Source organism: Bacillus sp. LB7 (genome assembly GCF_030449715.1).
Classification (GTDB): Bacteria; Bacillota; Bacilli; order Bacillales; family Bacillaceae; genus Bacillus; species Bacillus paralicheniformis.
The window spans coordinates 1-93,794 of record NZ_JASGCA010000015.1; the positions used below are offsets into that span (position 1 = coordinate 1).

A 93,794-nucleotide genomic window follows, 5' to 3' on the forward strand; every position below is an offset into this window, starting at 1 on the left:
CCGGGGGAGTTTTCTTAATACAACGCTGAAAGCTTTTTGGAACCCTAGGCCTAGCCTAGGGTTTTCTTTTTCACAAATGAAAAGGCATGACCCGGTACAATACCGGAATCATGCCAGTCAAACTGCTTCATGAGATTTTATTTGTCTAACTTTTTAGGGTCGCTTCATTTCCGGCGGTTTTTTTAATGATGTTGCTCAATGACCGCGCAGACGATGCGGTCTTTTCCATTAAGATCCTTCTTCACCCGTACGTCAGCATCAGGAAAGAACCGGTGAAACATGTCTTTGACGGCATTCCCCTGAGTCCAGCCGATTTCAAACACCACCAGTGCCTGATCTGCGATGACAAATGGAATTTCCTTCATGAAACGCTTATAAAACTGCAATCCGTCAGCACCGTCCGTCAAAGCCCCGGCGGGTTCATGAAGACGGACAACATCTGACAGCGTCTTCATGTCTTCCTCAGATATATAAGGTGGATTCGAAACGATGACATCAGCTTTCTTCTCTCGCGTGATAAGCGGTTCAAGCAAATCGCCGCCGATGAAATCCACTTTCGCCCCAAGCCGGTCAGCGTTGTGTCTTGCCGTACTTAAAGCTTGTTCCGAAATATCCGTCGCCGTGACGGAAAAACGCGGGCTCTCAAGCGCAAGAGTCACCGCAATCGCCCCGCTTCCTGTACCGATATCGACGGCTTTAAGACGATCTGGTCCGGGAAAAACTCTTTCCGCTTCGGAAAGAACAGCTTCAACGACTTCCTCTGTTTCAGGACGCGGAATCAGAACGTGTTCATTTACGGAAAATTCCCGTCCGTAAAAGGACTCTTTTCCGGTGATATATTGAACAGGCACTCCTTGATGATGAAGCTCGACAGATTTTTTAAACCTCGAAAAATCAGACTCTGATATGACATCATGGAAGCTTGCCAACAGTTTGCTGCGGTCGATGTTCAGCTGATCTGTCAGCAAAATTTCCGCGGCATTCCGGTCTCTTCCCGCTTCCGTCAAATAAGAAGAAGCCCACCTGAGGGCTTCGAAAATTGTTTTCATGTTTAGCTCTCCGCCTGCTGAAGCTTGCTTGCCTGGTCTTCGACGATCAGCGCGTCGATGACTTCGTCAAGCTTGCCTTCAAGGATCTGGTCGAGCTTTTGAATCGTCAAGCCGATCCGGTGATCGGTGACGCGGTTTTGCGGAAAGTTATACGTGCGGATGCGCTCAGAACGGTCCCCTGTTCCGACGGCGGATTTCCGGTTTTGATCATATTCAGCCTGAGCTTCCTGCTGAAATTTATCGTAAATTCGCGCGCGCAGAACTTTCATCGCTTTTTCTTTGTTTTTGATCTGAGATTTCTCATCCTGGCAAGACACGACAACACCTGTCGGAAGGTGGGTCAGACGGACGGCTGACATCGTCGTATTGACGCTTTGCCCTCCCGGACCGCTCGACGCGAAGGTGTCGACGCGAATGTCTTTTTCATGAATATCGACTTCTACCTCTTCAGCCTCAGGCAGGCAGGCTACCGTTGCCGTGGATGTATGGATGCGCCCGCCGGATTCGGTCTCTGGAACGCGCTGTACACGGTGTGCGCCGTTCTCATACTTCAGCCTTGAGTATGCGCCGTTCCCATTGATCATAAAAATGATTTCTTTATATCCGCCTGTACCTGTCGTATTCGCTTCCATCACTTCTGTTTTCCAGCCTTGGAGCTCTGCATAGCGGCTGTACATGCGGTAAAGGTTGCCGGCAAATAAAGCAGCCTCTTCTCCGCCCGCTGCGCCGCGGATTTCGATGATAACGTTTTTGTCATCGTTCGGATCTTTCGGGATCAGCAATACCTTCAGCTGGTCTGTGAGCGACTCGATTTCTTCCTGCAGTTCGGAAATTTCCTCTTTAACCATCTCACGCATGTCGGAGTCCAGCTTTTCTTCAAGCATCGCTTTGGCATCGCTGAGCTGTTCCGACGCGCTCCGATAACGTCTGTATACTTCAACTGTTTCCTGTAAATCAGATTGTTCTTTCGAATATTCTCTAAGCTTCTTCGGATCGTTGACAACTTCCGGATCGCTTAATAATTCATTTAATTTTTCGTACCGGTCCTCTATCGATTTTAAACGGTCTAACACGCTATTCACCTCTGTTTGCTGTGCGTAACATTCTAATTATAGTACAGGGACTCCTCCCCGTCAAAACAACTTCGCCGTTATCGGCAGCTGCCGCGTCTTTTTGCTATACTTTTAAGAAAAAAGGAGCTTAACTCAATGCTGGAATCGATTCATCACATCGCAATCATATGCTCGGATTATGAAGCATCCAAAACATTCTATGTCGACAAGCTCGGACTTGAGATTCTGAGCGAAACGTACAGAAAGGATCGGGATTCATATAAACTGGATCTCTCATTAAACGGCTGCTATGCCATCGAGCTGTTTTCTTTTCCAGATCCGCCCGAGCGCCTTACCAGACCGGAAGCTGCCGGACTCCGCCATTTGGCTTTCACAGTGGCCGATCTAGATCAGACCGTCAAGGAGCTCAAGCAAAAAGGCATCACTGCTGAACCGATCCGCACCGATCCCGGAACAGGCAAGCGCTATACGTTCTTCTCCGACCCGGACGGCCTGCCTTTAGAGCTTTACGAGGCATAGCGACGCCTTCGCCATCTGTGGAAAAACCGCTTTCTTTGCCGAATCCCTTCTTCTTTTGTCTAACAGGAAGGAAGCTTTTCATTCAGGTCGAATACCCTTTTTAATGAACAGTTACAGGTTAAAAGGAGGTATCATATGAATACTGCTGATGCGGCAAATGAACTCGGGGTATCAACCAAAACGGTGCAGCGCTGGGTCAAGCAGCTGCAACTGCCCGCTTCCCGAAATGAGCTTGGCCACTACTTTTTCACGAAAGACGATATCGCCATCTTAAAAGAAGTAAAAGAGCAGTTAAAAAACGGTACGCCTATGCAGGATGTCACGGTCAAACGCCCGAAAAAAACCTTCTTCATCAAGAAAAACGAAATGATTCAAACGGAAGAGCCTGCACTGCAACTGAATGAGCGGCTCGAAGAAAGGCTGCAGCGTTTTTTAGAACATGAACAGCTTGAACGCGAGCTGCTCCAAAAGAAAATCGCTGAGCTGGAAAGAAAGCTTGAACAAAAAGCGGACGATGTCGTCTCCTATCAGCTTCTGCAGCAAAGGCGCGAACTGGAAGAAGAACGGCAGCAGATCAAACATCTCGAACAGAAAATCAGCGAATTGGAAAACATGAACCGCCAGGAAAAAGATACAGCCGGCAGGAGAGAAGAAAAAAAACCGAAAAGCAAATTGAAATCGATTTTCTCTTTTTAAAGCGCAAAAAAGCTTGCAAGGCCATAAAACGGCTTCTTGCAAGCTTTTTCCTTATGCTGTAATGGCAATTAATATCGGCAGTGAAATAATCGACAGCACCGCACTGATCACAAACGCGGATGCCGTTTCTGCTTCCTGGCTTTCAAAGTTTGTAGCAATCATAGCCGCCACGGCAGAACCAGGGAATGCCACAAGCAGAACCGCTTTTGTCATGTCAGCGGAAGAAAGGCCGACGACCATCGCGATCACAAACATTAAAGCAGGCTGAGCAGCGACTTTTAATAAAGCGATGCTCAAAGCAGGCATGCTGAATTTGATTTTACGGATTCCGACAGTCACCCCGACTGCGAAAAGGGCGATACCTGAAGTCGTATTTCCGATCATATCAAGCATTTTCTGCGGCAATTCAGGAATTTGCAGACCGAATAATACAAGAATGATACTTGCAAGCGGTGCAAAAGCGAGCGGTTCAGACAAACCGTGTAAAATTGATTTTCCTGTTACCTTCCAAATGCTGTCTGTCGTTTCCGTTTGTTTTTTAGAAGAACGGCCGACAGTTCCGACGATGATCGCAAGAGGATCAAGCATCGCATTCACGACAATTCCCGTAATCGCGATCGGAATCGCAACTTCCTGCATACCGAACAGGCTGCCCAATACCGGAATTCCCATAAAAGCAAATGTCGGCTGAGCTGAGTTTAATGAGAACATTGAAGCATCTGTTAAATCGTATTTAAACAAAAATCGTAAAAGAAGCAAAATAATAACGTAAAATCCAACGATACCGATAACCAATGAAATCATCAGCGGAATCTGGCTGTAAAACTTATCTTTTGGCGTTGACAAAATGCTTGATACAAAGTGGGCCGGAAGCGCGTATTTCGTAACGAGCGTGCTTACCCCTTTTGCAGATTTAGCATCATAGCTTCCAAAGTGACCCGCGAACCATCCCAGCGCAATAACAAAAAATATTGGCGCAAGGAGGATTAAAATATTTAAAAAGTCCAAGACTGTTTCCTCCTCTATGTTGTCCCTTTCAGGGGACGAATTAACGGCGGCTGATAAATGCGGGAAGCCCTGTTACCAGCCGCCGATCCCGTTTTTTCATCTTTGATTGGTGCAGCCCGGTGACAAAACATCCGGACCCGGGCTGCCGTTTCTTTTTATCGTTTCCTCAGTAATGAATATTAGTCGCGCTTTGCAACAATTGTTTGGTATTCCGGACGCCACATGGCTTCGCGAACGGCCTTTTCGACATCTTCAGGCTGAACTTGGGCCACGCCGTCTTTAATGGCAGCTTTCACAACATCAATTGCCACTTGAACAGATACGTCTTGCAGGTCGTCAATTTTCGGCAGAAGGCCTGCACCCGGTTTTTCATGGTCAACCATGTTCGCGACCGCGTTTGCAGATGCGGCAAACATGCCGTTTGTGATGACTTTCGCTTTCGAAACGATTGTTCCCAGGCCTAATCCAGGGAAGACGAAAGCATTATTGGATTGTCCGATTTCGTGTTTCACGCCATTGTACTCAACAGCTTCAAACGGGCTTCCCGTCGCCACAAGCACTTTTCCGTCCGTCCATTTGAACAAGTCTTCAGGAACAGCTTCAGCCAGATGTGTCGGATTGGACATCGGCAGAATCACCGGACGCTCAGTATGAGCCGCCATCTCTTTGATAATTTCTTCAGTGAAGGCACCGGCGACACCTGATGTACCAATCAGAATGGTAGGCTTCACTTGACGGATGACTTCCTCAAAGGAAATCTCTCCCTTTTCATTGCGTTTCCATTCTTTCACTTCTTCCGTATCACGCAAATACGGTTCTTGGAAATCCAAAATTTGATCCATGCCTGTCGTTAATAATCCTCTGTAGTCGACTGTCCAGAATGCGCGGCTGGCTTCTTCTTCTGAAAGCCCTTCAAGCACCATGGTGTCGCGAATTTGGTCAGCAATTCCGATACCCGCAGAACCAGGTCCGAAGATGACGACGCGGTGGTCTTTCAAAGACGTGCCAGTCTTTTGGACAGCTGCTAAAATGGCTGCCAGCGTGATAGCCCCTGTTCCTTGGATATCATCATTAAATGTTGAAATTTTATGGTTATATTTACTCATAATGTTGCGGGCATTTTTATTTCCGAAATCTTCCCAGTGAAGAAGCGCATCAGGGAAAAACTTCAATGCTGTTTCAACATAAGCATCGATAAATTGTTCGTAACGCTCGCCTTCTACACGCGGATGACGGTTTCCGATGTAAAGCGGATCGTTTAGCAGTTTTTCGTTATTCGTTCCGACATCCAGTACGACCGGGATGACGCGGCTCGGATCGATTCCCGCTGCCGCCGTATATACTGCAAGCTTACCAATTGCAATGTTGATACCTCCGACGCCCCAGTCGCCGATACCCAAGATGCTTTCGGAATCGGTCGCAACGATCAAATCGATGTCATCAGCAGATGCCTGCAGGTTTTTAAATGCCGTCTCGATTCCGTCTATATCATCGATTGACAAGTAAACACCGTGCGGTCTGCGGTATTCGTGGCTGTATTCCTGAATCGCTTCCCCGACAGTTGGCGTATAGACAACCGGAAGCATTTCACGCAGATGGTTTTGCAATAATTTATAGAAAAGCACTTCGTTTCTGTTTTGCAGATCGTTCAAATATACATTTTGACGAAGTCTGTCAGGTTGACGGGAAAATTGTTCATAAGCCCGGTCCGCCTGCTGATCAAGGCTGAGAACAGTCGGCGGCAGAAGCCCTTCAAGACCAAGGTTTTTTCTTTCTTCAAGCGAAAATGCAACACCTTTATTAAGCGTCGGAATGGAAAGAACGTCTTTTCCCCGCAAAGAAGTCTCCAAATATCCTTCCTTCGTTCTTCTCATGTTGTTCACACTAATTACCTTCTTTCTTAAAATGTTAATGAAGTGAAATAAATACGGTAAACAATATAGAACATTTGCCTTTTTACACATGTAGATTGTCAAATATGTAACGCGCGTTTTTGACAAAAAACTGAACATTTCCTAAAACCTATTTACTTTTTACTGACTACAGTAAGTCATTTTATGCCTGACTTTGTCAAAATTCAAGCGATGAAAATTAGTTAATTTTTTCGTATTCTTAATTAAGTTTTTTAATTACATTAATTACCATAAAAAGGATTCAATAAAAAAAACACTTGTTTTTACCAAGTGTTTTTGCGTGAAAATCTATATGTTTTTCCGATTTCATTTTGGCTTTCCAGGCACTTCATGATGGTGGCGGCAGCGTGCTTCATATGCTTCGGAAGCCCCCACCAAAATGACCGGATCGTCATAAGAAGCAGGTTTTCCATTGATCAGCCTCTGCGTACGGCTGGCCGGAGATCCGCAGACAGAGCACACCGCTTGCAGCTTCGTCACCGTTTCCGCTAAAGCCATAAGATCAGGCACGACACCGAAAGGCTCGCCCCGGAAGTCCAAATCAAGACCTGCTGCAATCACACGGTAGCCCTGATCAGCCAGAGAAGTTAACGTGCCGACAATCGTTTCGTCAAAAAACTGGACTTCATCGACGCCGATGACATCCGTTTCTTTGCTTATGTATTGAAAAATGTCTTCCGGAGATGCGATGGCATGGCAAACAATGGATGTCCCATTATGCGAAACAACCGATTCGCTGCTGTAGCGATTATCAATGGCCGGTTTAAACACTTTGACTTCCTGTCTCGCAAACGTTGCCCTTTTGATCCGGCGGATCAGCTCCTCTGACTTGCCCGAAAACATGCTTCCGCATATGAGCTCAAGCCATCCGCTTTGCTTCATGATGTACATCCGACTAACTCCTCTCCAGCAATAATTGCAAGTAAAAAAACAGGCAAGAAAAATCCTGCCTGTTTATCATATCTATTATTACTTAAGACCGTATTTTTTGTTAAAGCGATCAACACGACCATCAGCAGAAGCGAATTTTTGGCGGCCAGTGTAGAACGGATGGCATTCAGAACAAATCTCAACGCGTACCTCTTCTTTTACTGAACCTGTTTCAAATTCGTTTCCACAAGCGCATTTGACTGTTGCTTTTTTGAACTCAGGATGAATTCCTGCTTTCATGTCTGTCATCTCCTTCCGCCCTGAATCCAATTCGGAAACAGAGTTATTATTCCGGGACAAAACCTCCGGAACGCATATGATAGAATTATAACAGCGATTCGGACGTTTTGCAAACTAAAGTTTTAAATCAGCGCCTTGCCGCTGACATATTCGCTTGCTTCCATTCCTGGATCAGAATATCGAAAAACTCCTGATTCGTTTTCGTCTTTTTCATTTTTCTCATGAATTTTTCGACGAAATCAGGCGTGTCAGACATCGTTTTCCGGATGGACCACAGACGGTCAAGGTGCTCTTTCGGAACGAGAAGCTCTTCTTTACGCGTACCCGAACGGCGAATATCAATGGCAGGAAAGATTCTTCTTTCCGCAAGAGAACGGTCAAGATGAAGCTCCATGTTCCCTGTCCCTTTAAATTCTTCATAGATGACGTCATCCATCCGCGAGCCCGTGTCGACAAGAGCGGTCGCCAAGATCGTTAAACTGCCGCCCTCTTCGATGTTGCGGGCTGCTCCAAAGAAACGCTTTGGACGGTGGAAAGCGCCGGGATCGATTCCCCCTGACAACGTTCGGCCGCTCGGCGGAATGACTAGGTTATAAGCGCGGGCAAGCCTTGTAATGCTGTCCATTAAAATGATAACGTCCTTTTTATGCTCAACAAGCCTCATCGCACGTTCCAATACAAGCTCGGCCACCTTGATGTGGTTTTCAGGAACTTCGTCAAACGTTGAGCTGACAACATCTCCTGCAACCGAACGTTCGATGTCGGTCACTTCCTCAGGTCTTTCATCGATAAGAAGCACGATCAGCTCCGCTTCCGGATGATTGGTTGTGATGCTGTTCGCGATCTCTTTCAAGAGCATGGTTTTACCTGCTTTAGGCGGAGCGACGATCAGACCGCGCTGCCCGAAGCCGACCGGCGCCATCATGTCCATGATCCGTGTTGACAGGTGATTCGGTTTCGTTTCAAGCACCATCTGGCGGTCTGGATAAAGCGGCGTTAACGCTGGAAAGTGGACGCGTTCTTTTGCCGATTCAGGATCGTCTCCGTTAACCGCTTCAACATGCAGAAGGCCGTAATACCGTTCGTTTTCTTTTGGAGGACGGACCTTTCCGGACACTTTGTCACCGTTTCTCAAATCAAAACGACGGATTTGCGAAGCGGAAATATAGATATCCTCTGAACTAGGGGAATAATTGATCGGTCTGAGAAAGCCGAACCCTTCGGACTGGATGATTTCCAATACGCCTTCCATGAACAGCAGATCTTCCTGTTCGGCGTTTGCTTTCAGAATGGCAAAAATCAGTTCCTTTTTTGTCAGTTTGCTGTAATAAGAGACTTTATAATGCCTTGCAAGCTCATACAGCTCTTTTAATTTCATATTTTCCAAAGATGAAATGGATACATCTTTCACTAAGAACACCACTCTTTTCTAATCGAATAATTTACTTTGTTTCATCAATTTCACGTAAGACGCTTATTTATACTGCCGATTCGTTTACCGGCAACGCTTCTACCCATATATATCGACGTATTGAAAAGGATTATAAGTATGAGTCGAGAAAGAAGCGAGGACTTAACAAGAGAAGATAATCGCATATCTGATAGATGCGGCAGGATTTTGGCTCTCTAAGAACCAACATGTGCAGAAAATTTCGCAGCACTCTTTAGTTTTACCTCATTTGTCGTACATATTCAACTTCATTTACGATTTGACATGAAATTGATAGAGATGACCCTGTTTTGAAAATGCTTTGACATGAAGAAGAAAAGCCGTTAGCTATTGTATCAGAGTATGAACCTTGATTCAATTCGTGAAGTGAAATACAAGGGAAAAGCGGGTCGTCTATATCCCCGCTTTTCTCTTCCTTATGGCCGGATGACCAGGTTAGGTTTTTTCTTGAGACTGTGTCTTCCGTCCACAAACCGCACCGTACCGGATTTCGCTCTCATGACTATACTGTGGGTCGTTCCAACAGATCCTTTGAATTGCACGCCTTTCAAAAGCTCTCCGTCTGTGACACCGGTTGCGGCGAAAATCGCGTCGTCTCCTTTGACGAGGTCTTCCATGCGGAGCACTTTGCCCGTATCAAGCCCCATCTTTTCACAGCGTCTCAGTTCTTCTTCGTTTTGAGGAAGAAGCTTTCCGTGAATTTCTCCTCCGAGAGCTTTGAGTGCGACAGCAGACAGGACGCCTTCCGGAGCGCCTCCTGAGCCGAATAAAATATCGACGCCTGTATGATCAAAAGCGGTGTTAATGGCACCGGCCACGTCCCCGTCATTGATCAGCTTGATTCGGGCGCCCGCTTCGCGAAGCTCATGGATGATTTTCTCGTGCCGCGGACGGTTCAAAATCGTGGCTACGACATCTTCTACATCTTTATTTTTTGCTTTTGCCACAGCTTTCAAGTTATCAATCACAGGCGCTTCAATATCGATGCAGCCGACAGCTTCAGGACCTACAGCGATTTTATCCATATACATGTCAGGCGCATTCAGCAGGTTTCCGTGATCAGCCACAGCAATGACTGCGAGCGCGTTCCATCCGCCGCTTGCGACGATGTTCGTCCCTTCGAGAGGATCTACTGCTACGTCTACGCGAGGGCCGTAGCCGTTGCCGAGCTTTTCTCCAATATAAAGCATCGGCGCTTCGTCCATTTCCCCTTCCCCGATTACGACCGTTCCCTTCATAGGAATGGTGTCAAACACATCCCTCATGGCGCTTGTCGCGGCGTCGTCGGCCTCGTCCTTTTTACCTCTACCCATCCAGCGCGCTGACTTAAGCGCAGCCGCTTCTGTCACACGCACCAGCTCCATCGATAAGCTTCTTTCCATCCCTATCTAATCTCCTCTCCCCCATATGAAATCGTTTTATGTTTGATCTATCACAGCATTTGTCCATCAGGAATTTTGCAGCTGTTCAATTTCCTGGTCTGTCAATTTTTCGCGCCAGACAGTGGCCCCGAGCTTTGCCAGCTTTTCTTCAAGCTGGCTGTAGCCTCTGTCAAGGTGCTCCAAACCGGTGATTTCAGTGACTCCTTCCGCCATTAGACCCGCTACAACGAGACACGCTCCCGCCCGCAGATCGCTCGCTTTCACCTTGGCGCCCTGCAGCGGAACGGGACCGGTAATAATCGCCGATCTGCCTTCGACCTTCATCGACGCGCCCATGCGCCTCAGCTCGTCAATATGTTTGAAGCGGGCGGAATAAATGGTGTCAGTGACGACGCTCGTCCCGTTTGCCTTCGTTAAGAGCGATGTCATCGGCTGCTGCAGATCGGTCGGAAAACCGGGGTATACGAGCGTTTTCAAATCGACCGGTTTCAGCTCTTTCTGCCCGCCGACCATTAAAATCTGCTCGCTGCTTTCTTCGATTCGAACCCCCATTTCGCGGAGCTTGGCGATTAACGATTCCAAATGCGTCGGAATCACATTATCAATCAGCACTTCTTGTCCCATGGAAGCGGCTGCGATCATGAAAGTGCCGGCTTCGATCCGGTCCGGAATAATCGAGTGTCTGCACCCGTGAAGCGACTCAACGCCTTCGATGCGGATGACATCCGTACCGGCACCTTTTATTTTTGCTCCCATGCTCGTTAAAAGGGTGGCAACATCGATAATCTCAGGTTCTTTCGCAGCGTTTTCAATTACGGTTCTGCCTTTGGCAAGCACGGCGGCAAGCATGATGTTGATCGTTGCTCCAACACTGACGACATCAAGATAAATGCGCGCGCCTTTTAATTCCTCTGCACGCAGATAGATCGCACCCTGTTCGTTCGTCACTTCGGCTCCGAGCGCCTCAAAACCTTTGATATGCTGATCAATCGGTCTCGGACCGAGGTGGCAGCCGCCTGGAAGGCCGATGACCGCTTTCTTAAAGCGTCCGAGCATCGCGCCCATTAAGTAATAAGAAGCCCGAAGCTGTTTCACTTTTCCATTCGGCAAAGGCATGCTGATCATCGGCGCAGGATCAACGACCATTTCTCCCTTTTCAAAGTGAACGTTTCCGCCGATCTCTCTCAGCAGATCGCGCAGCGTCAAAATGTCTGAAATATGGGGAAGGCCTTCAAGCGTAACCGTCGAATCAGCCAAAATCGTCGCGGGTATGAGAGCGACAGCGCTGTTTTTCGCTCCGCTTATATGTACTGTGCCATTGAGAGGATCGCCGCCGGCTATATTTAACTTTTCCATGATCGTCTCCTTCCTTAAAGAAGATAGCTAATGGAGCGCTTCATAATGAGATTTCCAAAATAAATGGTTCATTTCAAAATCTATCCAATTAGAAGAGAAAGAATACAACACATTTTAAATTTATCGGGAAGAAAAGTAGCGAAGCAGACTGCGGCAAGGTTCTCTTCTGAAAACATTCATTTCTCTTTGTAAGACAAAATGGTGACAAACGGAGGGAGCCCCTCCACTTGCCACCCACATGAAGCAATTATTTATTCCAGTCAGCTAAAAACTGTTCAATCCCTTTATCAGTAAGCGGGTGCTTTGTAAGCTGATGAATGACTTTGAGAGGCATCGTGCCGATATGCGCTCCCCTTAGCGCGGCTTCAGTCACATGCTGCGCATGGCGGATGGACGCGGCGATGATTTGCGTGTCCAAACCGTGCACATCGAAAATTTGTTTAATTTCACTGATCAAATCGAGGCCGTTGTGGCCGATATCGTCAAGGCGTCCCAGGAACGGGGAAACATACGTAGCTCCTGCTCTTGCGGCAAGAAGCGCCTGGTTTGCGCTGAAGATCAGCGTGACGTTCGTTTTAATCCCGAGATCGGTTAATGCTTTAACAGCTTTCAGGCCGTCAGACGTCATCGGAATTTTCACCGTAATATTCGGCGCGATTTTCGCAAGCTCTTTTCCTTCTTCAATCATCTCTTCAGCCTTCAGAGAAATAACCTCAGCGCTGACTGACCCAGAAACCACTTCGGTAATTTCACGCAGACGGTCATGAAACGAAATGTTTTCTTTTGCTACTAAACTAGGATTTGTCGTAACTCCCGCAAGCACGCCGAGAGCGTGCGCCTCTTTAATTTCGTCTAAATTTGCAGTATCAATAAAAAACAGCATATTGATAAAACCTCCTGTCATGAAAATGTCTGAACTGTGGAACTTGTTTGCGCTTTCCGGATGATATGGATAAAACCGCCTGTCGCTATCAGGCGGCTTTTTTGACTGAACGGGAAGCAAAAGAGCCTCATGCCGTCAAAGGCATGTGTTAACAGCACTTCCCTAAAACATCAGAAAAACATCCTGTTTCCCCGGCTTTGCGGGAAAACAGATGCTTTTCCAATCGTCATTATGCTTTGTTTGAAGAACCAAATTCACGCATTTTGCCGATCACTGTTTCTTTGATAGCTTCGCGTGCAGGTCCGAGGTATTTGCGCGGATCATACTCTTCAGGCTTCGCAGCAAGCGTTTCGCGAACAGCTTTCGCAGAAGCGATTTGATTTTCAGTGTTGACGTTGATTTTTGCCGTACCTAAAGAAATAGATTTCTTAATGTCGGCAGTCGGAATGCCTGTACCGCCATGAAGTACGAGCGGAAGACCAGTCGCGTTTCCGATTTCTTCCATTTCTTCGAATCCAAGGTTTGGTTCGCCTTTGTAAGGGCCGTGAACAGAACCTAATGCAGGTGCAAGGCAGTCGATTCCTGTGCGCTCAACAAGTTCTTGGCACTCTTTAGGATCCGCGTAGATGACGCCTTCTGCAATGACGTCGTCTTCCTGTCCGCCTACAGTTCCAAGCTCAGCTTCAACTGATACGCCGTGGAAATGAGCGAGCTCAACAACTTTTGAAGTCGTCGCAACGTTCTCCTCGAAAGGATGGTGGGAAGCGTCGATCATAACGGAAGTGAATCCCGCATGAATCGCTTTTGCACAAGATTCAAAGCTTGAGCCGTGGTCTAAATGAATCGCAACAGGTACTGTTACGTTGTATTCTTCCATCAGCGCTTTAACCATTGCCACAACGGTTTTAAATCCGCCCATATAGCGTCCTGCACCTTCTGATACACCGAGGATAACAGGAGATTTCTCTTCTTCAGCGGCTTGTAAAATCGCTTGAGTGAACTCAAGGTTATTTAAGTTAAATTGTCCGACAGCATATCCGTTTTCTTTTGCTTTATTCAACATTTCCGTCATTGATACTAAAGGCATGTCGAAAGTCCTCCTTATGTAGCCTGATTTGCTTTTGCGAAAAAAGCCTCCACACCTACCTAGCATGACCAGAAAAAACCGCCATATGTAAAATGTTTTGGTTTTTTAAATACGTTAGATAGCTTTTCTCTACTTATATAGAATAACAATTAATCAACAAAACGGCAACATTGTGACTGTGACAACATCAAAAACTTTTCCGCTATCCGTTGGATTTTATGGGCAGATAGGTTTTAACGGCATCGCGAATTTCGTCGATGTCAAAAGGCTTCGCAAAGTGCGTCAGGGCTCCAAGCTCTTTCGATTCCTGGATCATGTCGAGCTCTCCGTAGGCCGTCATAATGATGACGCGGATCCCCTCGTCAATGACCTTCATCCTTTTCAAAATTTCAATTCCGTCCATGCCGGGGATTTTCATATCGAGCAAAACGAGGTCGGGGCGCTGGTTTTTCACAATGTCAAGCGCTTGAATCCCGTTCGCAGCCTGGAAGGTTTTGTATCCTTCTTTATTGAAAACTTCATTCAGCAGAACCCGAATCCCGTACTGGTCGTCTACGATTAAAATCTTCTCATTCATGATTTACACCTCTATATTTATAATTTTCGCCAAAATTAAGCAGTAGTTTATCTATTCTGTTTTGTTTTTCTCTTTTCCTTTAATTAAAATATTTAAGTTTGCGACATATTTAGAGGATTTTTCCCATTATTCTCTTTTGTTATATAATGAAAGTCAGTAAAAAAGGAGGAGTCAGCTTGCTTAAAATTTTCACCACTCAATTGACGGGAATCTTCAACCGGATTCAAGAGGGCGAGGCCCAATCGATAGAGGACGGCGCCCGCTTGTTGGCCCAGGCGGTCATCAGTGATCATTCGGTTTATGTATACGGAAAAAATGAATTGGAAGGCATTTCGAAAGAAGCGATGTACAGTTCTGAACCGTTCCCCTCAGTCAAAGCGCTGCCGAAGGACGAAGAACACTGGCCCGATTTTGAAATGACGGACAAAGTGCTGATGTTCTGCGCCGGTTCAGCGGATGACGAAGAGCTGAAAATGGCGGAAAAACTGTATGAAAAAGGAATCGGACTTGTTGTCGTCTCCCCTTCGGGAAAAGACGGCGCCCCGATCGCATCATTCGCCGATGTCCATATCGATTCAAAACTGAAAATGCCGCTTCTTCCTGATGAAGACGGAACAAGGTTCGGATTTCCGTCCCTGATGGTCAGCCTCTACATTTATCATGCCCTATCCTTTACATTAAAGGAAATTCTTCAGGAATACCAATAAAACAGGGTTGCCTAAAGGAAATTAATGACGGTGAGGCCGGCCTTAATGAATATAGTACCAGTTCAGGCCGCCATGATCACCAGAAAAATCCAAAAAAAGGCCTGCCGGCGTGATTTGCCGGCAGGCCTTTTTCTTTTTTACAGCTTTTCCGAAGTCTTCAGCGAAGCATGTACGAAGTCTCTGAACAGAGCCTGAGGTCTTGTCGGTCTTGACGTGAATTCAGGGTGGAACTGAGACGCGACAAACCATGGATGGTCTTTAAGCTCGATAATTTCCACGAGGCGGCCGTCAGGGCTTGTCCCGGAAAATACGAATCCGGCTTCTTCCATCTGCTGTCTGAACTCATTGTTGAATTCGTAGCGGTGGCGATGGCGTTCATAGACCACTTCATTTTCATACGCCTGATACGCTTTCGACCCTTCTTGAAGCTTGCACGGATAAAGTCCGAGGCGCAGTGTTCCGCCGAGGTCTTCAATATCCTTTTGTTCAGGGAGAAGGTCGATAATCGGATACGGTGTGGAAGGATCGATTTCGGCTGAGTGCGCCCCTTCAAGACCGAGCACGTTTCTCGCGTATTCAATCGATGCCACCTGCATTCCAAGGCAAATGCCGAAGAACGGAATCTTTTGTTCGCGGGCATATTTGACTGTCGTGATTTTCCCTTCAACACCGCGGTCTCCAAATCCGCCCGGCACAAGAATACCATCCGCATTCTGAACAAGATCGGCAACGTTGTCTTCCGTCACTTCTTCCGCATTGATCCATTTAACCTGAATGTCTGCGTCAAACGCATAACCTGCATGGCGAAGCGATTCCACAACTGAAATGTAAGCATCAGGGAGCTCGACGTATTTACCGACCAAAGCGATGGTCACCGTTTTGGACAGACTTTTCACCTTTTTAACAAGTTCTTTCCATTCTTCCATATCGGCTTCTCTGCAATCCAGCTTCAAGTGGCTGCAGACCAGGCTGTCCAGCCCTTGTTTTTGCAGGTCGAGAGGAATGGAGTAGAGCGTATCCGCATCGCCGGCCTCGATGACGGCTTTAGGATCGATGTCGCAGAACAGCGCGATTTTATCTTTCATGTCCTGAGAAATCGGCATTTCCGTTCTCACGACGATGACATTTGGCTGGATGCCGAGGCTGCGCAGTTCTTTTACGCTGTGCTGAGTCGGCTTTGTTTTCATTTCTCCCGCCGCTTTAAGATATGGAACGAGCGTACAGTGAATGTACATCACATTGTCGCGGCCGACATCGCTCTTGATCTGGCGGATCGCTTCAAGAAACGGCAGCGATTCGATATCACCGACGGTTCCGCCGATTTCGGTGATCACGACATCAGCGCCCGTTTCTTTTCCGGCGCGGAATACGCGGTCTTTAATTTCATTTGTGATATGAGGTATAACCTGTACGGTACCGCCTAAATAATCGCCTCTGCGCTCTTTTTTCAGTACCGTGGAATAGATTTTTCCTGTTGTCACGTTGCTGTATTTATTTAAATTGATGTCGATGAAGCGCTCATAGTGGCCGAGGTCAAGATCCGTTTCCGCACCGTCGTCGGTTACGAACACTTCACCGTGCTGATATGGGCTCATCGTCCCCGGGTCTACGTTGATATACGGGTCAAATTTTTGAATGGTGACATTCAAACCTCTGTTCTTCAGCAGGCGTCCGAGCGAAGACGCCGTAATTCCTTTTCCAAGCGAGGATACAACTCCTCCGGTTACAAAGATATATTTTGTCATTTCTGTACCCCTCTCTTCGATTAACGCTTATTCCTTAAAATGCTCTTTTTATGAAAAATCATTTAGATCTTTTCTAAATGATTTAAATGATAAGGAGGCGGAAAAACAAGAAAGCTCCCTTTCAATTTCTTGAAAGGGAGCTGATAGTCCGTATCACTCGAATCTCTTCGTTTTGAAGAGCCCAAAATACATACTACATAGTTCGCCTGCGAAAGTCAAGATCGATTTAAACATGAATTCCGTTCAGACGGCAAAATTACTCTTCGTCTTCCTCTTCTTCAAAATCTTCATCATCATCATCCAGGATCTCGTCTTCAAGGTCATCCAGCTCATCATCGTCAGCTTCATCGATTTCTTCGAATTCATCGGCGTCAATGTCCAAATCTTCTTCGACATCGTCAAGAAGAATATCATCCTCGTCGATTTCTTCGAATTCGTCAAGATCAAGATCTTCTTCAACCACTTTTTTCGCTTTTTTCTTTTTCGCTTTTACAGTCGGCTGTGTTTCTTCATCAAGCTGATCATACGGATACCAGCTGCGCAGGCCCCACGTTTGGTCTGACAGCGCCAAAAAGCGTCCGTCGATATTTAAATCTGTGTAGAACTGGGCGATGCGGTCTTCCAGCTCTTCTTTCCCCATTCCAAGCAAGGAAGCCACTTGATCTGTTAGCTCCTGGAATGTAATCGGTTTTTTGTGTTCCGAGAAAATTTCGTATGCGATTTCAACTAAAGCCATTTCCTTTAGCTGTTCCTCTGAGTATTGTTTCAAACTCATCGCCAGACACTCCCTTTCTATCTTCATGTATGTATCTACTATCTCTGTCATAGAAAATAAGCATGTAATCCCTGTCTTTACGACAAACCATACCTCTCATTATAAACAAAAGAAATCACTTTATGCCACCTTTATTCCCGTTAATTCAATAATTTTTACCTGTTGCATTGGAAATCGGCGGCAAGCGGGATTGAAACATAGAACAGCCGGGAGCGTCCGGCCCCTTGAAAACGAAAAAAACTGCGTCGGCGGCCTGTCCGCCGGCAGCAGCCCAAACCGTGCCAGACGGCTGTTTTCCACCCTTATTTCATCAGCATTCTCGAAATGACGAGCTTTTGAATTTCCTGCGTTCCTTCATAGATTTGTGTGATTTTTGCATCGCGCATAAAGCGCTCGACCGGATAATCCTTTGTGTAGCCGTATCCGCCGAATATTTGCACGGCCTCCGTCGTCACTTTCATAGCCGTATCCCCTGCGTATAGCTTTGACATGGCGGAAGCTTTTCCATAAGGCAGCCCCTCTGATTCCAGCCATGCCGCCTGGTAGGTTAAAAGCCTTGAAGCTTCAATCTCCGTCGCCATATCAGCCAGTTTAAAAGCGATGCCCTGCTGCTCGGCGATCGGCCTGCCGAATTGCTTCCGCTCTTTCGCATACGCCTTCGCCGCCTCAAATGCACCCTGGGCAATCCCGACGGCTTGAGCGGCAATTCCGTTTCTGCCTCCATCAAGCGTCTGCATTGCGATTTTAAAGCCTTCACCTTCCCCGCCAAGGCGGTTTTTTAAAGGCACGCGGCAGTCCTGAAAGATAATTTCGGTTGTCGGCGATGAACGGATGCCCAGTTTCCTTTCTTTTTTCCCGACAGAAAAACCGGGAAAATCCTTTTCAACGATAAAAGCGGTTGTGCCTTTGTGCTTCTGTTCCGGCGCAAGGTTGGCAAACACGATGTAGATGTCTGCAATTCCGCCGTTTGTGATAAAGATCTTCGTTCCGTTTAAAATATACTCATCACCATTTCTGACCGCGGTCGTTTTCATGCCGCCGGCATCAGAGCCTGAACCGGGCTCCGTCAATCCGTAGGCGCCTATCTTTTCACCGCGGGCCATCGGCTTTAAGTATTCCTGCTTCTGTTCTTCCGTTCCGAATGCATAAATCGGCCAGCCCGCAAGCGAAGTATGGGCTGACAAGGTGACGCCCGTTGAGGCGCAGACTTTGGAAAGCTCTTCAACCGCGATGACATAGGCGAGATAGTCGCTGCCGATCCCCCCGTATTCTTCAGGCCACGGTATTCCCGTCAGCCCCAATTCCGCCATTTTGGAATATAGTTCTATGTCAAACCGCTCTTCCTCATCCCGCTCCTTTGCAGTCGGCTCCACCTCTTGACGGGCAAAGTCGCGCACCATCTTCTGTATCATTTGGTGCTCTTCACTCAGCTTAAAGATCATTCTTTTCCCCCCTTATAAATGCTTACCGATGACGATCCGCTGGATCTCGCTCGTGCCCTCATAAATTTCACACACTTTCGCATCCCTGAAATATCGTTCAGCGCTGAAATCCTTTGTATATCCGAAGTCTCCGAGCAGCTGCACGGCCTCTCCGGCGACATACATCGCCGTTTCCGAAGCGAACAGTTTTGCCATTGAAGCAGCCTTTCCCGTCTGAACGCCTTGCTGTTTCAATGAAGCGGCCTGATAGACGAGAAGCCTGGCCGCCTCTGTCCTCGCCGCCATGTCGGCCAGCTTAAAGGCAAGCCCTTGCCCGTTCTTATACAGCTCTCCGTCCGGATACCGTTTTTTCAGGAATTGGACGGCTTCAGAAAGCGCTCCTTCGGCGATGCCCAGAGCCTGCGCCGCAATTCCGATCCGCCCGGTATCCAGATTGGAAAGGGCCATTTTGAATCCTTTTCCTTCCTTCCCCAGCAGCTGCCGGGCGGGAATGACAGCGTTATCAAAATTTAAAGTGTCCGTCAGCGAACCGTGAAGCCCCATTTTCTCTTCATTTTTCCCGATAAAAAAGCCCGGCGTGCCCTTCTCCACGATAAAAGCCGAAATGCCTCCCGTTCCCGCTTTCGGATCGGTTGAAGCAAAAACAAGATAAATGTCCGCGGCACCGCCGTTTGTGATAAAAACTTTCGTTCCGTTCAGCACATAGGTATCGCCGCGCTTTTCGGCCCTGGTTTTTAGACTGCCCGCATCGGAACCGGCACTCGGTTCGGTTAAACAAAAAGCTCCCAAGTACTGCCCTGCTGCCAGCTTTTTAACATAGTGCTCTTTTTGCCGCTCATTTCCGTATAAAAGAATGGGAATGGTGACAATTGACGTGTGTACAGATAGAACCGCGCCAAGAACGGCGCTTTTCTTTGACAGCTCATGGATGGTCATCATATAGGTGATAAAGTCATGACCGGCTCCGCTGTACTTAGCCGGTATCGGAATCCCCATCCAGCCGCGCTCCGCCATTTTCTTCAAAAGAGAGGTTGGAAAACGCCCTTTCTCCATTTCAGGTACAAAAGGAGCGACCTCCTGTTTAACAAATTGCCTGACAATCTTCTGCATGCGGGTCTGCTCTTCTGTAAACTGAAAATTCAAGGTCACCCCTCCTTATGTCGGCTGCTTTTCGTACGTGTAAAACCCTCTGCCCGTTTTCTTTCCGAGACGTCCTGCGCTGACATATTGTTTAAGGAGCGGACATGGCCGGTATTTATCATCGCCAAAGCCTTCATGCAGCGTCTCCATAATATACAGACACGTATCCAGACCGATCAGATCAGCGAGAGCCAGCGGGCCCATCGGATGGTTCATGCCTAGCTTCATGATTCCGTCTATGCTTTCTTTCTCGGCGACGCCTTCATAAAGCGCAAAAACTGCCTCATTAATCATCGGCATTAAAATGCGGTTGGAGATAAATCCCGGAAAATCCCGCACCTCGATCGGAACCTTGTTCATCCGCTCCGCCGCAGCCACGACAGTTTTATATGTTTCACCGCTCGTCTCAAGCCCCCTGATGACCTCGACAAGCTGCATGACCGGAACCGGGTTCATAAAATGCATGCCGATGACATTCTGAGGTTTTTTCGTGACGGAAGCGAGTTCCGTAATCGACAATGACGATGTATTTGATGCCAATATGGCTGAGTCTTCGGTCACTTCATCAAGCCGTTTGAAAATTTCTTTTTTTACATCCATTTGCTCAACAGCCGCTTCAATGATGAGAAAAGCTTCTCGCGCTTCGTCGAGCGAAGCCGAAGGGGAAAGACGCTGGTAGATTTGCTGCACGTCACCATGCGGAAGCTTGCCTTTTTCCGCCTGTCTGACTAGCTGGCCGGAAATGCGCTTCATTCCTTTTTCAATTTGGTCAGGTGATACGTCATGCATGTAAACATTGTATCCGGCCTGGGCAGAGACCTGGGCGATCCCGGCTCCCATCTGGCCGGCTCCGATGACCATGATCGTGTCTTTTTTCATTTAAAATCCCCCTTTTTATACCTCGATCATCACGGCGTCTCCCTGACCGCCGCCGCTGCAAATGGCAGCAATACCTGTACCGCCGCCGCGCCGTTTTAATTCGTACATAAGCGTCAAAATGATTCTTGCCCCGCTCGCGCCGATCGGATGGCCAAGCGCAATGGCGCCGCCGTTGACATTGACCTTCTCCATGTCAAGGCCCGCGATCTTTCCGCTTGCCAAAGCTACCGCGGCGAAAGCTTCATTGATTTCAAACAGTTTGATATCAGAAAGCTCAGCTCCGGTTTTGTTAAGCAGTTCTCTGATGACAAGCCCTGAGGTTTTCGGGAAGTCTTTGGCTTCAACTGCAATGGATGTGTGCGCTTTAATGACGGCGGACGCCTTCACATTGAGTTCCTTTGCCCTGTCTTCATTCATCACGATAAGCGAACATGCCCCGTCATTTACACCCGGCGCGTTTCCCGCAGTAATTGTCCCGTCATAGTCAAAAACCGGAGCAAGCTGTGACAGCCTTTCCAATGACGTGTCGCGCCGCGGAGCTTCATCTTGATCGACCGTTAATTCGCCGCCCCGCTTTTGCGGTATACGAACCGGGACGATCTCTTCTCCGAGCGCACCTGAAGCCGCAGCCTGTACGGCCCGCATGTGGCTCCTGAGCGCCCATCGATCCTGCTCTTCCCTGGCAATCTCCAACTCTTTCGCAGCGGCATTTCCGTAGGAGCCCATATGAACGCCCGTAAATGAGCATGTCAGCCCGTCTGTGATCATCAAATCTTTAACCGCTCCGTCTCCCATTCTCAGCCCCCATCTCGCTTTTTGAAGCAAATAAGGGGCATTTGACATCGATTCCATACCTCCTGCGGCAATGACCTCCGCATCACCGGCCCGGATGATCTGATCCGCCATTGTGACGCTTCTTAAACCTGAAGCGCACACTTTATTAATCGTTTCCGTTTTGACGTCCCATGGCAGTCCCGCAAAACGCGCGGCCTGCCTCGACGGCAGCTGCCCCTGTCCGCCTTGAAGAACGGAACCCATGATGACTTCATCGACATCCTCAGGATGTACACCGGAACGTTTTAATGCTTCTTTTACGGCGATTCCGCCGAGCTCCGCTGCCGTCTTTGAGTGAAGCGCGCCCCCGAGTTTTCCAAAAGGTGTGCGCGCGCCGCCTGCAATAACCGATCTCGCCACCTGACATCCTCTCCCCTTATCATGATTTGTGATACCGATGATAAAAGAAGGCGGAGATCCGGCTCACACCTTCTTTATTCAAAACATGAAATCCGTCTATGAAGCATGTTCTTTTTGTTCTGAGCCGAATACGGCGCGTTCAAGCAGTTCCGCCACATCGTAGGTGCCGATCTGATCCTCCATTTCCTTGGCTTTTGTTCCGTCGCCGAGCATCGTCAAACAATACGGACAGCCCGAACTGATGACAGAAGGTGATGTGCTGAGCGCCTGCTCCGTTCTGGCAACGTTGATCCTTGTGCCCGTCTCTTCCTCCATCCACATGAGACCGCCCCCCGCTCCGCAGCACATTCCGTTTTCACGGCTGCGTTCCATTTCTGCTAAACGGATGCCCGGAATGGAGCGCAGAATAGCGCGCGGCGGATCGTAAACCTCATTGTAGCGGCCCAAATAGCATGAATCATGAAAGGTGACGGTTTCGTGAACCGGAAACTCAGGTTTCAGCCTTCCTTCTTCAATAAGGGCAGCGAGCATTTCTGTATGATGATACACCTCCGCTTTCAGACCAAAGTCAGGATATTCATTTTTAAAAATATTGTATGCATGCGGATCGATGGTTACAATTTTTCGAACATCATTTTTTTCGAATTCCTCAATGTTTTTTGCGGCAAGCTCCTGGAATAAAAACTCGTTGCCAAGCCGCCTCGGCGTATCGCCTGAATTTTTTTCTTTATTGCCTAAAATCGCGAACGTGACCCCGGCTTGATTGAGGAGACGCGCGAAAGCCATGGCGATCTTCTGGCTTCTCCGGTCATACGATCCCATCGACCCGACCCAAAACAGGTATTCAAAGGACTCGCCTTTTTTCTTCATTTCTTTCACTGTCGGCACCTTAACGTCGTCTCTCATGTCACGCCAGTTTTCGCGTTCTTTTCTGTTTAATCCCCAAGGGTTGCCCTGTCTTTCAATGCTCGTCATGGCGCGCTGGGCATCTGCATCCATTTTTCCTTCTGTGAGCACGAGATAGCGGCGGAGATCGATGATCTTGTCGACGTGCTCATTCATGACCGGGCACTGATCTTCACAATTCCGGCACGTTGTGCATGCCCAAATTTCCTCTTCGGTGATGATGTCGCCGATTAAGCTCGGATTGTACAGCTCTGAAGCAGCCGCTTCTCTTGATCCTTCTCCCCCCGCCGCCATGGCCAGCTGGTTGCCTTTCGTATGCTGAAAGAGCGGCGCGGGAACCCAAGGCGTTTTCGATGTTACTGCTGCTCCCTTTTCTGTCAAATGGTCTCTGAGCCGCAAAATCAGATCCATTGGCGAAAGCATCTTGCCTGTTCCGGTAGCCGGGCACATATTGGTACAGCGCCCGCATTCCACGCACGCGTAAAGGTCGATCAGCTGGGATTGCCTGAATTCCTCGATCCGTCCGACGCCGAACGTTTCTTTTGTTTCATCTTCAAAATCGATTTTTTGAAGCTTTCCCGGGTTTGTCAGCCGGCTGAAAAATACGTTTGCCGGTCCAGCAATTAAGTGGGCGTGCTTTGACTGCGGCACATAGACTAAAAATGTCAGTAAGATGAGAAGATGCGCCCACCATGCCGCATAGAACACTGCCGCTGAGGCGGTTTCTCCCATGAAGCCGAGGACAAAAGCGATGCCTGATGCCATCGGTTCGTGCCATGATAATGAATGTTCATGCCAGATCATGTTCATACCGTTTCCGAGTAAAACGGTAAACATCAAGCCGCCGATCAGCATGAGTACGATCCCCGACTTAAAATTACGCTTCAGTCTGACGAGTTTTTCAATATAGCGCCTGTGAAAGGCCCAGACTACCGCAATTAAAATCATCAGCGTGACGATTTCCTGAAAAAACGTAAACGCCGGGTAGACGCCGCCAAGCGGAAGTCCTTGATCGGGAACGAGCCCTTTCAAAATAAAATCGATCGCTCCGAACTGAACGAGAATAAAGCCGTAAAAAAACATGACGTGGATAATGCCGCTTTTTTTATCTTTAAGCAGTTTCTTTTGGCCGAACACGTTCTCCCATATCTTTTGAAGGCGCTCCTTCATCCGCTTATCAAAATCCTCTTTTTGTCCGAGCCTGATGTAACTGATTCTCGTTCGGATCAAGTAGACAAACAGATAAACGGCGTAAGCGGTTACACCTAAAAACGCAATGAAATTCAACCACAATAAGACATTCATCAGCTGCTCCCCCTTTCATTTTCCCAACCTTAAATCCCCTTGAACTACCTTTATCTTAAATAATGAATGAGTGTTCAGTCAATATATTTTCATAAATGCAGGAAATTAGGGGGACACTATTCTTTACACGAAAAAAGGGAGTGTCTTCATTGGTGCCGCTTATGATTATGGTATGTTTTCTCATCCTGCTTCTTGCGCTCGATTTCCGTTTCGGCCGCAAAGCCTTTGAGAAGAAAGCCTACGAACCCGTTTTTTCAGAGAAGAAAAGCGATATTGAACTGATTCATAATGGAGAAGACTTGTGTGAGCGGCTGATGGATGACATCCGCCAGGCCGAATCGTCGGTGCATGTCATGTTTTATATTGTAAAGAACGATGACATCAGTCTTGAATTTTTGAAGGTGCTGAAGGATAGAGCGAAAGCCGGCGTATGCGTCCGCTTGCTGATCGACCGGATCGGCGCGATGAAGGTAAAGAAAAAAACGCTGTCAGGCTTGAAACAAAGCGGAGCACACGTTTTTTTTGTCAACAAGCCGGGCTTCCCTTATTTCTTTTATCGGCTGAATGCAAGAAATCACCGGAAAATCGCCGTCATAGACGGAAAGATCGGCTATGTGGGCGGATTTAACATTGCGAAAGAATACCTTGGTAAAAAAGCGGAATTCGGACCGTGGAAGGATTACCATTTGCGAATGACGGGGGAAGGTGTTGCCGACTTGCAGCACATTTTTTTATCGGACTTCAAAAGAGAAGCGCCGCAGGCACAGCCGGACAGCGGCGTGTTTCCGCCGCTCCATCAAGGAGCTGTCACCCATTCGATGCATGCGACAAAGGGATTTTCTCTGGAGGAAAAATATATTTCATTTATTGAACAGGCAAAAGAAAGAATCATGATTTGCACGCCGTACTATATTCCGAGTCCGGCTTTGCAGCAAGCTGTTCTTTCAGCCAGGGAAAGAGGCGTGATCGTCTCGGTTCTCGTGCCGATGAAAGCCGACCATCCGCTTGTCAAAGAGGCCGCCTACACGAACTTTCCCGCACTTTTGGAAGCGGGTTGCTATATTTACCGGTACTACAGAGGCTTTTATCATGCAAAAGCATTGATCGTCGACGACCGGCATGTGATGATCGGAACATCGAATTTTGACAACCGAAGCTTGTTTTTCAATGATGAAGTGAATGTCGTCATCCATGATAAAGACTGGGCAAAACAATTCTTTGACGTCGTCAAGGAAAGCATTGAACACGCCGAGCTTCTGACAAAGGAGCGGTATGCGAAGCGGCCGGTGATGCAGCGGCCCGTCGAATGGCTGGCGAAATCGATTTCATACTTTTTATGATTTATCCTGTATAACATGCGGGTAACATTTCAACAAAGTGATGATTACATACGGAGGGATATATGATGAACCAAGCAGAGTCTATTAAGCTCCGCGCACAATCGATGACGTTAAAAAACTTGATTGAGCTGTACAGACTTTGCCGCTCAGCCAGACATCAGCTTTATATATGCTCAAGAAAAACGATGTGCAAAATTAAAGATTTAATTGAGCTGGAAATGTTCAGAATGGCCAATCGCGAAAATGAGTGCCTGATTGTCATCGAAGGAAAGATGGCGCAGGAGTTAGTAAGAAAAGCACAATCGATTCTTTCTGACGCTCAAGTTCAATAAGGGAAGGCGGCGAGCCTTCCTTTGTGTGAGGCGCCTCCTCACCAAATCAAGAAAAAATCCCCCGTTCAAAGGACGGGGGATTCGTTTTACATTTTTTCAGGAGCTGATACGCCGATCAGCTTGAGTGCATTATTTAATGTGATTTGTGTTGCCTTCATCAATGATAAACGCGCCCGGCTTTTTTCTTCATCGGCGGGATCGAGAACTTTCTCAGCATTGTAAAAGCTGTGGAGCACAGATGCCAATTCAAAAATATAGTTTGTAATGCGGTGCGGAATCCGCTTCTCTGCGGCATCGGCAACAGCCTCAGGGAACGAGCCGATCACTTTAAGCAGATCATACTCTTTTTCAGAAGCGATTTTCGTCAGATCAAGGTTCCCTTCAAATGAAATACCTTTTTCTTCGCCTTGTCGCAGCATGCTGCAAATTCTCGCATGAGCGTACTGCGCGTAGTAAACCGGGTTTTCATTCGATGTGGAGACAGCCAGATCCAGGTCAAAGTCCATGTGCGTATCGGCGCTGCGCATTGCAAAGAAGTAACGCACCGCGTCAAGGCCGACCTCATCAATGAGATCGCGCATCGTCACAGCTTTTCCGGTTCTTTTGCTCATTTTCATTTTTTCGCCGTTCTTGTAGAGGTGGACGAGCTGGATGATCTCGACCTCAAGCGTTTCTTTGTCATAACCGAGCGCTTCAATGGCCGCTTTCATGCGCGGGATATAGCCGTGATGGTCCGCTCCCCATACGTTGATCAGCTTTTGGAAGCCGCGGTCAAGCTTGTCTTTGTGATAAGCGATGTCAGGCAGAAGATACGTGTAGGACCCGTCTTTTTTAATCAGGACGCGGTCTTTGTCATCGCCGAACGCTGTCGAGCGGAACCATGTCGCTCCGTCTTCTTCATAGATGTGCCCTTTTTCGCGAAGGGCTGCGAGCGCCTGATCGATCTTTCCGTTTTGGTAAAGCGATGTCTCTGAGTACCAGACATCAAATGGGACACGGAAATTCTCGAGGTCTTCACGAAGTTTGCCCAATTCGTACTTTAAGCCGTATTCGCGGAAAAACGCGAGGCGTTCGCTCTCTTCTTCATGAACAAAACGGTCGCCGAATTCATCGGCGAGCTTTCGGCCGATTTCCTTAATATCTTCGCCGTGATATCCGTCTTCAGGCATCGGCTTGTCGTTTCCAAGCGCCTGAAAGTAACGGGTCTCGACGGATAATGCGAGGTTGTTGATTTGATTGCCGGCATCGTTGATATAATATTCGCGGCTCACTTCATACCCCGCTTTTTCAAGTACATTGCAGAGGGAATCTCCGACAGCGGCTCCGCGGGCATGTCCAAGATGCAGGTTGCCCGTCGGGTTTGCTGAGACGAATTCCACCTGAACGCGTTCTCCGCCTCCGATATTTGTTTCACCGTAGGCCTCTCCTGCTTCAAGTACAGCCGGAATGAGCTTCGTTAAATATTGATTGTTCATGTAGAAATTGATAAACCCCGGTCCTGCGATATCAAGTTTGTCGATCGAAGCTTTTCCTTTGTCAAAGGATGCGACGATTTCCTCGGCAATATTCCGCGGCGCTTTTTTGGCGATTCTTGCCATCTGCATCGCCATGTTAGTGGAATAGTCGCCATGCGCCTTGTCTTTCGGGACTTCCAATACGACTTCGGGAATCTCGCTTTCTGCGGCGAGGCCGGCTTTCATGACAGCTTCTTTAATTTCCTGCTTCAGCACATCTTTCATTTGTTCGACTATGTTCATGACTCGTGTCCTCCTCTATACGAAATCGACATCATATGTAAATGCTTTTGTTCATCGCTTACAATCATATCGTACTCAACGCTGATCTTTCCGTCTGGCGGCTGCCGGGTGACTGATACGGATTTTGTATCCACGCCAAGCTCGAGCCTGCCGAAAGGCATTTTATAATGTGTGACGGTTCGGCTGCCCGGCCTGAAACGCTGTTTCATTTCAATGGCGCCGGAACGCATCACCAGAACTTCGTTTTCGCTTGCTTTGACGATCGTCTTCACCTTTCCAGCATCATGCTCTTCATGATAAGAAAGATATATTTTATCTTTTTTCATATAATAAAACCCAGTTGTCCGGAACTCGATCGTTTCTGTGTCCGATCCTTCCCGGATGACAGATTTCACATGGATATTAACGGGTGTCTCCTGATCCATTCCGACACTTCCTTTTTTGATCCGATTTGACTTGATTAGTATAATCATTCGGGAAAAAAAGTTCAACCGCTGCTCCTTTATACCATCTTAACAGAACGGACGGGAAGATAAACTATTTTCTAAGAAAAAAGCCATCCCGAAAAAGGACAGCCTGTTTATTTCACCCAGCCGAGCAGCATTTCACGAATCAGCTTGCTTGCCGTATTTGCGGTTTGTTCCGAATGGTCGTAGACCGGAGCGACCTCAACAAGGTCTCCTCCAACGACGTTGACGTCTGAGCGGGCGATTTCGTGAATCGAAGCGAGCAGCTCTTTTGATGTGATGCCTCCAGCGTCAACCGTACCGGTTCCCGGCGCATGGGCGGGATCTAAGACATCGATGTCAATCGTGACATAAACCGGACGCCCGGCGAGTTTCGGCAGGACGGCTTTAAGCGGCTCAAGCACTTCAAATTTGGAAATGTGCATGCCGTTTTCGTTTGCCCATTCAAACTCTTCTTTCATACCGGAGCGGATGCCGAATGAATAGACATTGCCGGGACCGATCAGTTCCGCTGCTTTGCGGATCGGCGTCGAATGCGAGAGCGGTTCTCCTTCATAGTCGACGCGGAGATCTGTGTGTGCATCCATATGGATGATGGCAAGATCGGGATATTTTTTGTACATCGCTTTAATGACCGGCCATGAAACGAGGTGTTCTCCCCCCATTCCGAGCGGGAATTTTCCTTTTTCTAAAATGCTGTCAACATATTCTTCAATCATGTCGAGGCTCTTCTGCGGGTTCCCGAAAGGCAGCGGGATGTCGCCGGCGTCAAAGAAATGAACCTCGTCCAGCTCCCTGTCCAAATAAGGGCTGTATTCTTCAAGCCCGATGGACACCTCGCGGATTCTCGCCGGACCGAAGCGCGATCCGGGACGGTAGCTGACCGTCCAATCCATCGGCATGCCGTAAAGGATGGCGTCCGCCTCTTCCCAATCGGGGCGGCTTGCAATAAACACCTTGCCGGAATATGCTTCATCAAATCTCATCTTCAAAAACCTCCCTGAAAAAAAGCGCAGAATGCCATCCTGCGCCAAACTGTTTTATTTGATTAAATCGCTGACGAATTTCGGAAGGACGAATGCCGCTTTATGAATGTCTTTTGTATAGTATTTCGTCTCAATATCAAAGAAGCGGCTGTCCTCCACTTCAAGAGGATCGTATTTTTTCGAACCGATCGTAAACGTCCACAATCCGCTTGGATATGTCGGAATGTTGGCCAAGTACAGCTTTGTGATCGGGAAGATCTCTTTTACATCGCGCTGCACGTTAGTGATCAGTTCAGGTGTAAACCAAGGGTTGTCCGTCTGAGCAACGAAAATGCCGTCTTCCTTTAGCGCATTTGCTATGCCGGCGTAAAAGCCTTTTGTAAACAAGTTGACAGCCGGCCCTACAGGCTCGGTTGAATCGACCATGATGACATCGTACTCATTTTCAGATTGTGCAATGTGCATGAAGCCGTCATCGACCTTTACTTCGACGCGCGGATCGTCAAGTTTGCCTGCAATGGAAGGCAAAAATTTCTTAGAGTATTCGATCACCTTGCCGTCGATATCGACAAGCGTCGCTTTTTTGACGCTCGGATGCTTCAAAATTTCACGGATGACGCCGCCGTCTCCGCCGCCGACCACAAGAACATGCTCAGGGTTCGGATGCGTAAACAGGGGCACATGCGCCACCATTTCGTGGTAGACAAATTCATCTTTTTCAGATGTCATGACCATGCCGTCAAGAAACAGCATGTTGCCGAATTCTTCCGTCTCGGCCATTTCGAGCTTTTGAAAGTCCGTCTGTTCTGTATGTAAAGTCTTGTTGATTTTCATCGTAATGCCGAAGTTTTTCGTTTGCTTCTCTGTATACCAAAGTCCGCTCAAAGCGTCATCTTCCTTTCATGATAAGCTGTATTTCCATCTATTTTTCTCGCCTGCGGCGGCGATTATTCTGCACTGAATCATCGGCTTTTGCCTAAGGAAAAAGTATAGAGGAATTGCAGGTGATTGTAAAGACGGATCGATTCATTTTCAGGAGTCATTCCATTCCCGGCGGCCGTTTTGGCTGAGCTTGCCACAGATGGGCGCTTCTGCCGCGGCGACCGCCAAAACTTAGGATTCCTCCGGTTGCTCTGTTAATCGGCTGCTCGAGGGTCTGCTGTTTTTTCCTTCCCGCTTGTTTAAATCCTCCTCTTTTTCCTCATAATGATAAGAACATTTATTTATGCGGGAGGAGATTTGAACATGGACATGATGACGGACAAGCGGGTCCGTTTAACCATCAAGACGATACGCGCATTTTTGTTCATGGGAGCATTGATGCTGATCTTCCTTTCAATCGTTGTCATGACGGTGGTCCTGGCGGCCAAATGGCAAGGCGCTCCTTCGATTCAGGTGCCGAGGTCTACCGTGTTGTATGACGGAAGCGGAAAGCAAATGGGGGAGACGCATTACGGGCAAAAGCGGTACTGGGTTTCGCTGAAGAACATCAATCCCGCCGTCATCGATGCCACGCTTGCCGTTGAAGACCGGAACTTCTTCCGCCACCACGGCTTCGACTATATGAGGATGGGCGGCGCCCTCATCGCCGATCTAAAGGCGATGTCCAAGGTTCAGGGAGCCAGCACCATTACACAGCAATATGCGAGAAACCTCTACCTCGGCCACGATAAAACATGGAAAAGAAAGTGGAATGAAGCTTTTTATACGATACGGCTCGAACAAAACTACACAAAGAAAGATATTTTGGAAGGCTATTTAAATACGATTTATTACGGGCATGGAGCCTACGGGATCGAAGCGGCTTCCCGGCTGTATTTTGGCAAACGGGCCAAGGATATCAATGCGGCGGAGGCCGCGATGCTTGCCGGCATTCCAAAAGGTCCTTCCGTTTATTCGCCTTTTGTTAATGAAAAAAAAGCGAAAGAACGCCAGGAAATGATCCTGACAATGATGGAGAAAGAAAACAAGCTGACGAAAAAGCAGGCGGCAGATCTGAAAAAACTGCCGCTCCGCTTTGAAAAGCAGGATAAGCAAACAACCGCTAAAACCGCTCCGTACTTTTATGACGAAGCTGTTAAAGAAATCGCGCGCTTGCTGCATTTGACACCGGAGCAAGCGGAAACCGGCGGCTACAATGTATTCACCACGCTCAACCCGCGTCTCCAAAAAATTGCCGAGGACACGATTGAACGCACGATCGATTCGTCATCAGACATTCAGGCGGGGTTTGCAGCGATCAACCCGTCCGACGGCAGCGTTCTTGCGCTTGTCGGAGGACGCGACTACGAAAAAAGCCCGTTTAACCGCGTAACCCAGGCTATGCGGCAGCCCGGCTCCACCATGAAGCCTTTCCTTTATTATTCGGCTGTTCAAAACGGTTTTACGCCGGCCACCCGGATGAGGAGCGCGGAAACGACATTTGAGCTTCGGCAAGGCAGCGCTTATTCCCCGAGCAACTATCACGGCTATTACGCAAACGGCCCAATCACTCTTCTTCAGGCCCTGGCTTTGTCTGATAATATTTACGCCGTGAAAACGCACCTTTTCCTCGGCATGGACAAACTGATTGATGCCGCAAAACAATTCGGCATCACGAGCCCGCTGCAAAAAGTGCCGTCGCTTGCGCTCGGAACATCCCCAGTGAAGCCGATTGAAATGGTGAACGGATACGCCATGTTTGCCAATGGCGGAAAAAAAATCGAACCCTCCTTTATTACGAAAATTACCGATTCGAACGGGGAGGTTCTTTACGAAAAACCGAAGCGAAGCAAACAAATCCTTGACCCAAGAGCGGCTTTTATCACGGCCGACATGATGAGCGGAATGTTCGACAAATCACTCAACGGCTATACATCTGTTACCGGGCGGACGATCGCAGATCAGCTGACGCGCCCATACGCCGGAAAATCGGGAACGACCAGCACCGACAGCTGGATGGTCGGCTTTTATCCCGGCCTTGCTTCAGGTGTGTGGACAGGATATGACAAAGAGCGCACAATCGATGCCGTCGCAGAAAAAAACTATGCCAAACAAATTTGGGCAGAATTTATGGAAAAAGCACTTAAAGACGCGCCCGCCGCAGTTTTAAAGCCGCCTGAAGGCGTAAAAGGGATGTATATTGACCCGGCTACAGGCTATGCGGCGGCGCCCAGCTGCCCGTCCAAATATTTCGCTTATTTTATCGAAGGTACTGAACCTGAGCAGGTTTGCTACGGAAAAGAAATCTATAAGGAGCAAAAAGCCGGGCGCGAAAAGCCCGCCGCTCCCCACAAGCGGAAAAAGTGGTGGGAAAAATGGTTTAAAAAAGGAGAATGAACTTTTTTAGCGGGATAGACGAACCCCCCGGACTTCACGGCGGTCCGGGGGGTTTTTTCCTATTGCTGGAGCAATCCCTTTTTCAGCTCGTCTGATGAACGGTCCCAAAGCCCTTGATCATGATTTTTCAGAAAATCGGCAAGAACACGCTTGGAACTTTCATCCATGTGCTCGACAATAATCTTCCGCTTCATCGACTTATCCATTAAATTCACGTGCTCTGGAAGCGATTTGTAGCCGCGGCGGATGCTTCTGTCCACCGTCATTTCGCAAGCCGTCACGCCCGCATAATAAGGGCCTTCTTCCCTGCGGTCGATCGTAACCCACACAAGCCAGTAAGGTTTTCCGTTCGGCACCTCTTCCTTGTTCGGCAAAAATTTGATTCCTTTTTCAACCGTGCTGCGGGCGTGCATGGCGCCGATATCAACAAACGCTTCTTTCTCTTCGACATCGACAAAGACAGGCGAGATGTTGTCAAGGCTTAAAGCGCCTGCTCCAAATCCCCCGTGCCCGTCTGTCGGATCGCTTTTAATAATGTTGAATCCGATTGTTTTTTTCTTTTTTCCTTGTTCCATCAAAAATACCTCCTACATCAGCGGCCGGAAAACGCTGTTAAATATCTCTATGATCAATTCCCGCCCTTCATTCAAAAACGGCCAGAATACATATTGGCCAAGCGGCGTAATGACGATGATCAGAAACACGATCGAGCCGTACGCTTCATATTTCGACAGCTTCGCCCGTACATCGGGGGCGACCACATCCTGTATAACCCGAAAACCGTCAAGGGGCGGGAACGGCATTAAATTAAACAGAAATAAAAGCAGGTTGAGATTCACCCAAATCGTAAAAAATTGAAGCAAGCCGCTGTAAAAACCGGAAGGCAGCGTCCCGGACAGCTTCACGGACAAAAGCAGCAATATAAAACCGATGAAAGCAAGGATCAGGTTGCTGATCGGCCCTGCGATTGACACGAGAAATCCGGCCAGCCTCGGATTTTTAAAATAAAAGCGGTTAACGGGCACCGGCTTTGCCCATCCGAATCCCAAAATAAAAATCAAAATCGTTCCAAACGGATCAAGATGCTTGAGCGGGTTGAGCGTCAGCCTGCCCTGCCGTTTGGCCGTCTCATCGCCGAATTTGTAAGCCACATACGCATGGGCGATCTCATGCACGGTGAATGCGGCAGCAAGTGTCAAAACAACATACGGAATCATTTCCAGCGGATAAATAAGAAAACGGTCTAAAATGTGGCTTTCCCTCTTTCTCATATACAAAGATTTACTATCTCCAGTATACTATAAGAGCAGCTGATGCTAAAGTAAGCAGCCATTTTTTAAAAGGAGGAGGAGAACATATGCCGTACGTAACGGTTCAAATGCTGGAAGGCCGCACAGATGACCAAAAAAGAAATCTGGTGAAAAAAGTGACCGAAGCCGTCTCCGAAACAACAGGCGCACCTGCAGAAAAAATCGCGGTCATCATTGAGGAAATGAAAAAGGAAAACTACGGTGTCGCCGGCAAACGAATGAGCGATATGTAATAAAAACGGCGTCTGCCGCTTACGTGCGGGACGCCGTTTTTATTATTTATACCAAGCTTTATTTCTTGTGATCTGGCTATTGTGAGCCGAATCCCAGACATCGACCGTGTAGGCGTAGTCGTAGTTCATAATGCAGCGGATTCCGCTTCCTTGCGCATCGTGGTTCAAGCCGAAGTTATGGGAAAATTCGTGGGTCGCCGCTTTTGCCGTGTTGGCCGTTCCCTGGTCGAGGTTTACGCTGAAGGCGCTGCCGTTCGGCTTGCTGTTGTATACGTATGCAATACCGCCGGCGTCAAAATTGCTGTTCGCCGTAAATCCGACGACAAATTTATAGCTGCGCCCGCTGAAATTGCTCTGAAGGTTTGATAGAATTTGAGAGCTGTTGCTGCCTGAAGAAGTCCAAGGCGCCACGGCTTCGACGACAAAATCAATATCGTGATCCCTGTTGAACATGACATCCGCCTGCTCAATAATTTGGACGATTCTCGTCTGCCAATCGCTGTATTTCGCGCGATACTGAGCGTCAGCCACGGCCAGGACGCTCACTTTCTGACTGCCCGTGCCTGCCTGGGTTGAAAATGTCCCTTTGCTCGTATTCTTTTTAAACGTTTTCGTTCCCGTCAAATTTCCTTTCTCATCCAATATTTTCGTATTGACCGTTCTTTCAATTTGAACTTTTCCTTTCAAGTCTTTAAAGTCTTTCGCTTTTGGCAAAGAATCGATATGAGTTCCTTTTACTTCATGGCCGTGGTCATGATCGTGCCCGTCCACCTTGGCGGCGCCTGCCGTCACACCGGGGATGAGACTGACAGAAAGTAATAGAGATAAGAATAAAGAACGCTTTTTCACTGCTAATTCCCTCCTTTTTTTGAACGAAAGAAAGATTCTTCTAGTTATCTAAAAATTCCTTCAATTCATCCCAAAAGAGGAAATATTACACGTGTTCTATTTACTGCTCCTTTCTATTTCCCCACAAAAATTCCAAAATGTTTACAAAAAAACAAAACAAAAAACCTACCGTTTTCCGGCAGGCTTATGAACAAAGGTCTCTGAGCTTTTTTATGTAAGCGACGGCTTCATCGAATTCTTCGTCCGTATACCGCTGCTTGCTTTTTACGGTAAACACTTTTTCTCTAATCTCTTCCTGCTCCAGTCCTTCAAAATACAGAATCGTCGACACCAGTTCCAAAAAGCGCGATGACTGGCCGTTCACGTCGTCTATATAGGCTTTAATATCCCGCATATCCAGCTCACACTGGCTCAAAAACTGCTTTCCCGATTCAGTGGGCGAATAGCGGTATTGATAATAGCCGCCTTTTTTTTCTTTGACTTCATGAAGAAATCCGAGATTGCAAAGTTCTTCGACTTGAAGCGTCAGCTCCTCTGAATAGGGCCCGTAAAAATGAAAATCATACTTTTCATAAAAGGGAAGCTCCAATTTCTTTGCGATATAAATGATTTTCTGCAGCTTTTTCCGCCCGACAATCTCCCCCGAATCCGAGAAGACCTTCATCAGCTTTGCATGTTCTTTTAACAAATCTCCGCCATCTCCTTCATCCTTTTCTTTCTATATCAGTCCGAGCAACTCTTTCATTCTTTTCGCATGACGGCCGTCAGGCAATCCTTCGATTAAATCGAGCGGGAAATACAGCTTATGGTCCGTTCTCCGCTTGCCTGATATCGCATCGACAATATCGGACTGCCGCGACAGCTCCTTAATCTGGCCGTTGTGCGTCAGCAATTGAATCGGGAGGCGCTCCTCTTCTTCCCCCGGTCTGTAGAAATCATAAGGAAGGTCTGAGGACGAATCCACCACAAGATAATAATCGGGATCAATCCCTGATTCTTTAAACAAGGCGGTCAGTTCAAAGTAAGTCGCCATTTCCTCATTCGGATTGAATTCCGCATACTGGAACAGCCTGCGGTTGATAAAACGGCGGCATAAATCAGACAAAACTTCATCCTCTTCTTTTTCCCAGGCCTGAAAATAATAAAGAATGATTGCTTCGTCAAGGCTCAAATAATCTTCCAATGTGACATTGCCTTCAAAAATAGAATAAAAATGCACGGGCGCATGCGTGAAAACATAGCCTTCGTCATGAAGCTGCTTTGCACGGTGAAGAATCTTCGTCAAAATCACTTCCGCGCTTCTTGTCACAGGATGGAAATAGACCTGCCAGTACATCTGGTACCGGCTCATAATATAATCCTCAACAGCATGCATTCCGCTTTGCTTAATCACGATTTGGTCTTCGCGCGGCCGCATCACGCGGAGAATCCGCTCCATATCGAAATGGCCGTAGCTGACGCCGGTATAATAGGCGTCTCTCTGAAGATAGTCCATGCGGTCAGCGTCAATCTGGCTTGAGATCAGGCTGACGACCTGCTTGTTTTGATAGGTTTTCGCGATGACCTCAGCGACATCCTTTGCAAACGTCGGGCTCACCTTGTTTAACACTCGGTTAACTTCTGTATCGCCTAAAATAATCGCTCTCGTAAAATCTTCATGATCAAGCCGGAAGACCTTTTCAAACGAATGGGAAAACGGGCCGTGCCCCAAATCGTGCAGCAATGCCGCGCAAAGGCACAGATCACGCTCGCTGTCATCCCATTCCTCCCTGCCTTTAAAAACGTCATCAACCATTCTTCTGACAATTTCATAGACGCCAAGAGAATGGTTGAAACGGCTGTGTTCGGCTCCGTGAAACGTCAAATAGGTCGTTCCAAGCTGTTTGATTCTGCGCAGCCTCTGAAATTCACGGGTTCCGATCAAGTCCCATATCAGCTTGTCCCGTACATGGACATAGCGGTGAACAGGATCTTTAAACACTTTTTCTTCTGATAATTTTCCGTTTGGATACGCCATTTTTGTCCCTCTTTTTTTCAAACGTGAGGCAAACTGATCGCTGCCCATCCGTCTCTTTTTCTTCGGAAAACTAAATGTATATTGTAAGTATTGCCCGATCTGCTTGTTTTCTTTTAGGTCTGTTTCTATTATATCGAGTCTGCTTTTTTGAAAACATCCTTGAATTTACCCGGCTATTTGTTCCAGACTGCAAAAAAGCCGGCAAACAAGCAAAAACGCCTGACCCGTTAGGGAGGCGGTTATTTTTTGAGTTTCTTTTTCACTTTTTCGATCAGCTCGTCTTCATCAGGAGCTGACAGCGGACGATTATTGACAAACGCGAACGATTTTTTTCGTCCCGGCCCGCAGTAAGACTGGCAGCCGATTTCCACTTTTGCATCCGGATCGATTTCTTTCAGACGGGGCAAAAGCGTCTTTAAATTAGTGGCCTGACAATCGTCGCATACTCGAAATTCATTAGCCATTTCATACGCTTCCTTTCGTTTTGTTCATCTGTCTTTATGAAAGGCATTCAACCGTGCCGAACTTTGATAAAAAATGACACCATCCTTCATTTTACAAGGATTCTTTCATTCCTGCAAGGATCGCGCTAAAAAAATCAGTTCCTATTCTTTTAGCAAACTTGTATAAATATTTTCCAAAATGGACAATCTAATACCAATACTGACAATGGGAGTTGAGAAGTGATGAAACAAAGACAAGACGCTTGGTCTGAAGAGAATGATTTACTGCTTGCTGAAACGGTATTGCGGCATGTCAGGGAAGGCAGCACACAGCTGAACGCCTTCGAGGAAGTCGGAGACAGACTGAACAGGACATCAGCCGCCTGCGGTTTTAGATGGAACGCGGTTGTCCGCCACCAATACGAAAAAGCATTGCAGCTGGCTAAAAAACAAAGGAAGCAAAGAATGCGCGCCCTTGGAAACGGCCAGCCGGCGAAAAAACGCTTATTATACAAGCCGCCTGTCGAAACAGAGGCTGAACCGCCTGCAGAAAGCGTCGTTGAGCAGCAGAACGCAACCGCCGATTCAAGTGAACAGCAGCCGATCGCCAGCGAGCATCTGCCTTATGTTGATGAGAGCTTTAAAGAAGAGTTAGCTAGTTTATCGCACCTTCTATCGCCAAACCAGCCGCAGGCCGGCCATACAGCCGATTCATCGAAAGACATGACAATCGATGATGTGATCCGCTTCCTGCAAAACTATACAGGAAACGAAGCACAGACTGCCGCTTTAAAAATGGAAAATGACCGCTTAAAACAGGAAAATGAAGAGCTGACGAAAAAAGTTGAAAAGCTTGAAGCGGAAGTCAAAAAGCTGGAAAAAGACCAGTCGACCATCCAGGAAGACTACGAAACGCTCGTAAAAATTATGAACCGTGCAAGAAAACTAGTTTTATTCGAAGAAGACGAACACGCTGCGCCCGCCTTCAAAATGGACCGGAACGGCAATTTAGAAAAAATGGCTGAATAGCGCTTCCAGAGTATGCGGCAGAGAGAAGCTCAGACAGCCAGGACTGACAACGCATACAAAGATTTGCCGATTCGCTGATACCCCTTTCTTGAAAAAGGGGGTATTTTTACCTCTTCTGCTTGCTTCCATATGACAAAAATTTCATAATAGGGATAGCAATTTATAAGGCGGGGTATTCGATGAAGTTTGTTTTATACGCGGTACAGTTCGGCACGGCATCCCTTTTGTTTTTGTTTTCTGCATTGGCAAGCTGGTATCAAGGCAGCGAGCTTTTAAAGGTGCCGTGGGAGTGGAAATATACAGCTAAATTTACAAAGTTGCTCTATGAAGGGGACTCCATAAAACACGCACACGATATTTCCCAGCTTGATTTTTTCGTCTACGCGGCCAAGCATACACCGGCAACCGTTATTTTAATGGCCGTCAGTTTGGCGTATATTATCGCTTTGGCGGCTTATCTTCTCATCAAAACATATATAAAACGAAAAAGCGCTTCAAGCGCAGCATAAAAAAACCGCTCCGCAAGCGGTGAGGTGTGACAAAATCCTGAAACGTTCAACCGTTTTAGGATTTTGCCGTCTTTGAAGCATTTTCACAGTCCGCTAGAGGCAACTGCGGTTTTTCACCGCTTTAAGCATGCCTGCCAACGAATATAACGGGAGCGCAGAGGCTCTTCTTCTATCCAAACACTTTTTCATTCCGCTCAATCATACGGACGAGGTTTTTTTCATACGCTTCCTCTTCTGCGGGCGTGAGGGGGCCTTGATAAATCTCCCCGCCCAGCTCTTTCAGCTGTGTCAGAAGCAAGAGCATCAAGTCCTGCACCGAGATGTCTTCATTGAGAAGCTCAGAGAGCGAAGCCATCGTTTCCGGGCGAATATCGGGATAAACGGCTTTTGTTTTCCCGCGCATGTCTTTCAATGCGGTGTCGTAGAAGCGTTTGATCAGCTCAGCGCGACCGCTTCCGCTTTGATCAGCGCACAAATAAATTTGAACAGCCACTCCGCCTCTCAGCCGCCTCTGGGAAATTCCCGCAAATTTCCTTCCCCCGATGCTCAAATCAAAGCTCCCCGGACAGTAAGAGCCTTTGATTTCATAGGCTTCGATTGCCGCGTCATAGGATGACAGCATTCGCTTCACTAGCTCAAACATCGCTTCATAGCCCCGGTCGATATCAATTCCGTTTTTCTTATCCTGAAAAATCAGCGAAACGTTTAAAACCCCGCTGTCCAAAACGACGGCCAGTCCGCCGGAATTGCGAACGATGACTTGATAGCCCGCTTCTTCAAGCAATGAAATCCCGTCTTGTAAATAAGGGAGCCTTGTATCCTGAATTCCGAGCACGATCGTGTCGTGGTGCACCCAGGAACGCGCCGTCGCCGGAGACAAACCCTTTCCGACAGAAGCGCACAGCGTATCATCTATCGCAAATGATTGTTTTGCATCAAAATATGGGCCGAGACTGGATTGGTCAATGATTCTCCATTTCGGCTGGATGAGTAGATCAATCGGTTGCTTTGCCATATATATTGTAAACCCTTTCGTTATGCATTTCAGCCAACATCCATTATACCATTTACGAAAACATGATGCGGGATTTTTCTTATCTCCGGCGCTTCCCTTTCATTCATGTGACGCTTAAAGACGGTTCTCCGAACTCGAGCGGCAGCCCGACGTAATTTTCGGCAAGACTTTGAGCGGCCGCTGTTGAGGTTGTGACATGGTCAAGCTCAGCCAACTGTATTTGGTAGTCAAATGGCGTGTAGCCGTGATGGCGGTGCAGCAGGGATGTCATATACCAGGAAAAGCGCTCCGCTTTCCAGACGCGGCGGAGGCAAGCCTCAGAATAGCCGTCCAGCCGTTCGGTTTTGCCGGCTTCGTAATAGTCTTCGAGCGCCCACGCAAGCCGCTGGACATCCGCCATCGCAAGATTCAGGCCTTTCGCACCGGTCGGCGGTACAATATGCGCGGCATCCCCCGCTAAATAAAGTCTGCCGTATTGCATCGGATCGCATATAAAGCTTCTCATCGAGACAATGTTCTTTTGAATCACCGGGCCTTCAGTCAGCTTCCATCCGTCATCGGCCGACAGCCTTAAATGTAGCTTCTCCCATATCCTTTCGTCCGGCCAGTTCCCGATTGAATCTGAAGGGCTGACTTGCAGGTAAAGCCGCTGGATTTCCGGAGTCCTCGTGCTGACGAGGGCAAACCCGTCTTCATGATGGGCATACACAAGTTCAGACGAGGACGGAGGAGCTTCGGCCAATATGCCGAGCCATCCGTATGGGTACTCCTTTTCGTACTCTTTGCGAATCTCCTTCGGAATGCTTTGTCTGCTCGGCCCGTGAAAGCCGTCGCACCCTGCAATGAAATCGCAGGTCAGTTCTTCTGTATCGCCGTTTTCAGTCTGATAAGTGATGACGGGCGCTTCTGTATCAATATTTGACAGGCGGACGCCAGACACATTGAAAACGATGCGCCCTCCCGATTGCAGACGGACATCGATTAAATCTTTGATCACTTCATGCTGGGGATAGATAGCAATGTGCTTTCCTCCCGTCAGCTTGTGCATATCAATTCTGTGCCGCTTGCCGCCAAAGCGGATCTCAATCCCCTGATGAAACATGGCTGTTTTCATCATCCGTTCACCGGCGCCTGTTTCATTTAGCAAATCTACCGTCATCTGTTCAAGAACGCCTGCACGGATGGTCTCTTCAATCTCCTTTCGCGAGCGGGATTCGATCACGACCGCTTCGATTCCCCGGCGCTGGAGCAGGTTTGCGAGCATAAGCCCGGCAGGCCCCGCTCCGATAATTCCCACTTGTGTCCGCAAAATGGTTTCCTCCCTTTATCCATGTTTTGATGTGGCTTCTAACGTAAACTCGGCGCTTTCCGATTTAGAGACAAAATCAAATGAAGCGTGCTTCTCTTGGACGAGCATGATGCCGAGTGCAGCAAAAACACTCGGGACCGCGAACACCATGAAAGCCTGCTTCGGCTCCATCCCGGCAGCAAGAATCAATGCAAACAGCGAAGGCGCAATGATCGCTCCGAGTCTGCCGACCCCAAGCGCCCAGCCGATTCCGGTCGCTCTGATTTCTTTCGGATAATATTCTGAAATATAAGGATTGGCGATATTTTGCGCTCCGACAGTGCATGCTCCGCCTAAAGCAATCAGCAAGTACAGAAGAACGGGGTTCATCGTCATTCCAAACGCTGCAAAACAAAAGGCTCCGATGATATACATAGCCGCAAGCACTTTTTTATGGCCGGCTTTATCTGCCAAATATCCGCCGAGCACCGCTCCTGCGGCTTGTCCGCTGCACAGCGCCAGATTGAATGACAAGCTTGACGACAGCCCGTAGCCTGACGCCTGCATCATTTTCGGAAGCCATGTATTTAAGCCGTAAACCATGAGAAGACAGCTGAAAACGGAAAGCCAGAATGCGAATGTGCTCGCTGCACGTTTTTGTTCGAACAGTTTTTTAACCGGAAAGCCTTTCTTTTTTTTCGCAATCACCGAAATTTGATAATTGTCGTCTTCCCTGTACCGTCCCGCCGGATGCACCTGATTGAGAATCTCAGCCAGCGCTTTCGTCTTTTTCTTCAAAACGTAAAATGACAAAGATTCAGGGAACCGGTTGAAAAAGAACGGGAGCACGAACAGCGGTACGGCTCCGATCAGATACAGCACTCTCCAGCTAGTCCCGGGCACGGCGAACATGCCGACGAGGGAAGCCAGCACACCGCCTGCGGAATAGCCGCAATACATGGCGGCTACGATCACCGCCCTGTTTTTTTTCGGCGAATACTCTGTCATCAGCGAAATCGCATTCGGCATCAAACCGCCCATTCCAAGAGCAGCGAGAAACCGCATGATCGTAAACAAAAGCGGAGAATCGATCAGCCCGGCTAATGCCGTCAACAGGCTGAACAGAAAAATACAGAAGCCTAACACCTTTTTGCGGCCGTATTGATCTGCGAGCGGTGAAAAAATAAGCGCGCCGAGCATCATACCAATCAATGTATAGCTGCCGATCGCTCCGGCTTGAATGGCGGTCAGGCTCCATTCCTCCATCAGCCACGGCAGGCTGACGCCGTACATCGCAATATCATAACCGTCAAAAGCGATGGCGAAAAAACACCATAGAAAAACAGTCAGATGCACTTTGTTGAATTTGCTGGCTGCCATGATTTCTGCCGGATGAACTGAACGATTTTTCATGTTACCCTCCATGATTCTAATCGTATTATGAAAACAGCTTAACGCACGGTGTCTTTTTCATCGAAAGCGTGCGTGCGGGCTTTTTGCCCCGCCGGTTCGAATGCCATGACGACATTGGAGCTCCCCGAAGACTGGCCGTATCCGTAAAACGTGCTTTTACATCCGTCTTCAAGCACGCCCAAAAGCATTGCAATATGGCGGCCGCCGGCTTCAAGTCCGGCGTTTTTAGCATATTGAGGCAGCATCTGCTGAGCAGATATAAGATCGTTGTCTGTTAAATAGGTTAAAAATTGAGCATCGAGGGCTTGTTCGGCCAAAGTCGGCATGCATTCGGGCCCTCTCACTAAATGGTGGCTGAGTGCCCCGCTGCTGATGAACACGATTTTCTTTCTGCTTTCCTTCAGTACTCTTCCGGCAATCCGGCCCCACAAATATGTTTCTTCCAGGTTCGCGGCCAATGTAACCGATAAATCGATGACCGGAATATCCCCTTTTGGAACGAGATAGCGCAGCGGAACAACCGTCCCGTAGTCCCAGCAGTAGGCGGGATCATTGATCGGAATGACGGAAAGCCCCTCTTTTGCGCCGGCTTCGGCCAACTGCAGCGCCAATTCCGTGTCCCCGGGGTAAGAATACGGAACATCGGAAATTAAATTCGGGCACTCCAATGCTGTTAAAACACCTTGATGATCGGGAGCCGCATCGATCAGATGATCGAAGCTTGACGTCCAGTGACAGGAATTCAAGACAACGGCATCAGGCTGAATTCTTTCGATGATCCCGGAGAGCCGCTTCATCCCTTTGACCAGCTCTTTTTGAAAGTCAGGGGTTTTATCTTCAAAGCACATCCTCGGTGTATGCGGAACAAGCGCCGCCAATTCGATTGACATGTCGATTCCTCCCATCGCCTTCTTTAAGGTCTTAATTTTGAAACCGGTGTTCCGCCTATGCCCCAGTGGCTTTTAGGAATTTCGGTGACAAGAACACGGACGTTTTCCCTCGGAGCATCAAGGGTGGCGCTCAACGTTTCCGTCACTTTTTGAATGACTTCCTCGACCTTTTCAGGCGGCCGGCCTTCTAATAGTTGAATATGAACGATCGGCATATGATCACCTCAGGTTATGATTGGACTGAAAATGATACATCTCCCAGTCCTTCTACTTGTGCTGAAACGCGGTCGCCCGGCTGCAGCATGACAGCTCCCGTTACACCGCCCGTTAAAATGATGCTTCCGGCCGCAAGCTTTTGTTTCTTCCTGGAGAGCATATTGGCGAGCATGGCCGCCGAATTTGCGGGATGTCCGACAACTGCTGCACCAGTGCCCTGCTCTTTGACCTCGCCGTTTATCACTAAAGAGACTTTTGCTTCATCAAGCTTGAAATGGTCCGGCATCTTCACTTTTTCACCTAACACCACCCTTGAAGATGACGCATTGTCCGCAATGACATCAGGCAGGGTAAATGAGAAGTTTTCATAACGGCTGTCAATCACTTCAAGAACGGGAATCAATTCAGCAACGGCTTCAAGGACCTGCTCCTTTGTAACACCCGGCCCTTCAATATCCTTTCCAAGCACAAAAGCAATCTCGGCTTCAACCTTCGGGTGAATCAGCTCGTTCATCCGGATGCTTCCGCCGTTTGGTACGATCATATCTTCAAAAATATAACCATAGATCGGCTCCTCGACGTTCATCTGCTCCATTTTCGCCCGGCTTGTCAGGCCCATTTTCGGACCGATAATGCCGTTGCCATCCCATAATTTCAGTTGAATCAGTTCTTCTTGAATCGCATACGCCTCTTCGACGGTCAGCTCCGGGTAGTCCTTTGTGATTCTTTCAACCTCGCGCTTCTCTGTTTCGGCAAGATACAAGAGGCGCGCCGTATCTTTTAATGCTGTCGTATTCATCCGATTTCCCCCTTTTACAGCTTGATGCAAATATTGGTTAATTCGCTGAAGAACTCGAGGCTGTGAATGCCTCCTTCCCGTCCGATCCCGCTCTGTTTCATGCCGCCAAACGGCGTCCGAAGATCGCGGAGAAACCAGCTGTTGACCCATACCATGCCCGATTCGATTTGCCCGGCTACGCGGTGCGCCCGGCGGAGGTCGTTCGTCCATACGGTCGCGCTTAATCCGTAATGTGTATCATTAGCCTGTGCAATAACTTCCTCCTCTTCGTCGAACGGAATCACCGTCACGACCGGCCCGAAGATTTCTTCTTTGATGAGCCTGGAATTGCGGGAAAGTCCGGTGATAATCGTCGGTTCAAGAAAGCAGCCGGATTCCTGTCCTTCAGGGCGTTTTCCTCCGGTTAAAATAACGCCGCCTTCCCGTTTGGCCAATTCGATGTAGTTCATCACACGCTCGGTGTGTTCAGAAGAAATTAAGGCGCCGATATTCGTATCCGGATCAAAAGGATCGCCGACTTTGAGCTCTTTCGTTTTCTCAACGAACTTGTTCAGAAATTCGTCATACGCTTCCCGCTCGACATAGATGCGGGAGCCGCTCATACATACTTCGCCCTGGTTGACGAAACTCGATTTCAATGAGATGCTGACGGCTTCCTCCATGTCGGCATCGGCAAAAATAATATTCGGGTTCTTTCCTCCCAATTCAAAGGAAAGTTTCTTTAATGTTTTCGAAGCAGCTTCCATAATGATTTTGCCGGTTGTCGTTTCTCCCGTGAAAGATATCGCATCAACATCGGGATGCTCAGAAAGCGCAGCGCCGGCGGAATCAGGCCCAAACCCGTGGACGATGTTGACGACTCCGTCAGGCATTCCTGCATCATGGCAGATTTCCCCGAGGAGCGTGGCTGTCAGCGGCGTCAGTTCAGCCGGTTTGATGACGGCTGTATTTCCCGCCGCCAGACAAGGCGCCAATTTCCACGTCAGCAAAAGCAGCGGCAAGTTCCACGGATTGATCAGCCCGACGACACCGACCGGACGGCGGATCGCATAATTGATTGCAAGATCGTCAGTTTGATAAGCTTCTGTTCCGGCTCCTCTCATAAAATCCGCAAAAAAATGAAAGTTGAAAGCAGCCCGCGGAATATCTAAATTACTTGAGAGCGAAAGCGGCTTCCCCGTATCCAATGTCTCGAGCCTTGCCAGTTCGTCTTTACGCTCAAGTATGATGTCGCCGACCTTTCTGATGATCCGAATCCTTTCGTCAGCGGTCATGTTTTTCCAGCGTCCGTTTAAAGCACGCCTTGCTGCCGCGACTGCAAGATCGACCTCTTTTTTGCCTCCTTCCGCAACGCTCCCGATGATTTCCTGTGTAGCCGGATTGATGTTGTCAAACGTACTGCCGTTCTCTGAAGGAAAGTACCTGCCGTTTATGTAGTGCTGACAGTCAAAAGGTTTTACGAGTTTTGCCGATGGGGTCTGAACATTCATATTCTACAAACATCCTCCTTTTCAAATCCTTTCCATTAAGTTAAATGATTTTAAACGACAAGAAAACAGCCATGTTCCTCTATGCGGAACAAATCGGAGATTTTTTCCGAAAATTTGATATTTTCCGCTTTTTTATTTTTTAAATCATGTTATATTATGGAATAAAAGGCAACGAAAACAAGGGAGAGAGTTGAGGAACCTATGACTGTTGAGACAAAGGACCACCAGCTGCTCGGTTCAGTAAAAAATGCACTTCGGCTGCTTCAATCGTTTACATTAGATACACCGGAAAAGAAACTAACCGAACTCGCCTCATCGCTCGGCCTCGGAAAAAGCACAGTCTCGCGCCTTTTGACTACGTTGGAAAGCGAAGGGTTTGTCATGAAGGACCCGGAATCCAGAAGATACAAGCTCGGCTTATCGGTTCTGAAGTTAAACACCATTGTCAACTCCACTCTTGAAATCAACCGCGAATCCCAGCCGGTCCTAAAACGGCTGACAGAAGAGACCGGCGAAACGTCGCATATTGCGATGCGACGCGATCTCAGCGTCGTTTATCTCAATCGGACGGAAAGCCCCCGCCCTGTCGAACTTCTCTCATATATCGGGCGGCAAAACCCGATGCATTGCACAAGCTCGGGCAAGGTGCTTCTCGCCTTTGACGAAGACGGCATATTGGATGAGTATGTCAAAGAAGGCTTGAAAAGCTGTACGAAACAAACGATTACAGACGGGGACAAATTAAGGGAGGCGCTGAAAACCGTTAAAGAAAACGGATTTGACGTCAGTTGCGGGGAGTTCATTGATGGTGTCACATCCATCTCAGCTCCCGTTAGAAACCACGCGGGACGAGTGTTGTACGCCGTAAGTGTCGTAGGCCCCGCAGAACGCATAAAAGCCCGGCAGGCGAAAATCGTATACCAAGTAAAAAAAGCGGCCCGGGATATTTCCGAAAGAATCGGGTACTGGAAACGAATATAAAAATTGGGGGAATCGGCTTTGTATGATCTTCACACGCACTTTATACCGCACGATGTGCTGCTTTGGCTGGACGACAATGAAAAGAAGGTTCACGCCGTCCGCGAAAAAAAAGCTGGCTGCCAAGCGGAGTTTTTGACGGTCAATCACAAATGGGGCTTTGAATTAAAAGAGCTGTTCTATCAGGAAGCTTTATATTTGGAAGCCCAGCAGGAGGCCGGCGTTACACACTCATTGGTATCGCCGGTTCCCCAGCTTTTCCTCTACGATCTCGCCGAAGAAATCACAGACGAATTGTCCTTTGTATACAACAAAGCGCTTGCCGGATGGGTAAAAAAACACGACGGCCGCCTTTCAGGACTCGGCACCGTCCCGCTGAACAGCCCGTTACAGGCGAGCGAGCGCCTGAATGAAGCGATGAACAACGGCCTTAAAGGAGCGATTATCGGCCCCGGCGCTTCGCAAATGCTTCTCTCAGACGAAGCATTTACACCGTTTTGGGAAACGGCTGACAGAAGAAAAGCGATTATCTTTATCCATCCGCTTCTTTCTGAAGATCCGCGGCTCCGCCGCAGGATGCTGCCAAATTTGATCGGCGTTCCGTGGGAAACGACAATTTGCGCCGCTGACCTTTTGTTAAGCGGGTTTACAGACCGTTTTCGCAATGTGAAAATTCTGTTGGCGCACGGCGGCGGCTTTTTGCCTTATCAGATCGGAAGACTGGACAAAGGATATGACAAATGGGCCGGTGTTTCTTCATCGCTTTCGGCGCCGCCGCGCGAATATTTGCGGAAGTTTTGGTTTGACAGCGTGCTGTGGGAGAAAGAAAGTGCGGCATATTTGAAGAAGCTCATCGGAGAAGACCGCCTTGTTCCGGGTTCCGATTTTCCTTTTGACCTTTGTCAGTGGCCGCCTCTCGATCCCGGTCGAAAAGGGGCGGAATCTCTGCTGAATGTAGCGATTGAAGCATAAAAAAAGGCGAACCTCTTCAGGTTCACCTTTTTAAAAAAACAAATTACAGCGCTTGAACCGCCGTAATCAGCGCAAGATTATAAACGTCTTCAGCGTTGCATCCTCTTGAGAGGTCGTTTACAGGCATGTTCAGCCCTTGCAGAATCGGACCGACCGCTTCGAAGTTGCCAAGGCGCTGAGCGATTTTATAGCCGATGTTCCCCGCTTCAAGGCTTGGGAAAACAAATACGTTTGCATCACCTTTAATGACGGAGTCCGGCGCTTTTTTCTCAGCGACAGACGGAACGAATGCCGCGTCAAATTGGAATTCGCCGTCCAGTGTAAGCTCAGGCGCTTTTTCTTTGGCGATTGCAACCGCATTGGCTACCTTTTCAGTTTCGTCTGATTTTGCCGAACCTTTTGTTGAAAAGCTGAGCATGGCGACACGAGGGTCAATGTTGAACATTTTCGCTGTGTTCGCACTTTCGATTGCGATTTCCGCAAGGTCCTGACTGTCAGGCGCAATATTGATCGCACAGTCTGCGAATACATACTGCTCATCGCCGCGCGCCATGATAAAGACGCCGGAAGTTTTCTTCACGCCTTCTTTTGTTTTAATAATTTGCAGTGCAGGGCGAACCGTATCCGCTGTTGAATGAGCCGCACCGCTGACAAGACCGTCGGCAAGTCCTTTATAAACAAGCATCGTTCCAAAATAGTTTTCGTCTAAAAGGATTTGGCGGGCCTGTTCTTCCGTCGCTTTTCCTTTGCGGCGTTCAACGAAAGCCTGAACAAGGTCTTCCATTCCTTCGTATGTATGAGGATCGTATATGTCAACGCCATCCAGCGTCAAATTCAACCCGTTCGCTTTATCTTTGATTTCCTGCTCGTTTCCAACAAGGATCGGCTTTAACACGTTGTTTCCGGCCAAGTCGTTGACAGCTTTAAGAATGCGCTCGTCCATACCTTCCGGAAATACGATTTTAACTCCTTTTCCTGCTACTTTTTCCTGCACTGTTGTAAATAGATCTGCCACTATATACCCTCCTTGAAAGTGTCACAAATACTTCATTTCTCTATTAAGCATACTCTTTTGTGATATAAATTCAATCCTTCTGTATTTTATTATAATGCTTTCACTTTTTAAACGCTTTTTTTAAATTAATTTTAAGTGCGGCAGGCTTTAAACACTTCTATTAGTATATAACAGCCTTTCCCAGTTATACGACAGATCGTCACCTTTTGTTCAAATCTTCTAAACGGATAAAACGCGGCAAACTATGATATGATGAAGGCAAGTACATACAAATTGGGAGTGATTGCAAAATGAGCGAACAGCAAAAAACGAACGAAGCCGCACAAACGCTTGACGGCTGGTATGCCCTTCACGATTTCCGGACAATGGACTGGTCCGCATGGAAAATGCTTTCAAGCGATGAGCGCCAGATCATTATCAGCGAATTTACAGGTCTTCTTGAAAAATGGGGAGCTGCTCAAAAAGAAGGTAACGGAAGCCATACACTTTACAGCATTGTCGGCCAGAAAGCGGACTTCATGCTGATGATTTTGCGTCCTACGATGGAGGAATTAAATCAAATTGAACTTGAGTTTAATAAATCTAAACTCGCTGAATACACGATACCTGCTTATTCATACGTATCTGTTGTCGAGCTGAGCAACTATATGGGAAGCGGCGACGGAGACCCTTACGAAAATCCGCAAGTGCGTGCACGCCTGTACCCTGAGCTCCCGACCGCCAAATATGTCTGCTTCTATCCGATGGATAAAAGAAGATCGGGGGATGACAACTGGTACATGCTGTCTATGGAAGAAAGAAGAAGCTTGATGCGCAGCCACGGGATGATCGGACGCGGCTATGCGGGAAAAGTGAAACAGATTATTACCGGCTCAATCGGATTTGACGATTATGAGTGGGGCGTCACGCTCTTTTCAGATGATGTACTCCAGTTCAAAAAGCTCGTCTATGAAATGCGCTTCGATGAAGTAAGCGCCCGCTACGGTGAATTCGGTTCATTCTTTGTCGGCAACCGCCTCGCAAATGAACAGCTGCCTGCATTTTTGCATGTGTAATGATAAAAAGCTCCAAAGACCGAGGTCTTTGGAGCTTTTTTCCTAATTTACTTGCAGTTGCACGGCTGTGTAGGCGGAGTCGCCCTTTTTTGCACCTCGATTGAAGATTCAGCATAAAAAGTCGATCCGAGCCCCAGCACTCTGTTCTCCGCCCGGAATGTATACTTCCCTGCGGCAGGCAGCGTTTTGTTTGCCAGCACCAGCTTAAACTCCGCAATGCCCAACAGATCAATTGTAAGCGGCAGCCTTACCGTTTTTCCGTTATTCAAAATTTGCCCCGTTGTCAGCGCTCTTCCGTTCACGGTATCTTTCGTTGTTGCGGAAAATCCCGACGGCAATGTAAATTCAACCGTTCCCAGCGCCAGAATTGAATTCGGACGATACGTCAGCTCAATATCCGAGAACGACCACTCCTGTTTGCTGGCACCTGTTATCACCGAATACAAGGAAGCTTTCGCAGCCGGGCGGTAGACAGATTCAGTTTTGGTTGTTTGAGCGCTGGCCTGGAATGAAGGCAGAAAAATCGCAACCATCATCACGAGACTAACCGCCAAGATTGACAATTTAGAACGATACATTCTTTTCAACACAGCAATTCCCCCTGGTCATCATTTTTTTCATCATTCGTCATGACGAAAGCGTGCAAGAAAGGCAACATCAAGCAACGCCTTCTTTCCAAAGCGCCGGCACTTTGGTGATTTCTATTAAAAACTACCATTTTTCCAGCAGGTAGTAAATGTTTTCCATGTCATATTTTTAAAATAAATACAAAATAATAGAATTTAACCAGGCGTTGCTCCTCTTGATTTTCTCCGCTGTGCTTTAGTAAAGGACAAAAGACCCGTCTACATTCCTTCTCTTCATTCTCCTGATTTTTGTTGACAAACGATGTATCTGGCTGTACATTATTGACATTATTGAAACATTACCATCTGTGTTTAAAATTGAAATCACCTTGCTTTTTCTCCATTCATGTTTTGACTGAATGGATGAAGAAAGGAACGAAAAAATGCCTAAATTGGTTTCTTCAAATCTTGTAAAAGGTAAGATCATCAATATTAGTCCGCCGCAGACGCTGGCGCTCAGTTTCTTGATTATCATTGCGATCGGCGCCTGTTTATTGAAGCTGCCCGGTGCCTCCACAACTTACATTTCATGGGTGGATGCTTTATTTACAGCCACCTCTGCAACTACGGTTACGGGCCTTGTCGTTGTCGATACAGGGGCAGATTTTACGGTTTTCGGACAAACAGTTATTATGTGCCTGATTCAAATCGGCGGACTCGGCTTAATGACATTTGCCGTCCTCGTCGTCATGATGATCGGCAAAAAAATCGGCTTGCAGCAGCGGATTCTCGTGCAAGAAGCATTTAACCAGACTTCTTTAGGCGGACTTGTCCGCTTGGTCAAGCATTTGTTTATTTTCACCATTGTTATAGAATTTGTCGCATTTTTGATCCTTTCGATCAGATGGGTTCCTGAATACGGTTTGCAAAAAGGCTTGTTTCATAGTTTGTTTAACACGATTTCAGCCTTTAACAATGCGGGGTTCTCCCTGTGGCCGGACAGCTTGTCTCAATATGTCGGCGACCCGATTGTCAACCTTGTCATCACAGGCCTTTTCATTACAGGGGGTATCGGCTTTACCGTTCTGCTGGATTTATGGACAAAGCGAAACTTCCGGACATTATCGCTGCATTCCAAGCTCATGATCGTTGGAACATTGATCATCAATACGACAGCCGCCTTGCTGATTTTTATTTTGGAATACTCGAATCCGGGTACGCTCGGCGGACTGCCTTTAGCCGACAAAATGTGGGGCGCTTACTTCCAAGGTGTGACACCGAGAACTGCCGGATTCAATACGCTTGATATCGCCCAGATGACAACGCCTTCCCTCCTGTTAACCATCGTTTTGATGTTTATCGGAGCCGGAAGCGCGTCAACAGGGAGCGGAATTAAACTGACAACGTTTATCGTGATGATCTTGGCGACGATCACCTTTTTAAAGGGAAAAAGCGAGACGGTTGTGTTCAAAAGGGCGATTAAGATGAAAACCATTTTAAGAGCTTTGGCCATCATTGTGATTAGTTTTTTATTCGTGCTTTTCGCATTATTTATATTGACGATCACAGAGAATGCTCCATTTTTGGAAATCGTCTTTGAAGTATTTTCCGCTTTTGGAACGGTCGGCCTGTCAATGGGACTGACACCTGATTTAACGACCGCAGGCAAAGCGGTTATCATGATGATGATGTTTATCGGCCGCGTCGGGCCTTTGACTATGGCGTTTACGCTGGCCAAGCCGAAGAAGGCGCCGATCCGCCATCCTGAAGATGAAGTGATTACTGGTTGATATGCAGAAAGACCGCTCTTTTCACGAGCGGTCTTTCTGTTTTTCTCTTTCCAACATGATGTGTCGTCATATTCCATCCCGCCCGTTCATACTGTAAAAGGGATGGGAAATATTGATCTATCATCTTGAGTCAGCCCCCCTGCTTTTACAGCCGGATCGTCTTCATAGCAGCACTTTATCATTCCTCATGTATGGACGGTAGGCATGACTTTGACACAATGAAATGAGGAGGAACGAGATGAAATTTAAAAAAAATCAATTTCAGCCGCTTCAGGAGCTTGAGGTGCCGGATTTCCGGCAGCAAATGGGGCCCAACCCTTATCCGCAGATGGGACAGATGGGGCAAATGTACCAGCAGCAGGGACAGCAGCCTTTCACCCAAATGGGAGGGCAGCAATCGCATCAGCAGCCCGGCCCACAGCTGTTTCAGCCGCAGCCGGCAGGAGTCCAGGTCCCTCCGATGCCTTCAGCACAGCAGACTTCGCCGAGCATCCCAGGCATGCTGCCGCTTGAGCAATCCTACATTGAAAACATTTTGCGGCTCAATCGCGGAAAAGTGGCAACCGTATATATGACATTCGAAAACAATCCGGAATGGAATGCGAAAGTCTTTCGGGGAGAAATTGAAGCAGCCGGCCGCGACCACATCATTTTAAGCGACAGAAAAACTGGCACACGCTATTTGCTGCTGATGGTGTATCTTGACTATATTACGTTTGATGAGCCGATCACTTATGATTATCCGTATTCAATGGCCTCATACACCCCAAGATAAAGGTTCGGTTTAATTAAAACCGAACCTTTTTTTTATCAATATTAAGCAAAGTTTCTCACATCATTATTGCGTTTGAATTTGTAAATAACGATGAGGAAAAAGACAGCAGCGAAAGCAAACAGGATCATGATATTCAAATACAGACTTTGAAGCTGCTGTCCCTCCTGCAATTTCGCCAGCGTATCCAGCACCCATCGCTGCGGAAGAAAGTCCGCGATACGCTGTGCGAAAGACGGCATGATTTCAATCGGCCAAAAACATCCGGACAGCATGATCGTTGGCATAAAAATTAAATTTCGCAATACCCCGGATGACTTGGAGCTGTTTGCAAAGACGACTGTGATCAATGCCAGGCCGACCGCGCTTAGCGCAAAGATAAACAGCACCGCTGCCATCTCCCAAAATGAGATGCCGGTCTCCATGCGGAACACATATTTCACCATCATCAATGTTAAAAAGATTTGGCATGTGATGACAGACATACTGACGGCCACGTTGGACATCACGTACTGCCTTGCCGTTATCGGTGTGGTCAAAAGCCTGAAGTACGTTCTGTTCTCTTTTTCCTTCACTAACAGTTCGGTCAAGCTTCCCGCTGAAAAAAGCATCGCCATCAGAAGAAAACCGACCGTCCGCTCCGTCATGTTTCTATTTTTCGCCGTGTCTTCAACCGTATATGTTTTGACACCCGTTTCAGAACTCCGGTAATTTTTATACATTTCCTCAAAACGCTTTTCATTCCCCTGCGCCGATTTGCCGATTGCGGCAATATTATCAATATAATGATAAACATACGATTTCACAAATCCGGTGATTTCAGCGCCTTTGACAGATGCAATCGCGATATGAGCCGGTTCTCCGCTCTGCACGCTTTGAGAATAGCCTTGTTCAAACGTAATGACGCAATCAAGCTCCCCTGACGCAACTTGACTTTTCCCTTCTGCTTCACTGACCGTGCTGATGTTGACATTCTCGATCCCCTTCAAAAAATCCTTAGTATCCTCGGCGATTCGTCCACCGTCATGATTGATAATTCCAACGCGCAAATCTGTCTTGTCCATGCTTCCCTCTGTTAAAAGCGATACGAATATGCCTAGTAAGGGCAGACATACAAACAGAAAGATATTGATCTTCTTTTTGAAGGTGACATTCAGTGTGTTTTTGACAAGCCATAGCATTTCTTTCATCTTACAGCCCCTCCCTTCTCTGCAATGAGACAACGGCAATCAGCAGAAATAACAGGGATAAACCGATGTTCAGCAAGATGGCGGGCAGCCCCGCCGCTAGATCGTCCGCAAATATAATGTTCATAATAGCTTCGTTCGTCCAGGCGAGCGGAGACAGGTTTTTGATCAAAGCTAAAACACCTTCCGTACCGTCGACAGGAAAATAAGCGCCTCCGAAAAACGCAACCAGCGGAATCAACACGTTAATGATCGCCACTGCCGCTTCCCCCGTTCTCGTCAAATAACTGACGCCGAGGCCGAGGCATACGGCAAACAATACGATGCTGAACAGCACGGCCGCCACGAGTCCAATATGATCTCCCCAGTTCGCTTTAAATACGTATTTGCTGAATATGACGACGGCAAAAATACACAATCCGTTTGTCACAAGATTGCCAATCAGCTTGCCGGCAAAAATCTCGCCTTTAAGAACCGGTGCGGCGATCAGCCGGTCGGCTGTTTTTCCAAGCCGCTCTCCCCTTATTAAATAACTGGCGCTTAGTGCACTGTAAAGCGCGATCAGAGTGGTCATAGTAACCGCGTAATAATCTATGGAGCCGGGCTTTCTATCTGAGCTGAGCGACGTCTCCTTGATATAATGGTCGCCCGGTGTGTTCCCGAGCACGGCACCCGCTTGCTCAGGAGCGGCTTTGATGATCTCCGCTGCAGCATTGTACCGGTTTGCAAACGCGGTCAGCATTCCTTGAATAATGCTGTTTTTCATACTGTTTTTATCCATTTGGTAAAGCTTGATGCCGCTGTTTTCGATCTCAAGGTAAGCATCGTAGTTCCCTTGTTTGATTTCTTGTCTTCCATCCATATCGGACAATACTTTTTTAAAATGAACGCCGGATGTTTTCGCTTCTTTTGCGAATGTTTTAAAACCTTCCGAAAACGCTCCGTCAGCCTTGTCTTTATACAGAACATGAACCTCGCCGACCGCTGCTGCTTGTTGATCGAAAGCGTTCGTCAGCGCGGTGCCTAAAATCATAATCAGTACAATCGGAAATGCCAGCATAAAAAGGAATGTCCGCTTGTCCCGAAAAGCCGATACAATTTCTTTTTTCGCAATGATGAGTGTATTCAAACCATGGCCCCCCCTTTCTAATCGCGCAACTGTCTTCCGGTCAAGGTCAGGAACACGGTTTCTAAATTAGGCGCTTTTTCTTCCAATGAACGAATCTCGGCCCCGTTTTTCATCAGCTTTTCAATAATCTGGTTTAAATTATTGACGCCTGCATCCGAGTTGATTTTGAGCGTATTGTCTTCAATGGCAGCCGCCTCTACACCGCTGATCGCTTTCAGTTCGCCGATATCGATATTTTCCGCAGATTTAAGAACGACTTGAATATCTTTCGTGTTGGTAATGATCGATTGCAGCTGCTCCTTCGTTCCTTCGGCGATAATTTTTCCGTGATCAACGATGGCGATCCTTGTACAGATCTCTTCAACTTCCTCCATATAATGGCTCGTGTAAATAATCGTACATCCCATCGCATTTAACTTTTTGACGGATTCCAAAATATAATTTCTCGAATGCGGATCAATTCCAACCGTCGGTTCGTCCATGATGATCAGCTTTGGCCTGTGGGCGATCGCGCAGGCGATATTGAGCCTTCTTTTCATCCCGCCGGAAAAGTTTTTCGGAAAGCTTTTATGCTTATCGCTTAAACCGACGAACTGCAATGCTTCTTCCACCCGATTGTGCAAATGGGCTCCGCGCAGACCATAGAGCCCGGCGAAAAACTTCACATTTTCATATGCCGTCAAATCCTCGTAAATGGCCAGATCCTGCGGAACAATGCCAATATTCATTTTGGCGAACTTACGGTGTTTCGCAATTTTTTTTCCGAGAATCAAAATCTCGCCTTCATTGCTTCTCAGCAAACTCGAGATCATGTGAATGGTCGTGCTTTTTCCGGCCCCGTTTGCGCCGAGCAATCCAAATATTTCGCCCTCTTCGATTGAGAGTGATATATTATCGACAGCAACAAAGTCGCCAAATTTTTTCGTTAGATGATGGATTTCCAATACATTCATGTTCTCACCTCATTTTAATTTCATTATAAAAAAAAGATGAAAGGTGCGGCAGTGCAGCATTTCATCTTTTTCACATGAGAAAATTCATATTCAATTCATGAAATCATTCATGCTTGGGCAGCAGGGTGGTGACAGAGAAGCCGTTCGAACCGTCAACAATCACCTTTCCGTTAACAGAAGCGGCCCGTTCCTCCATCCCGATGATCCCCACCCCTTTCTTGATTTTCTGCCGCCCTTTTCCATTGTCTTTCACTTCGGCTTTAATGAGCGTATTCAGCACATGAATATAGATGGATACATGTGTCGCTTCTGCATATTTCACCGAGTTTGTCAGTGCTTCGGTGATATTTTCAAACATAATCTTCCACTGAATTTGAGAAATAACATCCAAATCGCCTTTATGCAAAAATGAAATATTCATATGATACCGCGCCGAACATTCATCGATAAACAGCTTCAATCTATGGATACCCATCTGTTCTGAGGGCGGCTTGACGCTTTTTAACGTCAATCTGATATTTTCGATCCCTTCCTTGGAGATGTTAATCGCGTTTTGCAGGAGCTCGGAAGCTTTTTCCTTGTCTATGTCAAGGACGCGCTTCGCCGCTTCGAGCTGAATCAGCGCTCCTGTCATGGAATGGCCGATTTTATCGTGTATTTCCTGGGAAAGCCGGTTCCGCTCCTCAAGCTTATACGTATATTTGGATTGTCTGATAAACTCTTTGTTTTCCCGCAGCATGTTTGTTACCTTCTCTAGGTCTCTTCTCGTTTGATCGATATGATGTTCAAGCTTTTCAATCCGCGCTGCATCTTGGCTTGCCGCCCAGTACAGCAAAAATTGAAAAGCGGCTGTCAACGCGTAGACCGCTGAGATGCTTTCATTGATAAACAAAACCGGAACGATTGAAGCGGCAAGTACCATCCACTTCGGCAGCCCGAAATCAGCTGCTCCTTCATACAGGCTAAAAGGAAGAAATAAAATAAATAGGGGGTGCACCTCGGCATAAGAAAAAATTGAAATGATGACAGACATAATAATAAAAAGCTTTTTTATTTTTCCTTCAGATAAAATTGCAATCCCGAGGTTCATACAGGCGTAAACAAGAATGCTGAACACAAGCCACGGCAGATTGTCAATTTCCGAAGAAACGCATTGATAGATGATAAATCCCAGCAAAATCAGTTTGCCGGTCATAATCCGCAATTCCATGGTGATCCCCCAGATTAAAAGTTAACTTTTCCAGTTAAATAATAAATTGCGATTTGCGTCCGGTGTTCAAGCCCTGTTTTCCCCAAAATCGAGGAAATATAATTGGCAATCGTACCTTCAGAAATAAACAGTTCTTTCGATATTTCTTTATTGGACAGCCCTCTGGCAATCAGGGCCATAATTCCGAGCTCGCGTTCGGTAAACAGGCTTTCGTCTATTTTGGATTCCGCTTCTTTATGCTCCGCCAAATTGGACTTAATCTTGTCGAGGATGATATCCTGCATGACAGTATGGCCGTTGTACACGCTTTTAATCGCGTCTCTGATTCGCTCAGGCTCGGCATTTTTCACCAAATATCCTTTTGCTCCGTTCCGTATTGCAGCGACGATGTATTCGTCGTCATCAAACGTTGTTAAAATAAAAGGCTTGGCGCCCGTTTCTGAAATGAGCCGCGCAGCTTCCACTCCATCCATGTTGGGCATGCGGACATCAAGCAGTGCGATATCCACAGCTTGGCCGCGGCAAAATTCGACCGCTTGCAAGCCATCCTCCACCGTCGCCAGCACTTCAAATTCATCATAAGTGCTCAATATGATTTTCATACCCTCTCTTATGAATGAATTGTCATCCGCAATGATCACTTTAATTTTCATCTTTGAACGGAGACCGCTTCTCCGCCATGCACATCCCTTCTGTCAAAATGCAAAAGCCGGGTCTTTCGCCCTGTTCATAACATTAAATTACCATGAATCAGCCCCTGTTAAAATAAAAAAAGCCAATCCTTTTCAGGAGATTGGCTTTTTAGTAAAGCTACAAGTATTTGACCGCTGAAACAACAACCATGATCCATGCGGCAATAAACGCCACGCCGCCCAGCGGAGTAATCGCACCGAGGACGCTGATTTGCGTAAGGCTGAGGACATATAAACTTCCTGAAAATAAAACGATTCCGGCAAACATCAGCCAACCTGCCGCAGTTACGCTTCCCGCATCTGTAATCTTTGCCGCGATGAGCGCGACGGCAATTAAACCGAGCGCATGATACATATGATACTGGACGCCGGTCTGCCAGATTTGCAAATATTTCTCGGGAATTTTCCCTTCAAGACCATGAGCTCCGAACGCCCCTAAAGCAACCGCAAGCATAGCATTGACAGCACCTAAAATTAAAAATAATTTCATGATCAAATCCCCCGCCTTTGTTTTATCATCATAGCGCACACGCCTTTAATTTCAACGTTTGCACATCTCATGACACGATATTGTCAAATTTCTTTTTCCGAAGCTGCATCTGTTCCGCAGCAATCGCTACAATTGTTCCAAGGACAAGCCCATTGCTTAAAATAGAAACAAAAACAGGATGCATTCCTTCCAAAGCACTTTCAGGTACAAACATGACCCCCACGCCGGCAAGGAGCGCAATCCCGGTAACAAAACGGATGCGGCCCGCCTCGTCCTTTTCATAAGAATCGAATTCGGCAAATGCCAGGCCGACCATCGTTGAAAACACGACGAAGTTCACCGCAAAGCCGACCGGAGACGGCAGGCTGGCAAAAGTATTCATGACCAGCGGGAAAAAGCTGATGACGATCACGATCAGACTCCCGAGCAAAAACGGTTTTTTCGAAGACATTCTCGTCGTTTGGATAAACCCGGCCGCCCCGGATATCGGCACCGTGCCTACAGCTCCGAGCAATCCGCTCAGCAAATGGCTGACGGAGGCGATAAATCCGGCCGGACGGGCCCGCTTCCTCTCCTCCAGCTTCTCAAACTGTCTGACCGCTCCTTCAACCACCCGTATGCTGGCGAGCATATTGACGATTAACAACACTGTAATAAACAGCGAGGTTACGACTAATCCGCTGTCAAACAGCGGCATTCCGAACGGAAAAATATCCGGAAGGCGGAACAGCTGGTTCGCATGCTCAGGCGCCTTCGCCACGCCGAATACGGCAAATAAGACCCAGCCGCCGAAAAGCGCAATTAAAATTGAATATTGCTTAAGAACCGGAATGTTTGACCGGCTCATCAGAAACGTAGCCAGCATGATCACAACCGCCAGCAAAAACACGGGGATATCGACCTCGTTTTTCCGGTAGCCGATCCCCATGACACCTTTAACGATCGGATCGCTAAGCTGGATGACCAGCAACAGTAAATAAATGCCCGTCACAACAGGGGTAAACATCACAGCCAGCTTATCAATGACTTTAAATAAACTAAAAATAAAGAAGAAAACCGCGCTTAACAGCATCGCTCCCTGTAGCCCCTGAAGCGTTTCGATATGAGTCGCAAATACGGTCCCAGTTAGACCGGAATAAATCGTGTACACGCCCCACCAGAGGCCAGCCGGACTCTCATTAATCGGCAGGCGGTGTCCCAATAAACATTGGATAAAAGCCGTTGTGCCGAGCACGAAAAAAGTGCTTTGAACCAGCCCTGCTGTCTCTGCCTGGTTCAGCCCAAATGACTGCCCGATTGCAATGGGCACCACGATTGCGGACGCAATAATAAATGCCGTCCATTGTAAAGCCCCAAAAAGCAGTTTCAAGTTGATCAACCTCTCTTTTTTAAAACAGCCGGACGGCGCCTAGAAATCAAAAATAGAATCTCCGTTGCCGTCATCTTCATGCTTTTGTTTCTCTTGTTTTTTGTATTGTTCAGCACCGGCGCTCCCCATCATTTTTTCTAGCATCAGCTGGTCGCTCGATGGTTTATTGGCCGTTTGAACATAGGGTGAAGACTGGACGGACGGCCGCTGCTGCGGTTCAACAATGACGTCGCAAAGGGAGCGGATAACCGCGATGTGCATTTTCAATTCGTTTTCCTGGCTGCATTCCTTTGCTTTTTTCAATTCGTCCTCCATCTTCTGCAGCAAACTTGATATATGTATGTTCATCAAATCGATCCTCCAAACCGTTTTCAGTTTCCATTTCATTTTACCAAATTAACTTCTCTCGTGCCGAATGCACTTTGCAAATATCCATTGCGAAAAATTGCCTCTCCTGCTGTGAAATATGGCCTTTTGCACTTTTAAAAAAGATATCTGCAGGCAAACGCAGGTGGAAAACGCCGATTTTCTTACGGCTAGAAGTTGACAGCTGAAAAGGCTGTCACACATAATGAAAAAAACTTCACTCGAATTTCTAAAAGCGAAAGGAAACAGGGAATGGCAGCAGAACGTACACTCTCCATCGAAACGACCGTTACCGAGCAAAAGCGATATTTTTTAAGCGGGGCAACACTCGCTGTTGAAAATCGTCTGGAACAGCTCAACATTCTTAAAGATGCTGTAAAAAAATATGAACGGGACATACTTGAAGCCCTTCAGCAAGACCTTAATAAATCAGAGCACGAAGCCTATATGACGGAAATAGGCATTGTACTGGAAGAAATCCGCTTCATCAGCAGACGATTAAAAAAATGGGCCAAGCCGAAAAAGGCCAAAACGGCCGTCTCGCACATCGGTTCAAAAAGCATCGTCATTGCGGAGCCTTACGGCACGGTCCTGATCATCGCGCCATGGAACTATCCGTTTCAGCTTGCCGTTTCGCCCCTGATCGGCGCACTTGCTGCGGGGAATACCGCCGTCATCAAACCGTCAGAGCTTGCTCCCGCCGTATCAAGCGTCATATCCAAGATGATGAAGGAAATCTTTCCACCCGAATATGTGTCCGTTATTGAGGGCGGGGTGGAGACGAATCAAGAGCTTTTGCGGCAAAAATTTGACTATATCTTTTTTACAGGCAGTGTTCCCGTGGGCAAAGTCATCATGGAAGCCGCAGCAAAACAGCTCATTCCAGTCACACTTGAGCTTGGCGGAAAAAGCCCCTGCATCGTGCACAAGGATGCTGATCTTAAGCTTGCAGCTCAAAGGATTGTTTTCGGAAAGCTGACAAACGCAGGGCAGACGTGCATTGCGCCTGATTATCTGCTCGTACACAAAGATGTAAAAAGCGGGCTGATGCGCGCTCTCAAGCAATCGATCCAAACATTTTACGGAAAAGCGCCGGAAAGCCATCCGGCGTACGGAAAAATCATAAGCGAACGTCATTTCGAACGGTTACTCCGCTTTTTACACAACGAGAATATCGTTACAGGCGGAACGTATCAAAAAGACGCACTTAAAATTGCTCCGGCCATTATCGATGAACCTGACTGGGAATCGCCGATCATGCAGGAAGAAATTTTCGGGCCGCTCCTTCCCGTCATCGGCTATGAAACAATCGAAGACGTTATCCAAATGGTTCAAAGCCGCCCTAAACCGCTCGCGCTCTATTTGTTTACGAATGAAAAAGCGGTACAGAATCACATCCTCAGCCGGATTTCATTTGGCGGGGGATGCATCAATGACACGCTGATGCACAAAGCCACACCTTATCTCCCCTTTGGCGGCGTAGGTGAAAGCGGAATCGGAAGTTACCATGGGTATTACAGCTTTAAGACGTTTTCCCATGAGAAAAGCGTTTTAAAACAGACTAACCTGTTTGACATTTCATTTCGTTACCCTTCATCAAAAAACGGGCTGCGGATCATCAAAAAACTTCTCAGGTAGATAGGAGCCAGACAAAACGAAGAACCGCTTATTTCAGCGGTTCTCGCGATTTTAAAGATTCGGAAGGGACCAATCAATCGGCTCATCACCGATTTGTTCCAAATACTGATTGGCTCTTGAAAACGGTCTGCTCCCGAAAAACCCGTTTCTAGCCGAGAATGGGCTCGGATGCGGCGATTGGATAATGAAATGCTTGGATGTATCGATTCGTTCTTTTTTCATTTGGGCATGCCGGCCCCAGAGAATAAAAACGACCGGCTTATCTCTTTTGTTTAAAACATCTATGATACTGTCTGTCAGTTGTTCCCAGCCTTTTCCTTTATGCGAATTTGCCTGACCCCGTCTCACGGTCAAAACGGTGTTCAGCAGCAGAACGCCTTGCTTCGCCCAACTGACGAGAGAACCGTGATTGGGGATGTCGGCGCCAATGTCATTCTGCAATTCTATAAAAATATTTTTCAAAGAAGGCGGCGGATTGACGCCGGGTTGGACGGAAAAGCTTAAGCCATGGGCCTGACCCGGACCGTGATACGGATCCTGGCCGAGAATCACGACTTTCACATTTTCATAGGAAGTATAATGCAAAGCATTGTATATATCGTTCGGTTCAGGATATACGGTGTGTTCTGCATACTCCCTTTTCAGCATTTCCCTCAGTTCTTGATAGTAAGGCTTATTAAACTCGTCCTTTAGCTGCTGCCACCAGCTGTCATTCAAAATCTGTTTCAATGTTCAGGCCTCCTTAACTCAATTGTCTTGCGGCGGAAAGCCTGGATGCGACAGGTTTTCCGTCCCAGACGATTTCGCTTTCCGCCTCCCTTTTTTTCATGGCAGGTTCTTCGAGAAGTACGAAAAAGTTCTTTGTCGGCAGCTTGCCAAGCTGATGCTTTTCACTCAAGACATCCAAATAATACTGTCTCATTCCGCCAAGATCTCCGGATTGGTTGTCACCCTGATCTGAAAACGCATAGATTACGCTTGCAAAAGGAACCCTTTTCACGCGAAACCGCTCAGCTGCTCTCAGGAAAAAGTCCCAATCCCAATAATTGTGGACGGCAGGATCAAAATAGCCGATCTCGTCATGAAGAGACCGTTTGTACATACTCCCTGAAGGAACATATGTAGAAAACTTCCTCATTTCATCCAAGTTAAAGGAATACGCAAAAAGATAACGGCTTGTCGGAATTCTTTTATCCTCTTTTTCTTCGAAAGACACAATCTCAGCATCCGAATAAACAAAATCAGCGGTCTCCAGCGCATTCAACATTCTTTCCATATGGCACGGAGTGAAAAAATCATCATCATCACACAGCATAATAACATCTCCGGAAGCTTCTTTCACCCCTATATTTCTCGCTTTTACATGCTTCACGTTTTCTTTCAGATGGATAACTCTGATCGGAAGGTCTGAATAAAGGCGCTCAACAAAGTCGACGCTCTCCCCGGCATCATTAACAATAATGACTTCAAACGGCGCAACAGACTGTTTTGTAATGGATTCAAGCAATTCGCACAAAGCGGTGACCCGGTTGTGCGTGACAACTACGATAGATATGTTCATGTTTGTAATATACGCTCCTTCTTATTTCATTCTAAACATATTAAATCATAATGCGAATAATTTCACATGGATCAAAAGATGGTTTGGTTTTTTATGCCAATCCATTCATGAAATTTGGCAGAGGACCGCTGCACTATAAAGCGGCAGCCATTTCATTGTGATCTTGCGAAAAGCTGTCTATAATAAGTAATAAACCAACTTTGGATGGAATCTCTTATCGTGGAGGATTGACTGAACATGACAATGCACAAAGCACTGACAATCGCCGGCTCTGACTCAAGCGGAGGCGCCGGCATTCAGGCGGACCTAAAAACGTTCCAAGAAAAGAACGTCTATGGAATGACGGCCCTTACGGTTGTTGTCGCCATGGACCCTGAGAACAATTGGAATCATCAGGTATTCCCGGTTGATACGGAAGTCATCCGCGCCCAGCTGTCGACGATTGTGGACGGCATCGGGGTAGATGCGATGAAAACAGGCATGCTTCCGACCGTTGACATTATTGAATTGGCTGCAGACACAATCAAGAAGCACAGCATGAAAAATGTCGTCATTGATCCCGTTATGGTATGTAAAGGGGCAAATGAAGTGCTGTATCCCGAACACGCAAAGGCTTTAAGAGAGCTTCTGGCTCCGCTTGCCACGGTCATTACGCCAAACCTTTTTGAAGCCGGCCAGCTCAGCGGACTTGGAGAAATTAAAACGGTTGAGCAAATGAAGGAAGCGGCAAAAGTCATTCACGGCCTCGGCGCTGAACACGTCCTCATTACAGGGGGAGGCAAACTGAATCACGAAAAAGCGGTAGATGTATTATTTGATGGCCGCGATGCAGAAGTCCTCGAAGGAGAAAGAATTGAAACTCCATACACTCACGGGGCGGGCTGCACCTATTCCGCAGCGATTACGGCTGAACTTGCCAAAGGTTCAAATGTAAAAGAAGCCATATATTCTGCAAAAACGTTTATTACGGAAGCGATCCGCGAATCGTTCCGTTTGAATCAATACGTCGGGCCGACGAAGCACTCTGCTTTACGGCTCAGCGGCAAATAAATAACCAGCCCCATTAAAAGGGGCTGGCTTTTATTTAGCTTTCGCGTTTCATCGTTCTTGCAGATGATCTTAAAAAAGTCTCGATCGATTCCACAAAAAGAGCATATTCTTTCATTTGTTCATACGTGTCTTGAAGTTTTTTTTGTATTTCTTCATCATTCGGAATTGTTTTATCTTCAATACCGCCGATCAGCTTCTTCATCTGAAGAAGCAAACCATTGTATTCCTCTCTCGTATCCTCAATATGATCCGCTATTTTTTTCAAACGCACGGCTGTCAACTTCTGCTGGTTTTGATCCAAAAAAACAACCCCTTTATACTGCACTCTCTCTAAAAAAAGCATATCATAAAGGGATTGTACAGAAAATAGCAAACCGCAGCCGCTCCCTTTATACCAACGTCCAGGATGTCACATTCACTATGATTTCTTTTCTGGCACTGATCCAAACATCATTATTTCCCGGGTAAGGAAAATATCTCGCCGTAAAGACTTCCTCTCCCCCATTGACGAAGATTTCAATAGAAGACGCGTCTAAAAAGATGTTTAAATCGCGAAGCTCCTGCAAACGGCACTGTCTGGCTTCCGCTCTTTCATCAACATAGCTGTTTCTCTCCAAGGTTATGATGCCGTCTGCTTTATTGTAAATGAGTCGCGCGGCACCCCTGAAGGAAATCTCAAAGCTCTCTTCAATAAGTTGCGGGCTGATCAAAAGCTCGGTTTTGTCCGGTTGAACAATGTCCAGTTTTTCGGTGGCTTGATTAAGTGATATAGCTGCGTGTTTTTCGTTTTGACGGAGATTTCTAAGCTCCGCGACCGGTTTTTGAACGATTTTATCGTTTTGCAAATGCAATTCCCTCGGCAATGTCATACAGTGCACCCATTGATGCGGAATCGTCGGCTGGCTCTGTTCGTCCTGGTCTGGAACACCCATCCAGGCAACCAATATCCTCCGGCCTGATTCGTCTTTTGTCGTCTGCGGCGCATAAAAATCAAAGCCGCGGTCAAGCTCTTCAAAATCTCCGTGTGTAAAATCTGGTTTCTGCTCGTTCAATTCACCGACAAAATAACCTGACTGATAGACGTTTTGGTAGCGCATCTCTTCTGCTTCAAGGCCTTGCGGACAGACAATTAAGACGTCTTTGCCGTCCAGTTCGAACATGTCAGGGCATTCCCACATATAGCCGAATTCCCCGAGTTGATCTGTATTTGAACCTGTGATGTCGCCAAGGAACTGCCAGTCTTTCAAATTATCCGATTGAAACAGCACCACCCTGCCCTCAAGATTTTCAGTCTGGGCGCCGAGTACCATGTACCAGCTGCCATTCTTTTTCCAAACTTTCGGATCGCGGAAGTGAGCCGTATATCCTTTCGGTAGCCTTGCAACAACCCCCTGTTTTTCAAAAGAGATGCCGTCTTTCGAGACGGCGAGACATTGATAGGCCTCCCTATTTCCCTCGCCGTCTCTGACATTCCCCGTATAAAACAGGTGGAGCACATCATGTTCAGCGATCGCGCTTCCTGAATAACAGCCGTTTTTATCAAACCAGTCGCTCGGCGTGAGGGCGATCTCTTCATGCCGCCAGTTCACGAGATCTGTTGAAGAGTAGTGCCCCCACAGCTTTGCACCGTGCCCCGTTTTAAAAGGCATCCACTGATAAAAAAGATGGTAAACTCCCTTCCACTGAATGAACCCGTTCGGATCATTCAGCAGTCCGACAGGAGGCATGATATGATAATGCAGCCGATAGGGATCAAGGTTTACAATATCCCGGTATTCTTCAACCCGGTTTATTGCCATTTGACGAAGCTCCTGATCTTGGTTCATCGTTTTCCCCTCCTTCCGTCACTTTTTCTCGTCTTCATTAATGCCTAAGATAAAGGCTGTGATAAACGCGACAGACACAGAGATCGCCATTCCGATCAAATAATGGATCAGGTTGCCCATTCCAAGCGGGGCGACAATCGCAATCATCGGAATTCCCGTCAAACCGTAGGCGTTTGCCGCAACATTCATAAAGACAACGTATGCAGCACCGAGCGCTCCGCCGGCCATTGCCGCGATAAACGGCTTGCGGTAACGGAGGTTAACGCCGAAAATAACAGGTTCGGTAATGCCGAGAAAAGAAGAGAAAGCAGCAGGTAAAGCGATTTCTTTTGTTTTTGCGCGCTTTGCCAAAAAGAATACGGCAAGTCCGGCCCCGCCTTGGGCGACATTGGACATAGACCAGATCGGAAGCAGGTAGTTCCTGCCGATATCAGCGATAAGGCCGGCCTCAATCGCGTGGAAACTGTGGTGAACACCAGTTAAAACGATCAGCGAGTATGTTCCCCCGAAAATCAGTCCGGCAACAGGTCCGGCAAGATCATACACATAAGTTAAAACGTTTGTGATCCCTGTACCAAGCATTCTTCCTAAAGGACCGATCGCGATAAAGGCAATAAATCCCGTTGAAATAATCGTGACAAATGGTGTCACTAAAAGATCGATCGCGTTTGGAACAATTTTTCTTACGCCTTTTTCGATTTTACTCATCACATACACGGCAAGCAAAATGGGAACAACGGTTCCTTGATAGCCAAGCATCTCGATTTTGAGTCCGTAAAAGTTCATGACATCCGGTGATGCAGTTGCCAGTCCCCAAGGATTGAACAAGCTCGGGTGAATTAAAATACCTCCAAGTACAGCCCCCAGGTAAGGATTGCTGCCAAATTCTTTCGCAGCACTGACACCGATCAAGATCGGAAGGATAATAAATGCCGCGCTTGAGAACATATCAAGCATTTTATACAGCGCCGCATCAGGATCGACCCACTGAAATGCCTTCATCATCCCCAACAGCCCCATTAATAAACCGCTTGCAACAATGGCCGGAATGATTGGCACGAAAATGTTTGACAGCGTTTTCGCGAATCGCGCCAAAGGATTCATTTTTCCCTTTGCAGCATCGCTGTGCTGAACCGTTTCCTTTTGGTCAAGATTCAGCTCTTTGGCAAACTGTTCATACACTTTATTAACAAGTCCTGTTCCGAAAATAATCTGGTATTGACCAGAGCTCGAAAAGGCTCCTTTTACACCTTCCAGCTCTTCGACCTTTTCCTGGTCGATTTTCTCTTCGTCCTTGATCACCAAACGAAGCCTTGTCGCACAATGAGCTGCACTGATAACATTATCTTCTCCGCCAAGAAGCTGTATAAGACGTACGGCGATTTCTTTGTGATTCATGATGACTCCTCCTTTTTTTTTAAAAAAAGCAGAAAAGACCTAAAATTCACCAACGAATGGCGGATAGATTCTCCCCATTCATCTAGCAAATTTTAGGTCTTGCCTGCTTTACCAGTCACAATCCCCGGTATTTATTTTTTAATACGCTTTCATTTTATTATGTGATAACGCTTTCGTCAACTACTTTTTTATTTTCTGTGAAAATAGACCTAAAAAAAGCCTGATCGCGCGTTATCAGGCGGTATTACCTATAGGAATCATTTAAACGCTGGACATGCAGCGTAATATATCCGACTTCCGATTCCGGAAGATGAAGATCATATTCAGTTTTTACGTAATCCGCCAGCCCTGCCGCACACCGGTAGCTTTCAGGATACTTTTGCCGGATGAAATAAAGCATGTCCTCGTCCATGACATGAAACGCTTCATTTGATTCCAGCCTGTTGATGGCATACCTGAGATGCGTGACAAGACGCTGATATGAGATGCTGTTTTCGTCAATCTTCTGATTAAAACAGCATTCGATTTTTTCTATCAATTCTTTGATGATGTTCGTGTATTTAAGTGTCTTCTGCATGTTTTCCGCATCCATTTTTGCGGTATGAATATGCAGCGCAATATAACCCGCTTCATCATCAGGCAATTCGACTTTCAATTTTTCTTTGACAAAATCGATTGCCCAGAGTCCGATCTCATATTCTTTTTTATAAAGCGCTTTAATTTCATTTATTAATTTATTTTGAATGACGAATCCTTTGCGGACTCGCTCGATCGCAAATGACAAATGATCCACAAGGGCGATGTGGATATGATCGCTCAACGGTGCGGACAGCCGCCCTTCCGCATAGCTGATGATCTCTTCGGCAGCTTCAATATGTTCTTCCGGAAGTGTTTCGAGGATTTGTTTAAACTTTTCATTTTCTTCATGAATGGTGAAAATTTTTTCTACCTTGTTTCTTGGAATGGTATCGTTTTTTCCCTTTTGAAAAGCGATACCAGGTCCCATGACAATTTTTTCTTGACCATCCTCCTTTATGATTGCTGCATTGTTGTTCAATACTTTATAGATTTTCAAAGCTGTCACCCACTTCCCGTTATGAGTGGGATTTTACCTTGTTTAAGTTCCCGTGTAAAGAGTTGGTCCGGCTCTTACCCTCTTCACCGCTTTCTGGCAAACAGCCCGGTTGGGTTCTGTCGTAAAACTGCCGGACATCGCTCTCTTACAGCCCGGCATCCGCTCTGTTGATTCTTCTCTTTTTTCCGAAAAGCCGCCTGCCTGATAAGCATCGGCAGCCTGATATGTACCGCCGGCGAACGCCATCACCTTCATCTGAGTCTCTCTGACAGGCACCACCGCATTCAGCAGCACGGCCGTCCATAATTTTAAAAATGATATCAAACCTTTCATACCGATCCCCTCCAGTTTCGTTGTGATAAAACTAGCAACTCTATTAAACTTTCTTGCTCTATCTTATCCCAGCAAAATGAAAATGTTTGTCACAATGTGTGTGCAAAATGATTCTAGTTTTTAGAAGTTTTGTTGAAAACTGATGGAAACGCATGATTCAACGGAAACAAACCATGAATGCAACTTATTCACAGCTTATCCTAAGGATAAACACATATTACCCACAGGGTATATCCACATATCCACATATTTATTCAACATTTAGTATAAGAACGTATATTCCCCACAATATCTATACACAGGTTTATTCACTTATACACAGTGAATTGTGCATAAATCTAAAGATATTCACTCCAATACATTGAATCTTTGAAAATTATTTCTATATATAGAAGGATTTTTTTAAAACTGAGAGAATATTTTAAAAGTTCGAAACTCTAAGGATTACAAAGAAATCATTTATCCATAAGGGGGAAAACAGATTGAGAAAAAGTATCATGCGCAATTTCGTTATGGCTTTTATTCTATTATTTGCGTTATCCACATTCCTCACCGGAGTGCAGGCAAAAACCGTTCCCGATCAAAAGTCGCCTGAGCTTGAGAAAGCTGAAATCTACGGTGATATTGATGTGACGTCTGATAAACAGACAACGGTTATTGTGGAGCTGAAAGAAAAGTCGCTTGCCGAAGCAAAAGCGAATGGGGAAAAACAAACGAAAGCTTCTTTAAAAACCGCTCGCAGCAAAGCGAAAAACAGTGCGCTGAAAACACTCAAAAAAGCGAAAATAAGCCGTGAATACGACCGTGTATTTTCGGGTTTTTCAATGAAACTGCCGGCCAGTGAAATTCCGAAGCTGCTCGCCGTCAAGGAAGTTAAAGCGGTTTATCCGAACGCAGCTTACAAACCTGACAGCATAAAAGGAAAAGACGTGACACTTGCAGCGGACGCCATTTATCCACAGATGGATAAAAGTGCACCATACATCGGAGCGGATCAGGCATGGAAATCAGGCTATACCGGTAAAGGCATTAAGGTAGCCGTCATTGACACGGGTGTGGATTACACACATCCTGACTTAAAGAACAATTTCGGCCCATATAAGGGGTATGACTTTGTGGATAATGACTATGATCCGCAAGAAACACCGACAGGCGACCCGCGCGGGGAAGCAACTGATCACGGTACTCATGTGGCGGGGACCATCGCCGCGAACGGACAGATTAAAGGTGTGGCGCCAGAAGCAACGCTGCTTGCTTACCGTGTGCTCGGCCCCGGCGGCTCAGGAACAACCGAGAACGTGATTGCGGGCATTGAAAAAGCCGTTGCGGATGGAGCAAAAGTGATGAACCTCTCATTGGGAAATTCACTGAACAGCCCTGATTATGCAACAAGCATCGCACTGGACTGGGCAATGGCCGAAGGGGTTGTCGCTGTTACGTCAAACGGGAACAGCGGTCCGGAAAGCTGGACGGTCGGCTCGCCGGGAACTTCAAGGGATGCAATTTCCGTCGGCGCCTCACAGCTTCCGTATAATGAATATTCTGTGACGCTTCCTTCGTATTCGTCAGCAAAAGTGATGGGGTACCAGGAGGAAAAAGATCTTGAAGCTTTGAACGGTGAAGACGTGGAACTTGTTGAAGCCGGCATCGGACAAGCTGACGATTTCAAAGGCAAAGATGTGAAAGGAAAAGTAGCGGTTATCCAGAGAGGCGTCATTCCATTTGTGGATAAGGCTGAAAACGCCAAAAACGCCGGCGCTGTCGGAGCCGTGATTTACAATAATGTAACAGGGGAAATCGAGGCCAATGTTGTAGGGATGGCCGTACCGACCGTCAAATTGTCGAAAGAAGAGGGCGAAAAGCTTGTTCAACAGATCAAAGAAGGGAAACGCTCCGCTGTCTTTTCTTTCAAATTGGACAAAAAACTCGGGGAAACGATTGGCTCCTTCTCGTCCCGCGGACCTGTCATGGATACATGGATGATTAAACCTGACGTTTCAGCGCCAGGTGTCAATATCGTCAGCACCATTCCGACCCACGACCCGAAAAACCCTCACGGTTACGGTTCAAAGCAGGGAACAAGCATGGCTTCCCCGCATGTCGCAGGAACGGCAGCCATATTAAAACAGGCCAAACCGGATTGGACGCCTGAGCAAATCAAAGGCGTACTGATGAATACGGCGGAAAAACTGACGGATGAAAACGGAAAGCCTCTCCCTCACAATACGCAAGGAGCAGGCAGCATCCGCATCATCGAGGCCCTTAAAGCTTCATCCATTGTAACGCCGGGCAGCCATTCATACGGAACATTTCTGAAAGACAAAGGGAAACAAACGAAAAAACAAGCGTTCACGATTGAAAACCTTTCTTCACACAGAAAAGCCTATCAGCTGGAATACTCCTTTAAAGGAGCGGGCATCACGGTATCAGGAACAGAACGAGTCGTGGTACCGGCCCATCAAACAGGTAAAGCAGCGGCAAAAGTAACCGTCAATTCCGCGAAAACGAAAGCAGGCACATATGAAGGCACGGTTTACATCCGTGAAGACGGAAGAAAAGTCGCCGAAATCCCGCTCCTGTTGATCGTCAAAGAGCCAGACTATCCGCGTGTCACATCCGTAACGGTTGAACCGGGGGCAAAGCAGGGCGCTTACACGATCGAAGCCTACCTGCCGGGCGGGGCTGAAGAGCTCGCATTTCTCGTCTATGATGAAAATCTGAACCTTCTCGGCCAGGCCGGCGTTTACAAAAACCAGGGCAAAGGCTATCAATCTTATCAATGGAACGGCAAAATCAATGACGCCGCAACCCTTAAGTCCGGAAAATATTATATGCTAGCCTATGCGTCCGCCAAAGGAAAATCAAGCTACATTCTGACGGAAGACCCTTTTATCGTCGAATAATGACAAGCCTTGTTGAGAACCACTCAACAAGGCTTTTTTATGTTAAAATACGGATAATACGTTCAGGAGAAGATCCCCCTTCTCTTCAAAACGTGAAAAAAGCAATCGGAGGACCTCGTATATATGCTTTCTTTTTTCGTATTATTCGGCCTATCCTTCATTATTGTCTGCTTTATATTTTTCACGATTTTGTACCTCGCCGTCAACCTGCAGAAGCGCGAGCCCCAGCCTTTTCAAAAAGCCGCGGAGCAAACCGTCGATACCGTCATCCTCGTTCCCCTCAGCTGGCTGTTTACCGCTTTATACATATGCATTCTGTTTATTCTTTTTCCGATCCGCCATTTTCTCGATTTTTTTCAGCAAAAACGTTAAATTGACTGATGAAACGCTTCGGCCAGCAGCCGGTATGATTCCAGCCTGTCTTGAAAATCGTGGGTGATGGTCACCGCCATGATTTCATCCGTTCCGTAAGTGCCGGCCAGTTCAAGCAGCTGTTCCTTCACCTGCCGCGGCGTCCCGATGACCATCCGTTTTCGATTGTCTTCCACTCTCTTTCTTTCATAAGGAGAATATTGATATGACAGCGCCGTTTCCAATGATGGAAAGCCTTCGGTCACTATCCCCTGTTCATTGGCCAATAAAGAGAAATCCAAGCTTTTTGCAAGGTTCTCCGCTTTCTCTTCTGTCTCAGCGCAAATCACAAATACGGCAACGATCACGTTTGGCCGTTCCCCCAATACAGAAGGTTCGAACCTCTCTTTGTAAAGTCTTGCCGCCTCTTCTCCGCCTTCACCGTTAATAAATTGGGCAAATGTATAGGATGCTCCTGTTTGGGCGGCAAGCCTTGCGCTTTCCCCTGAGGAGCCGAGCAGCCAGACAGCGGGCGCTGCGGCCACGTTCGGCGATGCGGTCAAGTTGGGAAAGCGGTGGTGTTCATCGGCTTGATCGTATAAATATGTGACGAGATCCTGAATTTGTTCGGGATATTGGTCAGCCATCCGTCTTCCTCCATTTTGAAGAGCCATGGAAGCGATCGGCATCCCTCCCGGAGCACGTCCGACACCGAGATCAATCCTGCCGGGCGCAAGTCCTTCCAAGACGCGGAAGTTTTCTGCCACCTTGTAGGCGCTGTAATGGGGAAGCATGACGCCGCCGGATCCTATACGGATCTTCTCTGTTTTAGCCGCAAGATAACCGATCAGAACCTCCGGACTTGATCCTGCCAAGTTTCTTGAAAAATGGTGCTCAGAAACCCAAAATCTCTTGTATCCGAGGCGCTCCGCCGCTTGCGCGAGCTCCACCGTATGCTGTAAAGCCTGTTCAGCTGTGCTTCCTTCAGAAACGGGAGTCTGATCAAGTATGCTTAATGACAACATCTTTTTCACCCCAAGTCTTCGTTTACTTTTCCTGCGCAAAAAGAAATAATAGTATCATGGATAAACCTAAAGGAGCTCCTAATACTGATGAATGAGACGAAGCAAAAAACGCACCCGCCAGTCGTAGAAGAACGCTTTGCAAAAGGCTGTTTATTCGGAATCCTTTTCAGTCTTCCCTTTTGGCTGATGTTTTATCTTTTTCTTCAATACATGCTGACAAGATAAGTCCCCTCCGAGTCGGAGGGGACGTTCCTTACCTTTTGTTCAAACCTTTTCCTTTAACGAATTCATTCATATACGCACGCGGTGGCTTTTTGAGGCTGCCGGTGATCTGGTCTGTCCATTTGTCAGACCGTTTGCCGTCTGTCCGCTTTTGATAATAGTTTGAAATCGTTTCGTCATATGCGGACATATGTTTTTTAAACTCGGCTTCGTCCGCTTGATAGGCATTTTCATGATAAATGTGATCAAGCGGCAGACGCGGCTTTTTATCCGACAGGTTGGCCGGATGGCCGACGACAAGCCCGAACAGCGGCAGAACGTATTCAGGTGTTTCCAGAAGCCCGGAGACTTCGTTCAAGTTATTGCGAATCCCGCCGATATAGCAGATGCCGAGGCCCATTGATTCGGCCGCTATTGACATATTTTGAGCGGCAAGCGCTGCATCGATGACGCTGACCATAAAGGTCTCCGTCCCTTCAAGAGAAGCTTTGATATCTACACCCTTTTCCCGGGCCATTTTGTCATGCCGGTAAAGGTCTGCGCAAAATACAAACAGATGGCCGTTTTTTTCAACATATGGCTGATTCCCGGCCAATTCCGCAAGTTTGCGCTTCTTGTCCGGGTCGGTGACACCGATGATCGAATAAGCTTGAATATAGCTTGACGTCGATGCGCTTTGAGCGCTCTCCACAAGCAGGCGAACCTCTTCTTCGGTCAGGAGCTGATCTGTAAAAGACCTGATCGAACGGTGATTTAAAATGGTTTCAATCGTTTTATTCATCCTTTTACCTCCTCAACCTTTATCATATCCAATATCTGCTTTTCTCTAAAGCAAAACGGTTTGGCGGACTGCAGATGGATTCAATTTTAGTCGATAAAGAAATCTTTGTGAAAATCCTTTAATTTGAACTTATCCAATATAATGCTAGATTGTTTACTAAAGACGTGGTAGAATACACTGGAAAAAAGCGATCAAAATGTGCTTACCCTTAAAATACGCGCGTAATAATGAACGAAAAGAATACTCCAACGATTGGAGAATTAATGAAGCTTCTCAGACGGTTTTCTTATGAGATGAAAAGTGAATTTTTTTTGATTAATGTTCAAATGGAAAATTACATCGAGAATATAAACTACTTAAAAACATCTACTACTCAAGGGAAAACCACTTGTGCCTAACCCCGTTATGAACTTTAGACTCTAACATTATTAAAACCTATTGGATAAGTATAAGTTTCTCATGATTAAATACAAGATACATAGATAAAAAGACAAAGATCGCTTTATAAGAAGTCTGATTGAGTATTTTAGTTGTTATAAAACCAAAGAGTGATTTTTAGATAAAGGAGGAAATAGATTGACTTTACACCATTTTATTGGCGCTAACAAAGTACTTCCTATTGGTGAGTTTGGTACGAATCCTACATTTAAGGCCATTTCCGAGTTGAAAATTAAAGGGATAAATAGAAACAAACACTTTCAGGCTAAAAATAATCGACATAACAGTAAATCTTCACTTGTAAAAGTCTACGAAACAGAAGAAGATGCGTACGGAATTGATATTTTTGATTTAGATCCTGGATATGAAGCAGTTAGAAACAAATTCACACATCCTTATATATATGAAGTTCAAGGATATTTGCATGCAAACAATACACCCGGTCAACGTAAATCCATCAGGTCACTTTTTCTTTTTATTGAAAAACACTTGTCAAAAGGGGAAACAATTGAAATATATTCTTGCTTTGATGGACAGGAAGATGAAAACAGAGATGAAAGGATGGATGTTGTTATCAATTTAAATACTTTACAATTTGGTAAGCATATCAAATTTAAAGATATAAACCACCTCAGTCAAATATTCTATTTGGAAGATAAACAATATGTATTAGTCAAGAAATAACCGTTTGAAGCCCTAGAATAAATCTTTTAAAAAATAAGGAAACCCTATATAAATAGGGTTTCCTTATTTTTATCTATATACTACTATTAACTAAAAAATTCTGTTTTAATAATGGAATAAGTTCGAATGATTTTATTCCAATTTTCCCCTATGCACTTTCAATCCCGGTATACTCATTATTTTTTGTATTTCCATATCATCTTCCGTCTCGATATAACTCTCTTCTTCATGAGAGCATGTTATCAACCATTCTTTCCCATCTTTAAAGAAAGACAAGTCTTCTGGTAAATGAGGTTGTTCCCAATCATATAAAGAATTTGCAGACTCTTTGAGAATATTTTTTGCGTTTTCATCTGTATAATAGAAATAAACTTTTGCTGTTTGATTGTCTCCTAAAATAGTACTAGCCCATTCTGATTGTTCATTCATTTCTTTCAACGAACTTTCAAGTTTTTTCAAAAGAGGTTCAAAAGATTTTAATGAGCCCATATCTTTTCTTAAAACTAAATGAAATTCGTCACAAAGCTCGAAAGCCAAATCTATTAACTCTGAATATTGCTGTCCCTTTGGGTTGCAATCAATAATTAACATGGCTGCCTCCTTATCTTTAAAAAATCTCCTATCTGGTTAATTATTTTAAAGATAGGAGATTTTATTTATAAATTAGATCTTAATTATCTTGCTGCACCATAGAAAGCATGTGCTTTCATACGAACACCCTTGCCATGCTTATATCCAGAGATCGGATGATAATGATAATGCTTACCTTTTCCCTTTTTATCTATCTCCGGCCCAACAATTTTCTTAATTGGACTAGCGTCTTTAGCAATGGATTTGGCGTTGTTCTTCGACGTAGACCAAGTATCACCACCCTTTTTAAGGCGTGCAATTGCAGCTGATCTTTTCAAACCATTACCAATAAATAATCCTTTATCCTTTCTAATTGCCATGTAATGAGAATAGCTTCTTTTACGCTTCTTAAACTCAGAATACGCAATGTAAGTGACTCCTGAAATAGTCACAGCAAGCCCAATTGAAATTAAATGCGCTAGTAGCGCCTCTCCAATAGCAATTCCGATAGGTACAAACCAAACAAATGAAGCTGTTATCTCATCTGAATTAACTTCATAACTCTCATTTGTTTCAGTATCAGTGAATGTTGCTTCTATCTTCTCTGCTGTAGCATTTTCGATATTGACTTTATATTCTTTACCTCTTTTACCGGTCTCTTGAGAAATTTCATCAGTTTCTAATAAAACCTCCATATTCTCTTTATTAAGAGTCATTAGACCTTTAACTCCGCCTTTTTCTGCTGTGATTACTAATTTCTCTTCATTGTTGGAAATTATTTGGTAATCTTTATTGTTCAAACTCTCAGCTTTTGATTCATTATGTAAAACAAAAGAAAAAAGCAATACGAAACTTAAAAAAACTGTAATACTCTTTTTAATAAATTTCATTGAAAGTATCCCCTCTACTTATAAGATAAAAAACCTTCTCCATAAATTTCATCTTTTCCTTCTTTTCCAAGATCGATAGACATTTCGGACAATACACTATAGATTTGTTTATAAATATCATCTTTTGAATTGATTCCAAATTTATCTTTGTTTTGTAAAATCAATGACACTATACCAGTAACATGTGCAGCTGCTAAAGATGTACCATTTTCAGTATCATATTTATTACCGGGGGATAGTATCGGTATATCTACTCCAGGAGCAGAAAAATCAATCTTTCCTTTAGATGAAAAATCAGCTATTTTATTGTTTCTATCAACAGCATTAATAGAGAAAACTTTTTCATAAGCTGCTGGATAATCAACATTCTCGCCATAATTGTTACCTGCAGCTGCAATAACTATAATGCCACTGTTAACTGCTTTATCAATTGCCTCTCTTAATATCGGTTTATCTTTGGCTAATCCAAAACTCAAATTTATCACCTGGATATTATTATCAAGGCACCACTCTATAGCTTTAACAAGGTTATCCAAAGAACCTTTTCCTTTTGAATTAAGTACTTTAACTGAATATATTTCAGTGTCAGGAGCTATTCCCACTAATCCAAAGCTATTATCTTCAGCAGCTATAATCCCTGCAATAGCAGTTCCATGCCCCACTTCATCATCTGAATTTAATGTCACATCTATTGCATTAAATTCCCCTATAATTTTCCCTTTCAAATCTTTATGCTTTTTATCGATGCCACTGTCTAATACAGCAACTTTCACTTTTTGTTTCCCTCTTTCAGTCCATAATGAAAAGGCATTTACTTTCTTTACCCCCCACGGTATTTCTTGAACAAGGCTATGATTAATTTTTTTTGTTTCATTTTTCTCAACATGCTGAACAACAAATACAAAGCACAATAAAAAACTTAATGGAAAGATTAAAATAAAAAATAAAACACGAGTTTTTTTATTGCTAACACCACTTTTTTTAAAAAGACTAATTTTTTCACATAATTTAACAACAATTGTAAATTTATTATATCAAACCATCCAAGAAAATAAAAGTATTTAAAGGTAATATTTTATTAATAACCAACAATTATACATTAGTGGAAAATCATAAGATATATTTGGGATGTTTACTTAGAACATAGAATCTTAAATTAAACTCTCAATTAAGACTAGAGTATTGATTAAAAGAGGAGGGAAGATGGTTTCAAAGTCATTTTTCACCTGCACCTGTTCAATTTCCAAGCCCATCTTCATTCAATATCCTTTAACCGTTGCACTAGCCATTTTGGCGAACATTCCGTCATCAAATTTTGATCGCAGAAGATTTTTTCTTTCTTGGGTGCTTCTTTTTAACCGGATCGGTAAATCAGTAAACGGACACCATCTATCCACACTCACCATTTTAAATTTGAGACTGGTGAAAAGGCTTGCTGAACGCGGCAAAAATTCTCGTATCGATGGCTCTCGCATTTTTATAACAAGACTCCAGCCTAATATAAACTGCCGAGTAAAAGTTAGACACCGACCTTACATTTACAGGAGTGTTTTCATCATATGAATCTGAGTCTGAACAACAAGGAGAAAGTGATTTATAAAGTCTTATGCATACTACTCAATTTAAAATGGGTAGGGAAAATGCAGCAATTTTTAGTCTAATCGTACCTGAGTTGATGATGAGTTTAATTTAAACAAGTTGCGATTAATCCACCGAAAATGAGAAGAGGTTAAAAACCAGCACTAACTAGAGGAAATAGTATGAGGTTGTGGACTTAGTTAAATTCGCTGACATTACACACAACACATATTACTAGGACATTAAACCCAGCTAATAATAAATATTCAAAAGTAAAAGAGAAGTCACAAAAGAGATTTTCACAACATAAAGGGTCTTATGGATACTGCCATTTCATATGGTAAAATGATAGAATCGTCTTACAATTTTTGAAGCGGAAAGGGAGATGACGGTGAAGTCTGTAATTGAAGAATTAGATGCATTATATCCGGAAATGATCGAACTCAGGAGACATTTTCACCAATATCCGGAGCTTTCCCATCGCGAGGTCAATACACCGAGCACCATTGCAAATTACTTGGAAAACCTTGGGATTGACGTGAGAACCAATGTCGGCGGCCAAGGGGTCGTCGGTCACATTAAAGGCGGCCGCCCCGGCAAGACGGTCGCCTTGAGAGCCGATTTCGACGCTCTGCCATTACAGGATCAAAAAAATGTTCCGTACCGGTCGACTGTCCCCGGCGTCATGCACGCTTGCGGACACGATGCCCACACGTCGGCTCTCCTCACAGCCGCAAAAGCCCTGGCAAAGCATCAAAAAGACTTGAAAGGAAATGTCGTGCTGATCCATCAATTCGGTGAAGAGGTCACACCAGGCGGCGCCAAGCCGATGATTGAAGCCGGCTGTCTCGAAGGCGTGGATGCCATTTTCGGCACCCACATCTGGGCTCCGATGCCCGTCGGTCAAGTCGGTGTTACATCAGGCCCGATGATGGCAGCCGCTGATAAATTTAAAGTCACGATATCCGGGCGGGGCGGACACGGAGGCGCGCCTCAATTAACGACAGACGCTTTAATCACAGGAGCCTCGGTCGTCAACCATCTCCAGCAAATCGTCAGCCGCAGAATCGATCCGACGGAAGCAGCCGTCTTGTCGATCGGAACATTTCATTCAGGCCAGGCGTTTAATGTCATCGCCGAAGAAGCGGTCATCGAAGGAACGGTCCGCACCTTTTCAAAGCATGTCCAAGAGACGATCATCGCCGAGATGGAGCGCGTCATCAAGGGCGTCTGCGACAGCAACGGCGCTTCGTTTTCACTCGATTATGAAAAAGGCTACCCGCCTGTCGTCAACCATGAAAAAGAAACGGACATCGTCCGCCAATGTGCAAAACGGCTCGTCGGCCCTGAAGCCGTCATCGAACTCGAACCGAATATGATCGGCGAAGATTTCTCTTATTTTCTTGAACATGTCCCTGGATCATTCTTTTTTACCGGCGCGGGCAACCCGCAGACTGGAGCCGTTTACCCGCACCATCACCCGATGTTTGACATCGATGAAAAAGGCATGCTGAACGCGGCGAAAATTCTTGTGTCGGCGGCTCTCGCATTTTTAAACCAAGACTAAAGACAGCCTGATTCGGCTGTCTTTTTTTCACTTAAACATATAGCCATTATATTTTGTCAGCTGGCAACTAGCATTATAAACGATCGCATAACCGATCAAAGCAGACAACACAGAGCTCCCTCCGTAGCTGATGAATAGAAGGGGAACGCCCGTAACCGGCATCAGTCCGACGTTCATTCCGATATTTTGGAATGTATGGATGACGATCAGCGCCGTATACCCAACACAGAAAAATGACGCAAACTTGTTATACGGGTGTATTTTATCGATCAGCACGACAAGCCGGTAAATGAAAAGGAAAAACAGGATGACGACAAAAGTACAGCCAATAAAGCCGAAACTTTCCCCGATGACGGCAAAGATGAAATCGGTTTGGCCTTCAGGAACGTATACTTTCAAATTGTTCATGCCCGTTCCGAAGATTTCTCCAGAGCCGATCGCCGTAACGGCCTTTTCGGTCTGATACGTATCGTTCGCGTCCTGCTGGCTCGAATCGACCCATGTCATCACCCGGTTGATCTGGTATTGCTGGATATGCAGCGTATCCTTCGAAAACTCCGGAAAATTGATCACCAAAAACAGAACGAGCAGTACGAGGGCGATTCCTGACCCCGCCACAATCGAAATCAGCTTCCAGTTCACGCCTGATAAAAACACCATAACGGCGACAAAGAACATGCAAATACCAGCCGTACCCGCGTCCTGCATTAAAATCAAACCGACCGGAACTGCAGATACCCCTGCGATTTTCAGCAACAGGTGAACATCCTCCTGCATCGAGCGCGAGCCTTTCGGACTTGCTTTGGAAATCACCGAAGCCAGCATCATAATCAGGCCGATTTTCATAAATTCTGACGGCTGCAGCGTGACCGAACCAAATTGAAACCAGCTTTTCGCTCCTTTGATAATCGGTGCGATCGACGTTGGACTGAACTTTAAGACGATCAATGACAAAATGCCGAATAGATATATGTATATGCTGAATTTTTCAAGCTGCTCCAGATCAAAATAGAGAAAGCCGACGATCACCGACATGCCGAGCAGATAAAAGAACAATTGCTTGGCCGGATAACCCTTCAGTGAAAAAGACGGCTCTGCAGCGTAAACAGCGATCACACTGATCAAAAAGAACATCGCTAATATAAAAATCAAATCTCCCTGATAATAGGGACTTGTCGTATTTTTCTTCTGGCTCATTATACCCCGCCTTATTTCTTCATCAAAAGCACTAACTTTCATTATAGCATGAACAACTGTTCACATTGTGAAAAAGGGTGAATAAAATAACAGCCTGTATTCATCAGGCTGTTATTTGAACATATAGCTTTGATACTTTGTTAACTGGCAGCTTGAATTGTAGACAACCGCGAAGCCGATCAAGGTTGCTACGACTGAGCTGCCTCCATAGCTGACCAAAAGCAGCGGGACGCCGGTCACGGGCATAATGCCGATATTCATTCCGATATTTTGAAAGGTATGAATGACAATTAAAGCGGTAAAGCCCGCACAGAAAAATGAGGCAAACCTGCTGAACGGATGTATTCGGTCGATGAGCACGACAAGCCGGTAAATTAAGAAGAAAAACATAATGACAACAAACGTGCATCCGACAAACCCGAAGCTCTCGCCGATGACGGCAAAAATAAAGTCTGTTTGCGCCTCTGGTACATAGACTTGAAGATCGCTTACACCATTTCCGTATACTTTTCCCGAACCGATCGCCAGCTGCGCCCTTTCGACCTGCATTTTATCGTCGGCATTCTGTTCGCTCGGATTGACCCAGGTCATGACGCGGTTGATTTGGTATTGTTCAACCCCGAGTGCTCCAGCGACATCGGGAAATTTGATAATGACAAACAAAATCAAAACAATGACTGTAAGACCCGTTCCAAAGATGAGAGAAATCAATTTCCAGTTCACGCCTGACAGAAATACCATCACAAGAATGACAAACGCGACGATCCCGGCTGTACCCGTATCCTGTTCTAAAATCAAGCCGAACGGAACAATGATAATACCGGCGATTTTCAGCAGAAAGATGCAGTCTTCTTTCAACGTACGCTTTCCGACAGGCCCGTTTTTCGACATGAAGGAAGCCAAATACATGATCAGCCCGATTTTCATGAATTCCGACGGCTGCAACGTAAACCCGGGAAGCATAAACCAGCTTTTTGCACCGTTGATGACCGGTGCAAATCTGTATGATCCGATATAAGCCGGACTGAACTTTAACACGATCAGCATCAAAATCCCGAGCAGATAAAAATAAAAGCTGAGCTTTTCAAGCTGCTCCAAATCAAAATAAAGAAACACGATGATGATAAAGGCTCCCAGCAAATAGTAAAGGGACTGTTTCATCGCAAAGGGTTCATTATATTGATTAAACTGCTGAGCGGCGTACACAGCCACAACGCTTATGATAAAAAAGACAATATAGACAAAAATCAAATCCCCCTGATAAAAGGGATTTGTAATATTCTTTTTCTGACTCATTCGAAATCCCGCCCTTATAATATGACACGATGAAATCATGCAGGAAGACGGCATCCGCTTCCTCACAAATGATATGACGTACAAAAGAAGAAAATGTTTCGATTTTATTGCGAACAAATTCCGATTCTATTTTAAAGGATTTTTCCAACTATTGTCGAATGTGATAAATTCATTGATTTTTGATTGATTTGTATTAAAATGAGTAATGTTGCATAAAATTAAACTTTTGCCTTTGGCAGAAGCGGTACAGAATCACCAATTCATAAGGAGTTTTTCATTTTGGATAAAGCACTTCAAAAGCGTAAACGGCTTGATCTCATAAAATTTTTGGTCCCTTCGCTGATCGGAATTATTCTGTTTATGATTCCCGTTAAAATTGAAGGAAATTTAACGATTCCTATTGCTGTTTTTTCGAATGCATTGCAGAAGCTGCTTCAGCAGCAATTGCCGTTGATCATGACGGTCATCGTAACCGCAACATTTATCTTAACCTTTATCACCAAAACCTTTCATCCGGCTTTCATAAAAAAAAGCGAGTTTTTCTATAACTTGCTGAATGTATCTTTATTTTGGTATATCGTTCGCCTGTTCGGCATGATTTTCGCAGTGATGGCATACTTTAAGATCGGCCCTGAAGCGGTATATGCCAAGAGTACGGGCGGAACATTATTATTCAGCCTGCTTCCCGTTCTTTTCTCCGTTTTTTTATTTGCAGGCCTGTTTCTGCCGTTTCTGTTGAACTTCGGCTTGCTTGAGCTGTGCGGCGCTTTGATGAAAAAGCTGATGAGGCCTGTCTTTAAGCTGCCGGGACGGTCATCGATCGATTGTATGGCTTCATGGCTCGGCGACGGCACGATCGGCGTGCTCCTGACAAGCAAACAGTATGAAGAAGGGTTCTACACGAAGCGTGAGGCCGCCGTCATCGGCACGACTTTCTCAGTCGTCTCCATCACGTTTTGCCTCGTGATTATTTCACAGGTTGACCTTGCTCATATGTTCGTTCCGTTTTATTTGACGATTTTGCTGGCGGGTGCCGCAGCTGCGGTGATCAGCCCGCGGATTCCGCCTTTATCAAGAAAGGCTGATACTTATATTACAGACCAAGCGGATCAGGATCAAGAGGAGATTCCCGAAGGATACACTCCGTTCCAATGGGGGCTCAGCCGGGCTGTCGCAAAAGCAAAACAAAATACAAGCGTCAAAGATTTCTTGCAGGACGGAGCCAAAAACGTGCTCGATATGTGGATGGGCGTCGCTCCCGTCGTCATGGCGCTCGGCACAGCCGCACTGATTGTCGCTGAATATACGCCGGTTTTCAAATGGCTCGGCCTGCCGTTCATCCCCCTTCTCGAACTGCTGCAGGTTCCTGAAGCCGCCGAGGCCTCACAAACGCTTGTCGTCGGGTTCGCCGACATGTTCCTGCCATCTGTGCTCGGAAGCGGGATTGAAAGTGAAATGACCAGGTTCATCATCGCCTGTGTATCTGTTACACAATTAATCTACATGTCGGAAGTCGGCGGTCTTTTGCTCGGTTCCAAAATCCCGGTGACATTCCTTGACCTCGTCTTGATTTTTCTCGTTCGGACGCTGATTACGCTGCCTGTCATTGTACTGTGTGCCCACTTTATTTTTTAGACAAATAAAAGGCTCCCGGCGCCAAATGCCGAGGGCCTTTTTTGTTTAGAAAATAAAGTGGGCTGCGGCCTTATCGTGCGGTCCAGCCTGTCTACTTCTTCTCCCTTTCACCCTTTATGTCCTACTGAATCACCGCGAAAATTGAGCCGATAGTTTGAGCGGAAAATGCTTTCCATTATGTATCATTTTTCGAAGAACGTGGTATAATAAATGTAACAGAATGTTCATAAAATATTCTCCAATTAGACACAATTGTCGTTTCATTCCGCTTTTTTGGCAGCGCTATCATTATTGAAAGGGGCTGAAAACGCATGGATATGTTTTTCGCTTACTTGCTGATTGCAAGCGCCACTCCTTTATTTTTATGGCTGGACAACAAAAAAGTCGCGATTTCTTCTATTCCGCCAATCATTTTAATGTGGGTATTCTTCTTTTTCTATATGACCAGCAGCCTTTCTCCTACAGGACACTCTCTCATGATCGTACTCTTTATTCTCAACGTTGTCATCGCCCATGTCGCCGCTTTCATCATTTACGGACTTCCATTGATTCGAAAACACATGAGCCGATAAAAAAAGTGCCGGTTTTTAACCGGCGCTTTTTTTGCTGTAAGAGACACCATTATAGATCAAAGTTAAAAGCTGAATGGGAGTAATCTTTGATGAATGTTTGATACCGGCCGCTGAAATCAAGCAGGTTGTATATGTTTGATTTTTCCGCAAACCGCTTTTGGTTGTCTCTGGCCGGATAATAAACGGACATACCGCTTCCTCTCGGGTGCTCCGGAGACTTGATGTTCATGATGACAGCCTTTTTGACGGATTTTACGACCTCTTTCGCTTCTTTTTCGGCTCCGATCTGCTGACCGATCAAGCTTGACAAATCAGCCAAATCAACCATATCCGATTCATCTGCATAATCTTCGGCAGCGAGGCGTGCGTAGTGGAGCAGGCGCTTTCCATCCGGCTCTTTCAATGCCCGGTTCATGCTTAAGCTCAATCTGTCGAGGGCATCGACAGCGTCTTTGACGCGGTTCAATTGAATGATAGACTGCTGCAGGTCTTCTGTTTCACCGTTTTCTTTTGACTGCTGTATGTAGCCTGCCGCGATTTCCCTGCCAAGCTCTTTCGGATCGATTGAAGGGTCGTCTTGAACAGACTGCAGCGCCCTTTTGTAATCCCAGCCATTTTGATTCGTATAGTCGACTGAAGCCAGCATGTATTTTCCATAATCCTTTAAGGCATATGCCGTTTCAATTCCGGCCATTTTGCAGTTGTCAAAACCGATTAAATCAAACTTTTGCTTCGTATGTTCATAGGCCTTTTTGATTCCCGACTGGAGCTCGCTTATTTTCATTTTTTTATTGCCGAAGTTTTCGTCTCCCCCGTAGCCGTCAACGGAGCCAAGCCCATGCCCCCAGAAGATCAATACATATTTTTTAGCCGGGTATGTTTTGACTCCCCATGTGATAAAGTCTGTGACGGAGCCGGGACTGTCCATGTTTGTCTTCCCGATATTTTCGAGGGGCGCCAGCTTCTGATGTTCGACTTTCCACCTCTGATTCACCTTGTGACTGATTGACGGGTTCGCCCATTTCTTAGCTCCCCCTGTCTGAAGAACGACATTGACGTTTGAAGATGAACCGGCATCCATCATTTCCTGAATATCATCGCTTGCCATATGAAAATCGCTTTCCATGTCAGATCCAATCATATATACAAGAATGGTATAGTCATCCTTTTCTTTTAATAGAGCAGCTGATGCCGGCTGAAAAAAGGCGACTGAAACAACGGAAAAAACAATCCATTTGATCAGGTTCATCGTCTTACGCTCCTTATTTAAGATTCCGGGAAATAAATCAGAGAGTAGTAGCCGTCCTCATCCGGCTGATCGTGTTCCAATGAATATCCGACTGATCGGAAGCACGCTAAGCAACTTTTGTTATCCTCTTCAATTCCGGCAAACCATTTGTTGATCCGGCTCATTTCCGGTAATGCCATCGTTCTTTTGATGAGCGCTTTTCCGTATCCCCCTCCGCGCAACAACGGATCGACTAAAAGAGCGATGTTCCCGGTCGAATCTTCCTCAACTTCAACCATGACAGCACCGACGGGCTTGCCTTCCTTTAAAGCCGCCCATACCCGGTAGTTTTCATTCCCGTCTGCAAAATTGAACCACTCGTCAAGCGGCATCATCCCTTCCAGCCGCCTTTTCACTTCTGCATCCTCAAACCAGGTCTGCAGCCATTCAATATCTTCTTTTCGAAACAGACGAAGTTCTTCTATATTGCTCATTGTTTGCTCCTTTACTGCGCGTATTTTTCAGCCTGCATGCGATACAGCTCTGCATACTGTGCCTGATTTTTCATCAATTCTTGGTGGGTGCCGGCCTCCGCTACCCTTCCTTTTTCTAAAAATACGATGTGGTCGGCAAAACGGGCCGTGCTTAACCGGTGCGAGACGATAATGACTGTTTTGCCTCGCGTCAGCTTTTGCAGCTTATCAAATATCTCTTCTTCAATAAATACATCCAGAGCGGAGGAAGGTTCATCAAATATCAAGATGTCGGCAGACTCGTCCCGCATAAACGCGCGGGATATGGCGACCCGCTGCCATTCTCCCCCCGACAAATTCCTGCCGCCGAACAGTCTGCCAAGCTCTGTTTCATAACCATTTTCTAGCTTATGCAAAAACTGATCCACTCCGCCGAAGGCCGAGGCACTTTTTATTTTAGCCAAGTCGGTGCAAGAAGAAATGTCGCCCAAACCGATATTGTATTTCAATGTCATTTCATACCGCAAAAAATCCTGAAACACAGCCGCGGCACTTGACCGGTAATGCTCAATATCATACTTATGAAGCGGTAAACCGTTATACGAGATCGTGCCTTGATTGGGATCAAAATAACGCAGGAGCAATTTAACGAGCGTGCTTTTGCCTGATCCGTTTTCTCCTACGAGAACGGTTGTCTTATTCAATGGAATATCGAGCTTACGAATATCAAGGACCGTTTTGGTTCCATCATAAGAAAATTCCACTTGATCACATGTAAATCCTTTTTCCTTTTGAGCAGCTGGAGCGGTATCCCCATTTTCCATGGTATTTTTGCTGTTTAAAAAAGAATGAACATTTCCCAGATGCTTCGTTTCTCTTGCACCGATCGCAAACGCAGCGAACATTTCATTGATTCCTTCGTTGAACTGAACCGCTGCCCCGATAAACAGCATCACATCCCCGATGGACAACCGACCAGAAAAAGCCTGGTGCACGATGTAAATCAGGACGGCACCTGCGGCCAAAGATTGTAATACTGACCAGAACAGCTGATACAGCGCCAGTTTTTTTTGATCGTTGGACAGCGTATGGAGGAGCTCCATCGAGGTATTTTTATAAAAAGATTTAAAAAAAGGAACAAGATTGTATATCTTAACCTCTCCGGCTGTTTCAGACATGAGAGGGACACCTGCATAATATTCCGCGCGCCGCCTCAGTTCCTGAACCTCTTTCCGTCCTTCAAAGGTCGCGTTGTTTAATTTCGCCTCCCAGTACAGCTTTGGAACAGCCAATATGAGAAATAACAGCGGCACCCAAGGTGCAGACATGCCAATCAGTAAACTGCTGGCTGCAATCATCACCATTCCGCCAAAGGTTTGAGACACGATGGATACCCACATCGTGACAAAATATTCATTATAGCGGATGATTTGTGTATTGGTATGAAAAGATGCGTCTTCAAAAGCCGCGATATCAGGAATGGAAATGGCCTTTTTCATGAGCATTTCATCAAGATAAGCTTCGAGCTTGGCGGTAAGGAGCCTTTTCTGCATTTCGGCCACAGGCTGAAGGGCATCTACGATCAGTGTAAAAGCAATGTATGCAAAGGCCGCCCAGACCAGTGTATTCCAAGAAGACAGCTCAAACGGCGCCCGTGCAATCTCATCGATCACCTCTGCGCTCAGCCAGACGAGGATCGGCCCGAGCATAGCACCCAGCAAAGTGATCAAAAACAGAACCGCCGACTTAAAAGGGTCGCAGCGCCAAAACAACGTTAAACCGTAAAATATGATGGAAGCGGTTTGAGGCAGCTTTTTGAAAAATGAATGAAACTTCAGCAATATACCTCGTCCCTCCCCTGAAACGATTTGGCCTGCATGCGGAACATTCTGCTGTATTCACCGTTTTTGTCCACGAGTTCCTGATGGCTTCCCTCTTCCGCGATTCTTCCGTTTTTCAAAACCAGTATGCGGTCGGCCATTTTTACCGTACTGAACCGGTGGGAAATCATGATCACCGTTTTCCCCTCTGTGAAGCTGTGAAACTGCCGGAAAATATCATACTCAGCCCGAATATCCAAGGCTGCAGCAGGCTCGTCCAATATGACAAGTCCGGCATCTTTCATAAACGATCTGGCTAAAGCAATCCGCTGCCATTGGCCTCCAGAAAAATCGGTACCACCCCATTCAGGACCGATCATCGTTTCCAGCCCTTCAGGCAAATCCTCGATGATCGGTTCCAGCTTGGCAGCCCGGGCTGAGGCGCGAATTTTTTCCTCATCACCTAAAGCTTCCGTGCGGCCTATCGCGATATTGTGCCGGAATGACAATTCGTACTTGCCAAACTCCTGAAACACGACCGCCATCCTGTTTCTCAGCTCTTGAAGATCAACCTTGCGGATGTCTTTGCCGTTCACTTTAATCTCACCCTCATCATATTCATAAAAACGGCAGAGCAGTTTGATGAGCGTTGTTTTCCCTGATCCATTCGCCCCTACAATGGCAATTCTTTCGCCCGGTGATACTGAAAAGCTGATTCGATTCAGAACATCGCCTGTACCCATGTCATCTGATTCAGGCTGCTTGTTGTGTTCCCCCAGCTCTTCATCCCCAAGCTCATCGAACATATCCAAATCTTCCTCATTCGCATCAGCTTCATTTACCTGGGTGCACGCAGCCGCTTCTCTGAAAGGATAGCGGAAGGTTACATTTTTGAATTCGACTGCCAGAGGTCCTTCTTCTTCGAGAGATTCGCCATTGGAAGGAAGCCTGATATCCTTTTCAGCGTTCATAAAAAGAAAAAAGTCTCTTCCCATTCTCCATATATCCAACGTGTCTGCACCTTCTTTGGCGATATCCCGGAGAGCCGTTGATAATTGAAACACAGCTCCCAAGTACAGCGATATATCCCCCACAGAAAAACTGCTTGAATGGGATTGGGACAGAATCCAAAAGTACCCCAAACCCGTTCCCGCCCCAGATAAGAAACCCGTTAAAACCGACCAGCGTGCACTTCTGATCTGAATGTTCCGCAGCACAGAATATAAGCCTTTAAAAGCAGATTGATATAAATCAAGAAAGAAAGACCCCAGGCCAAACAGGCGTACTTCTTTAGCGGATCGTCTCCCGAGCAGAATGTGGCGCGCATATGCGGCTCTCCTTCTGACAGGGGCGTAATCCTTGTGATATTCCCACTCCAATTCATTATAATGATTATGGACAAAAGCGAATGGAGCGGTAGATAAAATAAGGATGAAAGCAAGGACGGGCGACAGATAGGCGATGATCAAAACGACGCCCGCCAAAGACATAATGGCAGTCACCAAGTTGGAACTGATATTAATGAATTGGGAAGGAAGCCATGTCGAACGATCCCGCAGCGTTTCCAGCCGGTCCCTGTATTTTGGATCCTCAAAAAAACGCATCCCCGGAATGCGGTCAAAAGCGTCGATTAACAAACTGTTGACTGTGATCATCGATCTCTCAGAAAGCATGGCCTTTACCCATTTTTCCAATGATTTAACGACACTGATCATGATTAAGCTTCCCGCATAAATGACAGCCCATATTTCCGCATGGATGACGGCTTCCTGCTCGACAATGCCGTCGATCATTTGCTTTGAAGCGTACAATTGGATTAAAGGGGCTCCGGCCTCGATCAGCATAAAGAAAACCATGCAAATCATCAGCCGCGGGCCGGATTTCCAGACCATTTTTCCAAGCAGACCCGCCGTTTCCAGCGGCTCTTGGATATGCTTCATCTTCCACACATGCTTCACCTTCATTTTCTTTACCTATTGTGGTCATTGATACGAGTATATTTTGGCTTTCTCCGGCGTATTGACGGTTTCGATATCAGCCATGACCCTTGGTTTTCCCGGACGGCTCCGATCGAGAAGATGCTCCTTTCCCTTGGATGCTTCCCTGAGCCATATTTCCAAGTCAATGACAGATCTCATGTACTGATAGCCCATGCCCAGATCATTATTTGGATCTTCAGAGCGGATAGCCATAGCCAGCAAGTGTTTCCACCATATATCGCGCTTAATGATACCGAGTTCTTCAACGAAGACGCGCTCCCCCGGTTCAAAAAGCTGAAGGACGTGTCTGCGGTCATTCATAAAACTTTTCCTGGCCATATGGGCATATGTTGTTTTCGTTGATCTGTTATATACATAGGACGGCAGGATATCGGTGAAAGATTTGCGAAGAAGCATTTTAGAGCCGGCATAATGTTCTTCAAGCCCTTTTAAAACATCAAAATGCTGTTCAGGCGGTACGGAAAATGAAAATTCGATCAGCCGCCGATCCAAAAACGGATGGTACGTAGGCAATGTCACACCCACAGCATCCATGTACCTCGCTCTCGGCCACAAAAAGTCAAAATGAAACCTCTTCCCCCACACTGAGAGCTCCCGGCTTTTTCGGTAGCGAAGATGATCTTCCTTATTGATCTCCCGTTCTCTTTTTCGGTGTTCTGCAGTAAAGTATTCAGGCAGGTCATATTCCGTATCTGACCACAGCAGGTCATAATAGAGCTTTTCGCCGATGTAAGGCATGAAAGGGGCGATTCCGTATTGAAACCCGAGCTTCACCATCTCTTTCACGCTGCCGCCTGACCATTCGCGAAGCAATTGGAATATTTCAGAAAAACGCCTCTGGCGAAGCAGAGAATCGATCACTGACACTTCTCCGCTAAAAATGAAATCCCCGCCCTCACCTGTAAGGACAGACGAAGCACCATACTCCTCAGCGATCACTGTAAAAGTCTCATTAACCAGTGAATTGGCTCTCGGATCAGGACCGTCTACAAACCAAAGCGGATCACGCCCGATTTCCGCGTTAGGAATTTTGGCTGTAGCGTCTCCAAGAATGATCAGGCCGGGGATGTCCATATCTCGCATCATATTTTTCACAAGGTCCCTGTCATGGCTTAAAATCATGTCGGGATCGGCGAATGATATGTTGACGGCCAGCAGCTGTTCCTTGCATCCGCCTGCGATTGCGGCGGCGGTTACGGCAGCTGAATCCAGTCCGCCGCTTAATTCGACAATATGCTTTTGATCTTTTAAACGATCTGCTGTCACTTCCTGAAGAAGCTCCCGGAACCGCGGAACAGCATCTCCGGCAAGACCTTTCTCGTTTAACAGCTGCGGAAGTCCCCAATAGCTGTGCACGTGAACCGCATGATCCCTGCCGAGAAAAGCGTAGGAGGCCGCAGGCACTTTGCGTATTCCTTTGAAAAACGTCCGATCTTCAAAGCCGTTTTCTCCCACAGCGAACCCTGAAGTGGGAAACATTCTGCACACATCTTGATCGATGATAAAAGGAATATCGTGAACAAGCAAAAGGATGCGCATGTCATTTGCTGCAAACCATTCTCCTTTCGGACTGACCCAGTAGTAAACCGGACGGGTTGCGTATGTATCCGTCGCCAAAACAAGACTATGCAGACTGTCATCCCACCACATCATTGTAAACTCGCCATGCGAGTGAGACAGCATGGCTGCTTTGTCCTGCCGTAATGACGCGTACAGCTTGTCATCATGTTCAATCTTTCTGGTGCCATCCGATTTTGCGTTAAGACCGCCGTTAAGACCGCCGCTGATCCAGCCGTCTAAGATGACGGGGTGCAAAAGGTTTGCTTGAGCCGAAGGTCTAAAGGCTTCATCGTATCGAATATGCGCTTCAGCCATGTTTGCGATCCCGCCGCTGTAGCTGTGAATCTGTTCCGCCCGCCCCCATTTTTTGACGGCCGAGACCCACTCTTGCCATGCCACGGTGTTGTCTCCCTGCATTCCAAACCATATTTTCATACTAGAGATAACACCCACCTTTCAGCATAAGCGCTCATCTTATACGTCTGTAAAACTTTTAAATTCTTATTTTTATGATTCGGGTCAATTGAATTGCCGTTTTCCATCTGAACCCAAGCATGAGAAAACAGCTTGTCATCGATTTTCTTGACACCGATCACGAGACTGGCATCAGACCCATTGCTGAATAAAATAGATTGAATTGTTAATGCGATAGAAACGCATGAAGTAACTAAATGGTCGTCTTCATCAAGCGAATACAAATATTCGCCGTGGCGGTGCAGTTCGTCTGTATCAAGCAGCCCTGCACCTCTTTGCTGTGCACTCGCATACAGCGGAAACAGATGGATCGCAATTTTTTCATAGGCTTCTTCAAAGTCATGATTTAACAGCATCATACGTACAAAAGCATGAACGGTTGTAAAATACTCATGATTTTTGACAGGCGCTCTCTTTTTCATCAGCTTTTATCCTCTATTTTAATCAGCTTATGATGTGTCAGTTCCTGTATCGCCTCATTTAAAATCGCTGACAATTCTTCCTCCGTCTGATCGAACGCCGATTGCCACTTGATCAGAATATCTTTTTTATCCTTTCGTTCATTTTCTATTTCGATCCACAGCTCTTTTAAAGCCCCTTCCAATCCGAAATACTGCCCGTTGTCCAGGTTTAGAACGATGCATTCATTCTCCAATACGGTTGTCGCCGTCTCTTGATTTCGAATAATTTTCAAAGGTTAGACCTCCCTGGTATGCATGATTTCAGAAAAATAAAGGAGAAGAGAGCCGGTAAGCTCTCTTTTAGCACTTTATGCATGATGTTCTTTCCACTCCCCAAGCGAATGCCGTTATCCTATCAGCGCTGGAGCGTTTTAAAAAGAGCCTGCAACGCGATGATACCCCTGAATTTACCAACTGATCACATGAATCAGATTATCACAGGACAATATCAAAAAAACCGCAAAAAACTACCGAAAACCGACATGATTAGCCAACTGCATCAATGGGCCATTATTACGGGATTTATTCGGAGGAAATAATAACCACCCGTGCTAACGGGTGGTTTTCTCTGCGGCTGAAAGCCTTTGTTACTGACCAAACCCTAAAGGGGTTCTGAATGGTTCGCCTTATGTACTACTTCTACTGGCCAGACCTCAAAGGCCTTCGCCTTACTTTCGTTTCCTTTGC

Annotated in this window: 91 protein-coding genes; 23 read left to right on the top strand and 68 right to left on the bottom strand. The window is 46.4% G+C overall.

The window, feature by feature from the left end; translation table 11 throughout:
* Window positions 1-182: 182 nt before the first annotated feature.
* Together prmC and prfA are read right to left on the bottom strand one after the other, a co-directional pair.
* Window positions 183-1,049: a peptide chain release factor N(5)-glutamine methyltransferase gene (gene prmC / locus QMZ64_RS17285; protein ID WP_265625413.1), complete on the bottom strand. Its 867-nt coding sequence runs from the start codon at window positions 1,047-1,049 to the stop codon at window positions 183-185.
* A gap of 2 nt (window positions 1,050-1,051) precedes the next feature.
* The gene (gene prfA, locus QMZ64_RS17290) at window positions 1,052-2,122 is read right to left on the bottom strand and encodes a peptide chain release factor 1 (protein WP_165428313.1); all 1,071 of its coding nucleotides are present in this window, start codon (window positions 2,120-2,122) and stop codon (window positions 1,052-1,054) included.
* Window positions 2,123-2,257: 135 nt separating this feature from the next.
* Between prfA and gloA2 the strand changes: the two genes are divergently transcribed.
* Window positions 2,258-2,641 (top strand): SMU1112c/YaeR family gloxylase I-like metalloprotein, encoded by a 384-nt coding sequence (gene gloA2, locus QMZ64_RS17295; RefSeq protein ID WP_265625412.1) that lies wholly within the window; start codon window positions 2,258-2,260, stop codon window positions 2,639-2,641.
* 135 nt (window positions 2,642-2,776) lie between these two features.
* Window positions 2,777-3,337 carry a chromosome-anchoring protein RacA gene (racA, locus tag QMZ64_RS17300; protein WP_265625411.1) on the top strand — a complete coding sequence of 187 codons (561 nt, stop codon included), beginning with the start codon at window positions 2,777-2,779 and terminating at the stop codon, window positions 3,335-3,337.
* Window positions 3,338-3,388: 51 nt separating this feature from the next.
* On the opposite strand, the gene QMZ64_RS17305 is transcribed toward racA, so the two are convergent.
* The 10 genes from QMZ64_RS17305 to QMZ64_RS17350 form a co-directional block, all read right to left on the bottom strand.
* Window positions 3,389-4,345, bottom strand: a complete 957-nt coding sequence (locus QMZ64_RS17305; protein ID WP_165428316.1) for an AEC family transporter — start codon at window positions 4,343-4,345, stop codon at window positions 3,389-3,391.
* 179 nt (window positions 4,346-4,524) lie between these two features.
* Window positions 4,525-6,228: an oxaloacetate-decarboxylating malate dehydrogenase gene (gene malS / locus QMZ64_RS17310; RefSeq protein ID WP_265625410.1), complete on the bottom strand. Its 1,704-nt coding sequence runs from the start codon at window positions 6,226-6,228 to the stop codon at window positions 4,525-4,527.
* A gap of 336 nt (window positions 6,229-6,564) precedes the next feature.
* Window positions 6,565-7,149, bottom strand: a complete 585-nt coding sequence (locus tag QMZ64_RS17315; RefSeq protein ID WP_243941721.1) for a thymidine kinase — start codon at window positions 7,147-7,149, stop codon at window positions 6,565-6,567.
* 78 nt (window positions 7,150-7,227) lie between these two features.
* Window positions 7,228-7,428, bottom strand: a complete 201-nt coding sequence (rpmE, locus tag QMZ64_RS17320; RefSeq protein WP_003186051.1) for a 50S ribosomal protein L31 — start codon at window positions 7,426-7,428, stop codon at window positions 7,228-7,230.
* Window positions 7,429-7,555: 127 nt separating this feature from the next.
* On the bottom strand, window positions 7,556-8,839 hold the full coding sequence (gene rho / locus QMZ64_RS17325) for a transcription termination factor Rho (RefSeq protein WP_003186053.1): 1,284 nt from the start codon (window positions 8,837-8,839) through the stop codon (window positions 7,556-7,558).
* A gap of 455 nt (window positions 8,840-9,294) precedes the next feature.
* Window positions 9,295-10,260, bottom strand: a complete 966-nt coding sequence (gene glpX, locus QMZ64_RS17330) for a class II fructose-bisphosphatase (RefSeq protein ID WP_080131527.1) — start codon at window positions 10,258-10,260, stop codon at window positions 9,295-9,297.
* A gap of 66 nt (window positions 10,261-10,326) precedes the next feature.
* Window positions 10,327-11,616, bottom strand: coding sequence for a UDP-N-acetylglucosamine 1-carboxyvinyltransferase (locus tag QMZ64_RS17335; RefSeq protein ID WP_023857064.1), 1,290 nt, complete (start codon window positions 11,614-11,616; stop codon window positions 10,327-10,329).
* A gap of 247 nt (window positions 11,617-11,863) precedes the next feature.
* Complete coding sequence (fsa, locus tag QMZ64_RS17340; RefSeq protein WP_020453287.1) at window positions 11,864-12,499, bottom strand: fructose-6-phosphate aldolase; 636 nt, start codon at window positions 12,497-12,499, stop codon at window positions 11,864-11,866.
* Window positions 12,500-12,728: 229 nt separating this feature from the next.
* Window positions 12,729-13,586, bottom strand: a complete 858-nt coding sequence (locus QMZ64_RS17345; RefSeq protein WP_145646058.1) for a class II fructose-bisphosphate aldolase — start codon at window positions 13,584-13,586, stop codon at window positions 12,729-12,731.
* Window positions 13,587-13,788: 202 nt separating this feature from the next.
* Entirely contained in the window at window positions 13,789-14,166 is a 378-nt protein-coding gene (locus QMZ64_RS17350; RefSeq protein WP_094777382.1) for a response regulator, read from the bottom strand.
* A gap of 173 nt (window positions 14,167-14,339) precedes the next feature.
* On the opposite strand from QMZ64_RS17350, the gene QMZ64_RS17355 reads away from it, so the two are divergent.
* A complete protein-coding gene (locus QMZ64_RS17355) occupies window positions 14,340-14,870 on the top strand; it encodes a DUF2529 domain-containing protein (RefSeq protein ID WP_265625409.1) in 531 nt (176 codons plus the stop codon).
* 137 nt (window positions 14,871-15,007) lie between these two features.
* Here the strand turns inward: QMZ64_RS17355 and QMZ64_RS17360 are convergent, their stop codons facing one another.
* The 7 genes from QMZ64_RS17360 to QMZ64_RS17390 form a co-directional block, all read right to left on the bottom strand.
* The gene (locus QMZ64_RS17360; protein ID WP_020453291.1) at window positions 15,008-16,615 is read right to left on the bottom strand and encodes a CTP synthase; all 1,608 of its coding nucleotides are present in this window, start codon (window positions 16,613-16,615) and stop codon (window positions 15,008-15,010) included.
* Window positions 16,616-16,871: 256 nt separating this feature from the next.
* Window positions 16,872-17,390, bottom strand: a complete 519-nt coding sequence (gene rpoE, locus QMZ64_RS17365; RefSeq protein ID WP_265625408.1) for a DNA-directed RNA polymerase subunit delta — start codon at window positions 17,388-17,390, stop codon at window positions 16,872-16,874.
* 302 nt (window positions 17,391-17,692) lie between these two features.
* Window positions 17,693-18,832, bottom strand: coding sequence for an acyl-CoA dehydrogenase (locus QMZ64_RS17370; RefSeq protein ID WP_265625407.1), 1,140 nt, complete (start codon window positions 18,830-18,832; stop codon window positions 17,693-17,695).
* A gap of 12 nt (window positions 18,833-18,844) precedes the next feature.
* Complete coding sequence (locus QMZ64_RS17375; protein ID WP_265625406.1) at window positions 18,845-19,975, bottom strand: acyl-CoA dehydrogenase family protein; 1,131 nt, start codon at window positions 19,973-19,975, stop codon at window positions 18,845-18,847.
* Between the two features lie 12 nt (window positions 19,976-19,987).
* Window positions 19,988-20,851 (bottom strand): 3-hydroxybutyryl-CoA dehydrogenase, encoded by an 864-nt coding sequence (locus tag QMZ64_RS17380; RefSeq protein WP_265625405.1) that lies wholly within the window; start codon window positions 20,849-20,851, stop codon window positions 19,988-19,990.
* Between the two features lie 15 nt (window positions 20,852-20,866).
* The gene (locus QMZ64_RS17385) at window positions 20,867-22,045 is read right to left on the bottom strand and encodes an acetyl-CoA C-acetyltransferase (protein WP_265625404.1); all 1,179 of its coding nucleotides are present in this window, start codon (window positions 22,043-22,045) and stop codon (window positions 20,867-20,869) included.
* Between the two features lie 96 nt (window positions 22,046-22,141).
* Window positions 22,142-24,256 carry a (Fe-S)-binding protein gene (locus tag QMZ64_RS17390; RefSeq protein ID WP_265625403.1) on the bottom strand — a complete coding sequence of 705 codons (2,115 nt, stop codon included), beginning with the start codon at window positions 24,254-24,256 and terminating at the stop codon, window positions 22,142-22,144.
* A gap of 161 nt (window positions 24,257-24,417) precedes the next feature.
* Between QMZ64_RS17390 and cls the strand changes: the two genes are divergently transcribed.
* The gene (gene cls / locus QMZ64_RS17395; protein ID WP_326147761.1) at window positions 24,418-25,596 is read left to right on the top strand and encodes a cardiolipin synthase; all 1,179 of its coding nucleotides are present in this window, start codon (window positions 24,418-24,420) and stop codon (window positions 25,594-25,596) included.
* Between the two features lie 65 nt (window positions 25,597-25,661).
* Window positions 25,662-25,928, top strand: a complete 267-nt coding sequence (locus QMZ64_RS17400; protein WP_023857054.1) for a hypothetical protein — start codon at window positions 25,662-25,664, stop codon at window positions 25,926-25,928.
* Window positions 25,929-26,014: 86 nt separating this feature from the next.
* Here QMZ64_RS17400 and argS read toward each other — a convergent pair whose 3' ends face one another.
* From argS to speE, 4 genes are all read right to left on the bottom strand, one after another.
* Window positions 26,015-27,685, bottom strand: coding sequence for an arginine--tRNA ligase (gene argS / locus QMZ64_RS17405; protein WP_265625401.1), 1,671 nt, complete (start codon window positions 27,683-27,685; stop codon window positions 26,015-26,017).
* Window positions 27,682-28,110 (bottom strand): YwiB family protein, encoded by a 429-nt coding sequence (locus QMZ64_RS17410; protein ID WP_075751576.1) that lies wholly within the window; start codon window positions 28,108-28,110, stop codon window positions 27,682-27,684. The genes argS and QMZ64_RS17410 overlap by 4 nt, the downstream gene beginning before the upstream one ends.
* A 155-nt stretch (window positions 28,111-28,265) precedes the next feature.
* On the bottom strand, window positions 28,266-29,138 hold the full coding sequence (gene speB / locus QMZ64_RS17415; RefSeq protein ID WP_059230843.1) for an agmatinase: 873 nt from the start codon (window positions 29,136-29,138) through the stop codon (window positions 28,266-28,268).
* Between the two features lie 54 nt (window positions 29,139-29,192).
* Window positions 29,193-30,023, bottom strand: a complete 831-nt coding sequence (gene speE / locus QMZ64_RS17420) for a spermidine synthase (RefSeq protein ID WP_075751577.1) — start codon at window positions 30,021-30,023, stop codon at window positions 29,193-29,195.
* Window positions 30,024-30,383: 360 nt separating this feature from the next.
* Between speE and QMZ64_RS17425 the strand changes: the two genes are divergently transcribed.
* Window positions 30,384-32,456: a transglycosylase domain-containing protein gene (locus tag QMZ64_RS17425; RefSeq protein WP_301441494.1), complete on the top strand. Its 2,073-nt coding sequence runs from the start codon at window positions 30,384-30,386 to the stop codon at window positions 32,454-32,456.
* Window positions 32,457-32,515: 59 nt separating this feature from the next.
* Here QMZ64_RS17425 and QMZ64_RS17430 read toward each other — a convergent pair whose 3' ends face one another.
* Window positions 32,516-33,031: a YwhD family protein gene (locus QMZ64_RS17430; protein WP_020453305.1), complete on the bottom strand. Its 516-nt coding sequence runs from the start codon at window positions 33,029-33,031 to the stop codon at window positions 32,516-32,518.
* 12 nt (window positions 33,032-33,043) lie between these two features.
* Entirely contained in the window at window positions 33,044-33,727 is a 684-nt protein-coding gene (locus tag QMZ64_RS17435) for a site-2 protease family protein (RefSeq protein ID WP_301441499.1), read from the bottom strand.
* Between the two features lie 86 nt (window positions 33,728-33,813).
* Here QMZ64_RS17435 and QMZ64_RS17440 point away from each other — a divergent pair, with 86 nt between their 5' ends.
* A complete protein-coding gene (locus tag QMZ64_RS17440; RefSeq protein ID WP_020453307.1) occupies window positions 33,814-33,999 on the top strand; it encodes a 2-hydroxymuconate tautomerase in 186 nt (61 codons plus the stop codon).
* A gap of 42 nt (window positions 34,000-34,041) precedes the next feature.
* On the opposite strand, the gene QMZ64_RS17445 is transcribed toward QMZ64_RS17440, so the two are convergent.
* The 4 genes from QMZ64_RS17445 to QMZ64_RS17460 form a co-directional block, all read right to left on the bottom strand.
* Window positions 34,042-34,848, bottom strand: coding sequence for a zinc-dependent metalloprotease (locus QMZ64_RS17445; protein ID WP_265625398.1), 807 nt, complete (start codon window positions 34,846-34,848; stop codon window positions 34,042-34,044).
* A 184-nt stretch (window positions 34,849-35,032) separates the two neighbouring features.
* Window positions 35,033-35,536 carry a YwgA family protein gene (locus QMZ64_RS17450; RefSeq protein ID WP_152846227.1) on the bottom strand — a complete coding sequence of 168 codons (504 nt, stop codon included), beginning with the start codon at window positions 35,534-35,536 and terminating at the stop codon, window positions 35,033-35,035.
* A gap of 30 nt (window positions 35,537-35,566) precedes the next feature.
* Window positions 35,567-36,865 (bottom strand): HD domain-containing protein, encoded by a 1,299-nt coding sequence (locus QMZ64_RS17455; RefSeq protein ID WP_243941693.1) that lies wholly within the window; start codon window positions 36,863-36,865, stop codon window positions 35,567-35,569.
* A 239-nt stretch (window positions 36,866-37,104) separates the two neighbouring features.
* Entirely contained in the window at window positions 37,105-37,329 is a 225-nt protein-coding gene (locus QMZ64_RS17460) for a YuzB family protein (protein ID WP_003186096.1), read from the bottom strand.
* A gap of 219 nt (window positions 37,330-37,548) precedes the next feature.
* On the opposite strand from QMZ64_RS17460, the gene QMZ64_RS17465 reads away from it, so the two are divergent.
* Both QMZ64_RS17465 and QMZ64_RS17470 read left to right on the top strand, forming a co-directional pair.
* Window positions 37,549-38,337 (top strand): RsfA family transcriptional regulator, encoded by a 789-nt coding sequence (locus tag QMZ64_RS17465; RefSeq protein ID WP_265625397.1) that lies wholly within the window; start codon window positions 37,549-37,551, stop codon window positions 38,335-38,337.
* A 179-nt stretch (window positions 38,338-38,516) separates the two neighbouring features.
* Window positions 38,517-38,846 carry a YjdJ family protein gene (locus tag QMZ64_RS17470; RefSeq protein WP_265625396.1) on the top strand — a complete coding sequence of 110 codons (330 nt, stop codon included), beginning with the start codon at window positions 38,517-38,519 and terminating at the stop codon, window positions 38,844-38,846.
* Between the two features lie 169 nt (window positions 38,847-39,015).
* On the opposite strand, the gene lipL is transcribed toward QMZ64_RS17470, so the two are convergent.
* The 7 genes from lipL to QMZ64_RS17505 form a co-directional block, all read right to left on the bottom strand.
* Window positions 39,016-39,861, bottom strand: a complete 846-nt coding sequence (gene lipL / locus QMZ64_RS17475) for an octanoyl-[GcvH]:protein N-octanoyltransferase (protein WP_026580256.1) — start codon at window positions 39,859-39,861, stop codon at window positions 39,016-39,018.
* Window positions 39,862-39,964: 103 nt separating this feature from the next.
* The gene (locus QMZ64_RS17480) at window positions 39,965-41,170 is read right to left on the bottom strand and encodes a 4-hydroxybenzoate 3-monooxygenase (protein ID WP_265625395.1); all 1,206 of its coding nucleotides are present in this window, start codon (window positions 41,168-41,170) and stop codon (window positions 39,965-39,967) included.
* 15 nt (window positions 41,171-41,185) lie between these two features.
* A complete protein-coding gene (locus QMZ64_RS17485; protein ID WP_301441495.1) occupies window positions 41,186-42,562 on the bottom strand; it encodes an MFS transporter in 1,377 nt (458 codons plus the stop codon).
* Between the two features lie 38 nt (window positions 42,563-42,600).
* Window positions 42,601-43,452, bottom strand: coding sequence for a DODA-type extradiol aromatic ring-opening family dioxygenase (locus QMZ64_RS17490; RefSeq protein WP_265625393.1), 852 nt, complete (start codon window positions 43,450-43,452; stop codon window positions 42,601-42,603).
* A 23-nt stretch (window positions 43,453-43,475) separates the two neighbouring features.
* Window positions 43,476-43,667: a 4-oxalocrotonate tautomerase gene (locus tag QMZ64_RS17495; RefSeq protein ID WP_020453317.1), complete on the bottom strand. Its 192-nt coding sequence runs from the start codon at window positions 43,665-43,667 to the stop codon at window positions 43,476-43,478.
* 14 nt (window positions 43,668-43,681) lie between these two features.
* Window positions 43,682-44,467, bottom strand: coding sequence for a 2-keto-4-pentenoate hydratase (locus QMZ64_RS17500; RefSeq protein ID WP_243941680.1), 786 nt, complete (start codon window positions 44,465-44,467; stop codon window positions 43,682-43,684).
* A gap of 14 nt (window positions 44,468-44,481) precedes the next feature.
* On the bottom strand, window positions 44,482-45,957 hold the full coding sequence (locus QMZ64_RS17505; protein WP_243941679.1) for an aldehyde dehydrogenase: 1,476 nt from the start codon (window positions 45,955-45,957) through the stop codon (window positions 44,482-44,484).
* A 201-nt stretch (window positions 45,958-46,158) separates the two neighbouring features.
* On the opposite strand from QMZ64_RS17505, the gene QMZ64_RS17510 reads away from it, so the two are divergent.
* Together QMZ64_RS17510 and QMZ64_RS17515 are read left to right on the top strand one after the other, a co-directional pair.
* Window positions 46,159-46,938, top strand: coding sequence for an IclR family transcriptional regulator (locus QMZ64_RS17510; protein WP_243941677.1), 780 nt, complete (start codon window positions 46,159-46,161; stop codon window positions 46,936-46,938).
* Window positions 46,939-46,956: 18 nt separating this feature from the next.
* Complete coding sequence (locus QMZ64_RS17515; RefSeq protein ID WP_243941674.1) at window positions 46,957-47,907, top strand: amidohydrolase family protein; 951 nt, start codon at window positions 46,957-46,959, stop codon at window positions 47,905-47,907.
* A gap of 43 nt (window positions 47,908-47,950) precedes the next feature.
* On the opposite strand, the gene pta is transcribed toward QMZ64_RS17515, so the two are convergent.
* Window positions 47,951-48,922 (bottom strand): phosphate acetyltransferase, encoded by a 972-nt coding sequence (gene pta, locus QMZ64_RS17520; RefSeq protein ID WP_020453322.1) that lies wholly within the window; start codon window positions 48,920-48,922, stop codon window positions 47,951-47,953.
* 290 nt (window positions 48,923-49,212) lie between these two features.
* On the opposite strand from pta, the gene hemQ reads away from it, so the two are divergent.
* Entirely contained in the window at window positions 49,213-49,977 is a 765-nt protein-coding gene (gene hemQ, locus QMZ64_RS17525; RefSeq protein WP_106070915.1) for a hydrogen peroxide-dependent heme synthase, read from the top strand.
* Window positions 49,978-50,024: 47 nt separating this feature from the next.
* Here hemQ and bslA read toward each other — a convergent pair whose 3' ends face one another.
* On the bottom strand, window positions 50,025-50,564 hold the full coding sequence (bslA, locus tag QMZ64_RS17530) for a biofilm surface layer hydrophobin BslA (RefSeq protein WP_189319643.1): 540 nt from the start codon (window positions 50,562-50,564) through the stop codon (window positions 50,025-50,027).
* Between the two features lie 422 nt (window positions 50,565-50,986).
* Here bslA and QMZ64_RS17535 point away from each other — a divergent pair, with 422 nt between their 5' ends.
* The gene (locus tag QMZ64_RS17535; RefSeq protein WP_265625391.1) at window positions 50,987-52,333 is read left to right on the top strand and encodes a TrkH family potassium uptake protein; all 1,347 of its coding nucleotides are present in this window, start codon (window positions 50,987-50,989) and stop codon (window positions 52,331-52,333) included.
* On the opposite strand, the gene QMZ64_RS17540 is transcribed toward QMZ64_RS17535, so the two are convergent.
* The gene (locus tag QMZ64_RS17540) at window positions 52,323-52,457 is read right to left on the bottom strand and encodes a hypothetical protein (RefSeq protein ID WP_265625390.1); all 135 of its coding nucleotides are present in this window, start codon (window positions 52,455-52,457) and stop codon (window positions 52,323-52,325) included. The two genes, QMZ64_RS17535 and QMZ64_RS17540, sit on opposite strands and share 11 nt — an antisense overlap.
* Before the next feature lie 114 nt (window positions 52,458-52,571).
* On the opposite strand from QMZ64_RS17540, the gene gerQ reads away from it, so the two are divergent.
* Window positions 52,572-53,108, top strand: a complete 537-nt coding sequence (gene gerQ, locus QMZ64_RS17545; protein WP_243941670.1) for a spore coat protein GerQ — start codon at window positions 52,572-52,574, stop codon at window positions 53,106-53,108.
* A gap of 41 nt (window positions 53,109-53,149) precedes the next feature.
* Here gerQ and QMZ64_RS17550 read toward each other — a convergent pair whose 3' ends face one another.
* From QMZ64_RS17550 to QMZ64_RS17585, 8 genes are all read right to left on the bottom strand, one after another.
* Window positions 53,150-54,295 (bottom strand): ABC transporter permease, encoded by a 1,146-nt coding sequence (locus tag QMZ64_RS17550; protein ID WP_243941668.1) that lies wholly within the window; start codon window positions 54,293-54,295, stop codon window positions 53,150-53,152.
* 1 nt (window position 54,296) lies between these two features.
* Window positions 54,297-55,421: an ABC transporter permease gene (locus QMZ64_RS17555; RefSeq protein WP_301441496.1), complete on the bottom strand. Its 1,125-nt coding sequence runs from the start codon at window positions 55,419-55,421 to the stop codon at window positions 54,297-54,299.
* Window positions 55,422-55,438: 17 nt separating this feature from the next.
* Window positions 55,439-56,374 (bottom strand): ABC transporter ATP-binding protein, encoded by a 936-nt coding sequence (locus tag QMZ64_RS17560; RefSeq protein WP_265625389.1) that lies wholly within the window; start codon window positions 56,372-56,374, stop codon window positions 55,439-55,441.
* A gap of 103 nt (window positions 56,375-56,477) precedes the next feature.
* Window positions 56,478-57,584 (bottom strand): sensor histidine kinase, encoded by a 1,107-nt coding sequence (locus QMZ64_RS17565; protein ID WP_265625388.1) that lies wholly within the window; start codon window positions 57,582-57,584, stop codon window positions 56,478-56,480.
* A 14-nt stretch (window positions 57,585-57,598) separates the two neighbouring features.
* Entirely contained in the window at window positions 57,599-58,237 is a 639-nt protein-coding gene (locus tag QMZ64_RS17570; RefSeq protein ID WP_265625387.1) for a response regulator, read from the bottom strand.
* Window positions 58,238-58,394: 157 nt separating this feature from the next.
* Entirely contained in the window at window positions 58,395-58,766 is a 372-nt protein-coding gene (locus QMZ64_RS17575; protein ID WP_065644517.1) for a DUF423 domain-containing protein, read from the bottom strand.
* 67 nt (window positions 58,767-58,833) lie between these two features.
* Complete coding sequence (locus tag QMZ64_RS17580) at window positions 58,834-60,135, bottom strand: purine/pyrimidine permease (RefSeq protein WP_243941659.1); 1,302 nt, start codon at window positions 60,133-60,135, stop codon at window positions 58,834-58,836.
* Between the two features lie 39 nt (window positions 60,136-60,174).
* Window positions 60,175-60,483, bottom strand: coding sequence for a YwdI family protein (locus QMZ64_RS17585; protein ID WP_023857026.1), 309 nt, complete (start codon window positions 60,481-60,483; stop codon window positions 60,175-60,177).
* A 270-nt stretch (window positions 60,484-60,753) separates the two neighbouring features.
* Between QMZ64_RS17585 and QMZ64_RS17590 the strand changes: the two genes are divergently transcribed.
* Window positions 60,754-62,139, top strand: a complete 1,386-nt coding sequence (locus QMZ64_RS17590) for an aldehyde dehydrogenase (protein ID WP_301441497.1) — start codon at window positions 60,754-60,756, stop codon at window positions 62,137-62,139.
* Window positions 62,140-62,190: 51 nt separating this feature from the next.
* Here the strand turns inward: QMZ64_RS17590 and QMZ64_RS17595 are convergent, their stop codons facing one another.
* Together QMZ64_RS17595 and QMZ64_RS17600 are read right to left on the bottom strand one after the other, a co-directional pair.
* Window positions 62,191-62,868, bottom strand: a complete 678-nt coding sequence (locus tag QMZ64_RS17595) for a uracil-DNA glycosylase (protein WP_020453337.1) — start codon at window positions 62,866-62,868, stop codon at window positions 62,191-62,193.
* 13 nt (window positions 62,869-62,881) lie between these two features.
* Window positions 62,882-63,700 (bottom strand): glycosyltransferase family 2 protein, encoded by an 819-nt coding sequence (locus QMZ64_RS17600; protein WP_020453338.1) that lies wholly within the window; start codon window positions 63,698-63,700, stop codon window positions 62,882-62,884.
* A gap of 237 nt (window positions 63,701-63,937) precedes the next feature.
* Between QMZ64_RS17600 and QMZ64_RS17605 the strand changes: the two genes are divergently transcribed.
* Window positions 63,938-64,750, top strand: a complete 813-nt coding sequence (locus QMZ64_RS17605) for a bifunctional hydroxymethylpyrimidine kinase/phosphomethylpyrimidine kinase (protein WP_243941655.1) — start codon at window positions 63,938-63,940, stop codon at window positions 64,748-64,750.
* A 34-nt stretch (window positions 64,751-64,784) separates the two neighbouring features.
* On the opposite strand, the gene QMZ64_RS17610 is transcribed toward QMZ64_RS17605, so the two are convergent.
* From QMZ64_RS17610 to QMZ64_RS17630, 5 genes are all read right to left on the bottom strand, one after another.
* Entirely contained in the window at window positions 64,785-65,051 is a 267-nt protein-coding gene (locus QMZ64_RS17610) for a hypothetical protein (RefSeq protein WP_065644515.1), read from the bottom strand.
* An 88-nt stretch (window positions 65,052-65,139) separates the two neighbouring features.
* Window positions 65,140-66,576 carry a sucrose-6-phosphate hydrolase gene (locus QMZ64_RS17615; RefSeq protein ID WP_265625385.1) on the bottom strand — a complete coding sequence of 479 codons (1,437 nt, stop codon included), beginning with the start codon at window positions 66,574-66,576 and terminating at the stop codon, window positions 65,140-65,142.
* Between the two features lie 18 nt (window positions 66,577-66,594).
* The gene (locus tag QMZ64_RS17620) at window positions 66,595-67,974 is read right to left on the bottom strand and encodes a sucrose-specific PTS transporter subunit IIBC (RefSeq protein ID WP_265625384.1); all 1,380 of its coding nucleotides are present in this window, start codon (window positions 67,972-67,974) and stop codon (window positions 66,595-66,597) included.
* Between the two features lie 244 nt (window positions 67,975-68,218).
* Complete coding sequence (locus tag QMZ64_RS17625; protein ID WP_243941650.1) at window positions 68,219-69,049, bottom strand: PRD domain-containing protein; 831 nt, start codon at window positions 69,047-69,049, stop codon at window positions 68,219-68,221.
* A gap of 42 nt (window positions 69,050-69,091) precedes the next feature.
* Entirely contained in the window at window positions 69,092-69,382 is a 291-nt protein-coding gene (locus QMZ64_RS17630; RefSeq protein WP_243941648.1) for a hypothetical protein, read from the bottom strand.
* Between the two features lie 482 nt (window positions 69,383-69,864).
* Between QMZ64_RS17630 and QMZ64_RS17635 the strand changes: the two genes are divergently transcribed.
* Window positions 69,865-72,285 (top strand): S8 family peptidase, encoded by a 2,421-nt coding sequence (locus tag QMZ64_RS17635; RefSeq protein WP_265625383.1) that lies wholly within the window; start codon window positions 69,865-69,867, stop codon window positions 72,283-72,285.
* Window positions 72,286-72,408: 123 nt separating this feature from the next.
* Entirely contained in the window at window positions 72,409-72,657 is a 249-nt protein-coding gene (locus tag QMZ64_RS17640; RefSeq protein ID WP_165428344.1) for a hypothetical protein, read from the top strand.
* Here QMZ64_RS17640 and QMZ64_RS17645 read toward each other — a convergent pair.
* The gene (locus tag QMZ64_RS17645; RefSeq protein WP_265625382.1) at window positions 72,654-73,661 is read right to left on the bottom strand and encodes an LLM class flavin-dependent oxidoreductase; all 1,008 of its coding nucleotides are present in this window, start codon (window positions 73,659-73,661) and stop codon (window positions 72,654-72,656) included. The genes QMZ64_RS17640 and QMZ64_RS17645 overlap by 4 nt on opposite strands.
* Window positions 73,662-73,748: 87 nt before the next feature.
* Between QMZ64_RS17645 and QMZ64_RS17650 the strand changes: the two genes are divergently transcribed.
* Window positions 73,749-73,886 carry a hypothetical protein gene (locus tag QMZ64_RS17650; protein WP_023857015.1) on the top strand — a complete coding sequence of 46 codons (138 nt, stop codon included), beginning with the start codon at window positions 73,749-73,751 and terminating at the stop codon, window positions 73,884-73,886.
* Window positions 73,887-73,914: 28 nt separating this feature from the next.
* Here QMZ64_RS17650 and nfsA read toward each other — a convergent pair whose 3' ends face one another.
* Window positions 73,915-74,664: an oxygen-insensitive NADPH nitroreductase gene (gene nfsA, locus QMZ64_RS17655; protein ID WP_265625381.1), complete on the bottom strand. Its 750-nt coding sequence runs from the start codon at window positions 74,662-74,664 to the stop codon at window positions 73,915-73,917.
* A 576-nt stretch (window positions 74,665-75,240) separates the two neighbouring features.
* Here nfsA and QMZ64_RS17660 point away from each other — a divergent pair.
* On the top strand, window positions 75,241-75,786 hold the full coding sequence (locus QMZ64_RS17660) for a hypothetical protein (RefSeq protein ID WP_265625380.1): 546 nt from the start codon (window positions 75,241-75,243) through the stop codon (window positions 75,784-75,786).
* A 132-nt stretch (window positions 75,787-75,918) separates the two neighbouring features.
* Here QMZ64_RS17660 and QMZ64_RS17665 read toward each other — a convergent pair whose 3' ends face one another.
* The 3 genes from QMZ64_RS17665 to QMZ64_RS17675 form a co-directional block, all read right to left on the bottom strand.
* A complete protein-coding gene (locus tag QMZ64_RS17665; RefSeq protein WP_265625379.1) occupies window positions 75,919-76,377 on the bottom strand; it encodes a stage III sporulation protein AH in 459 nt (152 codons plus the stop codon).
* A gap of 83 nt (window positions 76,378-76,460) precedes the next feature.
* On the bottom strand, window positions 76,461-77,246 hold the full coding sequence (locus QMZ64_RS17670; protein ID WP_265625378.1) for an SAR2788 family putative toxin: 786 nt from the start codon (window positions 77,244-77,246) through the stop codon (window positions 76,461-76,463).
* 14 nt (window positions 77,247-77,260) lie between these two features.
* Window positions 77,261-78,019, bottom strand: coding sequence for a S8 family peptidase (locus QMZ64_RS17675; protein WP_265625377.1), 759 nt, complete (start codon window positions 78,017-78,019; stop codon window positions 77,261-77,263).
* 1,196 nt (window positions 78,020-79,215) lie between these two features.
* On the opposite strand from QMZ64_RS17675, the gene QMZ64_RS17680 reads away from it, so the two are divergent.
* The gene (locus QMZ64_RS17680; RefSeq protein WP_301441498.1) at window positions 79,216-80,391 is read left to right on the top strand and encodes a M20 metallopeptidase family protein; all 1,176 of its coding nucleotides are present in this window, start codon (window positions 79,216-79,218) and stop codon (window positions 80,389-80,391) included.
* 27 nt (window positions 80,392-80,418) lie between these two features.
* On the opposite strand, the gene QMZ64_RS17685 is transcribed toward QMZ64_RS17680, so the two are convergent.
* Window positions 80,419-81,588, bottom strand: coding sequence for an FtsW/RodA/SpoVE family cell cycle protein (locus QMZ64_RS17685; protein ID WP_265625375.1), 1,170 nt, complete (start codon window positions 81,586-81,588; stop codon window positions 80,419-80,421).
* Between the two features lie 111 nt (window positions 81,589-81,699).
* On the bottom strand, window positions 81,700-82,884 hold the full coding sequence (locus QMZ64_RS17690; protein WP_165428349.1) for an FtsW/RodA/SpoVE family cell cycle protein: 1,185 nt from the start codon (window positions 82,882-82,884) through the stop codon (window positions 81,700-81,702).
* Window positions 82,885-83,163: 279 nt separating this feature from the next.
* Here QMZ64_RS17690 and QMZ64_RS17695 point away from each other — a divergent pair, with 279 nt between their 5' ends.
* Together QMZ64_RS17695 and ywcE are read left to right on the top strand one after the other, a co-directional pair.
* A complete protein-coding gene (locus tag QMZ64_RS17695; protein WP_105981283.1) occupies window positions 83,164-84,519 on the top strand; it encodes a YjiH family protein in 1,356 nt (451 codons plus the stop codon).
* Window positions 84,520-84,830: 311 nt separating this feature from the next.
* Entirely contained in the window at window positions 84,831-85,091 is a 261-nt protein-coding gene (ywcE, locus tag QMZ64_RS17700) for a spore morphogenesis/germination protein YwcE (protein WP_020453353.1), read from the top strand.
* Window positions 85,092-85,140: 49 nt separating this feature from the next.
* On the opposite strand, the gene QMZ64_RS17705 is transcribed toward ywcE, so the two are convergent.
* Genes QMZ64_RS17705 through QMZ64_RS17735 form a run of 7 tightly spaced genes read right to left on the bottom strand, consistent with a single transcriptional unit; the run spans window position 85,141 to window position 93,340 of the window.
* Window positions 85,141-86,340, bottom strand: coding sequence for a clostripain-related cysteine peptidase (locus QMZ64_RS17705; protein WP_165428351.1), 1,200 nt, complete (start codon window positions 86,338-86,340; stop codon window positions 85,141-85,143).
* A 17-nt stretch (window positions 86,341-86,357) separates the two neighbouring features.
* Entirely contained in the window at window positions 86,358-86,813 is a 456-nt protein-coding gene (locus QMZ64_RS17710; protein WP_165428352.1) for a GNAT family N-acetyltransferase, read from the bottom strand.
* 11 nt (window positions 86,814-86,824) lie between these two features.
* Window positions 86,825-88,633, bottom strand: a complete 1,809-nt coding sequence (locus QMZ64_RS17715; RefSeq protein ID WP_265625374.1) for an ABC transporter ATP-binding protein — start codon at window positions 88,631-88,633, stop codon at window positions 86,825-86,827.
* Entirely contained in the window at window positions 88,627-90,552 is a 1,926-nt protein-coding gene (locus QMZ64_RS17720; RefSeq protein WP_265625373.1) for an ABC transporter ATP-binding protein, read from the bottom strand. The genes QMZ64_RS17715 and QMZ64_RS17720 overlap by 7 nt, the downstream gene beginning before the upstream one ends.
* Window positions 90,553-90,594: 42 nt before the next feature.
* Entirely contained in the window at window positions 90,595-92,571 is a 1,977-nt protein-coding gene (locus QMZ64_RS17725; RefSeq protein WP_265625372.1) for an asparagine synthase-related protein, read from the bottom strand.
* Window positions 92,572-92,603: 32 nt separating this feature from the next.
* Complete coding sequence (locus QMZ64_RS17730; protein ID WP_165428356.1) at window positions 92,604-93,068, bottom strand: lasso peptide biosynthesis B2 protein; 465 nt, start codon at window positions 93,066-93,068, stop codon at window positions 92,604-92,606.
* Window positions 93,068-93,340, bottom strand: a complete 273-nt coding sequence (locus QMZ64_RS17735; protein ID WP_003186189.1) for a PqqD family peptide modification chaperone — start codon at window positions 93,338-93,340, stop codon at window positions 93,068-93,070. Before QMZ64_RS17735 ends, QMZ64_RS17730 begins: the two co-directional genes overlap by 1 nt.
* Between the last annotated feature and the right edge of the window lie 454 nt (window positions 93,341-93,794).

What these genes read in the sequence shown, in the direction of transcription:
- prmC (WP_265625413.1), bottom strand. Translation starts at nt 1,049, where the DNA reads ATGAAAACAATTTTCGAAGCCCTCAGGTGGGCTTCTTCTTATTTGACG.
- gloA2 (WP_265625412.1), top strand. Translation starts at nt 2,258, where the DNA reads ATGCTGGAATCGATTCATCACATCGCAATCATATGCTCGGATTATGAA.
- racA (WP_265625411.1), top strand. Translation starts at nt 2,777, where the DNA reads ATGAATACTGCTGATGCGGCAAATGAACTCGGGGTATCAACCAAAACG.
- QMZ64_RS17315 (WP_243941721.1), bottom strand. Translation starts at nt 7,149, where the DNA reads ATGTACATCATGAAGCAAAGCGGATGGCTTGAGCTCATATGCGGAAGC.
- rpmE (WP_003186051.1), bottom strand. Translation starts at nt 7,428, where the DNA reads ATGAAAGCAGGAATTCATCCTGAGTTCAAAAAAGCAACAGTCAAATGC.
- glpX (WP_080131527.1), bottom strand. Translation starts at nt 10,260, where the DNA reads ATGGAAAGAAGCTTATCGATGGAGCTGGTGCGTGTGACAGAAGCGGCT.
- QMZ64_RS17335 (WP_023857064.1), bottom strand. Translation starts at nt 11,616, where the DNA reads ATGGAAAAGTTAAATATAGCCGGCGGCGATCCTCTCAATGGCACAGTA.
- fsa (WP_020453287.1), bottom strand. Translation starts at nt 12,499, where the DNA reads ATGCTGTTTTTTATTGATACTGCAAATTTAGACGAAATTAAAGAGGCG.
- QMZ64_RS17345 (WP_145646058.1), bottom strand. Translation starts at nt 13,586, where the DNA reads ATGCCTTTAGTATCAATGACGGAAATGTTGAATAAAGCAAAAGAAAAC.
- QMZ64_RS17360 (WP_020453291.1), bottom strand. Translation starts at nt 16,615, where the DNA reads ATGACAAAATATATCTTTGTAACCGGAGGAGTTGTATCCTCGCTTGGA.
- rpoE (WP_265625408.1), bottom strand. Translation starts at nt 17,390, where the DNA reads ATGAGTTTGAAACAATACTCAGAGGAACAGCTAAAGGAAATGGCTTTA.
- QMZ64_RS17370 (WP_265625407.1), bottom strand. Translation starts at nt 18,832, where the DNA reads ATGATCTTTAAGCTGAGTGAAGAGCACCAAATGATACAGAAGATGGTG.
- QMZ64_RS17380 (WP_265625405.1), bottom strand. Translation starts at nt 20,851, where the DNA reads ATGAAAAAAGACACGATCATGGTCATCGGAGCCGGCCAGATGGGAGCC.
- QMZ64_RS17390 (WP_265625403.1), bottom strand. Translation starts at nt 24,256, where the DNA reads ATGAATGTCTTATTGTGGTTGAATTTCATTGCGTTTTTAGGTGTAACC.
- cls (WP_326147761.1), top strand. Translation starts at nt 24,418, where the DNA reads ATGATTATGGTATGTTTTCTCATCCTGCTTCTTGCGCTCGATTTCCGT.
- QMZ64_RS17400 (WP_023857054.1), top strand. Translation starts at nt 25,662, where the DNA reads ATGAACCAAGCAGAGTCTATTAAGCTCCGCGCACAATCGATGACGTTA.
- argS (WP_265625401.1), bottom strand. Translation starts at nt 27,685, where the DNA reads ATGAACATAGTCGAACAAATGAAAGATGTGCTGAAGCAGGAAATTAAA.
- QMZ64_RS17410 (WP_075751576.1), bottom strand. Translation starts at nt 28,110, where the DNA reads ATGGATCAGGAGACACCCGTTAATATCCATGTGAAATCTGTCATCCGG.
- speB (WP_059230843.1), bottom strand. Translation starts at nt 29,138, where the DNA reads ATGAGATTTGATGAAGCATATTCCGGCAAGGTGTTTATTGCAAGCCGC.
- QMZ64_RS17425 (WP_301441494.1), top strand. Translation starts at nt 30,384, where the DNA reads ATGGACATGATGACGGACAAGCGGGTCCGTTTAACCATCAAGACGATA.
- QMZ64_RS17430 (WP_020453305.1), bottom strand. Translation starts at nt 33,031, where the DNA reads ATGGAACAAGGAAAAAAGAAAAAAACAATCGGATTCAACATTATTAAA.
- QMZ64_RS17435 (WP_301441499.1), bottom strand. Translation starts at nt 33,727, where the DNA reads ATGAGAAAGAGGGAAAGCCACATTTTAGACCGTTTTCTTATTTATCCG.
- QMZ64_RS17440 (WP_020453307.1), top strand. Translation starts at nt 33,814, where the DNA reads ATGCCGTACGTAACGGTTCAAATGCTGGAAGGCCGCACAGATGACCAA.
- QMZ64_RS17455 (WP_243941693.1), bottom strand. Translation starts at nt 36,865, where the DNA reads ATGGCGTATCCAAACGGAAAATTATCAGAAGAAAAAGTGTTTAAAGAT.
- QMZ64_RS17460 (WP_003186096.1), bottom strand. Translation starts at nt 37,329, where the DNA reads ATGGCTAATGAATTTCGAGTATGCGACGATTGTCAGGCCACTAATTTA.
- QMZ64_RS17470 (WP_265625396.1), top strand. Translation starts at nt 38,517, where the DNA reads ATGAAGTTTGTTTTATACGCGGTACAGTTCGGCACGGCATCCCTTTTG.
- lipL (WP_026580256.1), bottom strand. Translation starts at nt 39,861, where the DNA reads ATGGCAAAGCAACCGATTGATCTACTCATCCAGCCGAAATGGAGAATC.
- QMZ64_RS17485 (WP_301441495.1), bottom strand. Translation starts at nt 42,562, where the DNA reads ATGAAAAATCGTTCAGTTCATCCGGCAGAAATCATGGCAGCCAGCAAA.
- QMZ64_RS17490 (WP_265625393.1), bottom strand. Translation starts at nt 43,452, where the DNA reads ATGTCAATCGAATTGGCGGCGCTTGTTCCGCATACACCGAGGATGTGC.
- QMZ64_RS17495 (WP_020453317.1), bottom strand. Translation starts at nt 43,667, where the DNA reads ATGCCGATCGTTCATATTCAACTATTAGAAGGCCGGCCGCCTGAAAAG.
- QMZ64_RS17500 (WP_243941680.1), bottom strand. Translation starts at nt 44,467, where the DNA reads ATGAATACGACAGCATTAAAAGATACGGCGCGCCTCTTGTATCTTGCC.
- QMZ64_RS17505 (WP_243941679.1), bottom strand. Translation starts at nt 45,957, where the DNA reads ATGAATGTTCAGACCCCATCGGCAAAACTCGTAAAACCTTTTGACTGT.
- QMZ64_RS17510 (WP_243941677.1), top strand. Translation starts at nt 46,159, where the DNA reads ATGACTGTTGAGACAAAGGACCACCAGCTGCTCGGTTCAGTAAAAAAT.
- hemQ (WP_106070915.1), top strand. Translation starts at nt 49,213, where the DNA reads ATGAGCGAACAGCAAAAAACGAACGAAGCCGCACAAACGCTTGACGGC.
- QMZ64_RS17535 (WP_265625391.1), top strand. Translation starts at nt 50,987, where the DNA reads ATGCCTAAATTGGTTTCTTCAAATCTTGTAAAAGGTAAGATCATCAAT.
- QMZ64_RS17540 (WP_265625390.1), bottom strand. Translation starts at nt 52,457, where the DNA reads ATGATAGATCAATATTTCCCATCCCTTTTACAGTATGAACGGGCGGGA.
- gerQ (WP_243941670.1), top strand. Translation starts at nt 52,572, where the DNA reads ATGAAATTTAAAAAAAATCAATTTCAGCCGCTTCAGGAGCTTGAGGTG.
- QMZ64_RS17550 (WP_243941668.1), bottom strand. Translation starts at nt 54,295, where the DNA reads ATGAAAGAAATGCTATGGCTTGTCAAAAACACACTGAATGTCACCTTC.
- QMZ64_RS17560 (WP_265625389.1), bottom strand. Translation starts at nt 56,374, where the DNA reads ATGAATGTATTGGAAATCCATCATCTAACGAAAAAATTTGGCGACTTT.
- QMZ64_RS17565 (WP_265625388.1), bottom strand. Translation starts at nt 57,584, where the DNA reads ATGGAATTGCGGATTATGACCGGCAAACTGATTTTGCTGGGATTTATC.
- QMZ64_RS17570 (WP_265625387.1), bottom strand. Translation starts at nt 58,237, where the DNA reads ATGAAAATTAAAGTGATCATTGCGGATGACAATTCATTCATAAGAGAG.
- QMZ64_RS17575 (WP_065644517.1), bottom strand. Translation starts at nt 58,766, where the DNA reads ATGAAATTATTTTTAATTTTAGGTGCTGTCAATGCTATGCTTGCGGTT.
- QMZ64_RS17585 (WP_023857026.1), bottom strand. Translation starts at nt 60,483, where the DNA reads ATGAACATACATATATCAAGTTTGCTGCAGAAGATGGAGGACGAATTG.
- QMZ64_RS17590 (WP_301441497.1), top strand. Translation starts at nt 60,754, where the DNA reads ATGGCAGCAGAACGTACACTCTCCATCGAAACGACCGTTACCGAGCAA.
- QMZ64_RS17600 (WP_020453338.1), bottom strand. Translation starts at nt 63,700, where the DNA reads ATGAACATATCTATCGTAGTTGTCACGCACAACCGGGTCACCGCTTTG.
- QMZ64_RS17605 (WP_243941655.1), top strand. Translation starts at nt 63,938, where the DNA reads ATGACAATGCACAAAGCACTGACAATCGCCGGCTCTGACTCAAGCGGA.
- QMZ64_RS17615 (WP_265625385.1), bottom strand. Translation starts at nt 66,576, where the DNA reads ATGAACCAAGATCAGGAGCTTCGTCAAATGGCAATAAACCGGGTTGAA.
- QMZ64_RS17620 (WP_265625384.1), bottom strand. Translation starts at nt 67,974, where the DNA reads ATGAATCACAAAGAAATCGCCGTACGTCTTATACAGCTTCTTGGCGGA.
- QMZ64_RS17630 (WP_243941648.1), bottom strand. Translation starts at nt 69,382, where the DNA reads ATGAAAGGTTTGATATCATTTTTAAAATTATGGACGGCCGTGCTGCTG.
- QMZ64_RS17640 (WP_165428344.1), top strand. Translation starts at nt 72,409, where the DNA reads ATGCTTTCTTTTTTCGTATTATTCGGCCTATCCTTCATTATTGTCTGC.
- QMZ64_RS17645 (WP_265625382.1), bottom strand. Translation starts at nt 73,661, where the DNA reads ATGTTGTCATTAAGCATACTTGATCAGACTCCCGTTTCTGAAGGAAGC.
- QMZ64_RS17650 (WP_023857015.1), top strand. Translation starts at nt 73,749, where the DNA reads ATGAATGAGACGAAGCAAAAAACGCACCCGCCAGTCGTAGAAGAACGC.
- nfsA (WP_265625381.1), bottom strand. Translation starts at nt 74,664, where the DNA reads ATGAATAAAACGATTGAAACCATTTTAAATCACCGTTCGATCAGGTCT.
- QMZ64_RS17665 (WP_265625379.1), bottom strand. Translation starts at nt 76,377, where the DNA reads ATGTTAATTATTGATTGCAACCCAAAGGGACAGCAATATTCAGAGTTA.
- QMZ64_RS17670 (WP_265625378.1), bottom strand. Translation starts at nt 77,246, where the DNA reads ATGAAATTTATTAAAAAGAGTATTACAGTTTTTTTAAGTTTCGTATTG.
- QMZ64_RS17685 (WP_265625375.1), bottom strand. Translation starts at nt 81,588, where the DNA reads ATGAGCCAGAAGAAAAATACGACAAGTCCCTATTATCAGGGAGATTTG.
- QMZ64_RS17690 (WP_165428349.1), bottom strand. Translation starts at nt 82,884, where the DNA reads ATGAGTCAGAAAAAGAATATTACAAATCCCTTTTATCAGGGGGATTTG.
- ywcE (WP_020453353.1), top strand. Translation starts at nt 84,831, where the DNA reads ATGGATATGTTTTTCGCTTACTTGCTGATTGCAAGCGCCACTCCTTTA.
- QMZ64_RS17705 (WP_165428351.1), bottom strand. Translation starts at nt 86,340, where the DNA reads ATGAACCTGATCAAATGGATTGTTTTTTCCGTTGTTTCAGTCGCCTTT.
- QMZ64_RS17710 (WP_165428352.1), bottom strand. Translation starts at nt 86,813, where the DNA reads ATGAGCAATATAGAAGAACTTCGTCTGTTTCGAAAAGAAGATATTGAA.
- QMZ64_RS17720 (WP_265625373.1), bottom strand. Translation starts at nt 90,552, where the DNA reads ATGAAGCATATCCAAGAGCCGCTGGAAACGGCGGGTCTGCTTGGAAAA.
- QMZ64_RS17730 (WP_165428356.1), bottom strand. Translation starts at nt 93,068, where the DNA reads ATGAAAAAGAGAGCGCCTGTCAAAAATCATGAGTATTTTACAACCGTT.